Source organism: Georgenia sp. TF02-10 (assembly GCF_022759505.1).
GTDB lineage: Bacteria > Actinomycetota > Actinomycetes > Actinomycetales > Actinomycetaceae > TF02-10.
Map to the genome: position 1 here is coordinate 798647 of NZ_CP094289.1, position 115343 is coordinate 913989.

The following is a 115343-nucleotide window of genomic DNA, read 5'->3' on the forward strand; positions in this document are numbered from 1 at the left end:
GCTCGCTCGCCGCCGGCATCTGGGTCATCGGGGCGATCGGCGCGGCGGCAGCGGCCGCACTCGGTCGGTGGGCGCCGCGCTGGTCGGTGCACGCGAACCAGACGACGCGGCGGCGCGCCGGGCTGCTGTAGCGGTGCGAATGCTGCAATGACGGTGCGGAGGCTGCAAGGTCGGTGCGAAGATTGATCGCACTGCCCCGGGAGGTGGCCACGTGGAGACTGTTAGCGGCGAGCCCCAGCCGCGCCCGGCCTTTGGCTTCCTGCCGGAGCCGGCCGCCCGCGCCATGGTCATCCCGGACGACTTCGACGAGATGATGCGCGAGGAGATCCTGGAGATGTTCGGGACCGAGGAGTGAGGCACTTCCTCCTCGACACCCACCTTTTGCTCTGGGCGGCCGCCGGATCGCCGCGTCTGCCGGATTGGACTCGGCAGGTGCTGGCGGACTCCCCGGCCGATGTCTCGTTCAGCGTCGTCTCGCTCTGGGAGATCGTCATCAAGGTGCGCGGCGGAGGGGGCCGCCTCGTGGCGGAGCCGATGCTGCTGCGTGACTACGCCCGCGCAGCCGGGATGGTGGAACTCCCGGTGCGTGGGGAGCACGTCCTTGAGCTGCACCAGTTGAAGCCCCTGCATAAGGACCCCTTCGACACGCTGCTGCTCGCCCAGGCACGGTCCGAGTCTCTGGAGCTGCTGACCGTCGACCGCCAGTTGCTGGCTTACGGGCCACCGGCGACGCCGGCGTGAATTGACGGCCGGCGGTCTCGCGGCGCGGACGCGTTCTCCCGGCGGTCCCGGTCCGGTATCGGGCTCTTCACAGATGAGGGTGTAGCCGTCCGCGACCTGTACGCGGGCGGCGCGGGCAAGACGACGGCGGTCGGCCACGTGCTCGCCACGAAACTGGTCGACGCCGTCATGCCTCCGGTGGGGTCACTGCGATACCACGGACGGCCGACGCCGGGTGGCTACCGGGGGACGCTCTCGCCCCGCAAGAGCAGGACAACCGCAGAGAGCGGCTTCACCTCCCGCGCCCGCCGCTCGAGCCTGTACTCCCAGCCGCAGCTCCATCCGCGGGCTCGGGTGGTCGCCACTGTGGGCGCGTTTTCGCTGGTCCGCTCCGGGTTGAGGGACGGCCGATAACGGCGCGGCGGCTGACGGTGGTTGCAGTCGCAACCGGACGCGGCTGCTGCCTGTCAGCGTCCGGGGCTGGCTGTAGGGAGGCCGGCGTCCGCGGCTGTCGCGGTGAGCTCGTCGTCGTAACTGACGAGCTGGTCGGCGTGGATGCGTAGGGCGGTGGCGAGGTGGATCGCGTCCGCACTCCGCAGGCCCCAGGCTGAGGTCGCTGCACGGTGAAGATCCTCGCGTTTCAGGTCGATGAGACCAACGGCGTCCAGCACGCCGTTGACGGCATCAACAAGAATGCCGCGGCGCCGTTGGGCGGCGCAGTGGAGCTCGGTGTAGAGGAGCCAGGAGGCGACGAGATGGTCGCCATCCTGGAGCGAACGTTCCAGGTCGGCAGCGAGCGCGTCGGAATGAGGTTCATCGACGAGGAGCTTCAGCGCGGCCGACGTGTCCAGGTAGCGGATCACCTATCGCCTCGAAGGTCCTCCAGCACCTCACGGCTGGTCAGGTTGGTCGCACGGGGCAACTCCGTCAGTGGCCGTCGCGTAGAGCGGGCTGGGCTTAGGCTGCCGGCAGCGGCGAGCCGGTCCAGCTCGGTCTCGGGGGGCGGCACGATGACTGCGGCAACCTTTCCGTGGTTGGTCACCACGAACGACTCTCCAGCCGCGACCCGGGCGAGGACGCGACTGCTGTCGTGCCGCAGCTGGCGGTGCGTAATCGTCTCCACACTGCTCGCCTCCAACCGGTGTACGAACCGTAGCATTCGGGAGCTGAGGCAGCAGGGGCGAGTCGCCTGCGCATCGTGAGCCGAGGACCAAGCCCGTCCCCTGCAGTCACCAGGGCCGCCCCACCCCGCCTGGCGGGTCCGGTCCGCTCCGCGGCACCGGGCCCTATCATCAGCGCCGTGCCGTCCGCCGATGCCAGTTCTGACCGTGCCCATGGGCAGCGCCGCGGGGCGGGGTCGGGCCACGGTTCCAGGTCCGGGCACGGTGTCGGGTCCGGCCGTGGGTCTGAATCCGGTCGCCGTCGCCGGTCCGGTAGCGGATCGGGTCGCGGCTCCGAGCGCCGCGCCGGCTCCCGCCGCCGCGGGATCGGCCCGGTAGCGGCGGTCCTCGGCGCCCTCGCGTTCGTCGTCCTCCTGGTCGCCGTCGTCCTCGCGCTGGACGCGCGCACCGCCTACGCCGCCCTCCGCGACGCCCAGCAGGACGTCACCGTCCTGCAGGAGCACGTCCTGGCCGGCGACGGCGAGGCGGCGGCCGCCGCGTCGGCCGACCTGCAGGACGACGCCAGCACCGCCCGGGACGCAATGACCGGCCCGCACTGGGACCTGGCCGCCGCCGTCCCCCGGCTCGGCGCGAACGTCCGGGCCGTGCAGGTGGTCAGCGAGGTGGTGGACGACGTCGCCACCGGCGCGCTGCCACCCCTCCTCGACGCCGTCGCCGTCCTCCACCCCGCCCGCCTGGTCCCGGTGGACGGCCGGATCGACCCGGCGCCGCTGGCCGAGGCCGCCCCGCAGGTCGCCACGGCCGACGACGCCCTGCAGGCCGCCCGGGCGGACCTGGCTGCGGTGGACCCCGCCACCCTGCTGCCCCAGCTCCGCGCGCCGCTCGGCCAGCTCACCGACCAGGTGGCCGACCTCGGCGGCATGACCGGCACGGCCTCCCGCGCGGCCCGGCTCCTGCCGACCATGCTGGGCACCGACGGCCCCCGCGACTACCTCGTCCTGGTGCAGAACAACAGCGAGCCCCGGGCCCTCGGCGGCCTGCCCGGCGCCGTCGTCCTGCTCCGCGCCGACGACGGCCGGATCGAGTTCGTCGAGCAGCGCTCCGCCGCCTCCCTCAACCGGTTCCCCACCCCGGTCGTGGAGCTGACCGACGGCGAGCGCGGTCTCTACGGCACCCAGCTGGGCCGGTACCCGGGCAACGTCACCGCCACCCCGGACTTCCCCCGGGCCGCCCAGATCATCCGGGAGATGTGGCGCCAGCGCACCGGGGCGGAGGTGGACGGCGTGCTGTCCCTCGACCCCGTCGCGCTGCAGGGCCTGCTCGCGGCCACCGGCCCGGTCACCCTGCCCACCGGCGCCCAGCTCACCGGGGACAACGCCGCCCAGGTCCTGCTCAACCAGGTCTACCTCGACGTCGCCGACCCCGCCGCCCAGGACGCCTTCTACGCCGCCGCGGCCCAGGCGGTCTTCGCCCAGGTGCTGGCCGGGGGAGCGGAGCCGGCCGGGCTCCTCACCGCCCTCTCCGACGCCGTCGGCGAAGGACGCCTGCTCGCCTGGTCCGCCGACCCGGCCGAGCAGGAGGTCCTGGCCGGCACCGCGGTCGCCGGCGCGCTGCGCGGCCACGTCGGCGACGCGCCCGTGGTGGGCGTGTACGTGCACGACACCAGCGGCGCGAAGATCGCCTACTACGAGCACCTCGACGCCGAGGTCACCGCCACCGCCTGCCGGCCCGACGGCTCCCAGGAGATCGCCGTGAAGGTCACCCTCGCCTCCGCGGCACCGGCCGACGCCGCGACGCTCCCGCCGTCGCTGACCGGCGGCGGCCGGGTGGTGACCGCCGGCGACACCCGGTCCCAGCTCATGGTCTACGCCCCCACCGGCAGCCGGATCACCGCGGCCAGCATCAGCGACGACGACGCCACCTACCGCCCGCACCAGCACGACGGGCTGGCCGTCGCCGCGCACACCGTGACGCTCGCGCCGGGGGAGCGGGTGACCGCGGAGTACACCCTGATCACGCCCCGCGAGCTGTCCGGGGCGCCCCAGGTCCGGACCACGCCCGGTCCAGCACCCGGACAGTTCAGCGGTTCCACTTCCCCATGTACTCGATGACTGCTAACGTCCAGCCGACGGCCGAAACCGGCCGTCACGACCGCTCATCGGGGGATCCCATGAACCGACGTCTCGCCACAGCCGCCGCCACGGCCGTGCTGGTGCTCTCCCCAGCCGCCGCCTTCGCCTACACCGGAGACCCGTACGACCTCGACGTCCCCGGGCAGGTCGCCGAGGGGCAGCCCTTCCAGGTCGTGCTGGAGGGCCCGGTGGAGAACCCGCAGTTCACCCTGACCGTCGCCTCGGACGCCGTGCCGGACTCCGCGATCGAGATCGCCGGCAGCCAGAGCCTCACCAAGCCGACCGCCGCCGGGGTGTCCACCTTCTCCGTGACCCTGCACGAGGAGGCCGTGTACAGCCTCACCGGCGTCAACGCCGCGGGTGATGTGGTCGAGTCGGCCACGATCACCGTCGGCACGCCCGGCACCGGTGGCGGCGCCCCCGGTGCTGGCGCCGGCGGTGCTGGCGCCGGCGGTGCTGGCGCCGGCCAGGGAGCGGGTGCGGGTGCGGGCCAGGGCACCTCGGCCACCGGGCAGTCCAACCTGCCGCGGACCGGTACCACCAGCGCCCCGCTGGTCGCCGGCGCTGCCGCCCTGCTCGCTGCCGGAGCCGGCACCATGGCCTACGCCCGTCGCCGTCAGGCCCAGCACTGACAGATCGATGACGGCGCCCTCGTGGCGTCGCCCGCAGGCCCCCGCGCGCACATCGGCGCGGGGGCCTTCGCGGCGTCAGCGGAGGACCTCGAGGCGACCGCGGGCAGGCTGGGTGAGCCGGCAGCTGCCGCTCCTCGCGGCCCTCGTCGTCGCCGGGTCGGTGCTGATGGGATGTGCGTCGTCATCTCCGACCGCCGACGGCGGCCCCGGGACTGCAGGAACCCAGGCCTCCGGTCGCACGGCCGGGCCCGGGTCCGGACCGGATCCGACGCCGACTGGTCGTCCCGATGGCGCGGCCCCCGAGCCCACCCCGACGGCTGAGGCCAGCGACACCGTGGCGGCGGAGGAGTATGCCGCAGAGCTCTTCACCCTGACCAACGCCGCCCGCGCGGACGAGGGCCTGCCCGCGCTGCGCGCGTCCGCGTGCGCCGAGGAGGCGGCCCTTGACCGGGCGGCTGCCCTGGTCGGCCGCCCGCTCGAGCATGCGCCGCTCCAGCCCGTGCTGGAGGCGTGCGGCGTCGACCTCGCCGCCGAGAACCTGGTGGACAGCGACGCCGCCGCGGCCGACGTCGTCGAGGCGTGGATGGGCTCACCCGGGCACCGCAACAACATCGTCGACCCGGCGCTGGAGAGCCTGGGAGTCGGGTGCGTGCCGCACGAGGGGGAGCGCCTCTGCGCGCAGATCTTCCTGGCGGGCTGACGCCTGCGGTTGGGGCGGGCCTGGGGTGGTCCTACGCTCCCCGCGCGCCGGCCAGCTCAGGGCTGGCGGACGAAGGATCGACCGCTGCCGAGCGACTGGACGGGTTGGACAGGCGGTCCGCCATGCGCGTGAGAACCTCGGCGGTGATCGCGAGCTGCGCGGGGTCGGTGCCGTCGAGGACCTGCGCCACGATCTCTCGCCTGGCCGCGTGGACGCTCTCCAGGGCACGGACGCCCGCGGGGCTGATGCTGATCAGGGAGGCGCGCGCGTCGGTGGGCACCCGTGCCCGCGAGACCAGCCCGGCCGTCTCCAGGCGCTTGAGGCGCGGGGTGACCGAGGAGATGTCCACGCCGTGGCAGGCGGCGATGTCAGACACGCGCAGGGCGCCGCGGGCGTCGAGGTACTCCAACAGGCTCCAGGAGGCCGGGGGGAGGTCGTAACCAGAGCGCCGGGCGATGTCGTCCACGGTGGCGCGGTCCGCGAGCAGCCGAAGGACGGCCGCCAGGGAGCGCTCGAGATCGTCCAGACCGCACTCGTCCATGCCCTCGTCCATACGGTCACCCTAGACTGCGCCCGTCCTCAGCAACAAGTTGGGGCCAACCAAGTATCTGCGCTAGCGTCGGCGGATCAAGCCCGGGCACCGACGCGTGCGCGGGCGCACCATCCCCTCGCGCAAGGAGCCCTCTGCATGAAGCTGTCCATCGTCGACCTGGGGACCGTCGCCCCCGGCACCACCGAGACCGATGCCCTGGCCGACTCCCTGGAAACCGCCCGGCACGCCGAGGCAGCCGGCTTCCACCGGATCTGGTTCGCGGAGCACCACCTGAGCCGCTCGGGCGCCTCCCACCACCCCGAGCTCCTCATCGCGGCGGCCATCTCGCAGACCACCAGCATCCGGCTCGGCTCCGGCGCCGTGCTGATGAACCACTACAGCCCGCTCAAGGTCGCCGAGGTGTTCAAGCAGCTCGAGGCCATGGCGCCCGGCCGGATCGACCTCGGCATGGGACGCGCCACCGCCGGTCCCGTCATCGACCTGGCCCTGCAGCGCGACCGCCAGAACCCCGTCCAGGCCGACCACCAGCAGCAGGTCCTGGAGACCCTGGCATGGCTGTACGAGGCCTTCCCCGCCGACCACCCCTTCGCCGGTCACCCCCTGATGCCCAGCGTTCCCCAGGTCCCCCAGACCTGGCTCCTCGGCTCCAGCCCGAACGGCTCCAACCTGGCCGCCGGGCTCGGCATCGGCTACACCTTCGCCGGGTTCATCAACCCCCCGGGCGCGGCGCCTGCCCTGCGCCACTACCGCGAGAACTTCCAGCCCCAGGGCTTCGGGCTGGACTCCCCGCGCGCCATCCTCGCGGTCAACGTCACCGTCGGTGACACGAGGGCCGAGGGCGAGCACCTGGCCAGCTCACCCAAGGGCTACTACGCCCGCCTGCGCCGTGAGGGCGGCGGGGCGATGGTCCCCTCGGCCGACGAGGCGGCGCGGGAGATGAGCGAGGCCGAGAAGGCCGAGCCCACCGCCATCGTCGACGGCCGGTGGCCCAGGTTCGTGGCCGGCGGTCCCGACGACGTGCGCGCCACGCTGGAGCAGATGATCGAGGAGAGCGGCGCCGACGAGGTCATGGTGCAGGACCTGATCGCCGACCCGGTCGCCCGGCGCCACTCCCACAACCTGCTGGCGCAGGCCTTCGGGCTCGCCCCGCGAGGATCATCGACACAGGACTGAGCGGAGCGGACGTTCGTTCGCAGGCTGCTCGGCAACCGGCATGGTGGTCGAGCAGCGCCGACGCCTGGGGAGGACGGGGTCAGGCGCTGCGGCGCGCCTCTGCGGAGCCGCCCAGCGGCCGCCCGGGCCAGGTAGACGGCGTGCCCTCCGGTCGGACCGTCTCGGTGCGGGGCGTGGACGACTCCGCCGCGTAGCTGCCGTAGTAGTAGTAGTCCTGCCGTTCCTTGCGCTCGACCTTGTTCAGCACGACGCCGAGCACCCGGGCGTCGACGGCGTCGACGGCCGCGAGCGAGTCCGCCAGCTGGGCCTTGTGAATGCGGTCCGCGCCGACCACGACCAGCGCCCCGTCCGCCAACCGGCTGAGGACGGCAGCGTCGGTGACCGGGAGCAGCGGGGGGCTGTCGAGCAGCACGACGTCGTAGGTGCGGGTCAGTTGCTCGAGCAGGGCGGTCATCGCCCGGGAGCCGAGCAGCTCGCTGGGGTTGGGCGGGACCGGGCCCGAGGGCAGCACGTCGACGCTCGTCTGCCGCCAGGGCTGGATCACGTCCTGGACCTCGGCGCGACCGATGAGCACCGTCGTCAGCCCCGCACCACCCTCCAGGCCCATGTACTCGGCCACCGACGGGCGCCGGAGGTCGGCGTCGACGAGGGCGACCCGGGCCCCGGCATCGGCGAGGGAGACCGCGAGATTGATCGCCGTCGTGGTCTTGCCCTCGCCCGCGATGGAGGAGGTGACGACGATCGAGTTCACCCCGTCGCCGAGGTCGACGAACTGGAGGTTGGTCCGGAGCCGCCGGATGGCCTCGGAGCGGACGCCCAGCGGGTCGTCGTGAACGAACACGGGCTGCGTCTCCGTGCCCTGCTCGTAGCCAATGGTGGCCACGATCGGCCGGTCGGTGACCGCTGCAAGGTCGCGCTCGTCCCGGACCTTGGTGTCGGTAATCTCCCGCAGCAGCGCGACCCCATAACCGAGGAGAAGCCCGAGCACGAGGCCGAGGGCAAGATTGCGCGGCACGTTCGGCGACGACGGCGAGCCGGGTGCCTCGGCGGGCGTCATCACGGTGGCGAGGACCGGTTCGGTGCCGTCCGCCTGCTCGGGCGTGAGCTGGCCGACGGCGGAGGTGAGCTCGGCCGCTACCGCATTCGCGGTGTCCGCAGATGTCTCGGCGCTCGGATCGGTGGCCGTGATCTCGAGGATCACGGTGTCCGGGGGGACCGTGACGGAGACCGCGGACCGCACGTCGTCCACCTCGAGGCCGAGGTCCTGGGCGACGGGTTCGAGCACGAGCGGGGAGGTGGCCACCTCGGCGTAGGAGGCCATCTGCTTCTCAGTGAAGGTGGACCCCTGGCTGATGTCCGTGATCGAGCTGCCGCCCTGGACCGAGAAGAACACGCGGGTTGCTGCGCTGTAGAGCGGAGTGGTGAGCAGCGTCACAGCCGCGGTCACCGCGAGGACGGCGACGGCCACCAGGGCGATGCCGAGCCACCGCTTGCGCAGCACGGCCAGGTAGTCGCTGAGTTCCACGAGTTCCCCCACGGCAGACGGATGAGCATGGCGATTCTCCCACAGGGAACGAGCCGCCGAGCACCACGGCCCGGCAGAAGTTACCTCACTGGCCAGATGCCAACGACCTTCGTGCCGTCATCACGGACGGCTGAAGCGCGGATGGTCCTGTAAGCGGCGCCGCATCTGCCACCATGGACCCATGGCACGGAACCGGCGATCCTACAGCGAGCGGCAGCGCTACTGGAGACGAGTCGAGTACGTAAGTCTCGCGGTCATGGTGCTTGCCACCGCGGTTCTCCTGTTTGCACTGTTCCGCTAGGCCGCCCCGCCGCGATGGAGGAGGGGAGGCATGTGGCCGGCGAGCAGTTCTCATCGGCGTGTCGTACTACGAACGGACCGCTGCACTGGTGGTAGCTATGCCCGAACGTGGCCGACCGCCGCGGCGTAACCACCGGTGCGCAGGTGAAGCGCATCTCGGCACGCCGGCAGCCGCAGGCTTCGTCGAGCGCCCTGCGTCGTATCGGCGCGGCTCACCCGGGACGAGTGGTGGGGCAGGTTGGGTGGTAGCACCAGGGTGAGGGCCCCACACCAAGCGGAGCTGCGAGCCATACTCCCAGCCAGCCAATGGCGCCTCCTTCGCCCGCTCACGGGCAATATGCTCGCCGGAAAAAAGACCAGCGGCCAGCATCGCCAGGTGTGTCGACGTCACTGCGCTAGACGGGCTCTTCACAGATGAGGCTGTAGCGCGGTGAGGACCGGACTGGGCTGACCTCGGCGCGCTGCTGACGGTTGAGCTTGGAGGCGTTGAGGTTCCCGGCGTGGCCGGTGTAGACCGAAGGACAGGCAGGCCTTTTGCCGCACGGTGGCCCAGCCGGAGACGGTGGAAGGTTCCCGGTTCACGAACTCGGCGACGACGCCTATGTCGACGTCCCGGTCGAGCAGCAGCAACGCCTCGGCCGTTGCTTTCATGAGCACGTAGGACGCGTCCGCTTGTAACCCATCGAGGCACTGCACACGTCGGCAGCGAGGTCAACTGTGTCATGGGGCTGATATTACTAGCTATCGGCGGGAGCGCCGGGGCCAACTGTTGATCAGAGTAAACTATTTCATGAGCCCGGGGGAGCGTGCCATTGCCGGGCATCAGCGCAGGCTGCTGGCCGGATCTGTCAGCTCGGTGGTGCTGGCTTCAGGGTCAACCGACCGAGATCGTGCTTTATGGCGGCTATAGCCGCGCAGTTCCATTAATTCCCCGAAAGTCCAGTTGTCATGCCCAGGTGTCCAGGTCATCCTCCCACCGTCGCTCCCGGCTGGCCCCCGAGTCGCCCACCGGTCCGCATCCGGGCAGGTTCGGCCTAGGCCTTCCGACGGCGCCGCAGCCACCACGTCGTGCCGAAGAGGAGGCAATGCCCGATGCCGGACCCGATCGCCGCACCCATCGCACCGAAGGGCGGGATGAGGCCGACGTAGAGGACGGCGGAGGCCACGAGCCCGACCGTCTCAGCGACGGACACCAGGCCGGGGCGCCCCTCGGCGATGAGCCAGCCGTGCTGCAGGCGGGTCATCGCGTAGACGACAGTGCCGGCACCGAGGATGGGGATGAGCTGGAGCGAGGGGTGGTACTCCTCGGGCAGGAGCAGGCTGATCGCGAAATAGGCGAGCACGCCGATAACGGTGGTGAGGCCGACCGCCCCGAGGAAGACCTTCGTGACGAGGCGCCGGTTGTTCCCGGCCGCAGCGCGCTCCCGAAGCCGCCCGAGGGACGCGTCCACCCACTGCTGGATCGGCCAGGCGCCGACCTCCATCACCGTAGCCACGGTGACGTAGATGCCGAGCTCCGCAGCGGACGAGAGGAAGGGCATCATCAGGCGGTCGGAGCGCAGCAGCGCCGTGTTTCCCAGCGAGGCGGGAATCAGCCTGAGCCCTTCGCGCCGGACACGGGCCAGCTGGCTTGCGGCCACGTCCTCCTCGCGCGACCGGCGGCGTGCGCGGACCGTCGTCACCATCGCCGCCGCGCTGCTCAGGGCGTAGGCGCCGAGCCAGGCGGCCGGTGAGCTCACGTCGAAGAGGTAGAGCACGACTCCCAGCCCGAGCAGCCCGCACTGCACCGCGATGGTGTTCATGACGAAGGTTCGTCGGTCACGACTGACGACGTAGGCGATCCGGACTCTGCGCACGGCGGCGTTGGATACGACGTACGTGGCCGTCATCGCGAGCAGGAGTGCCATGAACCAGCTCGAGAGCCACCCCGTGACGACCGCCGCGATGACAAGGAGCGTCGCCCCAACCCACACCGACTTCGTCAGCCGGCCGAGCTCTCGTACGGCGGTCGGGAAAGAGGCCCCGGTCCGTTCCGCCACGTACGGGCGCTCGACGCCCAGGAGCCCGAGCGTGGTCGCGATGTAGGACAGCTGGATAAAGAAGGCCAGGGTGCCGCGCTGGTCCGGCGGCATCACACTCGAGGAGAGGAAGTTGATGGCGAACGCAACGCCCGCGGTGACCACCTGCCCGGCGAGGAGGTCGTAGGCGGGATGGGTGAATCTGCGGCTCACAGGGCGATCCGCGGCAGACCACACCCCGGCAACTGCGAGCTCACGCGCCGACCACCGCCGCGCGGAAGCCCACGTATAGCTTGTCGCGGTCGAAGCGCTCCCGTCCGAGCTCGGCACTGCGCTCGCCGGCCTCACGGAACTGCTCGGGCCGCGCCGCGATGCACTGGACCTGGAACGCCGCCTTGGCCGGGTCGTCGTCGAGTCTCCAGCCCGCGCGGTGCTCGGTCATGAGCTCGGTGAGCCAGCCGTCGTGGTTGAAGAGCACGGGCTTCTGCGCCGCCATCGACTCGAAGACCTTGTTGATCGATGCGGGCTCGAGGCACTTGAGACGCAGCACGCTGGAGATGGTGGCATCCGCTGCCGAGAGGAGGCGAGCGAGGTCCTGGCGCCGGACGCGGCCCGGGAGCAGGGAGTCGACGTCGAGCCCGTGCTCCCTGGCGCGTTGCTGCAGCGCGGGCATCGTGCCGCCACTTCCGTACATCACCACGCGTACGCCGTGGGAGCGTAGTGCAGCCGCGAGGTCCACCACCCAGGTGAGGTTGTAGATGCGGCCGAAGCTCCCGGCGTAGACCAGCACCGTCTCGTCCGGTGCCCAGCCCTGCTCCGCGCGGATCGCCGGCGTCTCCGAGGGGTCGGGGAAGAGAGAGAAGTCGCTCGCGTTCGGGATCACGACGATGGGCACCTTGGCGTTGACGCTCCGCACCCCTGCAGCCATGTCGTCCGAGAGGGCGATGACGGTGTCGGCCCGGTGGTAGGTGAGACGTTCGAGCCCCCGCGCGAGGACCCGGAGCACCGGGTTGGTGAGGACGCCGAGCTCGATCGGGACGGTGGGCCACAGGTCGCGGACCTCGAAGACGAAACGCGCCCTGTTGGCGAACGCCCCGACCATGCCGGGTACCGCCACTGTGAGCGGAGTGCTGCTGGCGAAGACGACATCGGCGGGGGTCCGGACGGCGAGCAGAGTCGCTCGTAGGACGAAGAGCACGAAAGCGAGCATCCGCTTCACCGGACCCATGGCGTTCGCGTACGGGGCGCGGACGTGGACGATACGCACGCCCTCGACATAGGTCGTGCGCGCCTGCTGCGAGCCGGCGATGAGCGTCACCTCGTGCCCGTCGGCGGCCAGCCGCCGCGCGAACTGCCACGGCCGGCTCAGGCCGCCCTCGGCGGGGAGCTGGGAGTAGTGCTGGTGGATGTACGTGATCTTCACGGGCGCGTCCTCACCTGTCCGGGGACCAGTTGCTGATGATCCTGCGTCTCTTGCCGGACGCGACCTCCCCGGGGTCCTGGAAGGAGGCGAACGGCGTGCCGGTCGAGCCGCTCGTCGCCGCGCGACGGAGCTTGCCGTGGGCGTGGGCGGAGGAACCGAACTCGTCGAGGCGCTCGCGGATGACGTTCTTGTCGGTCACCGGGAAGGACGCCAGGTCGTCGGGGCCGCAGCCCGCGAAGTCACGGGTCGTCGTGGCCGCGTGCACGAGGAGGTCGCGGAGACGGCGGGCATGGAGCTCGGCGCTCGCGGGATCCCCGGGCCGTGCCAGGTTCCTGGTGATCTCCTCGACCGCCGTCCTCGTCCGTGACGCGCGGGCGGTGTCGACGAGCCGGAAGGCGGTCTGCCTTGCGGAGACGGACAGCGTCACGAGCCCTCCTCGACGTTCTCCAGCTCCCCGACGACCCGCACGTCCTGGTACTTCGCCACGGTCAGCGACGTCCGGTACTCCAGCAGAGCGGGATCAGCTTCTCCACGGAGGGACTGGAGCATGTACCGAGGGACGTTCGCGCCCGCGGCGTGGCAGAACGGGTAGCCGCCCCCGAAACGGGGGTTGATGTCGATGACGTGCAGAGCGCCGTCGGCGGTGCGGATGATGTCGATGTCGACGAGCCCGCGCGGACGGATGAGGTCGCCCAGGCGAGTGACCGTCTCGACGAAGGGGTCGGGATCGACGGTCACCGCCTTGTCGGTCTCCCCGGCCCGCATCTGGAGCTTGCGGCGGGCGAGGACGGCGGCCAGCGCAGGAGCAGCGGACGTCAGGGAGAAGACCCCGTCCACGCCGTACTCATCGCCGGGCACACGCTGTTGGACGACGACGCGAGCGTCCGGCGGCAGGTCGGGGACCGGGTCGTTGTCGGCGGCAGGGAGCTCTGCGAGGGACCCCGCGACGGCGGCGTCGAGCTGGCTCAGCGTGGCGAACCGGAGCCCGGAGGAGCCGCTGCCGAAGCGGTGCTTGACGACGTACTCGCTCACCGTGCCGTCCGCCGAATCGCGCAGCTCGTCGAGGTCGGCGGCCAGCCACGTGGGGGGAGTGCTTACCCCTGCCGCGGCGAGAGCCTGACTCATGGCGAGCTTGTCCGAGAGGTTCCGCTGCGCCTGGCGGCTGGGGACCAGGACATGGCTGCCGTACTCCTCGAGCCGGGAGCCGAGGCCGCGCGACAGCAGATCGATCTCGAAGTCGTTGAGCGGGACGAAGAGGTCGGGCCGTACGGCCGCGAACAGCTCGAGCATCCGCTTCGCGTAGGCGGGATCGGCGTAGGGCGGCATCCACACCGAGCGGTGGGCGAGCCCGAAGCTCGGGCTCGTCACGTCGTTCTCGGTCACGATGACCTCGCCGGGGAGGCCGAGGTCCGCGAGAGCCGCCATGAACCAGCTGACGAGGTACGTGCGACGGCCAGCCGAGCCGATGACGATCTTGACGTCCCTCATCGCACGGCCGCCGTCATCTTGAACTTCACCTCTCCTGGGACGTCTCCGGTGACCTGGAAGCCGAAGCGCTCGTACAGCCGGACGGCGGAGGTGTTTTTGGCCTTGACCTCCAGGCGCACTTCGGTGAGGCCGAGCCGCTGCGCCTCCCTGAGCAGGTGGACCATGGTGAGACGACCGACGCCCTTCCCGTGCATCTCGGGTGCCACGTAGAGGTAGAGGGAGGCGGTGGCGTCGGAGATGTCGGTGAACCCGAACATGGACACGGTCGAGCCGTCCTGCGAGAGGCAGACGAAGTCGGCTCTGGTCTCATCCTCGGCTGCCTTCCGGAACCATGCGACGGTGTCGTCGAGAGCCGCCTGGAAAGAGATGGTGATGCCCGCACGCACCCGTGGGTCGTTGAGCCACTCGACCCTGGTGGGGAGGTGCTCCTCGCCGAGCGGCACGCAGGTGATGGGCTGGCCCGAGCCCATGAACTCGCTCATCGTTGCCTGTCCCTCAGCCGCGATCCCACTGCGCTGGAAGACGGTCTTGATCGTCGCCACCACGATGGACAGGTCGAGCGCCAAGGACATGGAGTCGACGTACTCGATGTCCAGGTCGAGCCGCTCCTCCCACGTCAGTGCGTTCCGACCCCGTACCTGCGCGAGCCCGGTGAGGCCGGGCCGGACGTCGTGGCGCCGGGCGTGCCGGCGGCTGTAGCGGGGGAGGTAGGTGGTCCGCAGGGGCCGGGGGCCCACGAGGCTCATGTCCCCGCGGACGACGTTGAGGAGAGTGGGCAGCTCGTCGAGGCTCGTGGAGCGCAGCCAGTGTCCGAACGGGGTGATGCGCTGCTCGTTCGTGACGAGGCCGCGGGACGGGTCCGGCTCGAGCATCGTCCGGAACTTCACGAGCTGGAAGATGTGGCCGTCCTTGCCGGGACGGTCCTGGCGGAAGAGCACCGGGCGCCCGAGCTTGGCCCGCACCAGCGCTGCGACGGCAAGCTGCACCGGAGCGCTGACGAGGAGGGCCGCGCCACCGACGGCCAAGTCGAGGGCACGCTTCACGCGGTCGTAGCTCACGGCGCTCACCGGTCCGCCACGCTGGCGCTGGCCCGACCGAGGAAGGGCGCGACCGAGTCGAGGGCACGCGCGGCGGTGGACTCCTCGTGTGCGGACCCGCTGGGGAGGGAGAGGCCACAGGTGAACAGGTCCTCGCTCGTGCCGTTCGGGCTCCCCAGCCGGTACTTGCCTCGGTAGAACTTGAGCAGGGCGCCCACCGCGAGCTGTGTCAGGCACGCCAGCGCGGCGTACAGGAACACGGTGTTCCACTGCTCGATGCTGAGATAGAAGTCGTAACGAGTACCAACGATAAGAGCGACGGCGATGCACCACGCGGCGCAGTCCCACAACCCCACTAGGCTCCGTCGAGCCGGTGTCCCCCCGGACAAGTAGTTCCCCCTCTTGGCGTGCCTTGGACCCCTAATGGAGCGAAATGCATACCGACGCCTGGAGGGCGTCAGTCCTCAAGCAGCATACGGGACACACCCGTTGCCCACTGCCTGCCGGGTGACCGGCTGCGTGATCTGGAGCGTCCACGCCCAGGCCTGCCATCGTTGGCAGTGCCAGGGCGAGGTGTAGACGCCTGTGTCTCAGCGGGTGTCGTGCGTGTGGAGGAGGACGCGGTGCGGCGGTCGAGGCCGCGCGCCGCGAGAGCGACGATCGCGAGCCCTCCGAGCAACGGGAGACGGGTAAGAGTGCGAGTGACGAAGACGTGCCAGCCGTTCCAGGCGAGGTCGGCGATCGCCCCACCGAACGTTGCCCAGACAGCGAGCCGCACGAGGGCGACACGGTCGGCGCCGGCGCCCGCGGCCGCGAGGCGCACGCGGCGGTCGATGAAATTGCAGAGCCATGCGAGCACCGGGGCGGCGAGGAGGATCCCGAGGAGGCCGAAGTTGTAGACCGCCTCACCGGCGGCAGTCGCAGCGACCGAGAATCCGGAGCCGTAGCGCTCGGGAGCGTAGAACGCGACGAGCTCGTAGCCGAGTGCCTGCGGGGCGTTGGGAAGCCAGCCGGCGGGCAGGAACGAGAGCGGCACGCTGAGGAGGTTCCAGCCCCACGCGAGTGGCCACCCCTGCGCCTGCTCCTCGAGGAGTCGAGCGAAGGCGATGACGGGAACGAGCATCGACTCCAGGCCAGTGCGTCCAGCACTGGCGCCGTAGGCGATGCTCTCCTGGTAGTCGAGGCGGTACTGCGCGAGGACGTACAGAGCGAGAGGGACGCCGAGGATCGCCAGACGCTTGAGTGCTCTCCTCGGCCAGGTCATCGTGGCGACGATCCCGACCGCGCACACGAGCGCGACGATGCGGAGCCGACCGCCCCCCGTGTGGAAGACCTCGGTGTAGGCCAGGACTGCGAGCAGGACCGCCGCTGTCTGCCACGACACGATCCTGATCGTCGGCCGGTAGATGAGCCCGACGGTCAGGGCCACGGTGGCCGCAAACGCAGCAGACTCCGTGAGTCCCCGGAAACTGGAGGTGAGGCCGGCCCACTCCGCAGCGACGAGCACGAGCAGCAGGCCAGCACCCCAACGCGTCATCCAGCTGCTCACCTCCCTGGCGGGGAACTGAGGGGCAGGCACCGGGCGTCGTCGCCAGCCGGTGAACGCCGTGAGCACCTGCAGGGTGAGCCCGGCCAGGATGGCGAGGCCGAGATACTCGGCGGTGACTCGGTTGTCCTCGGTGACGGCGTGGTAGATGCCGGGGAAGCCGACGAAGAGCGCCAGGGCGACGTTGGCGAGGCCGAGGATGGTCACCTGCCCGCCGCCGTGGCCGAGGAACACTCGTACACCGAAGGCGACGCTGGTCGCGCCGGCGGCGATGTTGAGGTTCTGGCTGTCGGGGACGAAGCTCTTCGCGAGCGCGAGACCGGCGACGAGTATCAGCCAGGCGGCGCACTCGATGGCGCGGCCTGACACTGGTGCACGCTGTGCCCCCTCCACCTGCACGATGCTAGAGGGTGGAATGAGGGCCGGATAGTCGGTGTCACCGGCGGGCGCTCGGCGGCGCTCTCGGTGCGCGCCTCTTGCTCGTGGGCTTCACGTGTACTCTGCGGAACGCACGCGATGCCGCCTCTGGGAGCGCGCCGGTCCGATCCGGTAAGCCCGAGGTGGCCAGTTGGAGGGGGAGCGAAATGACTGTAGATCTTGCTGTCGTCGGCCTGGGATACGTGGGTCTACCGTTGGTGTTCGAGGCGGTGCACGCCGGATTGTCGGTGCGCGGCTACGACGTGAACCAGGGTGTGGTCGACGGCCTCAACGGTGGCGTCTCGCACATCGACGACCTGTCGGACGAGCAGATCGCCGACCTGGTCTCGCGCGGCTTCTCCGCGACGACCGATCCGGCGGTCCTGGCCGAGGCCAAGCACGTCGTCATCTGTGTCCCGACCCCGCTTGGCGAGGACGGTGGACCGGACCTGGCGGCGGTCCGAGCCGCGGTGGCTGACATCGCCCGTCACCTGCAGCCAGGGCAGGTCGTCATCCTCGAGTCGACGACGTACCCGGGCACGACTGAGGAGATCGTCCAGCCGATGCTGGAGGCCGGCGGCCTCAAGGCGGGCAGCGACTTCCACCTCGCGTTCTCGCCCGAGCGGATCGACCCGGGCAACCAGTCATTCGGCGCGAAGAACACCCCGAAGGTCGTGGGAGGCGTGACGCCCGAGTCCACCGAGGCAGCCGCCGAGTTCTACGGCAGCGTCGTGGACACGGTGGTGCGGACCAAGGGGACCCGCGAGGCCGAGATGGCCAAGCTGCTCGAGAACACCTACCGCCACATCAACATCGCGCTGGTCAACGAGATGGCCCGGTTCTGCCACGAGCTGGGCATCGACCTGTGGGACGTCATCGACGCCGCGAAGACCAAGCCGTTCGGCTTCCAGGCCTTCTACCCCGGCCCGGGCGTCGGCGGGCACTGCATCCCGATCGACCCGAACTACCTGTCGTACAACGTCCGCGCTCGCCTGGGCTACCCCTTCCGTTTCGTGGAGCTCGCCCAGGAGATCAACGCGACGATGCCGTCCTACGTGGTCAACCGGGCGCAGGACATCCTCAACGAGGACGGCAAGGCGCTCCGGGGCGCGACCGTTCTCCTGCTCGGTGTGACGTACAAGCCGAACATCGCCGACCAGCGCGAGTCCCCGGCCGTGCCGGTGGCCAAGCACCTGGCGGACAAGGGCGCCACCGTGACCTTCCACGACCCGCACGTACAGGCGTGGCACGCCAACGGCACCTCCGTGGAGCGCGTCCCCGACCTGGAGCAGGCCGTGGCCGAGGCGGACCTCGTCATGCTGCTGCAGCACCACCGCGACTACGACGTCGAGGCGCTCGCCGCCGGCGCGAAGCGCTTCTTCGACACGCGGGGCGTGGCTTCCGAGGGCGAGACGGTGTCGCGCCTGTGACCGCCGTCGCCAAGGTGCTGTGGACCTCGGGATGAGACTCGACCTATCGGATCGCCGATCGTGTCCCGCGGGGTCCCTTCGCAGCCGCAGCGCTTGCACCAGCCGTCGTCCTCATCGGCCACCACCCGGCAGACCAGCACCGCCCGCTCGGGCTCCAGGCGCTGCCGAGGACCCCCAGGCCGAGGTCATCCAGGCCGGCGAACGTGGTCAGGTCAGGGCAGTCGAAGGTAGCGTCAGGCACGTCGAGGTCTTCCCGGCGGGCCGGCGGGCAGCGTCAGAACTCCCATCATGGGGAGACCTGGACCTCTACGTAGGACCTGGTATTGCCGACCCCGTTCGGTAGGTTGAGATACTGATGCAGGTCTACTATCTCCGAATGTGTTCCTTCTGATCTAGAGACTCTGCGGCAACAGTGTGCCTCCCCTCTGTGGGGCGAGGGGTCGCTCGATTATGATTCGTGCCCTAGTTTAGGAACATGATGCGCGATCCGCGCTGGTACTCCGTACGCAACCTGCCCGGCAGGTATGTTGTGTGTCACAACTGAGCCTGCGCCGATAAATGCGCGTTCGCCAACCCTTCTACCCTGGAGGACCGTCGCATTCGCTCCGATTGTCACTCCTTCGGCTATGACGCAGCGTCCTGATACGGCGCCCTGCGGGTATACAGATGAGAATGCACCAAGCGTTGTGTCATGGCCGACCGCGGCGTTGATGTGGACGTGCGTGTGTGCACCAAGTCGTATGTTGGTGGTGAGGCGGGCGCCGGCGCAGATGATCGTCCCGTCGGCGATGTAGACGTCTTGACCGATGGTCGCCGACGGGTGCACCAGCGTCATCGGCCTCAAGCCTTGCCGACTGAGTCGCTCGTGGATGGTCGAGCGGACGACCGGATCGGCTATCCCGATCGCGAAACGCGCGCCGTTGATCGAGTCGGGCGGCTTCTGGGTAGTCCCGAGGTACCGCGCCCCGAGCGACGCTAGTCGGCTGAGGTCGCGTTCGGAGGGGGAGTCGTCAAGGACCCCGAGGAAGTCGATCGAATCGCCAGAGGAGCAGGCAGCGTTCACGACATCGAGCACCTCGCGCCCGAAGCCTCCGGCACCGACCGTGACAAGTCGTTCAGGCATCGGCAATGTCCCTGGCGGTGCCCTGGAAGGGTGTCATCGTAGCTGCGCCTTCGGCGGAGATGCCGGTTCGCCTGACGACGGCAGTGACGGTTGCCGCAAGGATGCGGAGGTCGAGCAGTGCCGACCGGTGCTGGACGTACTGCGCGTCCAGCTCCAGCCGGTCCTCCCAGCTGAGCGCGTTGCGTCCGTTGACCTGCGCGAGGCCGGTCAGGCCGGGGCGGACCTCGTGCCGGGTGGCTTGCCGCGCGGTGTAGAGCGGTAGGTACTCCGGGAGGAGCGGCCTGGGGCCCACGAGGCTCATGTCGCCTTTGAGGACGTTCCAGAACGTCGGGAGCTCGTCCAGGCTCGTTGACCTCAGGGCGCGCCCGAGTCTGGTCAGTCGGTCGGCGTCCTCGGACCGGGTCGGCGACGGAGCGTGCATGGTCCGGAACTTGACGAGGGTGAAGAGCTCTCCGTGGAGCCCAGGGCGCCGCTGCCGGAAGAGCACCGGCCGGCCTAGGGTGGCCGCGATCAGCAGGGCGACGGCGCCTTGGAGGGGAGCCGTCAGCGCGAGCGCGAGGAGCGCGCCGACGATGTCAAGGACTCTCTTGGCGCGGTCCTTACCGTGCATGCCCGGAACCTTCGACATAGGCGGAGCTTCCGACATACTCCGTGACCGCTCGAACGATGCTGTCGAACTGTTCGTCCGACAGAGACGAGCCGCTCGGGAGCGAGATGCCGGCGTTGAAGTAGCCCTCGCTCTGTCCGGTTACGTAGCTGACCGCGTCACGGAACACCGGCTGGAGGTGCATGGGCTTCCAGAGCGGTCGTGCCTCGATGTTGAGAGCTGCGAGATGTTCCTGCAGACCGCGGGCGGACCATCCGGCCCTCTGCGGGTCAACGAGGATCGAGGTCAGCCAGAAGTTGTCCCTGGTGCTCCCGCCCGTCGCCCCATCCTCCCCACCGAAGATCTCCGTCCCCGGGATCTGCTCGAACAGCTCGCGGTAGCGACGTCGCCAGGTGCGCCGTCGTTCGATCATCTCGTCCAGCCGGGCGAGCTGGGCGCGGCCGAGAGCCGCCAGGATGTTCGACAGGCGGTAGTTGTACCCGATGTCGGTGTGCTCGTAGTGCACGACCGGTTGACGCGCCTGCGTGGAGAGGTACCGCACGTGCTGGGCGAGCTCGGCGTCGTCGGTGACGAGCATCCCGCCGCCGGACGTCGTCATGATCTTGTTGCCGTTGAAGGAGATCGCGGCGGCCAGGCCCGCACCACCGGCTGGCCGTCCGCCGCGCACCGCGCCGAGCGACTCGGCCGCGTCCGAGATCACCGGGATGCCGTGCAATGCAGCGATGCTCTCGATGGAGTCGTAGTCGGCCACCTTGCCGAGCAGGTCGACCGGGATGATGGCGGAGACTTTATGGCCTTGTGCGAGCTGGTCCTCGAGGGCCTGCCGCAGGAGCTCCGGGTCCATGTTGCCGGTCGTGTCGCAGTCGACGAACACCGGTGACGCCCCGGTGTAGACGATTGCGTTCGCCGTCGCCGCGAACGTCATGGTCGACGTCAGCACCACCGTGCCCGGGCCGACGCCCAGCGCGAGCAGGGCGAGGTGCAGCGCGGCCGTGCCGGAGGACAGTGCGACGGCGTGCGCCCGTCCGGTGTACTCGGCCATCTCCCGCTCGAAGGCCTCGACCTCCGGGCCGAGCGGGGCGATCCAGCCGGACCGCATGGCCCGGATGACCGCTGCCTCCTCCTCGGCGCCGACGTCCGGGGATGAGAGGTAGATGCGCTCGGTGCTCACTGGATAGGTGCTTCCTTCCCCCTGGCCGCGCTGCTGGCGTTCCAGAGCTGTTCGAGAGTAGCCGCGTCGTCGGCGCGCAGCAGTGCCGGCTCCAGGGGCGGGACAGCGACGTGCGTGATCAGCGGGTGGTGCCGGCGCTCGCCCGACTCCTCCGGGCCGAAGAGCTCCTCGTGCATCTTCTCGTTGGGCCGCAGCCCGGTGAAGACGATGTCGATGTCCTTCCCGGACTGGGCGATGAGCCGCTCCGCGACGTCGAGGATCTTGACCGGCTCGCCCATGTCGAGGACCAGGACCTCGCCGTCGCTGCCGATGGCGCCGGCCTGGATGACGAGCTCGCACGCCTCCGGGATCGTCATGAAGTACCGGGTGATCTCCGGGTGGGTCACCGTCACCGGCCCGCCCTGGTGGATCTGCTCGCGGAAGGTGTGCAGCATCGAGCCGCGGCTGCCGAGCACGTTGCCGAACCGCACGGACAGGTACGTCCCGGCGGCGTGGTGGCCGTACCAGGCGGTCAGCCGCTCGGCCTGCCGCTTGGTCCGGCCCAGCGCCGACGTCGGGTTCGCCGCCTTGTCCGTGGAGATGTTGACGAAGTGGTCGACGCCGAACTCGGCCGCGAGGTCGAGCACATTCAGCGTCCCGAGGACGTTGGTCTTCCGGCCCTCCTCCGGGTACTGCTCCAGCATCGGCAGGTGCTTGAGGGCGGCCGCGTGGAACACCACCTGCGGCCGGTGCCGGTCGAAGACCGTCCGCAGCGCCTCCTTGTCCCGGATGTCCGCGAGCACCATGTCCGGGGTGTCCAGCAGGGCCTTGCCGTAGAGGGACAGCTGGACGCCGTGCAGGGCCGTCTCGTCCCGGTCGAGCAGGACGAGGGCCTCGGGGCCCAGCCGGTGCACCTGGCGGGCCAGCTCGGAGCCGATGGAGCCGCCGGCGCCGGTGATGAGCACGCGCCGGCCGGTGATGTACCCGGCGATCGACTCGATGTCGGTGCTGATCTGGTGACGGCCGAGGATGTCGGCGATGTCGAGCTCGCGGACGTCGCTCAGGCGCACCCGCCCGCCGAGCATGTCGCCGAGCGGCGGCAGCAGGAGGAACTTCATCCCGGCCCGCTCGACCAGGTCGGAGACCTCGCGCACCATCTCCGCGCTCGCCGAGGAGACCGCGAGGACGACGGTGGTGACGCCGCGCTCCTTCGCCCGCTCCACGAGGTTCGTGCGGTTGCCCACCACTGGTACCCCGAGGAGGTTGAGGTTGCGCTTCGTCCGGTCGTCGTCGATGAGGCCGACGACCCGGAACGGCGAGGAGGTGTCCGTCCGAATGAGGCGGATGAGCTGGTAGCCGGCGTCGCCGGCCCCGTAGACGAACGTGTTCTCGGCGGACTCGCTCGGCTTGCGCCCGCGGAAGAACCACGCGCGGTACGCCCACCGGCCGGCGGCCATGAACAGCAGCGCCATCGGCGGGACGAGCACCGCGATCCCCCGCGGGAACTCGTCGAAGACGTGGAGGGTGAGGAAGGCCACGCCCAGCACGATTGCGACGACGGCGGTCGCGGCGGTGAGGCCGACCGTCTCGTCGAAGCTGCCGACGCGGTAGCGGCCGAGGTAGTTCTTGAGCACCATCCCGGCGACGATCTGCAGGCAGCAGGCCGCCGCCGCGTAGAGCGCGAGCGAGGACCACTGCTCGTCGCTCAGCGAGAACTCGTACCGGGCCCCCACGATGAGTGCGAGGGCCGCCAGCCAGCTCGCAAGGTCCCACATCACCATCGTCACGCGGCGTGTCACTGGACGCTTCAGCACCAGCTTCCCCCTTCTGACGCCCCCCGGCATCAGTCCCCCGATATCAGCCCGCACGGTACCGGAACCAACACGTGTCCGGGCAATCGTCTTCTATCACGGACACGTCCGGCACCACGACGGCGCGCGGCACGGGAAGCTGTGACCGCAAGGGCGGGTGAGGCGCGGGGGCCGGAGGACGAGGGGGGAGCGTCTGCCGTTCGGCCCTGGACGGGTGGCGGGCCGCCGTTCCGCTCCGCGCGGCCGTGCCCGGCACTACCCTGAGCGCAGGTGTCAGCCGGCCCGCCGTCGTCATCAGCGACGGGAGGCCCCCGCTGATCCCGCCGTCGTCGGGGACGAGCAGCGCACCGCGGAGGGCAGGTGGTCCCGTGACGCAGGACGTGGAGCAGCGCGGGCCGGCCTGGGCGGAACCGGCCGGTCCACCGGACCGCCGACGGCGCCGCGCCCGGGCCGCGCTCCTCATCGCCCTGGCGATACTGCTCGTGCTCGCCGGCGCGGGCGTCGCCGGCACGGCGTACCTGCAGCACCGGGTCGACGCCGCGCTGGAGAAGATCGACGACCCGTTCGCCGCGCTGCCCGCCCGGCCCACGCCGTCGGCCGAGAATCGCGCCGAGGCGGCCGCCGAGGCGGGCCGGGCCGACCCGGTGAACGTCCTGGTGCTCGGCTCGGACTCGCGGATCTCCGCCGGGGACCCGAGCGCGTGGGCGGCGGGGGCCCAGCGCACCGACGCCCTGATGGTCGCCCAGCTGGCCGGGACGCGGGAGCACGCCTACGTCATGTCCATCCCGCGCGACGCCTGGGTGGACGTACCCGGGCACGGGATGAACAAGATCAACGCGGCGTTCTCCTTCGGCGGGCCGACGCTGCTCATCCAGACCGTGGAGCAGCTCACCGGCATCCCGATCGACCACTTCGCCGTCGCGGACTTCGAGTCCTTCGTCGCGCTGACCGACGAGCTCGGCGGGGTGGAGATGAAGCTGCGCAGCCCGCTGGAGGCCGGCGGGGAGACGCTGGGCCCGGGCGAGCACCGGCTCACCGGCGAGCAGGCCCTGGCCTACGTGCGGGAGCGCTACGACCTGCCCCGCGGCGACTTCGACCGGGTCCAGCGCCAGCAGTACTGGATGCGGCGGATGCTGCAGCAGGCCGACCGGGAGGGCAAGCTGGCCAACCCGCTGGCGGTGGCCGACCTGCTCACCGTGGTGAGCCGCGGGGTGAGCGTGGACGAGGGGTTCACGGTGGCGGAGATGCGGAACCTGCTGCTCTCCATGCGGGACCTGCGCATCGAGAACGTGCAGTACCTCACCGCGCCGTACACCGGCACCGGCCGCAGCCCGGACGGGCAGTCCATCGTCCTGCTCAACGAGGGGCTCTTCCGGGGGCTGGCCGAAGCGTTCGCCACCGACACGGTCGGGGAGTACCTGCGCAGCCACGACGGTGCGGTCGAGACGCTGGGGTGGTCGGTGCCGGACTGAGCAGGGCGGGTTCGCCGGGTGTGGTGCCGGACCGAGCGGGGCGGTTCACCGGGTGGGCGCGGTGGGTCGGACCTCACAGCGCCTGTGAGGTCCCCCAGGCGAACCGGACATCCCACGCCGGCGCCGGGGGACGGCTTGTCGCCAGCCGCCAACGGTCCGGGGCTCCTCCCGGTCGGGACGCCGCGCCCGGCGGCACCTGGCGCGCGCCGGCGGTCCTTCCTCGTTACGGTGGCAGGACGCCCGGCGAACCGGACGCCAACTGCTGAATAGGTAGGCCGAGGATGGTCCCGGAGGCCTGCCGACGACGGCGGGACGGTGCACAGCGCGGCACCGCCACCGGAAAGGGGTCCCGTGGACATTATCGCGCAGGCGGCCGCGGAGCCGGCGCAGCGCATCGACGCACGGTGGGTCGACTTCCTCCTCATCGCGGTCTACTTCGCCTTCGTGCTCGGCATCGGCGCCGCCGCCCGGCGCCGGGTGTCCAGCTCGATCGACTTCTTCCTCTCCGGCCGGTCGCTGCCCGCCTGGGTGACCGGCCTGGCCTTCATCTCGGCGAACCTGGGTGCCGTCGAGATCATGGGCATGTCCGCCAACGGGGCCGAGTACGGCCTGCCGACCGTCCACTACTTCTGGATCGGCGCCATCCCGGCCATGCTGTTCCTCGGCGTGGTGATGATGCCGTTCTACTACGGCTCGAAGGTGCGCTCGGTGCCGGAGTTCATGCTCCGCCGGTTCGGCGTGGGCGCGCACCTGGTGAACTCGCTGAGCTTCGCCCTGGCCCAGCTGCTCATCGCCGGGGTGAACCTGTTCCTGCTGGGCAAGATCATCAACGCCCTGCTCGGGCTGCCGCTGTGGGTCGCCCTGGTGGTGGCGGCCGCCGTCGTGCTCAGCTACATCACCCTCGGCGGGCTGTCCGCGGCGATCTACAACGAGGTGCTGCAGTTCTTCGTCATCGTCGCCAGCCTGCTGCCGCTGACCCTCATCGGCCTGCACCGGGTGGGCGGCTGGAACGGGCTGGTGGAGCGGGTGACCGACTCCCCGGGCGGTGGGGAGCAGCTGCACTCCTGGCCCGGCGAGGCGCTGACCGGGTTCGACTCCCCGGTGCTGTCCGTGGTCGGGATCGTCTTCGGCCTGGGCTTCGTGCTGTCCTTCGGGTACTGGACGACCAACTTCGTGGAGGTCCAGCGGGCGATGGCCTCGGACTCCATCACCTCCGCCCGCAAGACGCCGATTATCGGCGCCTTCCCGAAGATGTTCGTGCCGTTCATCGTCATCATCCCCGGCATGATCGCCGCGGTGCTGGTCAACGAGCTGGCCGAGTTCAAGCAGGTCTCGGCGGCCGGCGGGGACGCCTCCGCCATGGGGATCGACTACAACGACTCCCTCCTGCTGCTCATGCGGGAGGTGCTGCCCAACGGCCTGCTGGGCGTGGCCATCGCCGGGCTGCTGGCCGCGTTCATGGCCGGCATGGCCGCGAACGTCTCGGCGTTCAACACGGTCTTTACCCAGGACCTGTGGCAGGAGTACGTGGTCAAGGGCCGCGAGGACGCCTACTACGTGCGGGCGGGGCGCATCGCGACGATCGTCGCGTGCCTCGTGGCGATCTTCACCGCGCTGATCGCCTCGAACTACGAGAACCTGATGGACTACCTGCAGACCCTGTTCGGGTTCTTCAACGCCCCGCTGTTCGCCACGTTCATCCTCGGGATGTTCTGGAAGAAGATGACCCCGGCGGCCGGCTGGTCCGGGCTCGTGCTGGGCACCGCGGCCGCGGTGACCGTGTTCCTGCTGAACCAGACCGGGGTGTTCACCCTGCCCGGCCAGGGCGCGGCGTTCATGGCGGCGGGCGCGGCCTTCGTCGTCGACATCGTGGTCAGTGTGGTGGTCTCCATGGTTACCCGGCCCAAGCCGGAGGCCGAGCTGGTGGGCTTCGTGTACTCCCTGACGCCGCGGGAGAACCTGGTGGACGTCCGGGCGGCCCGGCTGTCCTGGTACCAGCGCCCGGTGCCGCTCGCCGGCGTCGCGCTGGTGCTCGTCATCGCCCTCAACATCGTGTTCGCCTGAGCTTCAGACAAGGAACTGCCATGGCCGACAAGACCCAGCCAGCCCAGACCGGCCGGACCGGCCGGAACCGGAAGCGTGCGGGGGCGTTCGACATCCGCAACGTGATCGGCGCGCTCATCGGCATCTATGGGGTCGTGCTGCTTGCGATGGGCCTCTTCGGCGACCCCGAGCTGGAGAAGACCGGCGGGGTCAACGCCAACGCCATCACCGGGATCGCGATGCTCGTCGCCGCGGTGGTCTTCTTCCTGTGGGCGCGGCTGCGGCCGTTGGCCGTGCCGCAGGAGCCGCGGGAGGAGGAGGGCTGAGTCTGTGCTGGTCGCCGTGAGGGCCGCTAACGGGCGGGTGAGGACGTGCGAGCGTCCGCAGGGCTCCCGGTCCCGACCGGATGCTGCACACGGCGAGGCGTGGTCCGCGAGCGCACGTTCCGGCCCGGCCGCCTGCGGGGGCGGCGTCGCACGTCAGCGCGCGGGATCGGCACCGGCAGGCTGGTTGCCGCACGATTCGTGTGCACCATGCCGGAGCCCAACGAAGACCGTCGAAGCGCTCCGCGTATCCCTGGCGCAGGTCTACCTCGTCGTGTTCCTGGCGCAGGTCTACCGCGTCGTATCCCTGGCACAGGTCTACCTCGTGCGGTGCCCCCAGCCGCCGCTCCGGGGCAGTCGCTGAACCGCCTCAGGCACCGGTGAGCACGGGGTGCTCCGGCGTGGAGCAAGGCATCGCACCGCCCTTGGGGTGTGCGGTCAGCGCTGGCTCTGCGACCGGCTCTGCTCGTACGCGCTGATCGCGTCGATCCGGCGCTGGTGCCGCGGGTCGGCGGAGAACGGTTCGGCCAGGAATGTGGCGACGAAGGAGATGATCTCTTCCGGCGTGTGCTGACGGGCCCCGACGGCAATGACGTTGGCGTTGTTGTGCGCCCTTGCAAGCATCGCGGTTTCCCGGTTCCACACGAGGGCGGCGCGAACACCGTCCACCCGGTTGGCGGCCATCTGCTCACCGTTGCCGGAGCCGCCAAGAACGATTCCCAGGGCGTCGCCGTCTGCCGCTGCCGCCTCGGCCGCAGAGATGCATGGCGTTGGATAGTCGTCGTCTGGGTCGAGCTCGTAGGCGCCGTGGTCGATGACGTCGTGGCCTGTCTTCTCCAACCACTCGACGAGAAGGCCCTTCGTCTCGAAACCTGCATGGTCTGTTCCCACGTGAACGCGCATGGCCTAACCGGCTCCCTTCTTCTTTGCGGGCGGATGTCGCTCAGGCGAGCACTCGTGGCGCGACGGGCGTCACTGGTGCCTGACCGGAGAGTACGCGCTCGACGTTCTCGAGAGCGAGCAGGCACATTCGGTCCCTCGTTCGGTCGCCGGCGCTGGCGATGTGCGGCGTGAGGACGACGTTGTCGAGACCTAGCAGCTCGGGGTTGACCTGGGGCTCACCTTCGAAGGTGTCGATAGCGGCGCCCCGAAGCGCGCCGGTGCGGAGAGCCTGTATGAGCGCGGACTCGTCGACGACGCCCCCTCGGGCAACGTTGACGAGGTAGGCATCGGGCTTCATCTTGGCGAGGGTCTCTGCGTTCATCAGGTGATGGGTGGAGGGCAGAAGCGGGACGTGCAGCGAGACGACGTCACTCGTGGCGAGCACCTCGTGGAGAGGGAGCATGGAGACGTCGTCCTGGAAATCTCCGGGCACGCCGTGAGGGTCGTACGCGACAACGTCCATGCTGAACGCCTTCGCCCGTCGGGCCACCGCGCGGCCGATTCGTCCCAAGCCCACGATCCCGAGACGCGCACCGCCGCTGATGTCGAGACCGACGAGCATCCGTGGACCCCAGACCCAGGGAGTCTGGGAGCGGACGAAGCGGTCGGCCTCAGTGACTCGCCGCGCAAGGTCGAGGATCAGCGCGAACGTGTGGTCTGCGGTTGCGTCGTCGAGCACTCCGGGTGTGTTCGTGACTGTCACCCCGCGGCGGTCTGCTTCCTCGACGTCGATGTTGTCGTAGCCGACGGCGACGTTGGCGACCACCTTGAGACACGGCCCGGCTGCGTCGAAGAACTGGGCATCGATCCGCTCGGTAAGCGTCACGACGGCGGCATCCGTACCACGCACCTTGCTGAGGAGCTGGTCCCGGCTCGGTGGGGCCTCGTCGCCGACGTCGAGGTCCCAGTCGGAACCTCTGAGCGTGTCCATCGCTCGTTCGGTCAGTAGCCGGGCCACGTAGATCCGCTTCGACGTCACGTCATTCTCCTTGCTCCCAGCGGTAGCGGGGTGCTCTCGAGCGAGCGGTCGGCAAGAGGTTTCGGCATCTCGCAGCCCACCACAGCTTCCCACTGGGCCCGGTACTCGTCCCAACGTCGTTCCACCGTCTCCTTCCAGGCCCGGCGTGGCAGGACTGGGCGGGATGACGGGCACGTCGGCCGTACGCCTTCGATCGTCTCCGCGCACATGGCGGCAGCTCCGATCGACGGCAGATGGCTCTCATCGAGAACCTGGATTGTCGATTGCAGGACGTCTGCCAAGATGTGCGGCAGCACCACATCCGAACCGAACGCTCCGGAGAGCAGGATCTCGCCCTGCTCAGGGACGACACAGCTCTCGATGATCAGGCGGTCGGCGAACAGCACCCCTTCGACCACGCCACGTGCTGCGACCTCCGGTGCAGTGCTCGGTAGCAGACCGAGGAGTGCGGTGCGCGGCTTGTCGAGCCAGAGGGGGCCACGCTCGGGCACGACGTGCGGGATGAAGATCGGGGCGCCCTGGAGGACGTCCTTCGGCTTGGCCTTCCAGGCGTCCTCGATCAGGCTCTGCACTGCCCCGCCGGCCATGCCGTATCCGAGGAGCTGGGCTCCCATGGCGAGGGCGTCGCCGCCGTTCGTGACGCCGTTGATCAGCCACTGGCCCTGGCGCACGTCAGCGCGCTGGAGCACTTTGGCACGGTCGTCCGGCCGGGCGACGACGTTCGCGAGAACGTGGGTCGTTCCCATGATGAACAGTGGCGCGCCGCCCGGTCTTGAACCGAGCAGGTAGGAGGCGGCCGGCGTGTCCGCCGACCCCACTATCACCGGGATGCCGGCCGGCAGGCCGAGTGTGTCGGCGACGAACGACCGTAGTGATCCCAGCACAGACAACGATGGCCTGATCGGCGGAAGCAGCTCGCGGGGGATGCCGAGCCGGTCGACGAGGGCGCCGTTCCAGTCCCAGGAGCCGTCGGTGGAGGCAAAGATTCCGGTGTACGAGGCTTGGGTCGGGTCCAAACCTCGCTCACCGGTCAGCCACTGGCCCAGCCAGCTTCCCACCAGACCAAGCGTGTCGGCCTGGGAGAGGGCCTCGGGCTCCTGCTTGCGAAAGAACGCGTGAGCCACAGCCATGAAGGTCGAGGGTGAGATGTGGTTGCCGCTGAGGCGATCGTCCTCCTCCGAGCGCAGCGGCTCGAGCTCCGCCAGGATGCCCGGCAGGGCGGGGTGGTCCCATGTGAGGCCAGGCGCGAGCGGTTCACCGTCGCCGTCATACAGCAGCGCCGTCGGGCAGTGTGCCGCGAGCCCGACCGCAGAGGCGTCGGCCGCCGCAGGGCCGAGTGCGCGGCATGCCTCCTTGACGCTCCCGACCCAGGCGACCGGATCGGCGCGGCCGACCGCCAGCTTCCGGGACGCGGGGTGCGGAGCTCGTGACCGGGCGAGAACCCTCCCCTCTGGGGTGATCACCGCCGCCTTGGTCGCGGTCGTCCCGACATCGATCCCGATGTATGTGCTCATCGTTGAGCTCCTCACTCCGTATGACGGTCAGGCAAGCAGCTTTGCTGCCTCGGAGGGGGTCTCGCCGCCGTGGATGACGGCCTTCAGCGCTGCCACCATCTTTCCGGGGTGCTGTGCCTGCCAGACGTTGCGGCCGCAGGTCATCCCGCGCCCACCAGCCTCCACGACGGCCGCCGCCTGCTCAAGGACGTTGATGGGGCTCTTGGCTGGGGCGCCACCTGCGGCGACGACGATGGCCGGCGTGCCGTCAACCACCCTCTTGAACTCCGCGGCGGAGCCCGTGTACCAGGTCTTGACGATGTCGGTCCCGAGCTCGGCGGCGGCACGGGAGGCGTAGAGCACCGACTCCGTCGTGCCCTTCCGGTCGCCCCACATCTCGCCGCTGGGGTAGGCGTGGCAGACAACTGGGAAGCCCCACGAGTGAGCCTCCTCGACCACCGTGCTGAGCATCTCGAGCATCTGGACCTGAACGGACGAGCCGGCCGAGATGCCGACCGCAACGGCATCGGCCCCGAGCCGGATCGCATCCTGCACCGAGGCGATGGTGGCGTCGTAGGTGGGGTGGAAGTCGACGGAGAACGTCGACGCCTTCAGGATCCACGGTACCGGGGCCGGATTGCCGGCGAAGAGGTGTCCGGCGATGCCCTTGGTGATGGTCACCGCGTCAGGCTCGCCCTGGGCGACCATCGCAAAGGTCTCGGTCATCGAGGCAAGCTGCGGTGCCACGCCGCGCGGCACGGCCTGGTCCAGTGCCACCGTGCAGGTACGGCCATCGGCACCGAACAGGCGGCGCAGTCGGATCTCTCTGCCGAGGGCAGAGGTCGTACCGGAAGCAGTGATCTCGAAGGCGGATCCGGCGGCTCCGGACTTGGCGGTCTCGACCGGGGCAATGAGGGTAGACATGCTGCTCCTTGGTGTTGTGGTGCGGAAGCTTGCGGGTCCGGTAGTCGCGGTCCCTGGGGTACTTGCGGTTCTTGCTAGTTCCACGGGTCGACGCCGACGCGCATGTCCTTCCCGGACGCGGCGAGGTCGAGGGCGTCGACGGTCTGGTCGAGCGCTAGCTGCGAGCCGACGAGGTCGTCGACCTGTATCCGGCCGGTGGAGACGAGGTCGGCCACGGCCCGGAAGTCGTCGAGCCGGCACGATGAGGCCCCAACGATCTCCCACTCGTTGTAGTGGATGTCGTTGGCCGGGATGACCAGGTCCGCCTCCGAGCCGAAGCCGGCGAACACCGAGATTCGCGCACCGGGCGCGAGAGCTCCGAGGTAAGGGGTGAGGGCGTCGCTGCGGCCGATGGCCATGATTAGCACGTCGATACCGCCGTCGCCCCAGTCCTTGATCTTCGCCGCCGTGTCCTCGCCCGGTGCCAGCACCAGGTCAGCACCGGAGGCCGCCGCGATCGCGCGTCGTCCCTCGATCGGGTCAACCGCTGCCACCCGGGGGATACCGAGGGCCCTGGCGAGACGGATGTGCAGGAGCCCGAGCGGGCCGCAGCCGACGACGAGCAGCGTCTCCGCCTCGGTCGATCGGACGAGCGTCTGCCCGTTGTACGCACATGCCAGCGGTTCGACGATGGCCGCTTCGGCAGCCGAGACGCCAGGGACGGGCACTATGTTCTGCACGGCGTTGGCGGGCACCCTGACGTACTGGGAGAGGCCACCGGGGAGCTGGTAGCCGAAGGCGACTCGGTTCCGGCAAATGTTCTCATGTCCCTTGCGGCACGCGGCACACCTGCCGCACGGCACCAGCGGGTAGATGCAGACACGGTCGCCCATGACCAAGTGGCCTGGAAGGGGACCGTTCGAGTCAGCGATGTGACCGGCGAACTCGTGGCCGAGCACGGTCGGGAAGGTGACGTTCCGAGACTTCCGCCCCGTGAAGATTCGCACGTCCGTGCCGCAGAGCAAGGTGGCGTCTACCTTGACGAGCACCTCGCCAGGTTCGAGCTCCGGGACCGGAACCTCGGCGATCCGAAGATCGTGCGGCGCATCGAGGATGGCCTGGCGCATTGTCGTCATGATGCTTGCCCTTCCGTTTCAGCCGCCGCTTCTTCAGGCTCGACGGTCGCCTGCCGGATCTCGCTCGCTCCGGACTCACGCATGACCTCGACCGCCTCAGGCGACGCCTCGTCGTCCGTGATGAGGCACCAGGAGGCGGGGAGTGGTGACCAGTAGTTGAAGTAGCCGCCCTGGAGCTTGGAGGAGTCGGCTAGGACTACGACGTTTTTCGCCTGGGTCATCATCAAGCTCTTGATCCGGCACTGATCCAAGGTGCGAGAGGCGATGCCCAGCCTCGGGTCAACTGCCTCGGCGCCGATGAACGCCGTCGTCGCGTAGACGTGGCGGAGCATCGCCTCGGCCTCTGCGCCGGCGATCGTCTCGTTCGTGTGGCGCAGGCGCCCGCCCAGGACAATGACAGAGACATCGTGGTTCTTCTCGAGCAGGGCGTTGATGGTCCCGATCCCGTTGGTGAATACGGTGAGCCGAGCAGCCTCGAGGTGTCGTGCCAGTGATTCTGTCGTCGTTCCGGCGTCGACGATGAGGACGTCCTCGTCCGCCACGCCAGCGGCGGCGAGGCGTCCGATTGCGTCCTTCGCGGCCCGCCGGGTAGTCGCGCGCTGCCTGACTGGTAGTTCGTCACGCGGACGGGCCAGGGTGGCGCCTCCGTAGGTGCGGGTCACCCCGTACTCCTGACGGAGCCGCGTGAGGTCGCGGCGCATGGTCGCGAGCGAGACACCGAAGCGCTCGGCGAGCTGCTCGACGGTCAGCTCATCTCCGGCCTCCAGCAGGCGCAGGATCTCCGCGCGCCGGGCGGCACCGCGGACGTCGCGTCGCCGGGAGGGGAGTAGTAGTTCTTCGGTGCTCATGAGGACTTCCTACATGAGCGGTTCGATCATGTCAACGTTGGTGCTCGAACCGCTCATCTCACGCCCCGGACAGATGCACTTGACAGCATCTTTGGGTTGCGGCAAGCATGCTGGCCAACTTCGAGCGCGCGGTGCGCTCGTCGGAGCGGGCCGGTCCGTGAGCGGACCGTGCACGAGTGCTTGCCCCCGCCAAGTCCCCGATGCGTGTTGTGAGCACGCAGGTACGAGGAGGTACCCGATGAGCAGTGACACGAAAGTCGACGCCACGACGGCACAGCCGAGGTCGCGCGCCTCGAGGATCCGCTGGTGGATGGCGGTCTTCTGTGCCGTCGGCTTGGCCATCAACTACATCGACCGATCAGCCATCTCAGTCGCACTGCCGTTCATGTCCGAGGACCTCGGGATCACTCCGGCGGAGCAGGGGTTGATCCTCAGCGCGTTCTCCTGGTCCTACGCGCTCATGCAGATCCCTGCAGGGCGACTCATCGACCGCTTCGGTGAGCGAATCATGTTCGGCGCCTCGGTGCTGGTCTGGTCGCTGTTCACGGCCGGCACGGCGCTGGTCCACACCTTCGCCGCCCTGCTCACGTTGCGTCTGGGTCTCGGTGTCGGGGAGGCGGGTGCATACCCGTCGGCCGCGAAGACTGTCTCGCGCTGGTTCCCGAAGCGGGAGCGCGCCAGGGCGACGTCCGTCTACGACTCCGGCGCCCGGATCGGCAGCGCCGTCGCCACGCCGCTCATCGCCTTCATCATCGCTCTGTGGGGCTGGCAGGCGGTCTTCCTTATCGCCGGCGGCATCGGCATCCTGTGGGCCATCGGCTGGTGGGCGATCTACCGGAGCCCCGAAGCCATGGGTTCGGTGAACCCCGCGGAGATGGCGATCGTCAACGCAGATCGGGGTGGCGCCCCTGCGAGCGCCTCTACCGAGAAGGCCATGCCACTTGTCGAGCTGCTCAAGCACCGCACGGTGTGGGGCATGATGCTCGGCTTCTTCGCCGTGAACTTTATGGTGACGTTCTTCCTGACCTGGTTCCCCACCTACCTTGTCCAGGACCGCGGGTTTGATCTGCTCAAGCTCGGCGCTTTCGGCGCGATCCCGCCGATCGCCGCAATCGCAGGGTCCTGGATCGGTGGGCTGACGGGTGACTTCTTGCTGAGCAAGGGTTGGAGCGTGACCAAGGTTCGCAAGACCTGCCTCGTGGGCGGCATGCTCGGATGCTCGGTCATCGCCCTCGCCGCCGTTGCTCCCGCGGCCTGGCAGGCGCTGACGTTGATGTCGATCTCCTACGCGGCCTCGTCGTTCACGATCGTGGCAATCTGGTGCCTTCCGGCGGACGTTGCCCCCACCGGTACCGTCGCTTCTCTGGGGGCGACGCAGAACTTCTTCGCCAACATCGGATCGGCTCTCAGCCCCATCATCATCGGCGCTCTCTACGGTGCCACCGGAAACTTCGGCCTGCCGCTTGCGACGGCCGGCGGAGTGGCGATCCTCGGTGCTCTGGCGTTCGGCCTGATCATCAAGCGGGTGGAGCCGATCGTGAATTCGAAGGCCGCCTGATCGAAGGGCAGCTTGTACGAGCCTGCGAGGGGATGGCGGTCGGCAAGGTCGGCCGCCATCCCGTCGGTGCACGTGGGAGTACGCCTGAAGATCCTGGTGTTCCCAGTCCGACCTGGGCTTCGCTGCCGCCGAAGGTGTCCCGGGCTCCGTCGCGTCGTCGGCTAAGGGCAGGAGCACTACTGGCTCGTGGCCCCGGGCAGTACACGCAGTTGAGATGGCCGCGGGGATCCGGATGACGGTTCTCGAGAGCCACGCAGGTGCCGGGGTTCGGTCTGTGGGTGCTCAGGATCGCTGCTGACCTTACTAAGGCGGTCGTAAGTAGGTCGACTCCGGCGGCCTTTTCTGCCATAATGGTTCTATGCGCGACAACGACGGCCGGAAGCTGGACCACGCCACCTTGGAGCAGATGCGGTTCCGCGCGGTGGACGCGGTAGAGGCCGGGGCCCACCCGGAAGATGTCGCGAAGATGCTGGGGATGCACGCGAAAACGGTGTACGGGTGGTTGGCCAGAGCGCGTGAGGGTGGCCGGGATGCGTTGAAGGCCAAACCGGTCCCGGGTCGGCCACCAAAGCTGGACGGAAGCCAGCTGCGCCGGCTTTACACACTGATCGTCGGGACCAACCCGCGCCAGCTCCAGTTCGACTTCGAGCTGTGGACCCGGGCGATGGTGCGTGAGGTGATCCGGCGCGAGTTCGGGGTGCACCTGTCGGAGGTGTCCGTGGGCCGGTTGCTCAGGAAGCTCGGCCTGTCGCCCCAGCGCCCGCTGTGGCGGGCCTGGCAGGCCGACCCCGAGGCGGTGGAGCGGTGGAAGGCGGAGGAGTTCCCCGCGATCCGGGCGGCGGCCAAGGCCGAGGGCGCGACGGTGTACTTCGCGGACGAGGCCGGCATCCGCTCGGACTACCACGCCGGGACCACCTGGGCCCCGGTCGGGCGCACCCCGGTGGTCAAGGCCACCGGGGCCCGGCACTCCCTGAACATGATCTCCGCGCTCACCCCCGCCGGAAAGCTGCGGTTCGCCACCTACACCGGCTCCTTCACCGCCGACCAGTTCATCAGCTTCTGCAAGAAGCTGCTCGCCGACACCGGCCGCGACGGCGGCGGCGGGGTGTACCTGGTCGTCGACGGTCACTCCACCCACAAGGCCAAGAAGGTCAAGGAGTTCATCGCCTCCACCGACGGCCGGCTGAAGGTGTTCATCCTGCCCGCCTACTCACCACAGCTCAACCCCGACGAGTGGGTCTGGAAGAACGTCAAGCACGACCGCGTCGGGCGCACCGCCCCACGCACCGCCGAGGAGTTCAAGAGCAACGTCATCGCCGCGCTCCACCGCCTCCAGAAACTACCGCACCTGGTACGCGGGTTCTTCGCCGATCCAGATCTCCGCTACATCACCGCATAACGGACCGGAGTCGACTTACTTACGTTCTCCTTAGTAACGCGGCAGGGCCTACGGGGCCGCTGCCGTCCCGGCGCCTCAGCCCTGCTGCCGGCTGGTGGCGTCGGAACTACTCGTGGCATCCGTGCCGGACTGCTCGGCTACGTCAGCGGCGGGAATCTCGCCGGGCGCGTGGATTCCGTCGGCGTCGCGAGCCGTGGGGGCGGCGCTGGTTCCGTCGACACCGTGAGTCTTGGCAGCGGCGCCGGCTCCATCGACGCTGCTGGCCGGCTCGCCGTCGTGCGCCTCTTCTAGGCCAGGGCTGGCCGCCGGGCTGCCCGCCGCCGTCGCCGTGGACCGCTGCGCCCGGTACTCGTGCACGTACCCCCACACCACGGCCCCCAGGCCAATCCCCACGCCGGTGAGGCACACGTCCGTCCAGCGGCCCGGCACCACGCCGAGCAGGTCCAGCACCGCCACCACCGCGGCGGCGATCATCCACACCACGGTGCCGGTCACCGTCATCGTGACCGCGTTGACCTTCGCGGGGGGCGGGTCCGGGCGACGCTCGAACACGTGGGGCTCCGCCATGGTCTCGATAGTAGGCGCGGGACGGCGGGCGGGGCCGTCCGCCGCGCGCCAGCCGCACCGGCGCCCGGCTTTCGTCCCACACCGCCACCCCGCTCGCGTGCCGCCCCGCAAGCCCCAGCACCCGCACCGAGACCCGCCCACTGGCCACCCGCCGTCGCCCGGGGTCTTGCCCGCCCCGGCCCCCGGCGCTACGGTCGCCGGACCCGGCGGCCGCCCCGCCGTCGGCCCGCGGGCCCGCCACCGACGGCGCGCCCAGCCCCCGCCCGCGCGGGGACCACGGGAAGGCCTCGTCCGAGGGGGAAGAACGTGACCAAGCAATGGCTCCGCACCGGCGTGGCGGTCACCGCCGTCGCCACGGCCGCCGGCGCCGGCCTCACCGCCGCCCACCCGCGCTGGCCCGGCGAGCCGGACCCTCCCCACGGGCCCCAGGCGCGCAACGTCATCCTCATCCAGGGCGACGGGATGGGCCTGAGCCACCGCGAGCTCTTCCGGCTCGCGCTCGTCGGGCACGAGGGCGAGCTGGCGATGGACTCCATGCCGCACAGCGGCTGGGTGCACACCGACCCCGCCGACCCCACCGAGCCGGTGACCGACTCCGCCGCCGCCGCGACGGCCTTCGCCAGCGGGGTCAAGACCTACAACGGGGCCGTCGGCGTCGACGCCGAGGGCAACCCGGTGGAGACCCTGCTGGAGCTGGCCCGCAGGAACGGGAAGTCCACCGGCCTGGTCACCACCTCCCAGGTCACCGACGCCACGCCGGCCGCCTTCGGTGCCCACGTCACCGACCGCTCCGCGCAGAGCGCCATCGCCCTGCAGTACCTCACCTCCTCCATGCCCGACGTCGTCCTCGGCGGCGGGGAGGACTGGTGGTACCCCGCCGGGGACCCGGGGGAGTGGCCGGACAACCCGCCGACCGACTCCACCGAGCAGAGCAAGGGCACCGAGGGCAACCTGGTCGAGCGGGCCCAGCAGGCCGGCTACACCTACGCCGCGACCCGGGAGGAGCTCGCCGCCGCCACCGGCCCCCGCCTGCTCGGCCTGTTCGCCAACGAGGAGATGTTCGAGCACCGCAACGAGGGCGAGGGCGCGGTCTACGACCCGGCGGTCCCGCTGCCGGAGATGGCCGCCAAGGCCCTCGACGTCCTCTCCGAGGACCGGCGCGGCTTCTTCCTCCTCATCGAGGAGGAGGGTATCGACGAGATGGCGCACCACAGCAACGCCCACCTGCTCATCGAGGCCGGCCGCGCCCTGGACGAGACGGTCGCCCTGGCCCGGGAGTTCGCCGCGGAGCACCCCCGCACGCTCGTCCTGGTGGTCGGGGACCACGAGACCGGCGGGCTGGCGATCGAGAACGTCGACCCGGACGACGAGTCCGGCGACGGCGAGGAGGCCGAGGACGGGCCGTTCACCGTCGCCGGCACCGACCTGGAGTTCACCGTGGACTGGACCACCGGCGGGCACACCGGCGCCGCCACGCCGATCACCGCCGAGGGGCCGGGGGCGGAGCGGCTGGGCGTCGTCCAGCAGAACACCGACGTCCACGACGCCGTGGTGCGCGCGATGATCGGCAACCGGCGGCCGCGTTAGGGGCGCTGGGCGGGCTCGGGGCGGGCCCCGGGAGGGCAACGGGCGCACGGCGACGGTGTTTCAGGCACTTGGGCGGGCGCGCGGGCCGGGCTCGGCCCTGGCCGGGGCTCGGCCTGACCGGGTCGGCGTCGCGCCCGGCCCTGGCCGGCGGCGTCGCACCGTCGACCGGCCCCGCCGGCCCGTGCCACCATGGCGCGATGAGCCCCAAGAGCAAGGGACGCAAGCGCAAGGACGGCCGTCCGGGAGGCGGGCGCGGCCAGGGCGGGGAGGTCCGCCGCCTGCCGTTCGTGACTGACGGCGACGTGACCGTGCCGACCGACGACGACGAGGCCGGGCCGGCCGCCGTCGCCGCATTCATGGCCGACATGCCGGTCACGGACGACGGCGAGCCGGTCATGAGCGCGGAGGAGGTCGCCCAGATGCTGGCGGACCCGGTCGGTGGGCTCATCCAGTCGCTGGGCGGCGCGATCCTCGACGTGGCCGGCGGCCCGGACCCCCTGGAGGCCGAGGCCAGCTCGGCGTCCGTGCTCCCCAGGCTGCTCCAGGTCGGCCGTTACCAGCCGGAGCGGGTGGCCGCCGACGACCAGCCCGGCCTACCGGTCGCGGACGTCCTCGACCGGTGCGTGGCCGACCCGACGCCGGAGGCGCTCGCGCTGGCACTCATCCTGGCCGAGCTCGCGACCGACGCCGGCCTCCGGGAGCGGGCCGGCGCCGTCGCCGCCCAGCTCCGGACCAGAGTCGAGCCGCCGGCCTGGGCGCCGGCCCTGGGCCGCGCCCGGCTGGTGGGCGCCTGGGAGACGACCGACGTCTACGGTGACCAGGCGAACGTGCTGTGCGCGTTCGACCGCGGCCCGCTCTTCGGTGCCCTCGGGCTGCACGGCCTGGTGTTCCTGGTGGACTTCAACGGCCCGGGCGTGTGGATCAAGGACCTCTACCCGGTGACCGAGGTCGAGGCGGCCCGGGCGGAGCTGCGCACGGCGGCCGCGGAGTCGGGCGGCGCCGTCCACTTCGTCGAGCCACCCCGGGAGGAGGTCCACGACGTCCTCGCCGCCGGGCTGGCGGCCTCGCTGGCCGGCCAGGTCCGCCTTGTCGAGCCCGACGAGGACTTCTGGGACACCTGGGTGCTGGCCGCCGCCCGGCTCCGCAGCTTCGCCGGCACCGCCGAGGGGTGGGGCCACTCCCGCCCGGACACCGAGCTCGAGCGGCTGGTGACGGAGTTCTGCCGGTCGGCCGAGGCCGCCGAGCTCGACGTGCCGGCGGACCTGGTCGAGCGGTACGCCCGGCTCGTGGTGCGCTACGGCAACGAGGCCGACGGCGGCCGGCCGCTGCGGGTGGGACCGGGGAAGACCGTGTCCTTCCTCGCCTGGGCCGCCGGCACGTTCCACCCGGAGGGCATCGCCAGCATCACCGGCGCCGAGCGGCCCACGCTCGTCGCGGTCGTCGGTGCCTGGAACGCCTGGGCGGGCCGGCGGGCGGGGCTGCCGGAGGACGCCGTCGAGGCGCTCCAGCTGGTCACCGACATCGGCATCGGCCCGGGTGGGGAGATCCTCGCGCTGGACGGTGCCGCCGTCGCCGCCGTCGGCGACGGCGCGGATGGTGCGGATGGCGGCGACGCCGACGGCCCGGACGAGCTGCCGGCGGCGCTGGCCCGGATCGCTGAGGAGCTCGCCCGCGCCCAGAGGTCCGGCAGCCGCGGCGGCGGAGCCGCCGCGGCCGAGCGCCGCCGGTTCGCCATGCCCTACCGGCGGGCCGTCATCGACGGCGTGCGGTACGACGGCCTCGACCCCGAGGACGAGGACGACCTCCAGATGCTCGTCCTCGGCGAGTACCCGGAGTACCAGCCCCTGCTGGAGGACCCCTACCCGAGCGAGCCGCTCGCGGTGGGCGCCACCCTGCACGTGTCGCTGCTCGCGCTCGCCGTCGCCCGGGTGTGGCACGACCACCCGGCCGGGACCTGGGCGGAGGCCCAACGGTTGCTCGGCCTCGGGTTGGAGCGGCGCGACGTCCTGGAGATCCTCGCCGCCCGGGCCGGCGAGCAGATCCTCGGCCCGAGCTCCAGCGGGCTCGGGCTGCTGGTGCGGCGCGCGACGATGCTGTCGGAGATCGGGGACCGGCCCTCGGCGGCCGACGGCGGCCGGGGTGCCAGCCGGGGCGGGACCGGTCGGTCCGGGGGCTGGTGGGCCTCGGGCTCGACCGGCAGCCTGGCCGGGACCGGGGCACGGGGCTATTGGGCCCCGAGCTCGACCGGCAGCCGGGGCCGCGCGAGCGGGGCACGGAAGCAGGCCTCGGGCCGGGCGGCCAGCCGCAACGACCGGCGGGTCGCCGGACCGGGTGCCGGGCCGACGTCGTCCTTCCGCGTGCGGGTGGACATCGTGGGTGCGCGGCCGCCCATCTGGCGCCGGCTGGTCCTGCCGGCGACGATGACCCTGGCCGAGGTGCACCTGGCGCTCCAGCTCGCCTTCGGCTGGACGGACTCCCACCTGCACACGTTCTCCGCGGGCTACGTGGACTACGGCAACCCGGGCGACGTCGACGGCGTCGAGGACGAGCACGACGTGCGGCTCCGGGACGTGCTGGCGGCGGTCGGTGACGTCCTTGCGTACGAGTACGACTTCGGCGACTCCTGGCAGCACCGGGTCGTGGTCGAGGAGATCCTCCCGGACGGGGAGGGGACGGTGCGCTGCCTGGGCGGCCGCCGCGCCGGCCCGCCCGAGGACTGCGGCGGCATCTGGATGTACAACGAGATCGTCGCCGCCCTCGAGGACCCACGCCGCGCGGCCTCAAGCGACCTGTCCGAGGACCTGGAGGAGGTGCTGCCCGAGATGGCGGAGATGCTGCCGTACGGACCGGCGCACTTCGACCGCGAGATGGTCAACGACCGGCTGCGTCGGGTGCCGGTGTCCTGAAGCGCCGTGCACTTGGTGGGCAACCCGCCGAAGCCCAACGAACGCAGGCGCCGGCCCGGACGTACCCGTGGAGAAGACGGTACGGACGCGCACGATGGTCGGATGGACGTTGAGCGCCTGACCCGCCGGGGACCGGTGTCGGTCGTGGCCGTGCTCGCCCTCGGGCTCCTGGCCGGGTGCACGGGCGCGACCGACGCCGACCCCGCTGCCAGCAGCCCCGCGGCGAGCAGCTCGGCGCCCGAGCCGGGGCCGGTGACAGCGGACCCGACGCCGGAGCCCGCGCCCACGACGGCCAGCTCGCCGCCGGAGGTGACGCACTATGACCCTCCGGAGCAGCAGGTGCTGGCGTCGCTGGACGAGGCGACCGGGTCGGCTGACGTCGGCCGGTTCCCGGTCACGGCGGACGTGGCGTGGGTCTACCTGACCTGCTCCGGCACCGGGGAGATCCGCATCAGCATCGACCCGGTGGGCTCGTTCCCGTTGCTGTGCGAGGACATCGCCGCGCCGTCGGCCAACCAGTTCCAGGTGTCCGACTACGAGGAGTACGCCGTGCGGGTGGAGGCGAGCCCGGGCAGACGTGGGCGGTCGCCGTCGCGACCGAGTAGCCCGGGCGGCCGCGTGCCCCACCTCACCACCGTTCCCACTGGTAATTAGCGGAGGTAATGACCTAGACTAACTCCCCGTATGACTGACACCGCCACCACCACCGCCCCGCCCCGTACCGAGAAGCGCACCGACCTCGCCACCAACCTGCGCGTGGCCGTCCTGCGCATGTCCCGCTGCCTGCGTACCGACCCCGGGTACGAGCTGAGCGAGGCGCAGCACTCCGTGCTCGCGGCCCTCGTCAACCTGGGCCCGATGAGCCCCGGGCAGCTCGCCGAGCACGACAAGGTCCAGCGCCCCTCGATGACCCGCACCGTCGCGGCCCTGGAGGAGCGCGGCTACGTCACCCGGACCAGCAACCCCGAGGACAAGCGGCAGGTCGTCGTCGCCGCCAGCGACGCCGGCCGGCAGCTGGTCAAGGAGGTCAAGCGCCGTCGCAACGCCTGGCTGGACAAGCGGCTGGCCAAGCTCACCCCGGCCGAGCGGGAGACGCTCGCCGAGGCCGCCCGGATCATGCGCCGGATGGTGGAGCAGTGAACCGGACCTTCTACTCCCTGCGCTTCTTCAACTACCGGCTCTGGTTCGTCGGTGCCCTCGTCGCCAACGTCGGCACCTGGATGCAGCGCGTCGCCCAGGACTGGCTCGTCCTGACCCACCTGTCGGACGACTCGGGCCTCGCCGTCGGCATCGTCACCGGCCTGCAGTTCCTGCCCATCCTGCTGATCAGCCCCTACGCCGGGCTCCTCGCCGACCGGCTGCCGCTGCGCAAGCTGCTCATCGGCACCCAGGCGGCGCTCGGCGCCCTCGCCGCCGGCCTCGGTGTCCTGGTGCTCGCCGGCGTGGCCGAGCTGTGGCACGTGTACGTCTTCGCGCTGCTCCTCGGCGTCGTCACCGCGCTGGACAACCCGGCGCGGCAGACGTTCGTCGCCGAGATGGTGCCGGCGGACTCCCTGCCCAACGCCGTCGGGCTGAACTCGACGTCGTTCAACGTGGCCCGGCTCATCGGCCCCGCCGTCGCCGGGCTGGCGATCGCCGCCGTCGGGCCGGGCTGGGTGTTCATCATCAACGCCGTCTCCTTCGCGGCGACGATCCTGTCCCTGACCCTGATGCGCGGCAGCGAGCTGCACCCGCTGCCGCACAGCCCGCGCGGCAAGGGGCAGGTGCGCGAGGGGCTGGCGTACGTACGCCGCCGCTCCGACATCGTCGTCATCCTCGTGGTCATCGGCGTGGTCGGTGCGCTGGGCCTGAACTTCCAGCTCACCTCCGCGGTGATGGCCCGGGAGGCCTTCGGCAAGGGGGCGGGGGAGTACGGCATCCTCGGCTCGATCATGGCCATCGGGTCCGTGGCCGGGGCGCTCCTCGCCGCCCGGCGCCGGCGCCCGCGGGTCCGGCTGGTGATCGGGGCGGCGTTCGCCTTCGGCGTCGCCATGGGCGTGCAGGCACTCATGCCGACCTACGAGCTCTACGCCCTGATGACCATCCCGGTGGGGCTGACGTCGCTGACCATGATGACGGCGGCCAACGCCACCGTGCAGATGTCGACCGAGCCGGCCATGCGGGGGCGGGTGATGAGCCTGTACATGATGGTGTTCATGGGCACCACGCCCATCGGCTCGCCGCTGGTGGGCTGGGTCGCCGAGCAGTTCGGGCCGCGCTGGTCGGTGGGCGTGGGGGCGATCGCCTCGGTGCTCGTGGCCGCGGCCGCCGCGGTCTGGGTCAAGCGGTCCTGGCACGTGGAGGTGCACTACTCCCTGCTGCACCGCCCGCACCTGCTCCTGGACGGGCCCGCGGAGCGGAACGCCCGCCGGGCGAGCGCCCGCCGGGCCGAGCGGGCCGAGCGCGACCTCGTCCGGGCCACCCTGGGCGGCACCGAGGCCGAGCAGGGGAGCCAGACCGCGTAAGCGGAGGCCCCCTCTGACCGCCGCGTCGGGCATTCCGGGGCTGACCGCATTGGGCCTAGCGGAGCGCAGTGCGAGCGCCGAGAGGAACGTCCCGGATAGCGCCGTCTGAAAGGCGTGGTAGGCGTCCGGCTTGCCGGGCCAGCTCCGGTTAGAAGGCACGTTGGTCTCGTCAAGCTCGTGGCGCCAGGACCCGAGCTCGTGGTCGACCAGGTAGCGATCGGCCTAGGACCATCACCGAGTAACGTCCTCCGCGTAGCGCTCATGACCGGTGACGCGGTGCAGGACGGTCACGGTACGGATGGCCTCCGCGAGAACCCAGTGCATCCGGGCCGCCCGCACCACCGCGCGTCCCGCCCAGTTCGTCGTGTACACGAACCCGTCGGTACCGGCGACGGCCCAGCCTTCCCGCCACCGCCCGGTCGAAGAGCGCGACCCCTGCCTCGGCCGCGCCCTGCGGTGCCTTGGAACCGAGGGACGAGTTGACGGCGATGAGCAGTCGTGTCCACTCCAGGCCGTGGCCCACGGTGGCAACGTGCGGCCGGAGCTTTGGGCGGGCTGGTCGCGGTGGTGCTCGAGGTCAGGGTCCAGTCTGAGTCGAAGTGCTCCGGGATCCGCCAGTCGTTCTCCCGGGCCATGCGCCCCCCGAGGGCGTTATCCGGCCGGGGCAACTCTGTCGTGCTCTCCCGTGCAGGTACTGGCGCCTTAGTCCTTGGCCGCGGCGAGCTTGCGGACCCACAAGGGCGACTCCCGCCCCTGCTTGCGATCGGTCACCAGGCGCAGCTTTGCCGCCTCGACCTCAAGGCTCGTCACATGCACCACGTTGGAGTCCGACGTCGCGATCCGCTCGGCGACCGTGCGGTGGCGCTCCGGGGCGGAGGCGCGGTGCCTGACGCTAGCGCTCGACATCACTTTCCCTCCCCACTCTCGTCCTCTACAAGGTACCGCAGCGCCGCCTCGGCGTCGTCGGGGATACCGAGTTCGTCGGGTCCGACGATCGGTTCCCAGACCGCCTCGATCACCTTGTTCTCCTCGGCGCCGGCGAGCGCGCTGTCAGCCTGGACCCGGAGCACCCGGACGCCGACCGTCGAGGAGGTCAGGCCGCCGGCCTCCACCTGCTCGATCGCCCACCTGGTCCGGTCCCACCAGTGGGTGCGCGCGTCAGCCTCCCGCCGCTGGCGCAGCGTCCGCCATCCAACGGCCGCGGCCAACGCGGCGATCGTCAGGGTGCCAACGGGCGCGAGAGCCGCGACCCACTGGACCGACTCGGGCAGGTTCGAGGTCACGAGCGCATCCTCTCAGGAGGCCCTGACACGGCCGGGATGGAGCACTGCATTTGGAGGCCGATCGGCGTCCGGCCAGATGCCGACGAACAACGAGCCGCTGATCACTGAACGTGTTGGGCAGCGGGGCCGCCATCGTGCGCGCGGGTCCGGGGGGAACCTCGACCGAGCCGGCCATGCGGGGGCGGGTGATGAGCCTGTACATGATGGTGTTCATGGGCACCACGCCCATCGGCTCGCCGCTGGTGGGCTGGGTCGCCGAGCAGTTCGGGCCGCGCTGGTCGGTGGGCGTGGGGGCGATCGCCTCGGTGCTCGTGGCCGCGGCCGCCGCGGTCTGGGTCAAGCGGTCCTGGCACGTGGAGGTGCACTACTCCCTGCTGCACCGCCCGCACCTGCTCCTGGACGGGCCCGCGGAGCGGAACGCCCGCCGGGCGAGCGCCCGCCGGGCCGAGCGGGCCGAGCGCGACCTCGTCCGGGCCACCCTGGGCGGGACCGAGGCCGAGCAGGGCAGCCAGACGGCGTAAGCGGGGCGGCCCGCCTGACCCGCCCCGGATGACCCCGGCGCCGTGGCGGTTGCGCGAGCCCCGTCACCGCGGTGTCATCGGGCTCCACGTGGTGCCTCGACCCGCGGCCGTCCGGGTGGACCGCCGCCGCGGCGGGGGAGAGGGTGAGGCCGACGCCTCGCCAGCTCACCTTCATCCTCCGTATTCATCCCCTTATCGTCCGGTGCCAGGGCGACACGGGACCGCCTGATCCGGTGGGATCGGAGACGTGCCGGTGGGACCAGCCCGGTGCGCCAGAGCGCCGGCCCGGCGACCCCCCGACGCCGGGCCGGCCCCGCGCATTTCCGGCCCCCGTCGATGCCGGGCCGGCGCGACGCGTCACCCCCGTTCCCGTGCACCCCGCACCGGCGCGAACAACGCCGGTCACCTCGTCAGCGAGCAGTGGCGCCTGCGCCGCGACGGCCAGGACATCTGCGCCAGGCCGGCTTCTCCGCGTTCGCCACTCAAGCCGTGCTCAACCGGCAGTCGCTCGTCGCCGTCGGCGACGACATCCCGCCCGAGATCGCCGCGGTGCTCAGCTGCGCCGTGCTCACCGGTGGCGCGCTGGGCAACGGGCACGGTGATCGGCGTCGACGCCGACCCTGGAGAAGCTCGTGCTGCCGAGGAGCTCGGCACCGACGAGGCGTACACGCCGCCGGACACCACCGAGCACGGCATCAAGGCGTCCGTGGTTCTCGAGGCGCCCCGGGCCAGTGTCCCGCACCGCTCCCGCGCCGCGCCGATGTGGCTCCGGGTCAGCCGACGATGATGACGTCGAGGGTGTGGGGGCCGTGGACGCCTTCGACGCGGACGAGTTCGATGTCGCTGGTGGCTGAGGGGCCGGCGATCCAGGTCAGGGGGCGGGTGGGGTGCTCGGCGAGGTCGGTGACGGCCTGGGGGACGGTGGCCAGGACCTGGTCGCGGCGGATGACGCAGACGTGGTGGTCGGGCACAAGGCTGATGGCCCGCCGTCCCTGGTCCGGTTCACCGTCCAGGACGATGACCCCGGAGACGGCGATCCCGAGGCGGGCGGCGGTCAGGACGGCGCCGGCGGTGTCGAGCTCGTCGTTGGACAGGGGTGGGTTGTCGGTGCGTACCTGCGTCCCGGTCGCGGCGACCGCCTCGTGCCAGGGCGTCGGCAGGCCGGGTGGGACCACGACCGTTCCGGCGTCGGTGAGCAGGCCGGCCAGGACGCCGCCCACGCCGTCGTCGTCGCAGTGGTGGACGCGGGCGCGGTAGTCCTCGAGGCGGTCGACGAAGGTGGCCACGACCTGCGGTGAGCCCGGGGGAGCGGGAGCGTCGGTGTCGTACTCCCGTGGGATGGTCACGGGGGTGGCTGACGCGCGGCCGTTGGCGTCGCGGATCCGGGCGAGGATGGCCTCTCGTGCCCCCATCACGCCTCCTCGGTGCGGGCAGGGCCGGCGTGGCTGGCGTCGGCGGGTCCGGCGCCGGTGGGGGTGGTGTGGGTGCGGTCCCACCACTGGCGGAAGGTCTCGCGCGGTGGCTGGGGCAGGTCGCGACCGTCGGTCCAGGCTCCGGCGCCGGGCAGGGAGGTGATCTGGCCGTCGCGGGCCAGGGGGCGCAGCACGCGGGCTGCGCGTTCCCCCGCGCCGAAGACGTGCCCGTTGGACATCGCGGCGCCGGCCGCGCTCATCGCCAGTCCCCACGCCGTCGGCCCGCGGCGGCGTTGGGCGGAGTTGACTCGTTCCCGAAGGTGGACGAGCACGGTGGGGATGTCGATCTTGACCGGGCAGGCCTCGTAGCACGCCCCGCACAGCGAGGACGCGAACGGCAAGGAGGCGCTGGGGTCGTTCGGGTCGAGCTCGCCGGTCCCCGTCCCGCGCAGCAGCGGGGTCAGGATCGCGCCGATCGGGCCGGGGTAGACCGACCCGTAGGCGTGCCCGCCGGTGCGCTCGTAGACCGGGCAGACGTTCAGGCACGCCGAGCAGCGGATGCAGTGCAGCGCCTGACGGCCCACGTCGTCCGCCAGGGCCTTGGTTCGCCCGTTGTCCAGCAGGACGAGATGGAAGGCCTGGGGCCCGTCCCCGGGCGTGACGCCCGTCCACATCGAGGTGTAGGGGTTCATCCGCTCACCGGTCGACGAACGCGGCAGGAGCTGGGTGAAGACCTCCAGGTCCCGGAACGTCGGCAGGACCTTCTCGATGCCCATCACCGTGATCAGCGTCTGCGGCAGCGTCAGGCACATCCGGCCGTTGCCCTCGGACTCGAAGACCGCGACCGTACCGGTCTGCGCGATCGCGAGGTTCGCCCCGGAGATCGCGACCTTCGCCGCGAGGAACCGCTCACGCAGGTAAGCCCGGGCGGCCATGGCCAGCACCCGCGGTTCGTCGGTCAGCTCAGCGGGCACCTGCCCCATGCGCTCACGGAAGATCTCCCGGATCTCGCTGCGGTTGCGGTGGATGGCGGGCACGAGGATGTGGGAGGGCTGATCCCCGGCGAGCTGGACGATGAGCTCGGCCAGGTCGGTCTCGGTGGCGGTGATGCCCTGGGACTCCAGGTGCTCGTTCAGGCCGATCTCCTGAGTCGCCATCGACTTGACCTTGACCACCTCACGCTCACCGGTGGCCTGCACGAGCTCGGTGACGATCTGGTTGGCCTCGTGCGCGTCCCGCGCCCAGTGCACCACCCCACCACGGGCGGTGACCTTCTCCTCCAGCTCCACCAGCAGCTCCGGCAACCGGGCCATCGCATCGGCCTTGATCGCCGCCCCGGCCTCACGCAGCGCCTCCCAGTCCCCCAGCTCACCGGTCACCCGCAGCCGCTTGTCGCGAATGGTGCGGGTGGCATGAGCGAGGTTGGCCCGCAGCTGCCCGTTCGTCAGGGTCTCGCGCGCCGCGGCGGGGAACGAGGGCCCCCACCGCAACGGGTCCTCAGGGCTCTTCGGCGGCAACGGCGCCGGCATACCCAAGAACGTCGTCACCGTCCGCCTCCAGGAATCGGCTCACCAACGGGGGCACCCACCCCGTCACCACGAACCGCCGGACCGTCCGGCGCCTGCCACGGCTCGTCCACGGTGGCCGCGAGGATCTCGGCGAGGTGAACCGTCCGCACCCCCGTGCCTTCCCGCGAGAGCCGGCCACCGATGTTCATCAGGCACGAGTAGTCCCCGGCCGTGACCACCTCCGCGCCCGTGCTAACGACGTGCCGCGCCTTGTCCGCCACCATCGCCACCGACGTCGCCGAGTTCTTCAACGAGAACGTCCCTCCGAACCCGCAGCACTGATCCGCCTCCGGCAACGCCACCAGGTCGATCCCGCCCACCGCCCGCAGCAGCCGCAAGGGCCGGTCCCCGACCTTGAGCAGCCGCAGCGAGTGGCAGGTGGGGTGATATGTAACTCGGTGCGGGAACCACGCCCCCACGTCGGTCACCCCCAGGACGTCGATGAGCAGCTCGGACAGCTCGTACGTCCGCTCGGCCACCGCCGCGGCGGTGCGGGCCAGGGCAGGATCCCCCTCCCGCTCGGCGACCATCGCCTGCTGTTGACGCACCGACCCCACGCACGAACCCGACGGCGCCACCACCGCGTCCCACTCACCCGCGAGCACCGGCTCGAACGCCCGCACATGGTTACGGATCACCGGCACCGCCTTGTCGTAATAACCGGTGTTCACATGCATCTGCCCGCAACACGCCTGCCCGCGCGGGAACACCAGCTCATGCCCTAACCGCTCAAGCAGACGCACCGTCGCCGCCGGAGCCTGCGGGAACATCGCATCATCGAGACACGTAGGAAAGATCGCGATCCGCACGTCAGTCTCCCTTCCGGGGCACCGAGGTCGTCACCATAGCCCTCAGCCCACCATCCAGCCGAGGACCGGTGTGGACTGGAGGTACACGAGGATGCACAGCAGGAGCAGCATCCCTAGCGAGTAGCCGATGACCTTTCGCAAGAGCACCGACTCCGACCCCGGCTCCCCGATGGCCGTGGCGGCGATCGTGAGGTTCTGCGGGCTGATGAGCTTGCCGACCACCCCACCGGAGGTATTGGCGGCGACGAGCAGGTCCGGGTTGATGCCCGCGGACTGTCCGGCCGTCTGCTGCAGCTTCGCGAACAGGGCGTTGGCCGAGGTGTCCGAGCCGGTCACGGCGGTGCCGAGCCAGCCGAGGATGGGCGAGAGGAACGCGAAGAAGCTGCCGGTGGCGGCGAGCCACGCCCCGATGCTGATCGTCTGCCCGGACTGGTTCATGACGTAGCTGAGCGAGAGGATGCTGGAGATCGTGAGGATGGGCCAGCGCAGGTCTGCGATGGTCCGGAACAGCTGGCCGACACCGCGCCCGACGCTCATCGGCGGCAGGTCACGCTCACGTGCCAGGGCGTAGACGACCGTGACGATGAGGCCGGTGATGAGCAGCATGGTGCCCGGCGAGGAGAGCCACGTGAAGGTGTACACCGCGCTCGTCGACGGCTCGCCGTCGGGGGTGAGCAGGTTCCCGTAGAGGCCGGGCCACTGGATGGTGATGTCGGTGGAGGCGAGTGCGGCCGGCACGTCGACGCCCCAGCGCCACAGCTTGCCGATACCGAAGATGACGACGACGAGCCAGTACGGCATGAGCGCGAGGGTCACCCGACCGGTCGTCAGCGAGCGGCGCCGCTTCTCGGTCTTCGACCGCACCTCCGGCGGGGTCTTGGGGTGCCAGACGGCCAGCAGGGCCACGGCGGCGGCGAACCCGCCCAGGGCGGCGACGACGTCGGTGAGCTCGTAGGAGAAGTGGTTCGAGGCCCACCACTGCAGCACCGCGAAGGCACCGCCGGTGACGAGCGCGACCGGCCAGACCTGACGGACGCCGCGGACGCCGTCGACGAGGAAGAGCAGGAGCAGCGGGATCCACGCCGCGAGCAGCGGGGTCTGGTGGCCGACGATCGCGGCGATGTCCGTGGCCGGGATGCCGGTGAGGTTGCCGGCCGTGGTGATCGGGATCGCCATGGCGCCGAACGCCACCGGCGCGGTGTTGGCCACGAGGACGACGACGGCCGCGCGCAGCGGTGGCAGGCCGAGCGAGACGAGCATCGCACCGGTGATGGCCACCGGGGCACCGAAGCCGGCGAGGGCCTCGAGGAGGCCACCGAAGCAGAAGGCGATGAGCATGGCCTGGACCCGCATGTCACCGCGGCCGACGGCGCTGAACACGGCCCGCACGTCCTCCCCGCGGCCGCTGATGACGGTGAGCTGGTAGAGCCAGATCGCCGTGATGACGATCCACAGGATGGGGAACAGGCCGAACACGGCGCCCTGGGTGGCGGACAGGAGGGCCAGCTGGGCGGGCATCCCGAACGCGAGGACGGCGACGAGAAGCGCGACCGCCAGGGATCCCAGCGCGGCGACGTGGGCCTTGACCTTGACCACGCCGAGCAGGACGAAGAAGGTCAGCAGGGGCAGCAGCCCCACGAGGGCGGACGTCAGCAGGCTGCCGCCCACTGCGTCGGTCTGGGCGGTGAAGGTCTGAGTCAGGACGGGTGAGGACATCATCGGCGCTCTCCGTGCAGCAGTGGATGGCTCCCCGCGACGAGCCACGGCGGCCACCACGGTGCGTGGCCACCATGGTGCCGGTCAGCGGCGGATCGCACAGTGCTTTCGGGCATGAGATTCCGCCAATCGCTGCGCGTATCTCCCCGCCGGTGGCATCCTTCTTGTGTGGAGGCGCCGGGCACACGGCCGTCCCGATCGCGATAGTGAGCTCGAGATGACGACGACAACGAAGGCGGCCCGCGGCCGCCAGCCGCGGCCGCAGGCCGATCTGGCGGCGCTGGCGACAGCTGCCGGCCCGGACGCACTGAGCACGGCGGAGATCGACCGGGCGCGCCTCGCGCACGACGCCTCGCACTACCGCCTCTACCCGCGAGCTGTGGTCACGGCAACGTCGACGGCGCAGGTGGCCTCGGTCCTCGCCGCGGCCAGCGCGGCGCGCGCCCCGGTGACGTTCCGGGCGGGCGGCACGTCGCTGTCCGGGCAGGCGTCCAGCGACGGCGTGCTCATCGACGTGCGCCGGCACCTCGCCGACGTCGAGGTCCTCGACGGCGGCGCCCGTGTCCGGTGCCAGCCGGGTGCGGTGCTGCGGCGGGTCAACGCCACGCTCGCCCCGTACGGCCGGCGCCTGGGGCCGGACCCGGCCAGCGAGAGCGCCTGCACCATCGGCGGGGTGGTGGCCAACAACTCCTCGGGCATGACGTCCGGCACGTCGGCGACGGCCTACCGCACGCTCGAGTCCATGGTGCTCGTCCTGCCCTCGGGCACCACGCTCGACACGGCACGCCCCGACGCCGACGCCGTCCTGCGGGCGCGGGAGCCCGAGCTCCACGCCGGCCTCGCGCGCCTGCGGGACCGGGTACGCGGCGACGCGCGGCTGCGCGGGGTCGTCGAGCACCAGTTCTCGATGAAGAACACCATGGGGTATGGGATCAACGCCTTCCTCGACCACGACGACCCGGCGAAGATCCTCGCCCGCCTGTGCGTGGGCTCCGAGGGCACGCTGGCCTACGTCGCCGAGGTGACGCTGCGGACCGTCCCCGCCCTGCCGCACGCCGCGACCGCGCTGTGCGTGTTCGGCTCCATCGACCGGGCCACCGACGCCATCGCTCCCCTCAGCGCGGCAGGTGCGGTGGCGATCGAGCTCATGGACTCGTCCTCGCTGCGCGTGGCGCAGCGCGACGCCAACGCGGACGAGCTCATGCGGACGATCACCATCACCGACCACACCGCGCTGCTCGTGGAGGTCCAGGACACCACGGCCGAGGGACTCGCCGACGCACGAGCCCGGATGAGCCCGCTCCTGGAGCGGCTCGACCTCTCGGCGCCGGCCGCGCTGTCCACGGACCCGGCCGCGCGCGGGCGGATGTGGGCCGTGCGCAAGTCGTTGTACGCAGCCGTCGCCGGTGCCCGGCCCGCGGGCACGACGGCGCTGCTGGAGGACATCGTCGTCCCCCCGCCGGCCCTCACCGAGACGGTACGCCGCCTGGGGGTGCTGCTGGACCGGTACGGGTACGACGACGCGGTCACCTTCGGCCACGCCCGGGACGCGAACCTCCACTTCATGATCAACCCGCACCTGGACGTGCCCGCGGAGCTCGACGGCTACGCCGCCTTCACGGAGGACCTCGTCGAGCTCATCCTCGACGCCGACGGGTCGCTGAAGGCCGAGCACGGGACGGGCCGGATCATGGCGCCCTACGTCCGCCGGCAGTTCGGCGACGAGCTCTACGCTGTCATGGCCGAGGTCAAGGCGCTGTGCGACCCGGCCGGGGTGCTCAACCCGGGCGTCGTCATCGACGACGACCCCCACGCCCACCTCACGCACCTCAAGACCGTCCCGGCCGTGCACCCCGAGCTCGACCGGTGCGTCGAGTGCGGCTACTGCGAGCCGGTGTGCCCCTCGCGCAACACGACGACGACGCCGCGTCAGCGGATCACGCTCTTGCGCGAGATGGCGATCGCAGACCCTGAGCGGCGTGCCGCGCTGGAGGACGCCTACCCCTACCAGGCGGTGCACACCTGTGCGGCGGACTCGCTGTGCCGCGTCGCGTGCCCGGTGAGCATCGACACCGGCAAGGTGATGAAGTCCTTCCGGGCCGAGGCCCGGCCCGCCCCGGTGCAGGCGGTGGGCCGGGCGCTCGCGGCCGGCTGGGGGCCCACGACCGCCGTCCTGCGTCAGGCAGTCAACGTGGCCTCGCACGTGCCCGCCCCCGCGCTGCGGGCCACGACCGGGGCCGTGCGGCGCCTGGCCGGGGAGACGCTGCGGGACTGGATCCCCGAGGTGGGTGACCTGCCCGGCGGCGGCGCATCCCGCTCCGGCGCGGCCAAGGCCGCGCCGCGTCCCGCCGGACCGGCGGACGCGGTCTTCTTCCCCGCCTGCATCGGCTCGCTGTTCGCCGCCGAGGGCGAGGGCCAGGGAGCGACGCAGGCCTTCCTCCGGCTCTGTGAGCGCGCCGGCGTGCGGGTCGCCGTCCCCGACGGCATCGACGGGCTGTGCTGCACGACGGTCTGGGAGTCCAAGGGGCTCAAGGACGGCGCGGAGGCCATGGCCCGCCGCACGGCCCAGGCCGTGTGGGAGCTGACCGATGCCGGCCGGCTGCCCGTAGTGTGCGACGCGTCAAGCTGCACCCACGGGCTCGAGGGTCTCGCCGGCAAGCTCTCCGGGACGCTGGCCGAGCAGTGGTCCCGGCTCACCGTCGTCGACGCCGTCACCTTCACCCGCGAGCAGCTCCTGCCGCGCCTCGACGTCGACCCCGCCCGCCAGCTGCCCACCCTCGCCGTCCACCCCACCTGCTCGGCCGTGCACCTCGGCATGGTCGGCGACCTCGAGGCGGTCGCCGGGGCGGTGGCGGCGAAGGTGACCGTGCCGGTGGCGTGGGGCTGCTGCGGCACCGCGGGCGACCGCGGGATGCTGCACCCGGAACTCACGGCCGGCGCGACGGAGACGGAGGCCGCCGAGGTCGCCGCCCGCGAGGCGACGGACGGGCCGTTCACCGGGTACGCCTCGTGCAACCGCACCTGCGAGATGGGGATGACCGCGGCGACCGGACGCCCCTACCGGCACGTCCTGGAGCTCCTGGAGGAGGTGACGCGCTGAGGGCGGGGCGCCGCCGTCGCCGCCCTCCTCCTCGCCTCGCTGGCGGATGCGCGGGCGCGGCGCCCGCCCCGGACCGTCCGGCCTGATGCTGACCGGAGCCGGGTGTGACGTGGCAAGACCAGCTGACCGGTCGGCTGGTGGCCGACGTCGAGGCGGGGATATGCGTTGTCGACCGCACGCCGCCTCGGCCGCCGACGTCGCCGTACTGCACCGGCGCGGCGCGCGGGTCCTGTGCCACGTCTCGGTGGGTTCGCGGGAGTCCTGGTGCGCGGACGCGGCCGACGTGCGCCGGAGGTCGTCGGGCAATCCTCACCGGCTGGCCGGACGAGCGCTGGCTCGACGTGAGCCGCCTCGACGTGCTCATCCCATCGGAGGCCGAGCGCCTGCGGCGCCGCGCCGCGGCAGGGTTCGACGGGGTCGAGCTCGACAACACCGACGCCTACGCCTTCCACTGATCAGAACCAGCCCACCCGTTCTGGCCCACGACAACCGGAAACGGAAGACCATGGGCTGGTGGAGATCAACGTCCGTCGCAGTGTCAGGCTTGCCGCGGGTGCGGCCACGCTCGCCCTCGTCGCCGGGTGCGGCGGCGGGCCGGACGGCCCGGAAGGTACGCCGGACCCGTCGGCCACTCCCGTAGCGGCGGCGACCACCTCGGCCCCGGAACCAGACCCCACCGTGGAGCCGTCCCTGCTCACCGAGGAGCAGGTTGAGTCGGTCTTGCTAGCCCCGACAGAGTTCGGCGAGTACTTCACCGAGGCAACCGAGCAGGACGAGCAGGACTTCGGGGGCGCGGGACCAAGTTGCCTCGAAGCGATCGAGGATCCTTCCGGGGAGCCCGCTGCGACGGCGTCCCGGGACTACGAGGGGACGTTCGACAACGGCAAGAGCCTGTACGGCGTCGCCAGCATGGAGGTGAGCTCCTTCGCCACAGTGGAGGAGATCGCCGACGCGTTCGAGGCCGCCAAGAAGGGCCTGGCCGACTGCGGGACCGAGACCATCGACGGCGTGGAGTTCACCATCACCTACGATCCCGACCTGCAGCCCGTCACCGGGGTCGACGACCAGATCTTCCTCGAGATGCAGGGCGCGACTGCTGCGAGCGAAGAGGAACTCGTCGACGACGCCCTGGCCACCGATGTCGCCATGTCGATCGCGATGCTGAGGACCGGTAACAACACCGCGCTGCTCATGCTCGCCGATTACACGATGAAGGGCGCAACCCATGCCGAGATGGACATCGCCGCCCACGCGCAGACCGCGGCGGACCGTCTCCGCGCAGTGATCTCCGGCCAGGAATTCACCGGCCCCGGGCTGTACGAGTTCGAGTACATGGGAGCTACCGGGACCATCGAGATCCCCGCCGAGGCGACCCATCCCGCCGTGGCCGAGTTCGAGGAGTACCGGCAGACGGTCGGCGGTGCCCCCGTCACCTATCTCGTCGCCGAGATCGACAACACCAACGGCACCGACGACATCAACATGTACGAGGTCGACATCGTCACCGAGGAGGGCGAGCAGCTCACTACGTACGGCGTCGGGGATGCCATCGACGTCTGGGGCGATCTCGTCGACACCAACACCGACGAGGGTGTCGATCTATACAACCGTGGCGTCGACCTGTCCAACGCCCAACTGGACAGCCTGCTACCCGGAGCCAAAGGCACCCAGGTCCTGATCCTCGACGCCCCGCTCGACTCTGTCAGCCGCGTCTTCGTCTATCCGGCCGGCGGCGTCGATCGGGTCGAGGCGACGAAGGCCTTGTCGGTTCCCTGAGCCGAGTTCCCCCGGCGATCCAGCGCATCGCCCGCCTCGTGCTTGCCCCCGCGCCCCTCACCACCTCAGCAGCGTCGGCTGCCCCCTTCCCGGAGCGCGGGAGGCATCGCCGTCTCCGATAACGTCGTGGTTCACCGACGGGAGGAGAGGTGTGGCCACGGCTGTGCTGTCGGCCCTCATCGGGCTCGGCGTCGGCGCGGTGGTCGGCGCACTGGGGGCCGGCGGGGGCATCCTCACCGTCCCGGTCCTGGTCTACCTGCTCGGCTTCCAGCCCTACCCGGCGACCACCGCCTCCCTCGTCATCGTCGGCGCGACCGCGCTCGCCGCGCTCGTGACGCACGCGCGCGCCGGGCACGTGCGCTGGGCCCGGGGCCTGGCCTTCGGTGCCCTGGCCGGGGTGTGGACGTTCCTCAGCTCCCACCTCGCGGAGGCGGTCGACCCGGCGCTGCTGATGAGCCTGCTCGCGCTGCTCCTCGCCGTCGTGGCCGTCCTCATGCTGCGCCAGGCCCGACGCCCTCAGGGTCGGCGGCGAGGCAGCTCCACCCGCCCGGCAGGGTCTCGCCCGACCGCACCCGCCGGCGGTGGGGCCGACCGAGCGGGCGGCGCCCCTGTCCGGCGGGTGCTGCTGCTGGTGGCCGCCGCGGCCGGGACCGGCCTGCTCACCGGGTTCTTCGGCGTCGGCGGCGGGTTCGCCGTCGTCCCGGTCCTGGTGCTGGTGCTCGGGCTGCCGATGCAGACCGCCGTCGGGACCTCGATGGTCGTCCTCGTGATCAACGCTGGGACCGGGCTCGCCGCCCGCGGACCCAGCCTGGCCGCCCTGGACTGGCCACCCGTCCTCGCCTTCGCCGCGGCCTCGATGGTCGGCAGCGTGGTCGGCGCCCGGCTCGCCCGACGCATGAGCCCGGCGGCCCTGACGACGGCGTTCGCCGTCCTGCTCGCGCTCGTCGCCGTCTGGACCGCGGTGCAGGCGGTGCCGGACCTGGTGTGACGGCATCGACCTCCGGATCCCGGGCAATGGGGGGCGCGTCACGAGGCGGTCGTCGGGCGGTGGGTGAGGATGCGGGCGCCGGGCGCCGAGCGCCGGGCGGCGGGCCAGGACGCGGGTGCCGGGGCGGGGGGTCAGGACCCGGGCGCCCTGCGGGGTCAGGACCCGGGCGCCCAGCGGCGGGTCAGGACGCCGGCGCCGGCTCCAGCACGAAGACCGGGATCTGCCGCGTCGTCCGCTCCTGGTACTCCGCGTAGGGCGGGTACGCCTCGACGGCCCGCGCCCACCACTCGTCCCGCTCGGCCCCGGTCGCCTCGTGCGTGACGTAGTCGCGCCGCTCCGCGCCGTCCTGCAGCTCCACCTGCGGGTGCTCGCGGAGGTTGTAGTACCAGACCGGGTGCTGCGGCGCCCCGCCCATGGAGGCGACGACGGCGTAGCGACCCTCGTGCTCGACCCGCATCAGCGGGGTCTTGCGCAGCTTCCCGCTCCGGGCGCCGACCGAGGTCAGCACGATGATGGGACGGCCCTGCAGGGTATTGGCCTCGGCGCCGCCGGACGCCTCGAACTGCTCGACCTGCTCACGGGCGCGGGTGTCGGGGCTGGGCTCGTACTCTCCGTGCAACGGCATGGGGGACAGTCAAGCACCGATACGGACGGGGTGCGGCAGCGGCCCAGAACGGGGCGCCAGCGCGTCGTTGCCAACGACCACGGAGCCAGAGCACGCACGCGCCGCTCGCCCGTGTGGCGTCACGGCACGTCCGCCTGGACCAGCCGGCCGCGGCCGTGCCCGGTCAGCGGGCCGTCGTCGGCCCGGACGAACACCGCGTCCCCACGCCGCAGCACCTCGGCGGACCGGGCCGAACGCACGGCCACCTCCCCGTCCAGGCACAGCAGGATCCGCGGCCCCCGGCCGGGCAGCGGCTGCGGGGGTCCGCCGTCGCCGTCGGCCAGGTCGGTGACCGAGAGCTCGAAGTCGTCCACCGGGGCGTAGAACACCCGGGTGGCGCCGTGGAAGGTCTCCGGCGCGACCCGGATCGGCGGCGCGGCGACGTAGTCCACGCAGGCCAGCATCTCCGGGACGTCGACGTGCTTGGCCGTCAGGCCCGCCCGCAGGACGTTGTCCGAGGACGCCATCACTTCCACACCGAGGCCGCTGAGGTAGGCGTGGACCGCGCCGGCCGGGACGAACAGCGCCTCCCCGGGCTGGAGCGTGACGGGGTTGAGGAGCAGGGAGGCGACGACGCCCGGGTCGCCCGGGTAGGCCTCGGCGAGCATGGCGACCGTGCCGTCCGCCCGCGGCGACGGCGAGCCGTCGGCCAGCCGGGCCCGGCAGCCCGCGGCGAGCTCGGCCACCGCCGCGGCGCCGGGCCGGGTGGCCGGGTCCAGCAGCCAGGTGAACGCGGCCCGCACGCCGGCCGCCGTCGGGCTGGCCCGGAGCCGGCTGCGGAGCTCGGCGGCGACGGCGACGTCCAGGCCGGCGAGGAGCTCGGCGGCGCGGCGCGGGGCGCGGAAGCCGCAGACGGCCTCGAAGGTCGACAGCGCGAAGACGAGCTCGGGCTTGTGGTTGGGGTCGCGGTAGCTGCGGTCGGGGTGCGTGCGCGGGATGCCGGCGGCGTCCTCGGCGGCGTACCGCTCCGCGGCGCGCTCGAGGCTGGGGTGGACCTGCAGGGAGAGCGGCCGGGCCGGCGCGATGAGCTTGAGCAGGTAGGGCAGCCGCGGCCCGAACCGGGTGACCACGTCCGCGCCGAGGGCGCCGACCGGGTCGGCCTCGATGTGGGCGCGGAGGTCGGTGGGGGGGTTGGTGGTGGGCTGGTTTCCGGCCGCCCCGTCGAGCAGCGCGGGGGCGCTGGGATGGGCCCCGAACCACAGCTCGGCCACCGGCCCACCGGTCAGCGGCAGGCCCACCAGGTCAGGGATCGCGTCGACGGATCCCCACGCGTAGTCGCGGACGATCCCGGTCAGTCGGTGCACGGCGGTCTCTCTGCTGGTCGGTCCGGTCCTTCGGCGATGGTACGGCCGGCCGCGCGCGCCCCGGCCGACCCCCGGGCTGCCCGGGCGGGCCGCCTGCTCGGCCGGCGCCGTCGGCCCGCCGCCGGCACCTCGGCGCGCCCGGCAGCCGCCGGCCGGTGCCCGGTAGGGTCGCAGCGCACGACGTGAGCACGAGGAGAGAGCGGTGACCATGGAGCTGGTAGACCCGGCCCACCGGCAGTGGCTGGCCGACCACCGGCGCGGCCTCATCACGTTCGGGCTGCCCCAGGTCCCGGACGAGCGCGGCGCGCGATGGCTGGACGCGAGCGGCGCCGTCGACCCGACCCGACCGATCGAGACGTGGCTGACCGCCCGTGCCGTGCACGTCCACAGCCTCGGCGACCTCCTCGGCGTCCCCGGCTCCCGGGACGTGGGCGAGCGGGCGCTGGCCGCCCTCCGCGGCGCCCTGCACGACGACGTCCACGGCGGCTGGGTCACCGCCGTGCACCCGGACGGTAGCATCGACTTCACCAAGAGCGCCTACCCGCACGCGTTCGTCGTCCTCGCCGGGGCCAGCGCCGCCGTCGCCGAGCTCGACGGCGCCGCCGAGCTGCTCGCCGACGCCCTCGACGTCCTGGACGCCCGCTTCTTCGAGCCGTCGGTCGGGCTGCACGCGGACGAGGCGGACCGCGCCTTCCACCGCCTGGCGCACTACCGCGGCATCAACGCCAACATGCACGCCGTCGAGGCGCTGCTCGCCGCCGCGGACGCGACCGGGGAGCGGGACTGGGCCGCCCGGGCCGGCGGCATCGCCGAGCGGGTGGTGCACTGGGCCGAGGAGAACGACTGGCGCATCCCGGAGCACTTCACCGTCGACTGGGCGCCGCGGCTGGACCTGAACCGGGACCGCCCGGACGACCCGTTCAAGCCCTACGGTGCGACGGTCGGGCACGGGCTGGAGTGGGCCCGGCTGCTGCTCCACCTCGGCGCGCGGGGGGACGTCGACGCGGACTGGACCGCGGCCGCCGTCGCCCTGTACGACCGGGCGGTGGCGGACGGCTGGGCCGCCGACGGCGCGGACGGGTTCGTCTACACCACGGACTGGTCCGGCCGGCCGGTGGGGCGCAAGAGGATGCACTGGGTGGCCGCCGAGGCCATCAACACCGCGGCGGCGCTGCACCAGGTGACCGGGGAGGACCGGTACGCCGCGGACTACCACCGGTGGTGGGCCTACACCGACCGGTACCTCATCGACCACGAGCGCGGGTCCTGGCACCACGAGCTCGACCCGCAGAACCGGCCGGCGGGCACCGTCTGGCCCGGCAAGCCCGACCTGTACCACGCGGTGCAGGCGACCCTCGTCCCGGTGCTCCCGCTCGCGCCCACCATCGCGGCCGCGCTGGCCGGGGGCGCGCTGACCGAGGGGTGACAGACCGGCCGGCCTGGCGGCCAGATCCCTGCCGGCCGTGCGTCCGCACGTTGGCCGCGAGTCAGCCCAGCCGCTCCGCCAGGTAGTCCACGCACGCGGTGAGCGCCTCGACGTCGGCGGGGTCCACGGCCGGGAACATGCCGACCCGGATCTGGTTGCGGCCGAGCTTGCGGTACGGCTCGACGTCGACCACCCCGTTCGCGCGCAGCTGGGCCGCCACCGCGGCGGCGTCGACGCCCGTCAGGTCCACGGTGCCCACCACGGGGGAGCGGTGCGCCGGGTCCGCCACGAACGGCGTCGTGAAGCCCCGGGCCTCGGCCCACCCGTAGAGGATCTCCGCCGAGGCCGCGGAGCGCTGCGCCGCCCATGCCAGCCCGCCCTGCTCGGCCAGCCAGTCCAGCTGCTCGGCGAGCATCACCAGCGTCGCGACCGCCGGGGTGTTGAGCGTCTGGTCCTTGCGCGAGCTGTCCACCGCGAGCTGGAGGTTGAGGAAGTCCGGCACCCACCGGCTCCCGGTGACCTCGGCGATGCGGGTGAGGGCGGCGGGGGAGACCACGGCGAGCCACAGGCCGCCGTCAGAGCCGAAGACCTTCTGCGGGGCGCAGTAGTACACGTCGGTGCGCGCCAGGTCCACCCGGGTGGCCCCGGCGATGGACGTGGCGTCCACGACCGTGAGCGCCTCGCTGGTGCCGACCCGGATGACCGGGGAGGCGACGCCGGTGGAGGTCTCGTTGTGCGGGTAGGCGTAGACGTCCACGCCCTCCGCCGGGGCGCACACCGCGAGGTCGCCGGGGTCGGCGGTGCGCACGTCGGAGGGCTGGAGGAAGGGCGCGCGGTCGGTGGCAGCGGCGAACTTCTGGCCGAACTCGCCGAAGGCGGCGTGCTGGGCGCGCTCGCGGACCACGGAGAAGGCGAGCGCGTCCCACAGCGCGGTGGTGCCGCCGTTGCCGAGGACCACCTCGTACCCGGCCGGTGCGCCGAGGAGGTCGGCGACCCCAGCGCGGACCCGGTGCACCAGGGAGCGCACCGGGGCCTGCCGGTGGGAGGTGCCGAGCACCGTGGTGCCGAGCGCGGCGAGCAGGTCCGCCTGGGCGGGGCGGACCTTGGAGGGCCCGGAGCCGAACCGGCCGTCCGCGGGGAGCAGGTCGGGGGGGATCGCGATCGTCTCCATGGCGGGCGATCCTTCCATCCTCCGGCGGGGGCGGGGAGCGGCGTCCGGGGGGAGGGGGTCCGGCGGAGAGCGGCGTCCAGGGAGTGGTGTCCGGCGGAGAGCGGCGTTCCGGCGGGCCCCTCAGTGCTGGGTGCGGGTGCCGCCGGCGGGGCCTGATCAGCGCTGCGCCCGGGCGAGGCCCGGACGGACATGGCCGGCAGCGCCGCTGCTGAGCACCTTGCGGACCTCCGCGACCACTAGCTCGGGCTGGTTCATGACCTCGTGCCAGGTGAAGCGCAGCACGACGTATCCCCGGGCGAGGAGCTCACGGTCGCGTCGACGGTCTTCGGCGAACTGGCGGCGTCTGGAGTGGTAGGCGAAACCGTCGCATTCGACGACCACCACGCCGTCGACCAGCAGGTCGACCTCGCCGACCCCGGAGATGATCACACCGGCGCAGACGGTGAACCCCGCGTCGACCAGGGTGAGCCGGGCCTTGGTCTCGGTCGCCGACCGGCTCCGGCCGTCGCAGCGGGCGAGCGCGGCCAGGCCGGCGGTGCGGCCGGGCCCGCGGAGCGAGCGCTCGAGCTCCTCGACGGTGACCAGCCCTTGGTTGAGGGCTGAATCCACCATCGTGACCGCCGCGAGCTGCGGCTGGCACCGCAGGACCCGGGCGAGGGCGTCGGCGACCGGGGCCAGGGGTATGCGACCACCCGTCGGGCTGGTCCATCCGGTCTCGCGATGGACCCGTGGGCGCGGGAGGCCGGGGACGACCAACTGGTTGTTCCGGTCGTAGGGCACGGCGAGGTGGATCACTGGAGGCGTGTCCAGGGTGGCGAGCCGGTAGTACGGCGCTGCGCTGACGCAGGTGATCGAGGCATCCAGTCGGCGAGCGAGCATCAGGGCGTGTTCGACATCAGCGCGGGCCACCCAGCCGCGGCCGAGCTGGATGACCACCGACGCCGCCACTAGCTCCTGCAGCTCGCGCCGCTGCTCCCGCGTGCGTGCCACATCCATGCGGCGTGCAACCCCATCGAGGCCGGTCAGCCGCTCCAAGACGTCCACGGTCAGAGGCTGACAGGGCTGGGATGGCCGGCGACCAGCAGGAGCCCGTGGTTGTGGATCGCCTCGTCACCAGGGTGTCTGTGGACCGCCTGCTCCTGACGGTCGCGCTCCCACGGTCGATTGGCTCCTGGCTGGCCCGAGCGGGCGGGTTGGTGCTCGAGCGTGGCCGGTAGGTGCCAGAGAAGGGGAGCGGTTGAACGGCCGGACACGGGAGGGGTGCTCGCGAACGACCGTAAAGTCGCCCAGCGAGCCATCCCTGCCTGGCCGTGATCCGCGGAATCCTGCGGATCACGGTCAGCGCACATCCGGCTCGGGGATGACTTTACGGTCGTCTGCGTACACCCCCTCCGCGGCCGACGGTCGGTCGCGACCGTGGACGCAAGCCCCGCGGGCTTGCGCCTCCGGTGGTCGACCGCGGGACAGTAGGTGCGGAGGGGGCTTCGTGGGTGGCTGAGAAGGGACTGGCGACAGCCGAGCGCGTGGGGAGGTGTTTGCGAACGACCGTAAAGTCCCCTGGTGGCGCCGTGACCGCCCAACGGCAACCGCGGAATCACGCGCATCAGGGTGGGTCCCGAGCCGGCTCGGAGGGGACTTTACGGTGGTTCGCGTACACCCCTCGCCCGCCACCCCTGGCATCGCCCGCTGACGTGCCGGTCCCGGCACGGAACCGGCTCAGGCGGCGAGTCGGTCGTGGACGTCCAGCACGTGGGCCGACCAGCCCGCCGTGCGTCCGCAGATGTACATGGCGCTGAGGAGCTCGGCCGGCACCCCGACGTGATCGAGGAGCACCGCTCCCCAGAACAGGAGGTCAGGCCCGCTGTCCGCGCCGAGCGCCGCCCGGCCCGCGGCGGCGACTGCGTCGGCTGCCGCGAGCCGGCGGGCGTGCAGGTCCACGCATGCCTGGCGGAGGAGGTCGGTGCGTACGTCCCCGGGCACCGGCGTGGTGAACCCGGGCAGGCGCGGGTGACGGGCGAGGTAGTCCGCCACCGCGGCCGCGGCGTCCCCGGTGCGCTCGACGGTCGTGAGGAGCTCGAGGCCAAGCGCCGCCGCCCCACCGCCGAACGGGCCACCGGCGACCGCCACCGCCGCCGCGAGGCAGGACGCCGCGTCCGTCCCCACCTCGGCGGCGAGCCGGGCGGTGCGGGTGGAGGGCACCGGGCCGACCTCGGCCACGGCCAGCCAGAAGAGGTTGAGGGCGTCGGTCGCGACGGGGTCGACGTGACCCCGCCAGCGCATGAGGAACCGCTCGGTGACCGTGCTGACGAGGTCGATCTCCCGCTGCGGGACGGCGGGCACCTGGTCACCACGGGCGGACTGCGCGACGAAGCTCAGCGCCAGGACGGAGGCCCGCGCGAGGTTCTCCCGCGCCTGCGCCTGGCTGATGTCCGTGAGCGGCCGGTACCCCCACACCGGCGCGACCTGCGCGAGGGCGGAGAGCACGTCGGCCCGCACGTCCCCGGTCCGGACGGGGAGGTTGAACGGCTCCGCGGGCGGCAGCCCGGGCGAGCCCGGTCCGTCGACCAGCAATCCCCAGACCCGCTCGAAACTCGTGCCCACGAGCTCGGTCACCCGCCGGCCACGGTAGGCGGGGACCCCGTCGACCACGGCGTACAGGTCGGGGGAGTCGTCACCGCTCCCCGGGTCCGGGGACGGCGGGGTGAGCGGCATCCCGCGCAGGATAGGCACGACCGGCGCCACGAACGAAAAATGGCCGCACCCGGTTCCGGACCCCCGGGCCGAGAGACGGACCTCACGAGCAGCCCGCGCGCCCGCGCCCAGGACAGGCGGTGACCACCTCCGCCTCGAGCACCTGCGCGGCCGTGCATGGCGGGGCGCCCGACGCCGGCACCGGACGGTCCGCGGCTGGCGCAGCGGACGGTTTGCGGCTGGGACACCGGACGGTTCCGCGACGGATGCACACGCGGGAGCCCGGGGTCCCTGCCGGCAAGCACTGGCGGAGGGCCGGAGCGGCCCGCCGTCGCCGCCCGATCCCTATCCTTGGAGGGACGGCGCCGGCCGCCGCCGGCTGCCGGCGGTCAGCGGGCACCACAGAGAGCGGGAACACGTGAGCGACCTCATCGACACCACCGAGATGTACCTCAAGACGGTCTACGAGCTGGAGGAGGAGGGTGTCGTCCCGCTGCGTGCCCGGATCGCCGAGCGCCTCGGCCACTCCGGCCCCACCGTGTCCCAGACCGTCGCCCGGATGGAGCGCGACGGGCTGCTCGTCCTCACCGGCAACCGCCAGCTTGAGCTCACCCCCGTCGGCCGGGAGCGGGCCATCCACGTGATGCGCAAGCACCGGCTCGCCGAGCGGCTCCTCGTCGACGTCGTCGGCCTCGACTGGCCCCACGTCCACGAGGAGGCGTGCCGCTGGGAGCACGTGATGAGCGAGCAGGTCGAGCGGCGCCTGCTGGACCTCCTCGACCACCCGCACGTCGACCCCTACGGCAACCCCATCCCCGGCCTCGAGCAGCTCGGCGAGCAGCCGGCGCTGCCGCCCCGGGACGAGGTCCGGGCGCTCGCCGACGTCGTCGCCGAGCTCGTGCCGGCCGGGCAGGACGGCCCGGGCGACGGCGCGGACGGGCACGTCGTGCTGGCCCGGATCGGCGAGCCGCTGCAGGTCGACGTCGAGCTCCTCAGCCGGATGCTCGAGGCGGGCCTGCGCCCGGGTGCCCGGCTGGCCGTCCGGCCGCGCGCCGACGGCGACCTCGTCTCGCTGCACGCGCCCGGCGCCGAGACGGTCCTGGACCTGCCGGAGGAGATCACCCGGCACCTCTTCGTCAGCACAGAGCGCTGACCGTCTGTCCGGAGCACAGAGCGCTAACCGTCTGTCCGGCGGCGCCGAGCGCTGAGCGAGTGCGTGTCCTGCATCACATCTCGGGCCCGCGGTGGCCGTCCGGAGGGTTGAGCGCCCGGGGTGCAGCTTCACCCTCTTCCCCGTCCTGACCTGGGCAATGATCCGCCCGCCGGGGGCCGGCACCCCGGGCCGCTGACGGCGCCGCCCGCACCCGCCGTCGGCGTCGTTACGGACAGCGTTATCGAAACGTGACACGGCCTCTGGCCGTCCGCTACTGTCGTGCCCGCTCCGCGGCCCTCCTCGTGGAGCTCTCCGGGCAGGCGCCGAGCCCTGCCGCTGCCTGGGGACTGGTGCGAGCAGGTAGTCGGCAGGGGCGGGGGACCCACGGATCACGGGTCCCACCACATGGGGTCCTTGGGGTAAAGCACGGCCACGAGCCGTGCCGGGCGTCTCTCTCGTCCGCACCCGACAGCTCACCCCGCAGGCGGCCATGAGAGGTTCTTGTGACCACGACGCTTTCCACCGGGCGCCACCGCGCCGCGGTTCGTCCCTCCACCCCCATCTCCCTCGCCCTGCAGGGCAAGGGGGCCCGCCGGTCCCTCGCCGCCGTGGCCTCCTCCGGCCTGGTGCTGACGATGGCGGCGACCTCCGCCACCGCCGGCCCGTCCGAGAACGCCGCCCTGCCTAACGTCGACGTCTCGGCGCCCACCGCCGAGGCGCTCAGCGCCCTGGCCACCACCCCGACCGTCAGCGTGCCGACCGGCGCCGAGTGGACGGCGGACTCCGTCGCCGACGAGGTCGAGGCCAAGGCCCCCCGCCCGGTCGTGCGGCCCGAGCCCGTGGTCGAGCGCAGCACGCAGCAGGCGTCCCGCACCGGCCAGCGCGCCGCGCTCACCGCCGAGGCCACCGAGGCCACCACGGCTGAGGTCACCGGGGCCGAGGCCACCGACACCGTTGCGGAGGCCACCACCGTCTCCGCCGGGGCCGAGACGGCCGCCCCGGCCGATGAGCCGGCGCCGGCCGCCGCCCCCGCGGCCTCGGCGTCCGCCTCGGCCATCGTGAACATCGCCCGGCAGTACATCGGCACCCCCTACGTCACCGGCGGGGCCAGCCCGGGCGGGTTCGACTGCTCCGGCTTCACCCAGTACGTCTTCGCCCAGGCCGGCATCTCCCTGCCGCGCACCTCCTCCGCCCAGCGCGGCGCCGGTGTCGTCGTCTCCGCCGCCGAGGCCCGCCCCGGGGACCTGGTGTGGGGGCCCGGGCACGTGGGCATCTACACCGGCAACGGCCAGCACATCGCCGCCCGCAACCCCAGCACGCCGCTGTACGAGAGCCCCATCTACATGTCCAACCCGACCTTCATCCGGGTCACCGGCTGACCCACCGGCACCACGCTCGCCGCACCGCCAGGTGCCGGCCCCTGCCAGCGGCCCGTCCCTTCATCGGGGCGGGCCGCTGGTGGTTCCGCCGCACCTGCCGCCGGCGCCTCCACCAGCCGTTACTGCTCGCCGGCTCCGCAGTTCGCGGCACAATGAGGTCAAAGGTCAACAGACCACCAAGAGGAGGTTGGGACAATGGCGCGTGCGAATGTCATCGTCGTCGGCGTGGACGGCTCGGAGCCGAGCCTCGCGGCCGTGGACTGGGCGATCGGCGAGGCGCAGAAGTGCGGCTGGCGCCTGCACATCGTCTGTGCGTACGCGCTGCCGTCCTTCACCGCGGCCTCCCTCGACGGCGGCTACGCCGCCATGGACGACACCGCCATCCAGCAGGGCGCCCAGGCGGTGGTGGACGAGGCCGTCGACCGCTGCCGGACCGCCGGGGTGGAGGTGACCTCGGCGCTGGAGACCGGTGACCCGGCCGGTGTCCTGGTGGACCTCTCCCGGGAGGCCAGCCTCGCCGTCGTCGGCACCCGCGGCGGCGGCGGGTTCACCGACCGGCTGCTCGGCACCGTCTCCTCGGCGCTGCCGGCGCACGCGCACTGCCCGACCGTCGTCGTGCCCGTCCAGGGCAAGCGGGACTTCCAGCCCGTCCGGCGCATCGTGGTCGGGGTCGACGGCTCGGAGTCCGCCCGGATCGCGCTGCGCCGCGCGGTGGACGAGGCCGAGCGGTGGGACGCCGAGCTCACCGCCGTCGCCGCCGTCCCGATCGCCACCGGCGCCGGGGCGATGGCCTGGCTGCCCGCCGCCGTCGACCGCGACGAGGTGCTCGCCGACGTGCGCGAGGGCCTGGCGGTGGCCGTGGCCGCCGCGGTCGGCGACCGGAAGGTGCGGGTGCGCCAGCACGCCCTCGACGGCAACGCCGCCGCGCTGATGTCCGAGTTCTCCACCGCGGTGGAGATGGTCGTCGTCGGCTCGCGCGGCCGGGGCGGGTTCGCCGGGCTGCTGCTCGGCTCGACCAGCCAGGCCGTGCTGCACCACGCCGCCTGCCCGGTCATGGTCGTCCCGGCCCGGATGCGGGACGAGGGGACCTCGCCGGCGGACGTGCCCTGGAACCGCTGAGCCCGGGCGCTACGCCGGCCGCCCCGCCGCCTCCCGGAGCACGTCGGCGAGCGTGTCGAGCGCGAGGTCCAGGTCCTCGGCCGTGATCGTCAGCGGCGGGGCCAGGCGCAGCGTGCTGCCGTGGGTGTCCTTGGTCAGCACGCCGCGGGCGGCGAGACGCTCGGACGCCGCCCGGCCGGTCAGCCCGAGCGCGGGCGCGACGTCCAGGCCCGCCCACAGCCCCACCGTCCGCGCGCCGGCGAGGAGCCCCTCGGCGACCAGGGCGTCCACCCGTGCGGTGAGCTCGGCGCCCAGCGCCCGCGCCCGGGCCTGCAGGTCCCCGGGCGCGAGGAGGTCCACCACCGCCAGGCCGACCGCGCACGCCAGCGGGTTGCCGCCGAACGTCGACCCGTGCGTGCCGGGGGTGAGCACGCCGAGCACCTCCCGGCGCCCCACCACGGCGGACACCGGCAGGATCCCGCCGCCGAGCGCCTTGCCCAGCGTCGTCAGGTCCGCCCGTACCCCCGCCAGGTCCTGGGCGAGGGTGGTCCCGGTCCGGCCCAGCCCGGACTGGACCTCGTCCAGCACAAGCAGGGCGCCGGCGTCGTCGCACAGCGCCCGCAGCCGCGGCAGGTAGTCCGCCGGCGGGATGAGCACGCCGGACTCGCCCTGCACCGGCTCGACGAGCACCGCGACGGTGGTCTCGTCCACCGCGGCGGCCGCGGCGTCGGCGTCGCCGAACGGCACCACCCGGAAGCCCGGGGTGTACGGGCCGAAGTGGTCGCGGGTCTCCGGGTCGGTGCTCGCCGAGACGATGGTCGTGGTGCGGCCGTGGAAGGCGCCGTCGGCGACGACGATGCTCGCCCGCCCGTCCGGCACGCCCTTGACCTCGTACCCCCACTTGCGGGCGGCCTTGATCGCCGTCTCCACCGCCTCGGCGCCGGTGTTCATCGGCAGCATCATCTCGGTGCCGGTGAGCTCGGTGAGGGCGACGGCGAAGGGGCCGAGCAGGTCGTGGTCGAACGCGCGCGAGGTCAGGGTGAGGGTGTCCAGCTGGGCCTTCGCGGCGGCCACCAACGCCGGGTGGCGGTGGCCGAAGTTCAGCGCCGAGTAGCCGGCGAGGCAGTCCAGGTACCGGCGGCCGTGGACGTCGGTGACCCAGGAGCCCTTGCCGGCGTGGAGCACGACGTCGAGGGGGTGGTAGTTGGGGGCGAGGGCGTCGCCGGCGGCGGTACGGGTGGCCGAGGCCGGGGCGGCTGCGTGGTCGAGCACGGGTCCTCCTGTAGGGGTGGCAGCAGGTGTGAGGAGTGTCTCAGGATTCCTGCGCGATGGGTGCCGACGGCGGCCGGAGCGGCGCGGCGGGGCGTCCATTGCTCGGGCGACGGCCCGCCGGAAGGCTCCGCCCGGGGTGCGAGGCGCCATGTCTGTACTCGTGATGGCGGCTTCACGCCCATCTGAAGCCGCCATAGCGAGTACAGACATGGGGGTCGGTGCGTTCTGGGACGGGCAGCGCCTCGTGACCAGCGTGCAGGTGCACGTCCTCGAGTCCCCGCGTGCGCACCCGGCTCGGGCGGCGCCGGTCCAACTGGTGAGCGCGGGTGACGGGCTGCGGCCACGTGCCGGACGCCACCTTCCGTGAATCACCCGGCGGGACTACCGTTGGTTCTTGGTCCCGCACCGGCGGGCCTGCCACCGTTACAGGAGTGAGCGTGCTCAACAGCTGGAACCTCACCACATGCCGCGCCGTCGACCTTCGTCGTCAGGCCAGCATGATGTGTGCGGCCGTCACCTGTTGTTGACCCACTGACTGCGCCCGGCACGACCGCCGGGCCCCAGCCCATGGCTGCGTCGCCGTCGGCCGCACTGGGCAGGCACGCCGCCGCTCCGCCCCGCCGAGAATCCGGCACCGGGGTATCGGCATCGGCGCGGGAAACCCCCGCACGCCGTGCACGGGCGGCGCCCGCACCCGCACCGGCCTCGGCGCTGCACGCTGACCGGCCCTCGCGCCGCACGACCGGCGTGTGACCGGCGGCGCGCCACCGGCCCCACCGGCGTCCGCCTCGGCGGTGCCCGGTGGCTGACCACGGCGCCGCTTGCCCGCGTCGGTGCAGCCCGCGGCCTGCGGCCACAGCCCCCGCACCCCCGTACCCCGCCCTCCGGGCGGCCCTCCCGCGCCACGCCCCCGTGACGCACGACCGAAAGGCACCCCGACCGTGTCCACCTCATCCACGCAGCCGGCGGCCACCGAGCCGCGCCGCCGGCTGCGCCTGCCCTCCTTCAGCGTCCAGATCCTCCTCGGCCTGGCCCTGGGCGTGCTGCTCGGCTGGCTCGCCCTGTCCATCGGCAAGACCCCCGCCGGCGAGGAGAACGGCCTGACCGTCGCGCTGAGCACCATCGGCGGCTCATTCGTGAGCCTGCTCAAGGCGGTCGTCCCGCCGCTGGTGTTCACCGCGATCGTGGCCTCGATCGCCAACCTGCGCGGAGTAGCCAACGCCGCCCGCCTGGCCGGGCAGACCCTGCTGTGGTTCGCCATCACCGCCCTGATCGCCGTCGGCATCGGGATCGGGCTGGGCCTGCTGCTCCAGCCCGGCAGGACCGCCGGCGTCGACGAGTCCGAGGCCGGCGCCCCGAGCACGACCGGCACCTGGCTGGACTTCCTCCAGGGTCTCGTCCCGCAGAACTTCCTCGGCCTGGGCGCCTCGTCCAGCCTGGAGACCGCCGACGACGGGACCATCACCGCGGTCAGCACCGGGCTGAGCTTCAACGTCCTGCAGATCATCGTCATCGCCCTGGTCGTGGGCATCGCGGCGCTGAAGACCGGCACCAAGGCCGAGCCGTTCCTCACCCTCAACCGCTCCGTGCTCACCGTGGTCCAGAAGGTCCTGTGGTGGATCATCCGGCTCGCCCCGCTCGGCACCCTGGGCCTGATCGGCCGGGCCATCGCCACCTACGGCTGGACCTCGCTGGCCAGCCTGGGCACCTTCGCCATCGCCGTCTACCTCGGCCTGGCGCTGGTGCTGCTGGTCGTCTACCCGGTGCTGCTGAAGAGCCACGGGCTGTCCGTGGGCCGGTACTTCCGCGGCGCCTGGCCGGCGATCCAGCTCGGCTTCGTCTCCCGCTCCTCCATCGGCACCCTGCCGGTGACCGAGCGGGTCACCCACCGCAACCTCGGCGTGCCGCGGGCCTACGCCTCCTTCGCCGTGCCGCTGGGCTCGACGACCAAGATGGACGGCTGCGCCGCGATCTACCCCGCGGTCGCCGCGATCTTCGTCGCCCAGTTCTTCGGGATCGACCTCTCCGTCCTGGACTACCTGCTCATCGCGTTCGTCTCCGTGGTCGGGTCCGCGGCGACGGCCGGGCTCACCGGGGCGGTCGTCATGCTCACCCTGACCCTGTCCACCCTGGGCCTGCCGCTGGAGGGCGTGGGCCTGCTGCTGGCCATCGACCCGATCCTGGACATGGGCCGCACCGCGGTGAACGTCGCCGGGCAGGTGCTGGTGCCGGTCATCGTGGCCAAGCGCGAGCGCATCCTCGACGTCGAGCAGTACAACGCCGCCGACGCCGAGGACCTCTTCGCGGACGACGACGACGAGGTGCCGGCCCCCGCGGCCGAGGAGACCGACGGCGTGGCCTCCGCCGGCGACGACGCGGCCACCGTCGTTACCGGCACGGCCACGCCGGAGCCGGCCGGCCGGCGCTGAGGGGGTCGGGCGCGGGCGGCGTCGACGGCGGCCGCGGCGGATGCCCGTCGCGGCCGCGCTCGCGCGGCTGAGCGCTGGTGACCATACTTCGGGCGCATGAATCGAACGCTTGCCGCGTCCGCCGCGGCGGCCCTCCTGCTGGTTCTCGGATGTGCCGCGTGCACACCTGAGCCGGTGCCGTCTGAGACCGCCGGGACGCCGTCGCCCGAAGGGACGCTTGAGGTGGACCTGACGATGAGCGTCGTCCTCAACGCGGACGGCTCGGTGTCGGTGACCGCTGAGTCGAACCTGCCCGATGGCACCGAGCTCGGATCGTCAGTGTTCCAGGAGGGCGCGTTTCTCGCCCAGGACTCCCAGACGTTGCACGGCGGCAGCGCCTCGTTCGGGCCGTTCAGTGACGAGGGCGGCCCGATCCCCCCGGGAACCTATGAGGTGAGCGTGACCATGCCCATCGCGCGCAACCAGCCCGACGAGGTGAAGGCGACTATCGGTGAAGCTGGCGAGAACCTGACGGGGCCCTTGGTCAGCGAAGAGAGCATCACGGGCGATGCCGTGGTGAGCGTCAGCGATCAGCTCGTCGTGCCCTAACAGTGGCACTCAGTCCCGCTCCCTGCGGCGGCCGGGCGGCCCGGTCCGCCCGGTCCGCCCGGTCAGGTGGCGCTCCACCCGCCACAGCGCGAGGGCGGACATCGTCTCGAGGACGGGGGTCAGGACCATGCCGGTCCACCGGCGCGGGAGCGGGCCGCGCAGCCAGACGTCCTCCTCCCACCGGGCCTCGCACGCCGTCGGCCCGCGCGGGTGCACGCTGATCTGCACGGAGCCGAGCAGGACCGGTCCGACCTTGCGGACCTCGAGCAGCCCGGCGGCCCCGCCGTCGGGCGGCCGCACCCCTACCACCTGCATGCGGTCGACGAACGCGCAGGCCGTCACGGCGGTCACCGCGTCCCCGGGCCGGGGCGGCACCGGCGGCGCGTCGACCACGGTCAGCGGGGTCCACCGGCCGTGCCCGCGCAGGTCGGTCAGCAGCGCGAACGCCTCGGCGGCGGGGACGGGCAGCGTGCGGCGCACGGCTCAGCCGGTGACCTGCTCGACGATCAGGGCGGCGACCTCGGTCGGCTCGCGCTCGGGCAGCCAGTGCCCGGCGTCGAGCACGACGAACCGGTACGGGGCCTCGACGTGCTCGGCGGTCAGCTCCGCGGCCGTCCGGCCGAGGGCGGGGTCGCGGTCGCCCCAGACGAAGGTGGTCGGCACGCGCACCGGCCCGACCTTCGAGCGCTGCAGCGGGACGGCCCGGTACCAGTTGAGGGCCGCCGTCAGCGCCCCGGGCTCGCGCATCCGCGCGGCGTACCGCGCCGCGGCGCCCTCCGGCAGGCCGGCGGCGCGCAGCGCCCGGTCCAGGCGGGGACCGAGGGTGGCCTCGGGCAGCCGGGGCAGCTGGAAGAACCCCATGTAGGACGAGCGCAGCAGCTGGGCCGAGCGCAGGGTTGCCCGGGCCAGCGCCTGCGGGTGCGGCGTCGAGACCGCCGTGTAGGTGGCGATCCGGTCCGGGTGCGCGGCGGCCAGCGCCCAGCCGACCAGGCCGCCCCAGTCGTGGCCCACCAGGTGCGCCCGCTCCAGGCCGGCGGCGTCGAGCAGGGCGAGGACGTCGGCCACCAGGAAGTTCGTCCGGTAGGCCGCCCGGCCGGGCGGCCGCGCGCCGGGGGAGTAGCCGCGCTGGTCCGGCACGAGCGTGCGCAGCCCGGCGCCGTGCAGCGTCGGCACGACGGCGTCCCAGCTCGACCCCTCCTGCGGGAACCCGTGCAGGAGCACCACCGTCGCGCCGTCGACCGGTCCCTCGTCCCGGACCTGGAAGCGCAGGCGGCCCCGGCGCAGCTCCTGGATTCGGCTCATGGATCGCACGCTACGCGAAGCGCCCGGGCGGGACATCCCCACCCGGGCGCTCTCGCGTTGCTCCGACCGGTCAGGCGGTGCCGGACTGCGGCTGGGTGTTGTCGGTGCCGCCGAGCTCGCGGAGGAACTCGTGGCACTTGTGGGCGCGGTCGGAGTCCTCCTTCATCACCTGCTCGAAGAAGGAGGCGATGTCCTCCCGGCCGGCGTTGCGCGCGTCGCGCACGTACTGGCCGTAGTCGTGCCCCGCCTTCAGGGAGTGGTACTGGACGGAGATGAGGTCGAAGGTCACGTCGTCGAAGCCGGTCTCACCGGTAGCCATGAGCAGTTCCTTTCTCTAGGTGGGTTGGGGTTCTTCCGAGAGGTAGGCCCCTCGAAGCTTGCAGTCCGTGCCGTCCGCCGGCACCGCGTCGGTCGGACGGGTGAGCCAGGCCGACCGGCACGGTCAGCGGGGGCGCCGGCCGGACGGACAGCGGGCGCACGGGATCGAGACGGTCAGCGGGCGTACGTCGTGCCCGTGCCGGCCGCGGTGCTCCGGCGCGCCGGCCACAGGGCGATGAGGAGCCCCAGGACGACGCTGATCGCGTGCAGCCAGTTGTCGGCGCCGTTGATGTTCAGGAAGTTGATGTCCGGGTTGTTCACCGCGAAGAGCCCGTAGACGAATGCGGCGCCGTAGCCGACGACGAGGATCCAGCCGAAGGTCCGGGCGCTCGCGGACCTCGCCCACATGGTCACGCCGAGCAGGCCGATGAGGAGGTGGACGACGTTGTGCAGCGGGTTGATCGCGAAGCCGAGGAGGGTCTGGTCGTGGTTGTGCTCCAGCCATCCGCTGAAGCCGGTGATGAAGAAGCCGACGACGCCGATGATGAGGTACACCAGGCCGACGAGGAGCGCCAGCCATTGGTGCGGCCCGCGCCCCGTGCTCACCTCTTGTGATCGTGACGTTGCCATGAGGTCTCTCCGTCCCAGAAAGGTGCGCTTCGTCACAGGGTGCCCCGATATGGGTGGAGGCGCATCTCGGACGCAGGGTGCGGGTTTGGTCGGCGGCGCCGGCGGCGGGTCGACGGCGGCGGCGCGTGGGTCAGCGGCGCTCAAGCAGGTCGTGCTCGGCGATGACGTCCCGCGCCAGCGTCTTGTAGCCCTCGGTGTCGAAGAAGACGGTGATCCGGTCCCCCTCGTGCCGCATGACGACCCCGTCGCCCCACTCGCGGTGCCGCACCGGCGCCTGGAGCGGGAACGGGTCGTCCTGGCCGTCGCCATCGGAGGGGCCGCCGTCGTCGGGAGCACCGGCGCGATCGCTGCCGTCAGCGGCACCACCGCGACCGCCGTCGTCAGCGGCACCACCGCGACCGCCGTCGTCCGGACCGCCCCGGCCCGGGGCACCCGGACCCGGGCCCCCGCCGGCCGGCGCCACGGGCGGGGAGTCGGCCGACGCTGGGGAGGCGGACCGCACCGGCTGCGTCGGCACCGCCGGCCCCTCCCCGAGCACGGGCACCTCCGCCGGCTCGGCCGCCTCCGCCTCGGCCTCGGCCGGGTCGGCGAGCTCCCCGGGGGCGGCCGCCGCCCGCCCGTCCGGCTCGGCACCGTCCGGCGCCTCGCCCCGCGCCAGGCACACGTCGCAGTTCCCGCACGGCCCCACCTGCTCCTCGCCGAAGTAGCCGAGCAGGAACGCGCGCCGGCACTCCGTCGTCTCGGCGTAGCCGCGCAGCATCTCGATCCGCGAGCGGGCGATCCGCTCGCGGGACTCCGTCGCCTCCTCCGCCCGCTTCACGACGGCGGCCGGCCGGTCCGTGCCGACGGCCACCACCCCGCGGCCCTCCCGGCGCGCCGCCCCGGCCTCGACGAGGAGGTTCACCAGCCCGGAGACCCGCCGGGCGGAGATGCCCGACGCCTCCGCCAGCGCCTTGCGGGTGACCGGACCGTCGGCCTTCAGCAGCGCCCGCAGCACGGCCCGCAGCGCCTCGCCGTCGACCCGGGTGCTGGCGAAGAACCGCCGCAGCCCGAGGTCCTCGGGCCGGTAGTGCAGGGTGGCGAGGGCGGGCTCGCCGTCCCGGCCGGCCCGGCCGATCTCCTGGTAGTAGCTGTCCAGGGAGTCCGGGGCGTCGGCGTGCACGACGAACCGGACGTCGGCCTTGTCGATGCCCATCCCGAAGGCGGTGGTGGCCACGACCACGTCGAGGTCGCCGTCGAAGAAGGCCCGGTGGACCTCCTCCCGGTCCTTGTCCCGCCGGCCGGCGTGGTAGGCGGCGGCGCGCCGGCCCGCCTCGCGCAGCGCCTGAGCGTACCGCTCGGTGTCCGCCCGGGTGGCCACGTACAGCAGGCCCGGCCCGGGCAGCGCGGCGACGTCCTCCACGACGGCGCGGCGCTTGGTCGCGTCCTCGGTGTACCGGCGGACCACCAGGCGCAGGTTGGGCCGGTCGAACCCGCGGGCGAGCACGAGCGGGTCCCGCAGCCCGAGCCGCTCGACGATCTCCCGCTGCACCGGCGCGGACGCCGTCGCGGTCAGCGCCAGGACGGGCGGGCGCCCGACGTGCTCGGCCGCCGCGGCCAGGCCCAGGTAGTCCGGGCGGAAGTCGTGCCCCCAGGAGGAGACGCAGTGCGCCTCGTCGACCACGAACAGCGAGGGCGCGACGCCGCGCAGCCGGTCCAGGACGTCCTCGCGGGCGAGCTGCTCGGGGGAGAGGAAGAGGAACTCGGCGCCGTCGCGGCCGACGGCGGTCCACGCCTCCGCGTTCTCCCGCCGGCCCTGGGCGGAGTTGACGGTGACCGCCTCCGGCGCGTCGGCGGCCCGGTCGATGCCGGCGACCTGGTCGTCCTGCAGGGCGATGAGCGGGGAGACGACGACGGTCGCGCCCGCCCGGAGCAGCGCCGGCACCTGGTAGATCGCCGACTTCCCGCTCCCGGTGGGCATCACCGTGAGCACGTCGCGGCCCTCGACGACGGCGGCCATGGCCTCGGCCTGGCCCGGCCGCAGGGAGTCCCAGCCGAAGGCGTCCTGGGCGACGCGGCGCAGCTCGTGCTGCACGTCCGCGGATGTCATGCGGTCACTGTGCGGCCCGCGCGCCCGGCGGGCAACGTGGGGCCGGCACAGCGCGGGTGGGCCTCGGCACACCAGGAGGTCGGACGTCCTCTGCGGTGGCAGCAGGCCAGCCGGCGGAGGTTGCCCGCCGCCGGAGCGTGCTCAGGCCCGGTGCTGGGCGGTGGCCCGGTTGTGCTCCAGCGCTGTGCCGAGCCAGAAGGACAGGCCCTCCTCACCCGCGACCGATTCCGCCGCCACCGAGATCCAGCCCGGACCCATGCTCCGGCCCGCCCCCATCTCGGCCCGGGACGCCCCGGGCACCCGGACCAGCTCGTCGTCCCGCTCGGCAGCGACGCGGACCAGCAGGCCACCGCCCTTCAGCGCGCTGACGACCATCTTCTCGTTCACCATGAACGACCGGCCGCCGAACATCGGCACCTCGCGCACCGACGGCTCGCCGGACAGCAGCGCGCGGAGACGCTCGACCAGCTCGGACTGCCCGGGCACCGGCGGCCTGGTCATGGGCGGCCTGGTCATGCCTCGGCCGGCGGGCCGAAGGAGAGGCGGTCGAAGATGAGGACGCTCTCGGCGATCTTGCCGTCGCGGACGGTGAAGCACTCCGCGGCGGGCGCCGTCGTGGTGGCCGCCGTCTCGGGGTAGTAGAACAGCGCGACCCGGTCGCCGTCGGCGAAGCTGGCGATGTCCGCCAGCCCGGTCAGTGCGGGAGCGAAACCGGCGATGAACGCGCGGTACGCCGCCTTGCCGGTCAGGTCTGCCCCCGGGGCGCGGCAGGTGATGTCGTCGGCGACCCGTGTCATCGCCCGGTCGACGTCGCCGCTCGTCCACGCCCGGTGGTAGTCCTGCACGACCGCGTACGCGGATTCCTGCGTCATGGTGCGCTCCTTCGTTGGTGGTCCCGGACGTGTGCGGCCGGGTTACTGCTGCCGGACCTATGCGGCCGGGTCACTGCTGCCGGACATGTGCGCCCGGGTCACTGGTCCGGGACCTGTGCTCCCGGGTCATTGCTCTCGGGCCTCCGCTCCCGGGCTTGTCGGTGACCGCGGGCGGTCGCCGTCGTCGAGGGGTCGCCAGCGGTCGGGACCGGGATCTCCGCCCGCGGTGGCGGTCCGCAGCCGCGGCAGGAAGTGCTCCCAACCGTCGGCGTGGCCGGCCAGCTCGGTGTCCGGCAGGCCGGAGTGGGTCAGGTCGACCCGGGTGCCGCCGTCGACGGCGGTGAGCCGGAACTCGACGGTGGAGGCTCCGGCCGGCAGCTCGGCGCTCCCGGCGATGCCCCACGACACGACCACGCGGGCGGGCCGCTCGACGTGCAGGTACCACCCGCGGATCGGGTGCCCGGCGATGTCGACCGCGAAGAGCCCGCCGGGCTGCGGGTCGAGCTCGGCGTGCTGGCCCATCCAGGCCGTCATGCCCGCCTCGGTGGTCAGGTAGTCGAACACCGTCGCCGGCGGGGCGTCGATCTCGATCGAGGCCGTGTACTCAGCCACGGTCATCCTGCTCGCGGGACTCGACGGCCGCCTTGAGGGCCGAGAGCCGGGTGGGCCAGAAGTCGTCGAGGTACGAGCGCACCGCCGCCAGGCCGTCGGTCCTGACGGCGAACAGGTGGCGGGTGCCGTCCCGGGTGCCCGTCGCCAGCCCGGCGTCGCGGAGCACGCCGAGGTGGTGTGACGTCGTCTGCTGGGAGAGGCCGACGCGCTCGGCGATCGCGCCCACCGGACGCGGCTCTGCCCGGATCACGGACAGGATCGCCCGGCGGTTCGGGTCGGCGAGCGCGCGGAGCGCCAGGTCGAGGTCGGGAGCGGGTCCGGCGGCCCTCACTGGTCATCACCGTCCTCTCGGTCATCGCTGCCCTGGGTTCGTGCCGACCACAATAGCACAAACCGACACTTGTACGTACGTCGATGCGTGCTGCCAGAGCGGGCCGGGCCTGTTGTCGACGCTGCCCGCGGCGAGCGCCGCGACGAGGTGCGCAGGTCGATACACCCCTCACCCGGGTTGAAGATCGCGCCCTCATCGGGCACGGCCGCCGCGCGCACGTCGGGCAGGCGCGTCACACGTCGCGGGGACTGAGAGCGGTGGCGGGCGGAGCCGAGGTCCTGACGGGCGTCGCCCCGGTCGACCTCGCCGTCGACGACGCCGGCGTGCGCGGGGTGCGCCTGGCCGACGGCCGTCGGCTCGACGCGGATCGCGTCGTGCTGGTGACAGGTGCCGCGGCCCCGGCGCAGCTCGCCGACCTCGGCGTCCACGCGCCGGATGCCACGGTGCCGGCGTGCCTCGTCATCACGCGCCCGCTGCCCGTTCCCGTGCGGACGGTCTTGAACGCGCCCCGTGTCGCCGTGTGCCCGATGCCCGATGGCGGGGTGTCGATCGATGCGGGATGGGCGGAGCGGTCCATCGTCGTGGACGCGGACGGTGCGCTCTCCGTGCCGCCGGAGACGAGCGAGTAGCTGCTCGCCGAGGGGTCCGAGGTGCTCGCCGGCCGGCCGGCGCTGACCGTCGCACGGATCGGCGTGGGCTCGAAGCCCATCCCCGGTGACGGCGAGCCCGTCGTCGGTGCCGTCACCGAGATCCCGGGTCTCTTCGTGCTGTTCACTCATTCGGGCGCGACAGTCGGGCTCATCCTGGGCGAGCTCCTGGCGGAAGAGATCAGCACCGGCGGTCCCGCGCCGGTGCTGGCCCCGTTCCGCATCGAGCGGTTCGCGACGAAGCCCCGGTCCGGCGCGTCGACCCCGGCGCGTGGACACCGGTCGCCAATCCCTGAGCCACGGGGCCAAGCCCTGTTGACACCGTTCCCAATGTACGCAAGAGTGGTCGAAGTGGGAACGTTCCACTTTTTGTTCCCGCGGACGAAGCGACGTAGAGAAAGCGACAGCGATGAGCGAGTTGATCCCGGTTCCTGATGACTTCGAAGCATGCGTCCAGCACGCCATCGACCAGGACGGGAAGGCTCGTGCGCTCGTCGAGCGCGCGGTCGAGCGCGGCGTCGAGCGCGTCTACCTCGTCGGCTGCGGCGGCTCGCACTTCGGCACCTATCCGGCGTTCGACCTGCTCGACCGGTACGCCCCCGGGATCGTCTCGCAGCGGATCACGAGCGCTGAGCTGACCTCGCGCGCGCCGATCGGCCTCGACGACAAGGCGCTCGTGGTCGCCGCGTCCCACTCGGGCAACACCCCCGAGACGGTCGCCGCCGCGGAGTTCGCGAAGGAGCGCGGCGCGCTGGTAGCGGGCATCTCGCGACAGGGTGAGAACGGGCTCTCGCGCATCGGGGACCTGCACTTCGACTACCCGGACACGATCTCGATCACCGAGCCCAAGCTCGTGCACAACGAGCAGATCGCGGCCGCCCTCCTCGACGCGTTCGGTGCGCCCGAGAAGGCCGCTGAGCTTCGCGCCGGCATCCCCGCACTGCCCGGTGCGCTGCGTGCCGTCAAGGATGAGGTCGCCGAGGCGGGCGAGCGGGTCGCCGACCTGCTCGCGGCGCCGGACGCCCCGCTCAGCTACATCGTCGGTGGCGGGCCCGCATACGGCATGGCCAAGATGATGGCCTGGTGCTACTTCCAGGAGATGAGCTGGATGAACTCGGCGGCCATCAACGCCGGCGACTTCTTCCACGGGCCGCTCGAGATGGTGCTCGAAAACACCACCGTCGTCACGCTCGTGGCCGAGGACGCCAGCCGGTCGCTCGGCGAGCGCGTCGTCCGCTTCGCCGCCCAGCAGACGCGCAACTCCGCCGCGGTCGACACCGCCGCGTTCTCGCTCCCGGGCATCCCGGCCGCGTCGCGCCCCGACCTCAGCGTGCTCGCGCTCATGAGCGCCGAGCGCCGCGTGCTCGACCACGTCGCCGCGCGTCGTGGCCACGACACGTCGCAGCGCCGGTACATGTACAAGATCGCGTACTGAGCGGCGAGCGGAATCCTGGCGATGAGAGTCCTGGGTGCCGGCGACAACGTCGCCGACCGGTATCTGCATCAGTCGATGCTGTATCCCGGCGGCAACGCGCTGAACGTCGCCGTCTTCGCCGCGCGCCTGGGTGCGCGCGCCGGCTACCTCGGCGTGCTGGGTGACGACGCCGCGGGCCGGCAGATCCTGCGTGCGCTGCGGGCCGAGCACGTCGACACGTCGCTCACGCGGGTCGTGCACGGTCCGAACGCCACCGCCGACGTCGAGTTGCGCGGCAACGACCGGGTGTTCCTGCGTTCGGATCGCACGACCGCGCTCTTCGAGCTCGACGATCTCCAGCTCGAGGCCATGGCGGCGTACGACGTCGTGCACTCGGGGTACGCGGGGACGCTGCTGGCGCGCGTCCCCGACATCGCCCAGCGGGCCCGCGTGTCGTTCGATTTCGGCAGCCGCTTCGACGTCGCGGAGGCCGAGCCGTACCTCGCCCACCTGCACCTCGCGAGCTTCTCCGGTGGCCATCTCGCCGAGTCCGACGCGCGCGAGCTCGTGCGCCGGGTCCTCGACGCCGGCGCCGAGTACGCGCTCGTGACCCTCGGATCCCGGGGCGCCCTGCTCGGGTCGGCGACCGGCATCCGCCATCAGGACGCCGACCGGGTGAGCGCCAAGGACACGCTCGGTGCCGGCGATGCGTTCATCGCCGGCGTCCTCGTGGGGATCGGCACCGGACGCGACATCCGTTCGACGCTCATCGCCGCGAGCGCGCAGGCCGCGCAGGTCTGCCAGGTCAACGGCGCCTTCGAGCACGGCATCGCGTTCGATGCGGACGCCGTGCGCCGGGAACATGGAGTGGACGATGAGACCAATGACGAGCAGAAGACGGTGACGGCATGAGCCTGCGCATCGGCGTGGACACCGGCGGGACCTTCACAGATGTCTGCGCCTTCGACGAGCGGACGGCCCGTGTGCACGTGCGGAAGGTGTCCAGCACGCCGAACGACCCGGGTCGGGCGATCGTCCAGGGGGTCACCGAGATCCTCGACCAGATCGGCGACCGCAGGATCGACGAGGTCAGCTACTTCGCGCACGGCACGACGGTCGGCACGAACGCGTTGCTCACCGGGCGGGGTGCACGCACCGGCCTGATCACGACGCGGGGGTTCCGGGACCTGCTCGAGCTCGGCCGAGGCCGCCGGCCCAGCATGTACGACCCGCAGGCCGACAAGCCCCAGCCGCAGGTGCCGCGGCACCTCCGGATGGAGGTCACCGAGCGCGTCCGGCACACCGGCGCCGTCGAGACCCCGCTCGATGAGGACGACGTGCGCCGCGCCGTGCGGCAGCTCCGGGCCGAGGGCGTGGAGTCGATCGCCGTCTGCCTGCTTTACAGCTACCTCAACGCGGACCACGAACGGCGCATCGGGGAGATCATCCGCGAGGAGTTCCCCGAGGCGTACGTCTCGCTGTCGTGCGACGTGCTGCCCGAATTCCGCGAGTACGAGCGGCTGTCGACCGTCGTCACGAACTCGTACGTCGGCCCCGTGGTGGCGAACTACCTCGCTCGCCTGCGCGGGGTCCTCGCCGACCGCGGGCTCACCGCGGTGCCGCATGTCACGCAGAGCAACGGCGGCGTCATCCCGTTCTCCACCGCCGAGGCCCTCCCGGTGCGGCTCGTGCTGTCCGGGCCGAGCACCGGCGTCGTCGGCGCAGCGCAGATCTGCTCGGCGGCGGGCTTCGACGACATCATCACCTTCGACATGGGCGGGACGTCCTCGGACATCTCCCTGGTGCAGGAGGGCCGTCCCAAGGTCACTGCCGGGATGGAGCTCGACGGACGGCCCGTCCGCTCGCCGATGCTCGACATCCACACCGTCGGCGCCGGGGGCGGCTCGCTCGCCTGGATCGACAGCGGCAACCACCTCCGCGTGGGGCCGCAGAGTGCCGGCGCCTTCCCCGGACCGGCGTGCTACGGCAACGGCGTGGATGCGGCGGTCACCGACGCAAACGTCGTGCTGCGCATGCTGAACCCGGAATACCTGCTGAACGGGCAGATGAAGATCGACCGCGCGGCGTCCGTCGCCGCGGTCGAGCGGCTGGCCACGCCGCTCGGCCTGGGCGTCGAGGAGACGGCGCTCGGCATCCTCCGGGTCGTCACGGCCAACATGGCCCGGGCCATCCGGGTGGTGAGCGTCCAGCGCGGCTACGACCCGCGCGGGTACGCACTCGTGCCCTTCGGTGGCGCTGGTCCCCTGCACGCCTCGCGCCTGGCGCGCGAGCTCGGCATGCGGACCATGGTCGTCCCGGAGATCCCGGGTGCGCAGTCCGCGCTCGGCCTGCTGATGACCGATGTGAAGACCGACTTCATGCGGACGCAGATCATGGCCGTCGACGCCGCGGGCGCCGCGTCGGTGGACGCCGTGTTCGACGAGCTCGCGGCATCGGCGGCGGAGTGGTTCGTCGAGGAGCAGGTCGACGACGTCGGCCGGACCCTGCGCCGGCGGATGGATCTGCGTTACCGCGGCCAGAACTTCGAGCTCTCGGTCGAGCTTCCCGACGGGCAAAGGCTCGCCGCTGACGGCATCGACCCGGTCATCGAGCTCTTCCACGAGGCGCACGAGCGCGTCTACGGCTACCGCTCGGAGGATGCCGCGGTCGAGGTCGTCACGTTCCGCCTCGAGGCGGCGGGATCCGCGGCCCACGTCGAGGTCCGTCGCGACGAGGTCACACCCTCGGACCCCGAGCGGGCGCTCGTCGAGCTGCGCAGCACGTGCTTCGACCCCGTCGTCGGCTACGTCGACACCCCGGTCTACGACCGCGCGCGGCTCACGCCCGGCGACGTCATCACCGGACCGGCCATCGTCGAGCAGATGGACACGACCACCGTGCTGCTGCCGTCCGACATCTGTCGCGTCGACGCCTATCGCAACCTCATCGTCGAGATCGGAGACCAGGAATGACCGCCGTCGAGTTGGACCCGGTGCTGGTGGAGGTCGTCGGCTCCGCCCTGTCGACCATCGTCGAAGAGATGAGCGAGACGCTGGTGAAGGCCGCGTACTCGCCGAACATCAAGGAGCGGCGCGACTGCACGGCGAGCCTGTTCGACGCGCAGGGCCAGGCCATCGCGCAGGACGAGGGCGGCTCGCCGCTGCACCTCGGCTCGCTCATGGGCATCGTCTCGTCGTTGCGCGAACGCTATCCGCTCGAGCAGATCCGCCCCGGTGACGTGTTCATCGGCAACGACCCGTACACGGGTGGCGGCTCGCACCTGCCCGACATCGTGCTGGCCACGCCGATCTTCATCGACGGCGAGCTCACGGCATGGGCGGCCGCGCTGGCCCACCACGCCGACTTCGGCGACCGCGGCCACGCGCACATCTTCCAGGAGGCCATCCGCATCCCGCCGGTGCACCTCGTCCGCGAGGGCGTGCGACAGGAGGAACTGCTGCAGCTCATCCTCCTGAACTGCCAGGTGCCCGACGAGCGCATCGCGGACCTCCGGGCCCAGGAGGCCGCCCTGCGGGTCGCCATCGTGCGGTACGAGGAGCTGTGCGCGCGGCACGGGTCCGACGTCGTGCGCGGGATCGGGTCGGAGCTGCTGGACTACACGGAGCGGCGCACGCGCGCGGCGATCGCCGAGTTCCCCGACGGCGAGTACACGTTCGAGGACCGCTTCGACTGCCCCGAGCTGGACGATGAGCTCACGCTGAAGGTGCGCATCGTCGTGCGGGGCGACGAGATGCTGTTCGACTTCGCCGGCAACCCGCCGCAGGTCCGGGCGAGCGTGAACGTCGTCTGGACCGGGCTCTACGCCGCGGTCTACTACACGATCAAGACGCTCATCGACTCGGACATCGCGCCGAACGCGGGCCTCTACCGCCCGGTGACCATCGAGGCGCCGGAGGGGTCGATCATCAACTGCTCCGCCCCGGCCGCGGTCAACGGGCGCAGCGAGACGTGCCAGCGCATCGTCGACCTCATCCAGGGTGCCCTCGCACCCGCCGTCCCCGAGCGCGTCACCGGCGCGTCGAACGGCGCCAACACGGGCGTGCACTTCTCGGGGCACGACCGGCTGCGAGGGCGCGACTTCGTGTACCTCGAGACCATCGGCGGCGGCAGCGGCGCCCGGTACAACAAGGAGGGCCTCGACGGCGTCCAGGTGCACATGACGAACACGTCCAACCTCCCGGTCGAGAGCCTGGAGACCGAGTATCCGCTCATGGTCGAGGCGTACGAGTTCATCGAGGACTCGGGCGGCATCGGCGAGCACCGCGGCGGCATGGGGATTCGGCGGCGGATCCGCGTCGAGGCGGAGGACGTGCACTTCTGGCTCGACACCAGCCGGCAGAAGTCGCAGCCGTGGGGGGTCTTCGGCGGCGGCCCGGGGGCCTCGGCCCGCTGCGTGCTCAGCGAGGACGCCAGGCCGATCGACCACGGATACACCGTGCTGCAGCCGGGGCAGTGGGCGTCGATCGAGACGGCCGGCGCCGGCGGCTACGGCGATCCCGCGGCGCGACCGGATGCCGCGCTCGAGGCGGACGTCCGCGATGGGCGGGTCTCGCAGGAGACGGCTCGCAGCTACCGCGACTGAGCGGACGCTCCGACAGGCGGGGCGGCGACCGAACCACGCACCAGGAGCTCGGCGGCGAGCATCTGGCGCGGGAGTTCCGCCGTCCCGCCTCGGATGATCCCGACGAGCGTGGTGGTGGCGGTCGCACCGAGACGCTGTCTCGGCTGTTCGATGACCGTCACCGCCGGCTGCACCATGGTCGTCCAGTCCTGGTCGTCGAAGCCGATGAAGGATAGGTCGCCGGGAACCTCCAGGTCGGCGGCGCGGATGCCTCGGTAGGCGCCCGAGCTCAGTACCGCGTCGGTGGCGTGCATGGCCGTGGCGTCGATCCCGCGCTCGAGGAACGCCCGCACCGCCTGCTGCGCGTCGGCCGTGGAGTAGCCGGATCGGATGATGAGCTCGTCGTCGATGTCGATCCCCGCCTCGCGCAGGGCGCGGCCGTACCCGACGAGACGTTGCGCCGACGGGCGCACCAGCGCGTGATCGAGCTCGGCGGTCGCGCGGTCGACGAGGCTGTCGAGCGCGAGGTGCGCCGCCGACGCCTCGGTGACGAGCGCGATCCGGCGGTGCCCCTCGTCGATGAGGGCACGGATGGCCTGCTGCGTCGCGTCGACGTGGTCGACCGAGACGAGTGGGATCCCCTCCAACCCCGGCATCTGGCGGTCGAGCAGGACGATCGGCAGTCCCTCGCCGTGCAGGCGCATGATCGCGGCCGGTTCGGGCTGGAACACGGGCGCGATGACGATCCCGTCCACGCGCTGCTCGGCCAGCAGCTCGAGCGACCGCGCCTCGATGTCGGCGTCGTTGTCGGTGTTGCTGACGAGCACCTCGAACCCGGCCGCCCGGGCGGTATCGGCGAGACCGCGCAGCACGGCGGAGAAGAACGGGATCGCGACATCCGGCACGACGATCCCGATCGTGTTGGTGGCCCCCGACTTCATGGCTCTGGCGAGCTGGTTCGGGCGGTAGCCGAGGCGGTCCGCGGCGTCGAGCACCTTCTTCCGGGTCTTCTCGCTCGCCGAACCGGTCTGTGCGAGCACGCGGGCCGCCGCGGACTTCGAGACCCCTGCTGCCAACGCGACGTCGATGATCGTCACTGCCCCGTGCGCCATGCGTCGCTCTCCTCTTCGATCGATGGCACCGTAGCGGACGTGGTGTCTGCCGCGATGGCCGGGGATCACCGCTCGGTAGATCTTCCCTCATGATATTGACATCGTTCCCAACGTGCGTCAGAGTGGGACGACGCGACCGGGAACGTTCCCATTTTCGGTGCGCTCCAGGCAGTGTCTCTCCCGCCCGACGAACGACAGGAGGAGGTTCACGGCAGAACCCGGCGAGTGGACGAGTGAGTACCCGAACGGCTCACCGTGTCCCGGTCCGGCCCTCGGCATCGCGGCCGAGCACGTTGTTTCTGTTCCCACGCCCCCTGGGCCCTCTAGAGACGGATCCACACCGCATGAACACGCTCCACGTCAGACCCTCGCGCGGTGGCCGGCGCATCGCCGTCGCCGCCGCCTTGGCGCTCGCCGTCGGTCTCGCCGGCTGCGCCGGCGGCTCGAACAACGGCGGCGGCTCGAACAACGGCGGCGGCAGCACCGCCGCCGACCAGACGCTCACGATTGGCTTCTCGGCCGAGCCCCCCGGCTTCAAGACCGGTGTCGACCAGGGCTCCGCCAACCGTCAGGTGACCACGCTCGTGCGTCGCGGTCTGCTGTCGTACGGACCCGAGGGCGAAGTCGTGCCCGCGCTCGCCGCCGAGTACGAGGTGTCCGAGGACGGCCTCACCTATTCGTTCATGCTTCGCGAGGGCCTCGAGTTCTCGAACGGGGACCCGCTGACCTCCGCTGACGTCAAGCGCACGTTCGAGTACCTCGCGGTGCCCGAGAACGGCGCAGCCGACCAGACGTCCTTCGCGAACGTCGCGTCGATCGACACGCCCGACGACACGACCGTGGTGCTCACCCTCAGTGAGCCGCAAACCGCGCTGCCGAAGGTGCTCGCCAACCCGCTGAACTCGATCGTCCCCGAGGAAGAGGTCGACGCCGACGGCGTTCCCCTCGGCGCCGGCCCGTTCATGGTCACGGAGTACGAGAAGGGCGTCTCGTACACGCTCGAGGCCAATCCAACCTACTACGACGCCGACTCGGTCGAGCTCGAGGAGATCGAGATGACCTTCATGGCCGACGCGCAGACCCGCGTGAAGGCGCTGATCAGCGGCCAGGTGCAGTTCATCGACTACGTGCCCGCCGCCGACTACGCGACGCTCGAGAACGCGAACGGCGTCACGCTCGACACCGCCTACGGCCTTTACGGCGCGCTGCAGTTCAATCTCACCGAGGGCCCGATCGCGATCCCCGAGGTGCGGCAGGCGATCGCCTACGCGCTCGACCTCGACGCCCTCAACGAGGTAGGCACGCTCGGCTACGGCTCGGCGAACGGCGGCCTGCCCATCTCGCAGGAGAGCGAGTACTTCGACGAGGAACAGGCCAACCACTTCGCGCGGGATCTCGCCAAGTCGGAAGAGCTGCTCGCGGCCGCCGGCTTCCCGGGCGGCGGCTTCAGCGTCACGCTGCTGACCAACTCGCAGTACTTCGGACACAGCGAGCGCGCCCAGGTCGTGAAGGCCAACCTCGAGGAGATCGGCATCACCGCCGAGATCGAGACCGGCGACTACGCGAACCTCATCGCGAAGGGCAACGCGGGCTCGTACAACCTCATGATCGGCGGCCCGCCCGCGTCGATCGACGACCCGTCCTCCCTCACCGGGGCCTTCATCGGCGAACCGACGTTCGTGCGCAGCTTCGGCATCAACCAGGACCTTTATGCTGGGCTGCTGGATGCAGGCGCGAAGACCCCCGACGGACCCGAGCGAGCGGAGATCTACCGCGAGCTCGGCGAGATCTACCTCCAGGACGTTCCGTTCGTGACGTGGGGTCAGGGCACCGCGGCCTACGCGTACACCGACGCGCTGGAGGGCTTCGAGATGATCAACGGCCCGTCCGTCTACTCGTCGATGTACAGCCTGGCCGGAGCGCATCTCACGGACTGAACTGCGCCACGGCTGCACGGCGCCCGCTGATTCGAATGGGTTACCAATGATTCGCTACATACTGCTTCGACTCGGACTGGGCGTCGTGACCGTCTGGGGCGTCGTGACGCTGGTCTTCCTGGCCGTCCGCGCCGTCCCGGGCGGGCCGGCCTCGATCATCCTGCAGGGCGGCGCCGGCGGCGGGGACGTGAACCCCGCCGCCGTCGCTGCCCTCGAACAGGAGCTCGGTCTCGACCAACCGATCCTGGTGCAGTACGTCACGTACCTCGGCGGCCTGCTCCGCGGGGATCTCGGCAACTCGATCAAGTACTCGGCGCCCGTCACCGAGATCATCGCGTCGCCGCTCGGCAACACCGTGATCCTGGTGCTCGTGGCCATCGTCATCGGCGGCGTCATCGGGCTCGCGTTCGGACTCATGTCCGGCAACTGGCCGGGCAGCGTGCTCGACCGGGTGCTGTCCGGTCTCATCTCGGTCGCGGTCTCGACCCCGGGTTTCGTGATCGCGATCTTCCTGTCGCTCATCATCGGGCTCAGCCTCGGCTGGTTCCCTTCGCTCGGCTATCGCTCACCCGAGGACGGCCTCGGCGAGTTCCTCTACTTCGCGATCCTTCCGAGCGTCGCCCTGTCATTCGGCTTTCTCGCCATCGTCGGGCGCGTCGCCCGGACCTCGATCCTCTCCGTGCGGCGTGAGGACTGGGTGCGCACCGCACGTGGCATGGGGCTGGCTCGCACGCGGGTCTTCCGCCGGCACGTGTTCCGCAACGCCGTCAACCCGGTCGTCACGGTCGCGGGGCTCCAGTTCGGCGGACTCCTCGGCGCGACGGTGCTGATCGAGCAGGTCTTCAACTGGCCTGGCATCGGCAGCACACTGCTGAATGCCATCAACGGCCGCGACTACCCGCTGGTGCAGGGCATCGTCATCCTCTTCGCCGTGGTGTTCATCCTGACGAACCTCCTCGTCGATCTCCTGTACCGATTCCTCGACCCCCGAGTGGAGGGGTGATCCCGATGAGAAACGCGTTCCGAACGATCTGGAACCGATCCAGCCCTGGGCTGCTCATCACGACGTGCGTGATGGCGCTCGTGATGCTGTTCATCTTCGTCTACCCGCGGTTCAGCCCCATCGACCCGCTCACGCAGGACGTCAAGAACGCGTTCGCTCCCATCGGCACGCCGGGTCATCCGCTCGGCACCGACAACCTGGGCCGCGACACGTTCGTGCGGCTCGTGTTCGGCCTGCGCACCGAGATCATCGTCTGCGCGTCGGGCACGCTCCTCGCCGCCATCATCGGCACGCTGATCGGTATCCTCGCCGCGTACTTCCGAGGGCTCGCGGACCTGCTGCTGATGCGCGTCGTCGACATCGTGCTCGCGTTCCCCAACCTCGTCTTCGCGATGCTCATCGTCTCGCTGTACGGCGCCAGCGACCTGACCGTCGTGGCGGTCGTCGCCATCGCGTTCTTCCCGACCTTCGCGCGCCTCACGTACGGCGAGGTGCTCTCGCTGCGCCAGGCGAGCTACGTGGAGTCGGCTGAACTGTTCGGCGGCAGCCGCTGGCAGATCATCCGCGGTCCGCTGCTCCGTGGCGTGGGCCCGCTCGTGCTCGCCCAGGGCTTCCTCACGCTCGCGTTCGCGGTCGGCCTCGAGTCGGGGCTCAGCTTCCTGGGTCTCGGCATCACCCCGCCGCGCCCGTCGCTCGGGCTCATGATCGCCACCGGCCAGCAGTACTTCATGCAGAGCCCGTGGCAGCTGCTCATCCCCAGCATCGTGCTAGTCGCCCTGCTCGTCTCGCTCGGGTACGTCGCCGACTGGGTGCGGGACCTGCTCGACCCTCGCGGCGTCACCCGCCGCCGACGCCCGGCGCGCGCGAGCGCAGTGCCGGGCCCCAGCGGCGCCTCGCTCGGACAGGGAGTCAACGCATGAACACCAGCGACGAGGTCCTGCTCACCGTCTCCGACCTTCAGATCGAGGTGTCGGGCAAGCCCATCGTGCACGGGTCGTCGTTCACCGTGTCCCCCGGAGAGGTCGTCGCGCTGGTCGGCGAGTCCGGAGCCGGCAAGTCGATGACGGCCATGGCGGTCCCGAACCTGCTGCCGCCCGGCGTGACGCGTCGGGGCTCGATCCGGTTCAAGGGCGCCGAGCTCGTCGGCGCGTCCGAATCTGAGATGCAGCGGTACCGCGGCGCGGAGATCGCGTGCGTCTACCAGGAGCCGATGACCGCGCTGAACCCGCTGCACACGGTCGGTGACTTCTTGGCCGAAGCCGTCGGTGCGCACGAGAGCGGCACGACCAGGCGGCGACGTGAGCCGCAGGAGCTCCTCGAGCTCGTCGGGCTCGGCGGCTACGACGACCTGCTGCAGCGGTATCCGCACCAGCTGTCGGGTGGCCAGCGCCAGCGGATCATGGCCGCGGGCGCGATCGCGTGGGAACCGGCGCTGCTCATCGCGGACGAGCCCACGACGGCACTCGACGTGACGACCCAGCGGAACCTGCTGGCCATGTTCCGCGAGCTCGTGCAACGCGAGGGCATGGGCATGATCTTCGTGACGCACGACATGGGCGTGGTCGCCGACATCGCCGACTCGGTGGTTGTGATGCGAGACGGCCGCGTCGTGGAGTCGGGCGACGTGTACTCGATCTTCAAGAACCCGACGCACGAGTACACGCACTCGCTGCTCGCCGCCGCCCGCGCCCTGCACGGTGACGAGGACGCGTCGTCCGCGTCGAAACCCGCAGCCGAGCCGGCGTCCGCGGTGGCGATAGATCTTGTGCCCCGGCGCACGTCCGAGGCGGCGCTGGAGGTGGGCGACCTCGTGGTCGAGTACCGCCAATCGGGACTTCGACGTCGTCGCGCCGAGGGGAGTCGGCGAGCCGCGGTCCGCGGCGCCACCCTCTCGGTCGCCCGCGGCGAGACACTCGGCATCGTCGGGGAGTCCGGCTCGGGGAAGTCGACCATCGCGCGCGCGATCCTCGGTCTCGCGCCGGTCACGGGCGGCTCCGTGTCGGTCGGTGACGTGGAACTCGTCGGGCTGCGCGGCCGGAATCGTCGGCGTGCGCTCTCGCGCCTCGGCGTTGTGTTCCAGGACCCGACCTCCTCGCTCGACCCCAGCATGCCGCTCTGGCGGATCGTGACGGAACCGCTCTGGCGCAGTGGGACAGTGCGCGACACCCGCGAGCTGCGGCGTCGCGCGCGGGCGCTGCTCGAGGACGTCGACCTCGACCCCACGTGGATCGACCGCCGGCGGCATGAGCTGTCGGGCGGGCAGCGCCAGCGCATCGCGATCGCCCGTGCCGTCTCCCACAAGCCGGACGTGCTCATCGCGGACGAGCCGACGTCGGCGCTGGACGTCACCGTCCAGGTGACCGTGCTCGAGCTCCTGGCGCGGCTGCAGCGGGAGCACGAGTTCGCCTGCATCTTCATCAGCCACGATCTCTACGTCGTCTCGACGATCTCGGATCAGGTGCTGGTGATGAAGGACGGGCAGGTCGTGGAGAACGGGCCGACCGACGCCATCATCCACGACCCGGAGAACGAGTACACGCGGACCCTGCTCGGCGCGATCCCGGTGCCCGATCCGGCGGTACAGCGCGCACGGCGGGGCGCAGCGGTCGCACGCTAGGCCGCGGGCGATCGCCGTCGAGGTGAGGACGAGGAGGACTCTTGAGAAGTGAGTATGCGACCCCCGGTCGGTTCGGTGCCAAGACCGTCGCCACCGGGACCCGCGGGATGGTGGTCAGCTCGGAGCCGATCGCCGTCGAGGCCGGGGCGGCCGTGCTCCGCGAGGGCGGGAACGCGCTCGATGCGGCGTTGGCGGTGGCGGCGACCCAGCTCGTGACCGAGCCGCACATGACCTCGATCACCGGCGGCATCTCCCTCGTCTATCGAGAGGCGTCCAGTGGGCGGGCGGCGTACCTCTCGGGCAACATCAACGCGCCGCTCGCGGAGCTGCCGGACTTCGGCGGTGCGGACCTCACCCGTGCGCGTGGGGTGCCCGTGCCGGGTTGGTGGCCGGCCTTCGCCGCCGCGCAGGAGCGCTTCGGGACCAAGTCGATCGGGCGCCTGCTCGCCCCGGCGATCGAGGTGGCCCGAGAGGGGTTCGCGGTCTCGCCCTATCTGTACGGGGAGATGTACCACGCCAGACAGAACCTCGGCCGCAACCCGCAGTCGCGCGAGATGTTCTTCCGGGACGGCTCGCTCATCGGACCGGGGCAGGCGCTCGTGCAGGAGCGCGTGGCGCGCACCCTCGAGCGCTTGCGCGACGAGGGCATGGACTACTACCTGGACGACTTCGCGCGCGCTTTCTGCGCGGCGAGCGACTCGGACGGCGGAGTCATCACCGTCGCCGACTTCGAGGCGTACGAGGTCGAGTGGGCCGATCCCGTGCGGGGCACGTACCGCGGGTTCGAGCTGATCGGGTCGGCACCGCCCGACGACGGCGGGCTCCAGCTCGTCGAGGCGTTCAACATCCTCGAGCAGCTCGACCTCGCGGCACTCGGGCCCGCGAGTGCGTCGCCCGAGACGCTCTCCGCGCTGATCGCCGTCCACAACGCGGTCTACTACGCCCCGCCCCGCGAACGCCGGTTCCGTGAGCAGGAGCGCGTGATGGAGGTGCTGCTGTCCAAGGAGTACGCCCGTCAGCGCTTCGCCCTGCTCGACACGCTCGCTGCTCCCGCGGGCGCCGCACCGCCGACCCCGGGGACCATCCATCTCTCGGTCGTCGACGCCGACCACAACGTCGCGACGCTCACACACTCGCACATGGCCTCGCCCTGGGTGAACGGCCTGTACGCCGAGGGATTCCAGCTGGCCGGCGGTGGCTCGTTCTTCCAGCGCGTGATGCCGGAACCGGGCGAGCGGGCGACCATCTATCTCGCGCCGAGCCTGGTGCTCCGCGACGGGGCGCCGGTGATCGCCTCCGGCTCGCCGTCGGTGTCGCTGGTGGCGTGCGTGCTGCAGAACCTCGTCAACCTCATGGACTTCGGCATGACGATCGAGCAGAGCGTCGTCGAACCGCGCTTCGGCGCGCGTCCGCACGATCCGGCCCGCGGGTGGGTCCCGGGCACCACGCTCGAGTCCGGCTTCCCCGACTCGGTCATCGCGGACGTGCAGCGGTGGGCGGGCCGGAACCGACTCTGGACACGCGAGATCGGGCCGTGGAACTCGATGACCGGGAACTTCGACGGCATCACGATCGATCAGGCGACCGGCGAGATGCGTTCGTGCGGCGACCCGCGCCGGATGGGGGTGGCGGTCGCGGCGTGACGCGAGGCCTGACGGGAGATCCCACGTCGGTGCAGTGGCGTGCCACGTCCTCCGATGGGGGGCAGGGCGGGCTCGTCGCCGAGCATAGGCTGACGGAGGCTCGAGCCGGCTGTCGTGGACCAGCGCCGTACGTCTTGCCTCGATAGAGGAGGTCGCCGAGGCAGCGGACAGCCTCGCTGAGGCGTTCATGCACTACCCGTGGATGCGTTATGTCGTTCCGGAGGCCGACTTCACACACCGGTTGCGCCAGCTGCAGCTGCTCTATCTCGGCCACGCTCACGAGCACGGAGTCGTGGGCGTGACCGAACACCTCGCCGGTGTGGTGGCGCTTCTTCCGCCTGATGCCCCCGAACCCGCACCAGAGGTGGTGGAGCAGATTGTGGCGCTGCACGGCGACCGCATCCACTGACTTGCCCAGACCTCGGACTCGCACGAGGACTGGCGTCTCGAGACGCTCGGCGTGCGGCCTCACGCCCGAGGTGTCGCTGCCATGAGCATGGGACCGCTATGAGCCGTTTTCTGCCAGGTTCATGGGACCACCTGGGTTGCCAGTCATGGGACCATCCGGCGCGCCTTGCCGGTGGTCGCCTCGATGGCTCGTTGATCGCTGCTTCAGTGTTGTCGGCGCGGAGGTTCGCGGGCATGGGATTCCGGGAGGTCGATGTGGTTGAGGTCAGGGAAGTGCTGCGGGCTGGCTGGAGGGGGCCGGGCTGCGCACGGTCGCCGAGCGGGCGGGGGTGGACCGCAAGACCGCCCGCCGCTACGTCCAGGCGGCCCAGGCCGCGGGGCGGGGCCGGGAGCGGTCGATGACGCGCTCGTCGGGGCGGTGGTGGCCGCGGTGCGACCGGTGCGCCCGAACGGTCACGGCCCGGCGTGGGAGGCCGCCCTGCTCGCGAGGGAGGAGCAGATCCGGGCCTGGGTGGCCGGTCAGGGCAAGGACCGCCGGGGGTTGTCGATTGTGAAGATCCACGAGCTCCTCGCCCGGCAGGGCTGGGTGGTGCCGTACCGGACGCTGCACCGCTTGGCCATCGTCCGCCGGGCCGGTCGGGCGCCGTCCCGGCGGTGGGCGGCGCGGCCGTCGTGAGAGGATCCGGCAGATGACGGACCAGCCGGCCGACCGGCCTCAGGACCTCACCGCGCCCGACCGGAACCAGGACCGCACCGCCACAGACCCGGCCCCGGACCCCACCGCGCTCGACGAGACCCAGGACCGCACCGCGCCCGACCGGCCCTGGTGGCGCACCGCCGTCGTCTACCAGGTCTACCCGCGCTCCTTCGCGGACTCCGACGGCGACGGCGTGGGCGACCTGCCGGGCGTGCTGAGCCGGCTGGACTACCTGCACGACCTGGGCGTCGACGTCGTCTGGCTCTCCCCGATCTACGCCTCCCCGCAGGCGGACAACGGCTACGACATCTCCGACTACCACGCCATCGACCCCACCTTCGGCACCCTGGAGGACCTCGACGCCCTGGTCGAGGGCCTGCACGCGCGGGGCATGCGGCTGGTCATGGACCTGGTGGTCAACCACACCTCCGACGAGCACCCGTGGTTCGTGGAGTCCGCGGCTGCGCGGGACAGCGCCAAGCGGGACTGGTACTGGTGGCGCTCCCCGCGCCCGGGCTACACCGGTGGGGAGACCGGCGGCGAGCCCACCAACTGGCACTCCTTCTTCTCCGGCTCCACCTGGGCCTGGGACGAGCCGACCGAGGAGTACTACCTGCACCTGTTCGCCCGCAAGCAGCCGGACCTGAACTGGGAGAACCCCAAGGTTCGCCGCGCGGTCTACGACATGATGCGCTGGTGGGTGGCCCGCGGGGTGGACGGGTTCCGGATGGACGTCATCAACCTCATCTCCAAGGACGTCCGGCCGGACGGGTCCCTGCCCGACGGCGTGGTGGGCCCGGACACGGGCGGCGGCCGGTTCGGGGACGGCTCGCCGTTCTACACCAACGGCCCGCGGCTGGAGGAGTTTCTGGCCGAGATGCACCGGGAGGTCCTCGCCGCCGGCAGCCGGGCGGGCGAGGCGCTGCTGACCGTCGGGGAGATGCCCGGCGTGACCCTGGAGCTGGCCCGCTCGGTCACCGACCCGGCGCACCGCGAGCTGGACATGGTCTTCACCTTCGAGCACGTGGGCCTGGACCACGGCCCGACCGGCAAGTGGGGGCTGCAGCCGCTGCACCTGCCCGACCTCAAGGCCAACCTCGCCGCCTGGCAGCAGGGCCTGGCCGAGGCCGGCTGGAACTCCCTGTACTGGAACAACCACGACCAGCCCCGCATCGTCTCCCGGTGGGGCGACGACTCCCCGGCGCACCGCGTCGCCTCGGCCAAGACCCTCGGGACGGTGCTGCACATGCTGCGCGGCACCCCCTACGTCTACCAGGGCGAGGAGCTCGGGATGACGAACGTGGGCTGGGCCCAGATCGGTGACTACCAGGACATCGAGACCCTCAACCACTACAACGAGTCCGTCGCCGGCGGGGCGTCCGACGGGGAGGTGATGGCCGGCATCGGCCCGGTCTCCCGGGACAACGCCCGCACCCCCATGCAGTGGGACAGCTCCCCGAGCGCCGGCTTCACCACCGGCACCCCGTGGCTGGCGGTCAACCCCAACCACGAGGAGATCAACGCCGCCGCGGCGACGGCGGACCCGGCCTCGGTCTTCCACCACTACCGCCGGCTCATCGAGCTGCGGCACACCCTCGACCTCGTCGTCGACGGCCGGTTCGCGCTGCTGCTGCCCGACCACGAGCAGGTCTTCGCCTACACCCGCACCGCCGACCCGGGCACCGGCGCGCCGGGCGAGGTGCTGCTCGTGGTGGCGAACATGTCCAGCGAGCCGGTGGCGGTGGACCTGCCCGGGCACGCGGCCACCCTCGCCGGCACCGTCCTGCTCGGGACGCACGACGACGGCGACCCCGCAGAGGGGGAGCGGGTGCGGCTGGCGCCGTGGGAGTCGCGGGTCTACCTGGGGTGATCGGGGGATCTCGGGTCTGCCCGGGATGAGCTGGGGATCTCGGGTCTACCGGGGATGAGATTGGATGCTGGTGCGGGACAGGGGCGGCGGGCGTGACCGCCACCTGGGCGAAGGTAGTACTACCCGTGCTACCGCGGTAGCATGGGTGGGTGAAGCTGAGCGTGAGCCTGTCCGCCGACGAGGTGGCCTCGCTGGACAAGTACGCCCGGGCCACCGGGCTGAGGTCCCGGTCCGCAGTCGTGCAGCATGCCATCAGGCTGCTGGGCGACCCAGACCTCGAGCAGGACTACGCGGCGGCGTGGGACGAGTGGGAGTCTTCCGGAGAGAGCTCGGCCTGGGACGCCACCGCCGGCGACGGGCTGGTTGATGCGCCGCGGTGAGATCCGCCTGACCGACCTCGATCCGGTCCGTGGTAGCGAGGCGAACAAGCGCCGGCCCGCCGTCATCGTCAGCAACGACCGCGCCAACGCCGTCGCCGAGCGCCTGGGGCGCGGCGTGGTGACCATCGTTCCGATCACCAGCAGCGTTGCGCGGATATACCCGTTCCAGACGCTGCTCCCGGCCGCGGCCACCGGACTGCGGGTGGACTCCAAGGCCCAGGCCGAGCAGATCCGGTCGGTCGCCGTCGAGCGCATCGGACCGGTCGTGGGACGGCTGCCGCCGTCCCGGATGACCGCGCTTGCCGACGCCATCCGCCTGCACCTACAGCTGTAGAACAAGGCGAGCCAGGAGCTCCCAGCCGACACGCCGGTCCCCGGAGGTGCGCTTCCCTCGCTCGCCCACCGGCTTGGTGAGCGACGGCGTGCGGCTGCAGCCAGGATGCCTGCCCGGGACCCGGGGTCGGGCAGGACGGGCCGGACGGGATTCTGCGGCCACGCTTGCGAGGTCGGGGTGCGGGTCGGCAGCTTCGAGCTCGACGGCGGACAGGGACCTTCGTCACCGTGCGCCGGCCCTGCCGCCGTGCCACCGTGAAGGGGTCCGCCGGCCAGCGAGGGAGGGCGGAGCCTTGGGCGGCGCACTGGTCGTGTACGAGTCGATGTTCGGGAACACGCGCGCGGTGGCCGAGGCCGTCGCCACCGGAATGGCGCGGGTGGCGCCCGGCGACGCCGTCGACGTCATCGAGGTCGGCACGGCACCGGCGCTCGCGGCCGTGGACGCGGACCTGCTGGTGATCGGTGCGCCCACGCACGCGTTCGGCCTGAGCCGGCCGACCACCCGCAGCGACGCCGCCGCCCGCACCGGCACCGGCGTCCTCTCGACCACCATCGGCGTGCGGGAGTGGCTGGAACACGCCGGTGCCCCTGCGGCACTGCCTGCCGACGGGGCAACGCCCGCCCGCCGAGGGCTGCCCGCGGCCGTGTTCGACACCCGGGTGCTGCGGCGGAACCTGCCCGGCCACGCCGCCGACGCGATCGCCCGGCGGCTGCGCCAACTGGGCCTCAGCCTCGTCACCGAACCCGCGACGTTCACCGTCGACGGCTACACCGGGCCCCTGCTCCCCGGCGAGCTGGACCGGGCGCGGGCCTGGGGCGAGTACCTGGCCACGCTGCTCCGAGCCTTGCCGCTCCTGCCGGAAGACGCCGGGGCGACGGGCGCACGCGGTCGTACCGAGACTCCCGGTACCGGCCGATCAGCGCCGCGGACCGGCCGACCGGCGTCGGGCACGGGCCCATCGGCACCGGGCTCGCCCCGATAGGCGCGGTCGTCCCGATACGCTAGGTCGTCGCGGCCCAAACCGGCCGCCCGCCCTCGTAGCTCAGGGGATAGAGCACCGCTCTCCTAAAGCGGGTGTCGGCAGTTCGAATCTGCCCGAGGGCACAGCCCCGGCCGCTGCGCCAGGAACCGCGTCAGGGCGCGCCGACGCCACGTTCGGAGCCCCCGGCGCACGGCCCGGAGCGCCGGCGCACCCGCCCCCGCCGGTCCCCAGGGTTGCCGGCGGTCCTCACCCCGTCCTCAGGACGTCCCCAGGGCCGCAGAGCTGTTTGACCGCGGACCAGGCGGGCCGACATGATGTCCGGCGGACGGATCGCGGCGCCCGCCCCCCTGCGTGCCGCGGTCCGTCCGTCCATTTCCGGATCGCCCGGCGGTCCCTCGGCGCGGCGTCCCCGCCGACGGCGCCCGTCCTGCCTACCGTGGTGACGTGACTCCTCCTGCGTTCTTCCCTCGCGGCGGGGCCCGGCGCCACGCGGCGGCGCAGGGCCGCGCCACCCCCGCCACCCTGGACCGCGCGACGGCGGCCGCCCCGCCCGCGCCGGCCGCCCCGGCGGGAGCCACGCCGCCCGCGGGCTGGCGATCCTGGGGATGTTCGTCGCGCACCTGGGCGACGACCCCGGCCGGCCGACCCGGCCCGCGCGGCCGCCGTCGACGCCGCCGTGGCGCGGTGGCGGGCCCGGCTCGTCGAGCTCGGCGGGGCCAGCACGCTCGCCGACATCACCCTCCTCGGCGACGCGGTCATCGACCTCACCGCCGCCCACCCCTCCGGCATCGCCCAGCTCTACGCCGGCCGGACCACCCGGCTCAGCAACCTGGTCCGCGAGCCGGGCGCGCAGATCACCGCCCGCCGGGCCGCCCGCACCGTCCGCGCCCGCACCGACGAGCTCGCCCACCGCTACGGCGTCGTGCCGACCTACCTCGCCATCGGCGTCGCCACCTGGACGGTGCTGCCCGAGGCCCCCGCCCCCGACCCCACCGACACGGGCAACCTCACCCTCGAGGCCTCCGCCGACCCCGCCGGCGCCCACGCCGACCACGCCGCCACCCACCGGGACAGCGCGGCGTCCGCCCCCAGCCCGGACACCTCCGCCGCGGGCATGCCCCCGGTGCCCGACGGCGTGCCCGCCGCTCCCGACGGCGGCGCGGCGCCCACCGGCCCCGTCGACGGCGCCCCGATCCCCACCGACACCGCGGCCGGTGGAACGGTGCCCACCGGCGCCCCGGCCGCCACCGGCGCCCCGGCCGCCACCGCGGCCCCCGCCGGCGACCCGACTCCCGCCCCCACCGACACCCCCGCCCCCACCCGGGTCCGCACCGTCCACGCCCCGGTCCTGCTCCGCGCCGTGCGGCTCGCCACCCACCCGGGCGAGGCCGACTTCGACATCAACCTCGAGCCCGCCATCGAGGTCAACCCCGTCCTGGTCCGGGCGCTGCGCGCGGCCGGGGTCCAGCTCGACGTCGGCGCGGTCGCCCGCGCCGCGGTCACCGCGAACGGCTTCACCCCCCGGCCGGCGCTGGCCCGGCTGGCCGAGATCGGCGCCGAGCACCTGCCCGGCTTCGAGCTGGCCGAGCGGATCGTCGTCGGCCCCTTCGTCCACCCCGGGCAGGTCCTCGTCGACGACCTGGACCACATGGGCCCGTACCTGCCCGGCTCGACCGTCGTCGCCGCCCTGGCCGGGGACGACGGCGCCCGGGCCGAGCTCGACGTCCCCCTGCCCGAGCACGTCCCCACCGACCGCGACCCCGCCGCCGAGCGCGGCGCCGGGGACCTCGACGTCGACCAGGCCCACGCCGTCGACGCGGTGGCCGCCGGCGCGCACGTCTTCCTCGACGCCCCGCCCGGGGCCGACGTGGTCGGCACCGTCGCCGCGGTCCTCGCCGACGCCGCCGCCTCCGGCCGCACCGCCCTGTACGTCCCCGGCACCCGCCGCACCGGCAAGGCCCTGCTCCAGCGGATGGCCGAGCTGGGCCTGGACGAGCTCGTCCTGGACCTGTCCACCGACGCCCGGTGGCGCACCGCCGCCGCGGACCGGCTGCGGGCCGGGCTGACCCCGGCGGACGTGGCCGTCGACGACGACGCCCTGGCGGCCCTGCGCGCCGAGCTCACCACCGTCCGGGGCCGGCTCAGCGACTACATCGCCGGCCTGCACGCCGACCACGAGCCGTGGGGCGTCTCCGCCTACGACGCGCTGCAGGCGCTGGCCCGGCTCACCTCCGCCCGCCCCGCCCCCCGCTCCCGGGTGCGGCTGGACGCCGCCACCCTGCGCGGCCTGGCCGGCGGGCGGGAGGAGGCGCGGGACCGGCTGGTCCGCGCCGCCGCGCTGGGCGCCTTCACCCTGCGCCCGCACGACACCCCCTGGTACGGCGCCAACCTCACCGAGGCCCCGGCCGCCTCCACCGCGCTGGAGCGCACCCAGCGGCTCGGCGAGCTGACCCTGCCCACCCTGCTCCGCCAGGCCGAGCGGGTCACCGCCCAGACCGGCCTGGAGCCGGCCACCACCCTGGCGGCCTGGGGCGAGCAGCTGCGGATGCTCGACGGCGTCGCCGAGGCGCTGGACGTCTTCCTGCCGCAGATCTTCGAGCGCTCCGCCGCCGACATGGTCATCGCCACCGCCACCAGCGCCTGGCGCAAGGAGCACGGCGTCGCCATGAAGGGCGCGGTGCGCCGCCGGCTGCGCAAGCAGGCCAAGGACATGCTCCGCCCCGGCCGCCCGGTCGCCGACCTGCACGCCGAGCTCGTCCGGGTCCAGGAGCAGCGGGAGATCTGGCGCCGCTACGACACCTCCGGCGGGTGGCCCCGGCTGCCGGACGGGATGGCCGAGATCCGGGCCACCGAGGCCGAGGTCCGCGCCGACGTCGAGGCCCTGCAGGAGGTCATCGGCACCGGCGCCGGCCGGCCGGACCTGTTCACCCTGCCGCTGCCCGAGCTCGCCGAGCAGATGAAGGCCCTCGGCCTGGACTCCCCGGCGCTGCGGCTGCTGCCCGAGCGGACCGCCCTGGTCGGGCAGCTGCGGGCCGCCGGCCTGGGGGACCTGGTGGCGGACCTGACCGAGCGGCGGGTGCCCACCGCGCTGGTCGGCGCCGAGCTGGAGCTGGTCTGGTGGAGCTCGGTGCTGGAGCAGATCCTGCGCACCGACCCCGCCCTGGCCGGCTACGACGGGCCCGCGCTGCGGGCGCTCGCGGACCGGTTCCGCGCCCTCGACGCCGACCAGGTGTCCTCCCTCGCCGGCCCGGTGCGCCGCGCCGTCGCCGCCCGCGCCGCCGCCACGGTCCGCGACCACCGCCAGGACGCCGCCCAGCTCTACGACGCCCTCGGGGTGGACCGCGGCGCCAACCTGCGCGAGACCCTGGCCACCTTCCCGCACCTCACCGGCGCGGTCCGGCCGGTGCGGCTGGTCGCGCCGATGCTCGTCGGCCAGCTCATCCCCGAGGGCCCCAGCGTGGACCTGCTCGTCCTCGACGGCGTCCAGCACTTGCCCGTGGAGCAGGCCGTGGCGCTGCTCGCCCGCGCCGGCCAGGTGGTCCTGGTCGGCGACTCCCGCCGCGGCGGGGACGGCCTGGTCGGGGCGCTGGCCCCGCTGCTGCCGGCCGTCCCGCTGCCCACCGACCGGGCCGAACGGGACGAGGGGATCGCCGCCTTCCTCGCGGCCAACGGCTACGGCGGGGTGGTCCGCTCGGTGCCCGCCCCGCCGTCGGCCTCCCGGATGCGGCTGGACCTGGTCGAGGGCCTCGGCATGCCGGCGCCCGGCGCGGCGGCGGTGGAGTCGGTGCAGAGCGAGGTCGACCACGTGGTCGACCTGGTGATCGAGCACGCGCTGAGCCAGCCGGAGAGCTCGCTGGCCGTCGTCGCCGTCAACGCCCGGCACGCCGCTCGGGTCCGGGAGGCGGTGGACGCGGCCGTCGGCGGCAGCCCGGCGGTGGCCCGGTTCTTCGCCCCGGACCAGCCCGAGCCGTTCACGGTCCTGGAGGTCGACGCCGCCGCCGGCCTGCGCCGCGACGTGGTCATCCTCTCGGTCGGCTACGGCAAGACCCCGCACGGGCGGGTGCTGCACACCTTCGGCCCGGTCTCCGGCCCGGACGGCATGGCCTGCCTGGTCGACGCGCTGGACGCGGTGCGCCACCAGCTGGTCCTGGTCAGCTGCATCGGCCCCGGGGAGATCGACCGGGAGCGGGTCAGCCAGCCCGGCCCGCGGCTGCTCGCCGACCTCATCGACCAGGCCGCCACCGGCACGCTCCCGACGGCGGCCGGCACCGCGGCGCCGGAGGAGAAGCCCGACCAGCTCCTCGTCGACCTCGCCGAGCGGCTCTGGCGCCTCGGCCTGACCGTGGTGCCGCGCTACGGCCTGCCCGGCGGGGTGCGGATCCCGCTGGCGATCGGGCACCCCGAGCTGCCCGGGGAGCTGCTGGTCGCCGTGCTGACCGACGACGCGGAGTACGTCGTCGAGCCGAGCCTGCGCCGCCGGGACCGGCACTGGGTCGAGCGCCTGATCGATCGCGGGTGGCGGGTGCGGATGGCCTTCTCGACAGCCGTGTTCATGGACCCCCAGGCCGAGGCCGAGGCGATTCTGGCCGAGGTGCTGGAGGTGCTCGCCGAGCGGCGCGCGGCGCAGGAGGCGGCCCAGGCCCAGGCCGCGCGCCAGCTCGCCCTGCCGCACACCTATGCCGACGACGACGGCGCCGAGGGCGCCGGGACGGCCGGGTCCGCCGGTCGTCCCACCGACGACACCGGCGACGGCGGCCCAGCTGCCGCCGTCGGTGGCGGCGAGAGCGCCCGGAGCGCCGACGAGAGTGTCGCCAGCGGCGACGCGGACGGGGACGCCGACGGCGCCGGCGAGGCGCAGCGGCGGCCCGTCCCGGTGCGCGAGCGCGGGCCGCGCCCGCCGGTGGTCCGCGGGCTGCCGCTGGCCGCCTACAGCGACGACCAGCTCGACGACCTGCTCGCCTGGATCGTCTCCGACGGCGCCGACCGGGACGACGCCGCGCTGGTCGAGGAGCTGCGCAGCGAGCTCGGCCTGCTCCGCCGGGGCGCCCAGGTCGACGCGGTGCTCGGGCACGTGGTGCGCCGGCGCCCGCGATGACCGGCGCGCCCGGGGCTCTCGGCGGACCGGACGAGCCGCCCGGGACGCCTGCCGGCACGGATGACCCGCCCGGGCCCGCGGGGACCGGCGACCCGATCGCGAAACCCGCCGGCTCAGGCGACCTTCCCAGGCCTGGGGTGGTCCGCGGGCGCGGCGCGCGCCGCCGCCACCGGCGGGTCGTCGCTCTCTCCGAGGTCGACCGGCGCCGGCTGGACAGCGGCGAGATCGCCTCGGCTGAGGAGGCCCTGCACGGCGGCGACGCCGCCCCGGACGAACGCGACGCACCGGCAGCCGCGCGCGGCCCTAACGACGACCGGCTGCTGCGGGACGTCCCGCCGCACTGGGGACGCCGGTAGCCGCGCCGCCAGGGCGCCGCTACCTGGGCCGACTCCGGCCCGGTGCCCCCGCCGGTGCCACTCTGGTGCCCGCGCGCCGGCGGCCGCGCCGCCGCTGACCCGGCGGCCGGGCCGCCCGGCTCAGCGCGCCTGGTCCGTGCCCCGCTGGGCGGCGAGCAGGTCCCGGATCTCGGTGAGCACCCGCACGTCCTCGGCCGGCGCCGCCGGCTCGGCGTCGGCCACCCGGCGGCGGGCGGCCAGCCGGTTCATCGGGACGACCACGAGGAAGTACACCGCGGCGGCCACCAGCAGGAAGTTCACCAGCGCCGTGACCACCGCGCCGGGCTGGACCACCGCGCCGCCGACCGTGAACTGCAGCACGTGGTCGAAGTTGGGCTTGCCCACCAGCCCGGCGACGAGCGGGTTGAGGAACCGGTCCACCACCGCCGTCACCACCGAGCCGAACGCCGCCCCGACGACGACGCCGACCGCCAGGTCCACGGCGTTGCCCCGGGAGACGAACTCCTTGAAGCCCTGCAGCATGCCCACTCCCTCGTCCTCGTGCTCGCCCCGCCGCCCGGCTCGCGCCGTCGGCCGGGTGCGGCCAACCTCCTGCTGGCCGCGCCAGGCCGGGTCTCGGCGCGAGGCTCACGCGTCCGGCGGCAGGTGTCCCGCGCGGCCCCACGGCTGGTGTCAGCCCTCCAGGAGGACCCGCAGCGGCGCCCACGCGCTCGACCCGACGAGCAGGGTAGCGACGGACGGCGGCGCGGCGACGTAGACGACCGTGGCCTGCCCGCCGCCGGCGTCGAGTAGGCCGCTGCCGGCTTCGCTCTCCCGCACGGCGAGCACGACGACGTCGCGGGCCACGATCTCCGCCGGGCCGCTCGTCCCGGCGGCGTCCGAGGCGGCGGCGACGAGGCTGACCCGATGGCCGGGCTGGGCGAGCGCCGCAGAGCCGGCGTCGGCCACCGGCACCGGGACGACGACGGTCCCGGCCGGGGCGCCGTCGGCCAGCCCCGGGCCGGTGAGCATGGCCGGGAGCAGCGGGGTGCCGGCGGGCAGCCCGACGGCGAGGGCCTGGCCGGTCGCGGCGTCCGGGTCGGTCAGCACGCCGGCGGGCAGGGCCCGGGCCGCCACCGAGACGACCTCGACGTCGGCGGCGCCGAGGACGGCACCCGCCGCGGCGTCGTCGGCCAGGACGAGGACCGCCTGCCCGGCCGGGGCCGGTGGCGCCAGCGTGGTGACTGTGATGGTGGCCGCCAGGCCGAGGCAGCCGGCGACGAGCAGGTGGCGCCAGCGCCACAGGGCCCGCCGCAGCCGGGCCGGCGCGGACCGGGAGGGCGGAGGCGGTGTCCGGCGGCTGCGCATAGCGGCACGTTATGGACGCGGAAGGCGCCGGGGGCGACGGCGGCCGGGCCGTGTGGAGGGGCGGTCAGTCGCCGGTGCGGTGGGGACGGCAGGGAACGGCCAGGCGTGCGGCGGTGCGGACGGCAGGATCGCGTGGCGGTGATGGCCGGCAGCCTCGGTCCTGCACTCTCGTGGGCCGGCCTTCTCGCCTACGTTCTTCGGTTCGACGCGCCGTTCCGCATCATTGGACTGGCTGAGCTCGTCGACGCCGCTCGAGAGCTCGCCGACCGGCTCACCGGAAGCAACAGGCGCTCCGGAGCAGAAAATGCGTGCCACATGCCCGAGATCTGCTCCGGAGACGACTCGCGCGACTGAAATGCACTCCGGAGACGGCTGACGCTGGCACTCGACGCGGCTGGAGCTTGCTCCGCCGATCCCGCGGATCCTCACGAGTGCCTATTGTCGGGGCGAGCAACGGGTATCGTGCCGGGCTGTGAGTACGGGAGTCTGGATTGACCAGATCGGTATCGACCTCGACGCCGGAACGCAGCAGGTCGACGAGGCGATCGTCGTCATGCACAGCGCCTTCGTGGAGTACGGCCACCAGGGACAGGCGTCCGGCGCCATGGTCGAGACTGCCGACTCGCTGCGTGCCGAGCTCAGCACCGGTACTCGCCTGGGGCTCGCCCGGATCGGTGGTCAGGCAGTCGCGATGGTCAAGTACCGGACCGCGGATGGCGGCACGCTGTATTTCGGCCGCCTCGCGGTCTCGCCCGAGGCGCGCGGGCGGGGTCTGGCTTCCGCGCTCGTGCGGGCGCTGCGTGGGGCTGCCCGGGACATGGGTCTGGGCGGGTTGTCGTGCAGCGTCCGCGCTGCCGAGACCCGAAACATCATGATCTACGAGCACCTCGGCATGGCGATCATCGGCCGTGAAGATCGGCGAAGCCTGACCGGTGCTGTCATTCCCGTCGTTCTCATGCGCGACGTATGAGATCCGCTCCGGAGACTGACCGCGACGGAGATCTACTTCGGAGGCGAAGGTTGGTCAGGCTGCGCGAACGCTTCCTGCCGCTATCGAGCTAGTATGCGTCCGGCCCACTTTCAAGCGCTCGTAGACCTCATGTCAGGACCTACCGCTCGGACGCTCGGGACGTCAAGGGCAGCCGAGCCAAGGCCGGCGACGGCCGGTGTACGGGCAGCGAAACCGCCCGAGACCGGTCAGTCAGCCGCGGCGGAGGAGGCCGGCTTGGTGGAGCTGCTCTTCGCAGCCCCCGCGGAGCCGTTCGAGCCCGACGTCGCCGAGGTGCTGGCGCCCGCCGGCTCCTTGGCGCCGGAGGAGGAGGTGCTCGCCGCCGGCTCCTTCGCTGACGAGGAGGACCCCGAGCCCGAGCTCGCGCGGGAGTCGGTGCGGTAGAAGCCCGAGCCCTTGAAGACCACGCCCACCGAGGAGAAGAGCTTGCGCAAGGCACCGCCGCACTCCGGGCAGACGGTCAGCGCGGCGTCGGTGAAGGACTGCTTGGCCTCGAGCTCGTTGCCGCAGACGGTGCACCGGTAGGCATAGGTGGGCACGCGAACCTCCCTTGGGATACGGGCAGATGCTGGCACTCCGCCCCAACGAGTGCCAATCGTACTCCGGTGTGCGCGCCCCCGGGCTGTGAGCAGGGGCACCGATAGGCTGCCGATGTGCAACGGATGTCAGCGTCCCGGAAGGTGGTGATCGGTCTCGTCGCCGTCCTGGTGCTGGTGCTCGTCGCCGCCACCGCGCTCGTCGGGGTGCTGGTGCGGCGCCCGCTGCCGGAGCACGGCGGGACGGTCTCCCTCGAGGGCCTGGACGCCGAGGTGGAGGTGCTCCGGGACGAGCGCGGGGTGGCGCAGATCTACGCGAGCACCGATGCCGACCTCATGCGCGCGCAGGGGTACGTCCACGCCCAGGATCGGTTCTTCGAGATGGACTACCGTCGGCACGCCACCGCCGGCCGACTCTCCGAGCTGGTCGGCCAGAACGAGGCCGCGATGGGCGCCGACCTGGTCGTGCGCACCCTCGGCTGGCGGCGGGTGGCCGAGCAGGAGTGGGAGATGCTCGGCGAGGAGGCCCGCGACCTCTACTCGGCCTACGCCGACGGCGTCAACGCCTACCTCCGCTCCCGGGAGGCCTCCGAGCTCGGCCTGGAGTACACCGTGCTGGGCCTGACCACCACGCTGGCGCCGGTCGAGCCGTGGGACCCGGTGGACTCCCTCGCCTGGCTCAAGGCGATGGCGTGGGACCTGCGCAGCAACTTCGAGGACGAGCTCGGCCGCGCCGCCGCGCTGCGGCCGGTGGGCGGGGACCTCGCCCGGGTCCAGCAGCTCTACCCCGGCTACTCCGCCGACGTCACCACCCCGATCCTGCCCGACGGCACCGACCCGGCGCGGCGGCCTCCCGTCGACGCCCCGGCGGCGTCGGCCCCCGGGCAGAGCGCGGAGACGACGGTGGCCGCGCACCCGACCGGGGAGACGGCGGCGTCCGGGAACCCCACCCGCGACGACCAGGCACCCAGCACCACCGACGACCCCGTGCCGCCCGCCGCCACCGCCGCGCTCGCCCGCAGCGCCAAGGCACTCGACGCGGTGCCCCAGCTGCTCGGCACCGGCGACGGGATCGGCTCGAACTCCTTCGTCGTCTCCGGGGACCACACCCTCTCCGGCGCCCCGCTCCTCGCCAACGACCCGCACCTGAACCTGCAGACCCCGAACCTGTGGTACCAGGTGGGGCTGCACTGCGTGGAGCTCTCCGCCGACTGCACCTTCGACGTCGCCGGCGTCAGCTTCGCCGGGCTGCCCGGCGTCGTCATCGGACACAACGCCGACCTGGCCTGGGGGCTGACCAACCTCGGCGCCGACGTCACCGACCTCACCCTGGAGCGGCTCTACGAGGACGGCACCTACCTGCGCGACGGCGCCCGGCTGCCGCTGGAGGAGCGCCGGGAGACGATCGAGGTCAACGGCGGCTCGCCGCGGGTGATCACCGTGGCCACCACCGCGCACGGCCCGATCATCTCCGAGGTCCTCACCGACTCCGCGGTCGCCGGCACGGTCCCGGTGCCCGAGGGCGCCCCGCCGGCCGGGTTCTCCGGCTACGGCGTGGCGCTGCAGTGGACCGCCCTGCTCCCCGGGCGCACCGGGGAGGCGATCTTCGCGATCAACCGGGCCCGGGACGCGGCGGACATCGCCGCGGCCGCCGCCCTGTTCGAGGTGCCCAGCCAGAACATCGTCTTCGCCACCACCGACGGCGACATCGGCTACCAGGCCCCGGGCAAGGTCCCGGTCCGGGCCCAGGTGCCGGACGCCGTCGTCCCCGCCGACGGCTCCTGGCCCCGGCCGGGGTGGGACTCCCGGTTCGACTGGCAGGGATTCGTGGACCCGGCCGACATGCCGGCCGCGGTCAACCCGCCCGAGGGCTTCATCGTGGCCGCGAACCAGCCGGTCGCCCCGCCCGGGTCGGGGCCGTTCCTCACCACCGACTGGGACGCCGGCTACCGGGCCCAGCGCATCCGCACCCTCATCGAGGAGCAGATCGCCGAGGACCGGCCCTTCGACGTCGCCGGGATGAACGCGATCATGCTCGACGACGTCAGCCCGTTCGGGCCCGCGCTCGTCCCGGCCCTGCTCAGCGTCGACGTCGACAGCGACTTCGTCGCCGAGGCCGTGGACCAGCTGCGCACCTGGTCCGCCGAGGGGTTCCCGACCGCCACCGGCTCGGCCGGCGCGGCCTACTTCAACGCCGTGTGGGCCAACCTCCTGGCCCTCACCTTCGCCGACGACCTGCCCACCTCCCAGACGCCCGACGGCGGCGGGCGGTGGCTGCGGGTGGTCACCGACCTGCTCGAGGAGCCCGAGAACCCCTGGTGGGACGACCGCACCACGGTCAACGTCGTCGAGGGCCGGGACGAGATCTTGCGCCAGGCGATGGTCACCGCCCGCCAGCAGCTGACGAACACCCTCGGCAAGGACCCGGCCGGCTGGCAGTGGGGCCAGCTGCACCAGTTCCGGGCCGAGCACCTCGTCCTCGGCGGGGAGGGTGTGCCCGGGCCGGTGCGCCGCCTCGTCAACCCCGCCCCGCTGCCGGTGCCGGGCGGGAGCTCGGTGGTCAACGCCACCGGCTACGACGCCGCCGCCCGGGACGCCGGGGACCGGGTCAGCTTCACCGTCACCTCCGGGCCCTCGGTGCGCCTCGTCGCGGACCTGGCCGACCTGGACGCCTCGACCTGGGTGCTCAGCTCGGGCACCTCCGGGCACCCGGGGTCGCGGCACTACACCGACCAGATCCGGTCCTGGGCCGAGGGGGAGACTTACCCGTGGCCGTTCACCCGGGAGGCGGTGGAGGAGGCGGAGGTCGACACGCTGACGCTGCGGCCGGAGTAGCGGGCCCGGTCAGCGCCGGCTGCGCAGCGGCGGGACGGGCGCCGAGCGGGCGGCCAGCACCTCGCTCTGGAACGTCGAGCCCGCCAGCAGGAACCACTCCTCTGGCGTGATCACCGCGTCGACCGGACGGTCGTGCTCGACGGCGGGCAGCAGCCGGTCGGCGATGAGCTCCTCGGCGTAGATCATCGCGAACACCGTCACCCCGGGCCGCACGTGCGCGAGCACCCGGTCGTACCACCCGCCGCCCTGCCCCAGCCGGGTGCCCACCGCGTCGACGGCGAGGGCGGGGGCCAGCACCGCGTCGGCCTCCGCGATCGCTTCGGTCGGGAAGACCTCCCCGGACGGCTCGGGCGGCCGGCCCGGCGCCCGGACCTGCAGGTCCGCCGCGTCGCGGTACTCCGCCCAGGTCCGGCTCAGGCCCGGGCCGAGCACGGGCAGCAGCACCCGGACGCCCCGGTCCTGCAGCGCCTGCAGCGTCGGCAACGAGCTCGGCTCGTCCTTCCGGGAGACGTAGGCGGCCACGCACCTGGCGTCCCCGACGGCCTCGAGGGCGTGGACGGCGAGCCGCTCGCCGGCGGCGGCCCGCTCGGCGTCGCTCCGCCGCGAGCGAGCCCGCCGGACAGCCGCCCGGAGCTCCTGCTTCGCGTCCTCCACCTCGTACCCCGCCGTTGGGGGCAAGGCGACCTGCGCGCGGTGCATACCGGCCAGTCTCGCAGGTGCCACCCCCCGGGGCGACCGGTTCGGCCGGCGGGATCCGTCCTCGCACCGGCGGGGAGGCGGCGGACCGGGCGCGCGCCGCCGTCGCACGGGCGGGGAGGTGGCGGACCGGGCGCGCGCCGCCGTCGCACGCCCGGGGGCGGCACGGCCGCCGGCCGCCGTCGCCTGCCGGCAGCAGCGGGGGCGCCACGGCCACCGACCGGCGGATAACCTCGGGCCATGGCAGCCGAAGAAGACCCCACCCCCGCCGGCCGCGAGCACGAGGTTCCTGGCCCCGACCGTGCGCCGGCCGGACCCACCCCTGGCGGCGGCCAGGCCCGTGCGGCGACCGGCACCGGCACCGAGCGGCCCGACCCCGCCCGGGCGGTCGGCGGCCCCGTCCGCAAGGCCGTCGTGCCGGTCGCCGGGCTGGGCACCCGGTTCGTCCCCGCCACCAAGGCGATCCCCAAGGAGATGCTGCCGGTGGTGGACAAGCCGGCCATCCAGTACGTCGTGGAGGAGGTCGCCGCCGCCGGGCTGCGCGACGTCCTGCTCATCACCGGCCGCGGGAAGAGCGCCATCGAGGACCACTTCGACGCCGCCCCCGAGCTGGAGTCCGCGCTGGCGGCCAAGGACGACGGCGACCGGCTGGCCGTCGTGCAGGCCCCCACCGGCCTCGCCCACGTCCACTCCGTGCGGCAGGGCGAGCCGAAGGGCCTGGGGCACGCCGTGCTGCAGGCCCGCGACCACGTCGCCGGCGAGCCGTTCGCGGTGCTGCTCGGCGACGACCTCATCGACGCCCGCGACCGGCTGCTCACCGACATGATCGCCGTGCGCGAGCACGTGGGCGGCTCCGTCGTCGCCCTGCTCGAGGTGGACCCGGCGCAGATCAACCTCTACGGGGCCGCCGCCGTCGAGCCCGCCCCGGGCGCCGCCGTCGGCGACCTGGACGCGGCCGACGTGGCCAGGGTGACCGAGCTGGTGGAGAAGCCCGCGCCGGAGGAGGCGCCCTCGAACCTGGCCGTCATCGGTCGCTACGTCCTGGACCCGGCGGTCTTCGACGTGCTGGAGCGGACCGAGCCGGGGCGGGGCGGGGAGATCCAGCTCACCGACGCCCTGCAGACCCTGGCCCGGATGGACCCGGCCGACGGCGGTGGGGTGCACGGCGTCGTCTTCCGTGGCCGGCGCTACGACACCGGGGACAAGCTGGACTACCTCAAGGCGGTGGTGCGCCTGGCCGTCGACCGGGAGGACCTCGGCCCGGACTTCTCCGCCTGGCTGGAGCAGTACGTGGCCGGGCGGCGGGTCGAGCTCGGCTCGGACCCGTCCGGCACCGGCCCCGCCGGCCCGGCGCCCTCCGCCCCGCCGGCGCCCGCCCCGGTGCCGCCCGGCCCGGTGGCGCCGGGCTCGTCGGCACCCGCCCCGGTACCGCCCGCCCCGAGCGCCCGGTGAGGAGCGTCCAGGAGCACCTGGCGGCCTGCCTGGCCGCGGTCGGCCAGCTGCCGCCGCTGGACGTCGCCCTGCCGGACGCCGTCGGCTGCATCCTCGCCGAGGACGTGGTCGCCGACGCCGACCTGCCGGTGACCGACCTGGCCGGCCTGGACGGGTACGCCGTGCGCGCCGCCGACGTCGCCGCCGCCGGCCCCGCCGCCCCGGTCACCCTGCGGGTGACCGACGAGGTCCGCGCCGGCGCCGCCGCCCGGCTCCGGCTGGTGGCCGGCACCGCGGTGCGGATCGCCTCCGGGGCGCCGCTGCCGGTCGGCGCGGACGCCGTCGTCCCGGGCGAGCAGACCGACCTCGGGACCGCGCAGGTGGCCGTGCGCACGGCCGCGGCCGCCGGGGAGAACGTGCGGCGGCAGGCGGAGGACCTGCGCGCCGGGGAGGTGGTCCTGCCCGCCGGGGTGCGGGTGGGCGCCCGCCAGGTGGCCCTGCTCGCCGCCGTCGGCCGTGGCCGGGTCGACGTCCACCCCCGGCCGCGGGTGGTCATCCTCTCCATCGGCGAGGAGCTGGTCGAGCCCGGCCGGCCGGCCGCCCCCGGCCAGGTCTACGACGCCAACAGCCACGCCCTGGCCACCGCCGTCCAGGACGCCGGCGCCACCACCTTCCGGGTCGCCGCCGTGCCCGACGAGCACCGGGCGCTGCGCGAGACCCTGGAGGACCAGCTCGTCCGGGCCGACCTCGTGCTGACCACCGGGGGCCTGAGCTACGGCGCCAACGACACCGTCAAGGAGGTCCTCGCCCCGCTCGGCACCGTCCGGTTCGACAACGTGGCCATGTGGCCCGGCCGCCAGCTCGGGGTGGGCCACGTGGGCGAGGGCACCCCGCTGTTCGCGCTGCCCGGGGACCCGGTGGCGGTGCAGGTCGCGTTCGAGGCGTTCGTCCGGCCGGCGCTGCGGGCGATGGCCGGCTACGGCGAGCTGTACCGCCCCTCCGTCGAGGCCGCCGTCAGCCACGGCTGGTACTCCCCGGCCGGGCGGCGGGAGTTCGTCCGGGCCCGGGTCACCGGCGCCCCGGCCGAGGGCTACCGGGCCGAGCCGGCCGGCCCGCCGGCCGGCCTGCTGCTCTCCGCCCTGGCCCGCGCCAACGCCCTCGCCGTGGTGCCCGAGGGTGTCACCGACGTCCGCGCCGGGGACCGGCTGCACTGCCTGCTGCTGGAGTCCTGAGGTGCCCGCCGACGCCGCCGGGACCTGGCCGGTCACCCTGGTGGAGGGCCCGGTCACGCTGCGGCCGCTGCGCCGCCGCGACCGGCGGGCCTGGCTGGACCTGCGCGCGGCGAACGCCGCCTGGCTGCGGCCGTGGGACGCGACCTCCCCGGTCGGCGCGCCGCCGACGTCGTTCGGCGCCTACCTGCGCAGTCAGGACCGGCAGGGGCGTTCCGGGGAGGGGCTGCCGTTCGTCGTCGAGGTCGACGGCGACCTGGTCGGCCAGGTGTCGATCATGACGATCGTCCGGGGCGCGCTGTGGTCCGGCTCGGTCGGGTACTGGATCTCCCGGCACGTGGCCGGCCGCGGGATCACCCCGTGGGCGGTGGCGACGGCGTGCGACTACGCCTGGGGCGCCCTCGGCCTGCACCGCCTGGAGGTCAACGTCCGGCCGGAGAACGGCCCCTCGCTGCGGGTGGTGGCGAAGCTCGGCTTCCGCGAGGAGGGGCTGCGGCGCCGGTTCCTGCACATCGACGGCGACTGGCGCGACCACCGCAGCTTCGCCCTCACCGCCGAGGAGGTGCCCGGCGGGCTGGTCCGGCGCCTCCGGGCGGCCGGGCAGGTGCCGCGCTGAGCCGGGCCGAGCGGTCCGGGGCCGGGCGGGGCGGACGACGGCGGGACCTCCGCCGGAGGACGGTTGGACCGCACCGGCAACGACGGCGAAACACACCCGTGTAAGACACGCCGGGGCGGGTCGCCGGGGGAGCGGTCCGCCCCGCCTAGCGTTGACCCGTGGAGCTTCAGGGGTACGTCCTCCTCGCCGTGACCCTGATCCTCCTGGGCTACCTGCTCCCGCACCTGGTGCAGACCCGTCAGCTGCTGCTCCACTCCCGGGTGGAGGACCGGTTCTCCGGTGACCTGCGCATCGTGGCCACCGCGGGGACGGACCCGCGGCAGCGGCGGAGCGGCGACGACGGCGCCGCGCACCACCGCCCGACGGCGGCCCGGCCCTACCTGCACGACCCGACCCGACGTCCGGAGGGACCGATGAACCGGCCGCACGCACGCTCCGAGCGCGCCACCCAGGACGCCCGCGCGCTCGCGGCCGCCCGGGCGGCCCGCGCCGCCCGGGTGTCCCGCCGGGCCGCGGCGGCCCGCCGCCGCCTCGTCCTCACCGTCGTCCTGCTCGCCCTGACCGTCGGAGCCTGGGCCGGCGTTGCCCTGACGTCGCTGGCCTGGGGCCTCGCCGTCGTCCCCACCCTGCTGCTCGCTGCGGTGCTCGTGCTCGGCCGGCGCGCCGCCGTCGCCGCCGCCGAGCGGGACCGCCGCGACCGCGCGGAGATGGCCCGGCTGGAGGCCCGCCTGACCGCGCTGGCCTCCCGGTCCGCCGCCGTCCGGGCCGAGCGGCGCGGGGCGCCGGCGGGTGCCGCTGGTGGCACGGCGGTCACGAACGGCCGGTCGGTCGCGGGTGGTTCGCGCGGCCGCAGCACCGCCCGGGAGACCGCTAGTGCAGAGCGCCGAGCGGCCGGGGCGACCGCTGCCACGGTGGTCCGTTCGGCGTCGACCCATGCGGCGGACGGTCCGGCCAGCCCGTCGCCTGCCCGGCCGTCAACCCCCTCGCCGACGACGGCGCCCGCACGGGCCACCGGGGCGACTGCGGAGGCCAGGTCTGACACCGCGGCCGTGGACCCGACGAGCGGCAGCGGACCGGCCGAACCCGCCAGGCCGGCCGCCGGCACGGCCGAGACCGCCGCACCTGCAACGCCGCGGCCCGGCGCCGAGCCCGGTGGCCGCAGCGAAGCGAGACGTGCCGAGGACGCGATCGCCGAAGACCCGCGCCCGGCACCGGATGCAGGTCACCCGGCGGCAGGCACGGAGGCCGAGGATGCGCCGGCGGAGGACGCACCGACCGAGGACACACCGGCCGGTCCCACCAGCCGCGCAGGCTCCGTCGCCAGCCACGCCGGGGAGGAGCGCTGGACGCCGGTGACCGTCCCGGCGCCGTCATACACGCTGAAGCCGACGGCCCCGCGCCGCGACGTGGCCCCGTTCGAGCCGGACGTGCAGCCGGCGGGGCAGGTCCCGCACCGCCCGACGACATCTACGGCGCCTACGGCGGCGGCCCCGGCACAACCGGCGGCCGGGCAGGCGGTGCCGCAGGCACCGGCCCCGGCACAACCGGCGGCCGGGCAGGTGGTGCCGCAGGCACCGGCCCTCGACCTCGACGCGGTCCTCGCCCGCCGCCGAGCCGCGGGGGAGTGAGCGGAGGTTCGGGGCGCCGGCGACCGCCGGTCGGGCGCCCCGGCCAGGTCCGTCGGCGCGGGCGGACCGGGCGTTGTGCGGGCAGCCGCCGGAGGGCTTCCGCGCGTGGCCGGTCCGGCTCGTGCCGGCAGTCCCGACGGTGCTAGACTCGTCCGTGCTCACCGAGCATGGGGCTATGGCGCAGTTGGTAGCGCGTCTCGTTCGCAATGAGAAGGTCGCGGGTTCGAATCCCGCTAGCTCCACCCCACGCACAAGGCTCGAACCCTTGCCAATGGAATCGTTGGCTCGGGTTCGGGCCTTGTCGTTGTCCTGAACCCAGTTGAGCGCGTTGGCGTTCACTTCGGGGTCGAGGAGCATCTCGAAGGGGCGGTTGTTCTCGACGCGAAGCTCGCCGTCTTCGTCGATGTAGACCTTGGTGAAGAAAGCTTGATTGCACAAGCGCCGGTTGGCGTCGTCGCACCGCTGGTAGATGTTGGCGCAGTCGGCCAGCAGGTTCAACGCGTCGTCAAGATGGACACGAGCGTCGGCGTAGTCACCGTGGTGGGCGTCGATGCGCCGGTTGAGGCTGTCGAGTTCGCCGAGTATGCGGTCTTGTTCTCGTTTGAGCACCGGCAGCGGCACGGCGTCGGAGTAGTGGGCTTGCATGAGCCGATCTTGTTCGTGTTCGAGCCGGGCGCGGTGCTTGGTCAGGCGTTCGAGTTCATCGGTCTCTGCGGCCATGAGCCGGTCGAACTCGTGATGGAGCATCCCGGACAAAGCATCGCGCTGTGCGGGGCTGATCTGCACCCGGGCGTAGTAGTCCTCGATGAGCTTCTCGACGTCCTCGATCAGAATCGCCCCTCGCGTGCAGTCGGTGCGCTTGGAGTGCCGT

The 115343-nt window shown here is 72.5% G+C and carries 104 protein-coding genes, 2 tRNA genes, 3 pseudogenes and 1 riboswitch (2 of these 110 running past the window's edge); of the genes and pseudogenes, 57 read left to right on the forward strand and 52 right to left on the reverse strand.

What is annotated here, in order from left to right:
• The 3 genes from MF406_RS03575 to MF406_RS03585 form a co-directional block, all read left to right on the forward strand.
• A protein-coding gene (locus tag MF406_RS03575; protein ID WP_242896635.1) for an MFS transporter crosses the window boundary here: on the forward strand, positions 1-131 show its end. Its footprint begins 1141 nt before the window's first position; only the last 131 of its 1272 coding nucleotides appear in the window; its start codon lies off the left edge, out of view; the stop codon is at positions 129-131.
• Positions 132-211: 80 nt separating this feature from the next.
• A complete protein-coding gene (locus MF406_RS03580; RefSeq protein WP_242896636.1) occupies positions 212-355 on the forward strand; it encodes a hypothetical protein in 144 nt (47 codons plus the stop codon).
• A complete protein-coding gene (locus MF406_RS03585; RefSeq protein ID WP_242896637.1) occupies positions 352-741 on the forward strand; it encodes a type II toxin-antitoxin system VapC family toxin in 390 nt (129 codons plus the stop codon). Before MF406_RS03580 ends, MF406_RS03585 begins: the two co-directional genes overlap by 4 nt.
• Before the next feature lie 446 nt (positions 742-1187).
• Here the strand turns inward: MF406_RS03585 and MF406_RS03590 are convergent, their stop codons facing one another.
• Both MF406_RS03590 and MF406_RS19000 read right to left on the reverse strand, forming a co-directional pair.
• Complete coding sequence (locus tag MF406_RS03590) at positions 1188-1583, reverse strand: type II toxin-antitoxin system VapC family toxin (RefSeq protein WP_242896638.1); 396 nt, start codon at positions 1581-1583, stop codon at positions 1188-1190.
• Entirely contained in the window at positions 1580-2056 is a 477-nt protein-coding gene (locus tag MF406_RS19000) for a type II toxin-antitoxin system Phd/YefM family antitoxin (protein WP_371744588.1), read from the reverse strand. The genes MF406_RS03590 and MF406_RS19000 overlap by 4 nt, the downstream gene beginning before the upstream one ends.
• Between MF406_RS19000 and MF406_RS03595 the strand changes: the two genes are divergently transcribed.
• The 3 genes from MF406_RS03595 to MF406_RS03605 all read left to right on the forward strand — a co-directional run bounded on the left by MF406_RS03595 (position 2021) and on the right by MF406_RS03605 (position 5305).
• Positions 2021-3952, forward strand: coding sequence for a DUF4012 domain-containing protein (locus tag MF406_RS03595; RefSeq protein WP_242896639.1), 1932 nt, complete (start codon positions 2021-2023; stop codon positions 3950-3952). The two genes, MF406_RS19000 and MF406_RS03595, sit on opposite strands and share 36 nt — an antisense overlap.
• Before the next feature lie 59 nt (positions 3953-4011).
• Positions 4012-4605, forward strand: a complete 594-nt coding sequence (locus tag MF406_RS03600; RefSeq protein ID WP_242896640.1) for an LPXTG cell wall anchor domain-containing protein — start codon at positions 4012-4014, stop codon at positions 4603-4605.
• A 334-nt stretch (positions 4606-4939) separates the two neighbouring features.
• Positions 4940-5305: a CAP domain-containing protein gene (locus MF406_RS03605; protein WP_242896641.1), complete on the forward strand. Its 366-nt coding sequence runs from the start codon at positions 4940-4942 to the stop codon at positions 5303-5305.
• Between the two features lie 31 nt (positions 5306-5336).
• Here MF406_RS03605 and MF406_RS03610 read toward each other — a convergent pair whose 3' ends face one another.
• Positions 5337-5858 carry a MarR family winged helix-turn-helix transcriptional regulator gene (locus MF406_RS03610; protein WP_242896642.1) on the reverse strand — a complete coding sequence of 174 codons (522 nt, stop codon included), beginning with the start codon at positions 5856-5858 and terminating at the stop codon, positions 5337-5339.
• Between the two features lie 135 nt (positions 5859-5993).
• Between MF406_RS03610 and MF406_RS03615 the strand changes: the two genes are divergently transcribed.
• Positions 5994-7031, forward strand: a complete 1038-nt coding sequence (locus MF406_RS03615; RefSeq protein WP_242896643.1) for an LLM class flavin-dependent oxidoreductase — start codon at positions 5994-5996, stop codon at positions 7029-7031.
• 79 nt (positions 7032-7110) lie between these two features.
• Here MF406_RS03615 and MF406_RS03620 read toward each other — a convergent pair whose 3' ends face one another.
• The 8 genes from MF406_RS03620 to MF406_RS03660 all read right to left on the reverse strand — a co-directional run bounded on the left by MF406_RS03620 (position 7111) and on the right by MF406_RS03660 (position 16737).
• Complete coding sequence (locus MF406_RS03620; RefSeq protein ID WP_242896644.1) at positions 7111-8568, reverse strand: polysaccharide biosynthesis tyrosine autokinase; 1458 nt, start codon at positions 8566-8568, stop codon at positions 7111-7113.
• 1322 nt (positions 8569-9890) lie between these two features.
• The gene (locus tag MF406_RS03625; protein ID WP_242896645.1) at positions 9891-11087 is read right to left on the reverse strand and encodes a lipopolysaccharide biosynthesis protein; all 1197 of its coding nucleotides are present in this window, start codon (positions 11085-11087) and stop codon (positions 9891-9893) included.
• A 40-nt stretch (positions 11088-11127) separates the two neighbouring features.
• A complete protein-coding gene (locus tag MF406_RS03630; RefSeq protein ID WP_242896646.1) occupies positions 11128-12297 on the reverse strand; it encodes a glycosyltransferase family 4 protein in 1170 nt (389 codons plus the stop codon).
• A 10-nt stretch (positions 12298-12307) separates the two neighbouring features.
• The gene (locus MF406_RS03635; RefSeq protein ID WP_242896647.1) at positions 12308-12724 is read right to left on the reverse strand and encodes a hypothetical protein; all 417 of its coding nucleotides are present in this window, start codon (positions 12722-12724) and stop codon (positions 12308-12310) included.
• Positions 12721-13785, reverse strand: a complete 1065-nt coding sequence (locus MF406_RS03640; RefSeq protein ID WP_242896648.1) for an ATP-grasp domain-containing protein — start codon at positions 13783-13785, stop codon at positions 12721-12723. Before MF406_RS03640 ends, MF406_RS03635 begins: the two co-directional genes overlap by 4 nt.
• Entirely contained in the window at positions 13782-14852 is a 1071-nt protein-coding gene (locus tag MF406_RS18850; protein WP_305852985.1) for a GNAT family N-acetyltransferase, read from the reverse strand. Before MF406_RS18850 ends, MF406_RS03640 begins: the two co-directional genes overlap by 4 nt.
• Positions 14849-15178 carry a hypothetical protein gene (locus MF406_RS03655; protein WP_242896649.1) on the reverse strand — a complete coding sequence of 110 codons (330 nt, stop codon included), beginning with the start codon at positions 15176-15178 and terminating at the stop codon, positions 14849-14851. The genes MF406_RS18850 and MF406_RS03655 overlap by 4 nt, the downstream gene beginning before the upstream one ends.
• 101 nt (positions 15179-15279) lie before the next feature.
• Positions 15280-16737, reverse strand: coding sequence for a hypothetical protein (locus MF406_RS03660; RefSeq protein WP_242896650.1), 1458 nt, complete (start codon positions 16735-16737; stop codon positions 15280-15282).
• 215 nt (positions 16738-16952) lie between these two features.
• Here MF406_RS03660 and MF406_RS03665 point away from each other — a divergent pair, with 215 nt between their 5' ends.
• The gene (locus tag MF406_RS03665) at positions 16953-18215 is read left to right on the forward strand and encodes a nucleotide sugar dehydrogenase (RefSeq protein WP_242896651.1); all 1263 of its coding nucleotides are present in this window, start codon (positions 16953-16955) and stop codon (positions 18213-18215) included.
• A 56-nt stretch (positions 18216-18271) separates the two neighbouring features.
• On the opposite strand, the pseudogene MF406_RS03670 reads toward MF406_RS03665, so the two are convergent.
• The 5 genes and pseudogenes from MF406_RS03670 to MF406_RS03690 all read right to left on the reverse strand — a co-directional run.
• Positions 18272-18456 (reverse strand): annotated as a pseudogene (locus tag MF406_RS03670) (ISL3 family transposase); the annotation flags it as partial.
• Positions 18457-18663: 207 nt separating this feature from the next.
• Complete coding sequence (locus MF406_RS03675) at positions 18664-19338, reverse strand: acetyltransferase (protein WP_242896652.1); 675 nt, start codon at positions 19336-19338, stop codon at positions 18664-18666.
• Positions 19331-19948: a sugar transferase gene (locus MF406_RS03680; protein ID WP_242896653.1), complete on the reverse strand. Its 618-nt coding sequence runs from the start codon at positions 19946-19948 to the stop codon at positions 19331-19333. The genes MF406_RS03675 and MF406_RS03680 overlap by 8 nt, the downstream gene beginning before the upstream one ends.
• Positions 19938-21116, reverse strand: coding sequence for a DegT/DnrJ/EryC1/StrS aminotransferase family protein (locus MF406_RS03685; RefSeq protein ID WP_242896654.1), 1179 nt, complete (start codon positions 21114-21116; stop codon positions 19938-19940). Before MF406_RS03685 ends, MF406_RS03680 begins: the two co-directional genes overlap by 11 nt.
• Positions 21113-22909 (reverse strand): nucleoside-diphosphate sugar epimerase/dehydratase, encoded by a 1797-nt coding sequence (locus MF406_RS03690; RefSeq protein WP_242896655.1) that lies wholly within the window; start codon positions 22907-22909, stop codon positions 21113-21115. Before MF406_RS03690 ends, MF406_RS03685 begins: the two co-directional genes overlap by 4 nt.
• Before the next feature lie 365 nt (positions 22910-23274).
• Between MF406_RS03690 and MF406_RS03695 the strand changes: the two genes are divergently transcribed.
• The 3 genes from MF406_RS03695 to MF406_RS03705 all read left to right on the forward strand — a co-directional run bounded on the left by MF406_RS03695 (position 23275) and on the right by MF406_RS03705 (position 26747).
• Positions 23275-24378, forward strand: a complete 1104-nt coding sequence (locus MF406_RS03695; RefSeq protein WP_242896656.1) for an LCP family protein — start codon at positions 23275-23277, stop codon at positions 24376-24378.
• A gap of 351 nt (positions 24379-24729) precedes the next feature.
• On the forward strand, positions 24730-26442 hold the full coding sequence (locus tag MF406_RS03700) for a sodium:solute symporter family protein (protein WP_242896657.1): 1713 nt from the start codon (positions 24730-24732) through the stop codon (positions 26440-26442).
• Positions 26443-26462: 20 nt separating this feature from the next.
• Positions 26463-26747: a hypothetical protein gene (locus MF406_RS03705; protein WP_242896658.1), complete on the forward strand. Its 285-nt coding sequence runs from the start codon at positions 26463-26465 to the stop codon at positions 26745-26747.
• 435 nt (positions 26748-27182) lie between these two features.
• Here the strand turns inward: MF406_RS03705 and MF406_RS03710 are convergent, their stop codons facing one another.
• The 6 genes from MF406_RS03710 to MF406_RS03735 all read right to left on the reverse strand — a co-directional run bounded on the left by MF406_RS03710 (position 27183) and on the right by MF406_RS03735 (position 33045).
• Positions 27183-27647 carry a ribose-5-phosphate isomerase gene (locus MF406_RS03710; RefSeq protein WP_242896659.1) on the reverse strand — a complete coding sequence of 155 codons (465 nt, stop codon included), beginning with the start codon at positions 27645-27647 and terminating at the stop codon, positions 27183-27185.
• A gap of 40 nt (positions 27648-27687) precedes the next feature.
• Entirely contained in the window at positions 27688-28665 is a 978-nt protein-coding gene (locus MF406_RS03715; protein WP_242896660.1) for a D-glycerate dehydrogenase, read from the reverse strand.
• Positions 28662-30179, reverse strand: coding sequence for an FGGY-family carbohydrate kinase (locus tag MF406_RS03720; protein WP_242896661.1), 1518 nt, complete (start codon positions 30177-30179; stop codon positions 28662-28664). The genes MF406_RS03715 and MF406_RS03720 overlap by 4 nt, the downstream gene beginning before the upstream one ends.
• A 27-nt stretch (positions 30180-30206) precedes the next feature.
• On the reverse strand, positions 30207-31082 hold the full coding sequence (locus MF406_RS03725) for a class I fructose-bisphosphate aldolase (protein ID WP_242896662.1): 876 nt from the start codon (positions 31080-31082) through the stop codon (positions 30207-30209).
• Positions 31083-31156: 74 nt separating this feature from the next.
• Positions 31157-32188 carry an alcohol dehydrogenase catalytic domain-containing protein gene (locus tag MF406_RS03730; protein ID WP_242896663.1) on the reverse strand — a complete coding sequence of 344 codons (1032 nt, stop codon included), beginning with the start codon at positions 32186-32188 and terminating at the stop codon, positions 31157-31159.
• A 5-nt stretch (positions 32189-32193) separates the two neighbouring features.
• The gene (locus MF406_RS03735; RefSeq protein WP_242896664.1) at positions 32194-33045 is read right to left on the reverse strand and encodes a DeoR/GlpR family DNA-binding transcription regulator; all 852 of its coding nucleotides are present in this window, start codon (positions 33043-33045) and stop codon (positions 32194-32196) included.
• 238 nt (positions 33046-33283) lie between these two features.
• Here MF406_RS03735 and MF406_RS03740 point away from each other — a divergent pair, with 238 nt between their 5' ends.
• Together MF406_RS03740 and MF406_RS03745 are read left to right on the forward strand one after the other, a co-directional pair.
• A complete protein-coding gene (locus MF406_RS03740; protein ID WP_242896665.1) occupies positions 33284-34603 on the forward strand; it encodes an MFS transporter in 1320 nt (439 codons plus the stop codon).
• Between the two features lie 358 nt (positions 34604-34961).
• A complete protein-coding gene (locus MF406_RS03745; protein WP_242892089.1) occupies positions 34962-36002 on the forward strand; it encodes an IS630 family transposase in 1041 nt (346 codons plus the stop codon).
• A 75-nt stretch (positions 36003-36077) separates the two neighbouring features.
• Here the strand turns inward: MF406_RS03745 and MF406_RS03750 are convergent, their stop codons facing one another.
• The gene (locus MF406_RS03750) at positions 36078-36569 is read right to left on the reverse strand and encodes a hypothetical protein (RefSeq protein WP_242896666.1); all 492 of its coding nucleotides are present in this window, start codon (positions 36567-36569) and stop codon (positions 36078-36080) included.
• A 306-nt stretch (positions 36570-36875) separates the two neighbouring features.
• Between MF406_RS03750 and MF406_RS03755 the strand changes: the two genes are divergently transcribed.
• The 5 genes from MF406_RS03755 (at position 36876) to MF406_RS03775 (ending at position 43566) form a co-directional block, all read left to right on the forward strand.
• The gene (locus MF406_RS03755; protein WP_242896667.1) at positions 36876-38156 is read left to right on the forward strand and encodes an alkaline phosphatase; all 1281 of its coding nucleotides are present in this window, start codon (positions 36876-36878) and stop codon (positions 38154-38156) included.
• Between the two features lie 197 nt (positions 38157-38353).
• Positions 38354-41062, forward strand: coding sequence for a plasmid pRiA4b ORF-3 family protein (locus MF406_RS03760; RefSeq protein WP_242896668.1), 2709 nt, complete (start codon positions 38354-38356; stop codon positions 41060-41062).
• Between the two features lie 102 nt (positions 41063-41164).
• Entirely contained in the window at positions 41165-41716 is a 552-nt protein-coding gene (locus MF406_RS03765) for a hypothetical protein (RefSeq protein WP_242896669.1), read from the forward strand.
• A 30-nt stretch (positions 41717-41746) separates the two neighbouring features.
• Positions 41747-42202: a MarR family winged helix-turn-helix transcriptional regulator gene (locus tag MF406_RS03770; protein ID WP_242896670.1), complete on the forward strand. Its 456-nt coding sequence runs from the start codon at positions 41747-41749 to the stop codon at positions 42200-42202.
• Positions 42199-43566, forward strand: coding sequence for an MFS transporter (locus MF406_RS03775; protein ID WP_242896671.1), 1368 nt, complete (start codon positions 42199-42201; stop codon positions 43564-43566). Before MF406_RS03770 ends, MF406_RS03775 begins: the two co-directional genes overlap by 4 nt.
• Positions 43567-43683: 117 nt before the next feature.
• Here MF406_RS03775 and MF406_RS18670 read toward each other — a convergent pair.
• From MF406_RS18670 to MF406_RS03790, 3 genes and pseudogenes are all read right to left on the reverse strand, one after another.
• Positions 43684-44097: pseudogene (locus tag MF406_RS18670) on the reverse strand (AGE family epimerase/isomerase); the annotation flags it as partial.
• A 171-nt stretch (positions 44098-44268) separates the two neighbouring features.
• Positions 44269-44472 carry a hypothetical protein gene (locus tag MF406_RS03785; RefSeq protein WP_242896672.1) on the reverse strand — a complete coding sequence of 68 codons (204 nt, stop codon included), beginning with the start codon at positions 44470-44472 and terminating at the stop codon, positions 44269-44271.
• Positions 44472-44849 (reverse strand): hypothetical protein, encoded by a 378-nt coding sequence (locus MF406_RS03790; protein ID WP_242896673.1) that lies wholly within the window; start codon positions 44847-44849, stop codon positions 44472-44474. The genes MF406_RS03785 and MF406_RS03790 overlap by 1 nt, the downstream gene beginning before the upstream one ends.
• Before the next feature lie 188 nt (positions 44850-45037).
• Here MF406_RS03790 and MF406_RS03795 point away from each other — a divergent pair, with 188 nt between their 5' ends.
• The gene (locus MF406_RS03795) at positions 45038-45370 is read left to right on the forward strand and encodes a hypothetical protein (protein WP_371744589.1); all 333 of its coding nucleotides are present in this window, start codon (positions 45038-45040) and stop codon (positions 45368-45370) included.
• Between the two features lie 574 nt (positions 45371-45944).
• A complete protein-coding gene (locus tag MF406_RS03800; protein ID WP_242896674.1) occupies positions 45945-46157 on the forward strand; it encodes a hypothetical protein in 213 nt (70 codons plus the stop codon).
• On the opposite strand, the gene MF406_RS03805 is transcribed toward MF406_RS03800, so the two are convergent.
• The 4 genes from MF406_RS03805 to MF406_RS03820 are packed head-to-tail and all read right to left on the reverse strand — an operon-like array spanning position 46144 to position 50878.
• The gene (locus MF406_RS03805) at positions 46144-46782 is read right to left on the reverse strand and encodes a lactate utilization protein C (RefSeq protein WP_242896675.1); all 639 of its coding nucleotides are present in this window, start codon (positions 46780-46782) and stop codon (positions 46144-46146) included. The genes MF406_RS03800 and MF406_RS03805 overlap by 14 nt on opposite strands.
• Entirely contained in the window at positions 46782-48311 is a 1530-nt protein-coding gene (locus tag MF406_RS03810; RefSeq protein WP_242897674.1) for a lactate utilization protein B, read from the reverse strand. Before MF406_RS03810 ends, MF406_RS03805 begins: the two co-directional genes overlap by 1 nt.
• 14 nt (positions 48312-48325) lie before the next feature.
• A complete protein-coding gene (locus MF406_RS03815) occupies positions 48326-49159 on the reverse strand; it encodes a (Fe-S)-binding protein (protein WP_242896676.1) in 834 nt (277 codons plus the stop codon).
• A gap of 42 nt (positions 49160-49201) precedes the next feature.
• Complete coding sequence (locus MF406_RS03820) at positions 49202-50878, reverse strand: L-lactate permease (protein ID WP_242896678.1); 1677 nt, start codon at positions 50876-50878, stop codon at positions 49202-49204.
• 214 nt (positions 50879-51092) lie between these two features.
• On the opposite strand from MF406_RS03820, the gene MF406_RS03825 reads away from it, so the two are divergent.
• From MF406_RS03825 to MF406_RS03840, 4 genes are all read left to right on the forward strand, one after another.
• Complete coding sequence (locus MF406_RS03825) at positions 51093-53975, forward strand: FAD-binding and (Fe-S)-binding domain-containing protein (RefSeq protein ID WP_242896679.1); 2883 nt, start codon at positions 51093-51095, stop codon at positions 53973-53975.
• A 137-nt stretch (positions 53976-54112) separates the two neighbouring features.
• The gene (locus MF406_RS18675) at positions 54113-54430 is read left to right on the forward strand and encodes an endo alpha-1,4 polygalactosaminidase (RefSeq protein WP_256463951.1); all 318 of its coding nucleotides are present in this window, start codon (positions 54113-54115) and stop codon (positions 54428-54430) included.
• A 223-nt stretch (positions 54431-54653) separates the two neighbouring features.
• On the forward strand, positions 54654-55751 hold the full coding sequence (locus tag MF406_RS03835; RefSeq protein WP_242896681.1) for a hypothetical protein: 1098 nt from the start codon (positions 54654-54656) through the stop codon (positions 55749-55751).
• A 151-nt stretch (positions 55752-55902) separates the two neighbouring features.
• Positions 55903-56739 (forward strand): sulfite exporter TauE/SafE family protein, encoded by an 837-nt coding sequence (locus MF406_RS03840; protein ID WP_242896682.1) that lies wholly within the window; start codon positions 55903-55905, stop codon positions 56737-56739.
• A gap of 181 nt (positions 56740-56920) precedes the next feature.
• On the opposite strand, the gene MF406_RS03845 is transcribed toward MF406_RS03840, so the two are convergent.
• Both MF406_RS03845 and manA read right to left on the reverse strand, forming a co-directional pair.
• Positions 56921-57364 carry a nitroreductase family deazaflavin-dependent oxidoreductase gene (locus MF406_RS03845; protein WP_242896683.1) on the reverse strand — a complete coding sequence of 148 codons (444 nt, stop codon included), beginning with the start codon at positions 57362-57364 and terminating at the stop codon, positions 56921-56923.
• A 119-nt stretch (positions 57365-57483) separates the two neighbouring features.
• Positions 57484-58707 (reverse strand): mannose-6-phosphate isomerase, class I, encoded by a 1224-nt coding sequence (gene manA / locus MF406_RS03850; RefSeq protein ID WP_242896684.1) that lies wholly within the window; start codon positions 58705-58707, stop codon positions 57484-57486.
• A gap of 208 nt (positions 58708-58915) precedes the next feature.
• On the opposite strand from manA, the gene MF406_RS03855 reads away from it, so the two are divergent.
• Positions 58916-60133 (forward strand): AGE family epimerase/isomerase, encoded by a 1218-nt coding sequence (locus MF406_RS03855; protein ID WP_242897675.1) that lies wholly within the window; start codon positions 58916-58918, stop codon positions 60131-60133.
• A gap of 61 nt (positions 60134-60194) precedes the next feature.
• Here MF406_RS03855 and serC read toward each other — a convergent pair whose 3' ends face one another.
• The 3 genes from serC to MF406_RS03870 all read right to left on the reverse strand — a co-directional run bounded on the left by serC (position 60195) and on the right by MF406_RS03870 (position 64016).
• Entirely contained in the window at positions 60195-61304 is a 1110-nt protein-coding gene (serC, locus tag MF406_RS03860; RefSeq protein WP_242896685.1) for a phosphoserine transaminase, read from the reverse strand.
• A gap of 156 nt (positions 61305-61460) precedes the next feature.
• On the reverse strand, positions 61461-62300 hold the full coding sequence (locus MF406_RS03865) for an endonuclease domain-containing protein (protein ID WP_242896686.1): 840 nt from the start codon (positions 62298-62300) through the stop codon (positions 61461-61463).
• A gap of 720 nt (positions 62301-63020) precedes the next feature.
• Entirely contained in the window at positions 63021-64016 is a 996-nt protein-coding gene (locus MF406_RS03870; RefSeq protein ID WP_242896687.1) for a citrate/2-methylcitrate synthase, read from the reverse strand.
• Between the two features lie 397 nt (positions 64017-64413).
• Here MF406_RS03870 and MF406_RS03875 point away from each other — a divergent pair, with 397 nt between their 5' ends.
• The 3 genes from MF406_RS03875 to MF406_RS03890 all read left to right on the forward strand — a co-directional run bounded on the left by MF406_RS03875 (position 64414) and on the right by MF406_RS03890 (position 67646).
• The gene (locus MF406_RS03875; protein WP_242896688.1) at positions 64414-65148 is read left to right on the forward strand and encodes a metal-dependent transcriptional regulator; all 735 of its coding nucleotides are present in this window, start codon (positions 64414-64416) and stop codon (positions 65146-65148) included.
• Between the two features lie 311 nt (positions 65149-65459).
• Positions 65460-65650, forward strand: a riboswitch (cyclic di-AMP (ydaO/yuaA leader).
• A gap of 1 nt (position 65651) precedes the next feature.
• Positions 65652-66527: a C40 family peptidase gene (locus tag MF406_RS03885; RefSeq protein WP_305852986.1), complete on the forward strand. Its 876-nt coding sequence runs from the start codon at positions 65652-65654 to the stop codon at positions 66525-66527.
• A gap of 195 nt (positions 66528-66722) precedes the next feature.
• On the forward strand, positions 66723-67646 hold the full coding sequence (locus tag MF406_RS03890; RefSeq protein WP_242896689.1) for a universal stress protein: 924 nt from the start codon (positions 66723-66725) through the stop codon (positions 67644-67646).
• Positions 67647-67655: 9 nt separating this feature from the next.
• Here MF406_RS03890 and rocD read toward each other — a convergent pair whose 3' ends face one another.
• A complete protein-coding gene (gene rocD / locus MF406_RS03895) occupies positions 67656-68897 on the reverse strand; it encodes an ornithine--oxo-acid transaminase (protein WP_242896690.1) in 1242 nt (413 codons plus the stop codon).
• A 941-nt stretch (positions 68898-69838) separates the two neighbouring features.
• On the opposite strand from rocD, the gene MF406_RS03900 reads away from it, so the two are divergent.
• On the forward strand, positions 69839-71326 hold the full coding sequence (locus MF406_RS03900; protein ID WP_242896691.1) for a dicarboxylate/amino acid:cation symporter: 1488 nt from the start codon (positions 69839-69841) through the stop codon (positions 71324-71326).
• A 222-nt stretch (positions 71327-71548) separates the two neighbouring features.
• On the forward strand, positions 71549-71914 hold the full coding sequence (locus MF406_RS03905; protein ID WP_242896692.1) for a hypothetical protein: 366 nt from the start codon (positions 71549-71551) through the stop codon (positions 71912-71914).
• Between the two features lie 9 nt (positions 71915-71923).
• Here the strand turns inward: MF406_RS03905 and MF406_RS03910 are convergent, their stop codons facing one another.
• The 10 genes from MF406_RS03910 to MF406_RS03955 form a co-directional block, all read right to left on the reverse strand.
• On the reverse strand, positions 71924-72394 hold the full coding sequence (locus MF406_RS03910) for a hypothetical protein (RefSeq protein ID WP_242896693.1): 471 nt from the start codon (positions 72392-72394) through the stop codon (positions 71924-71926).
• Between the two features lie 3 nt (positions 72395-72397).
• Positions 72398-73216, reverse strand: a complete 819-nt coding sequence (locus MF406_RS03915) for an alpha/beta fold hydrolase (protein WP_242896694.1) — start codon at positions 73214-73216, stop codon at positions 72398-72400.
• A 70-nt stretch (positions 73217-73286) separates the two neighbouring features.
• Entirely contained in the window at positions 73287-73535 is a 249-nt protein-coding gene (locus tag MF406_RS03920; protein WP_242896695.1) for an acyl carrier protein, read from the reverse strand.
• Between the two features lie 173 nt (positions 73536-73708).
• A complete protein-coding gene (locus MF406_RS03925) occupies positions 73709-74140 on the reverse strand; it encodes a DUF4383 domain-containing protein (RefSeq protein WP_242896696.1) in 432 nt (143 codons plus the stop codon).
• 154 nt (positions 74141-74294) lie between these two features.
• Positions 74295-76253 carry a RecQ family ATP-dependent DNA helicase gene (locus MF406_RS03930; RefSeq protein WP_242896697.1) on the reverse strand — a complete coding sequence of 653 codons (1959 nt, stop codon included), beginning with the start codon at positions 76251-76253 and terminating at the stop codon, positions 74295-74297.
• A gap of 141 nt (positions 76254-76394) precedes the next feature.
• Entirely contained in the window at positions 76395-76754 is a 360-nt protein-coding gene (locus MF406_RS03935) for a TfoX/Sxy family protein (protein ID WP_242896698.1), read from the reverse strand.
• An 11-nt stretch (positions 76755-76765) separates the two neighbouring features.
• On the reverse strand, positions 76766-77125 hold the full coding sequence (locus tag MF406_RS03940) for a nuclear transport factor 2 family protein (RefSeq protein ID WP_242896699.1): 360 nt from the start codon (positions 77123-77125) through the stop codon (positions 76766-76768).
• 126 nt (positions 77126-77251) lie between these two features.
• Entirely contained in the window at positions 77252-77737 is a 486-nt protein-coding gene (locus tag MF406_RS03945) for an SRPBCC domain-containing protein (RefSeq protein WP_371744590.1), read from the reverse strand.
• Positions 77730-78068: a helix-turn-helix transcriptional regulator gene (locus tag MF406_RS03950; RefSeq protein WP_242896701.1), complete on the reverse strand. Its 339-nt coding sequence runs from the start codon at positions 78066-78068 to the stop codon at positions 77730-77732. The genes MF406_RS03945 and MF406_RS03950 overlap by 8 nt, the downstream gene beginning before the upstream one ends.
• A complete protein-coding gene (locus MF406_RS03955; protein WP_242896702.1) occupies positions 78065-78496 on the reverse strand; it encodes a hypothetical protein in 432 nt (143 codons plus the stop codon). Before MF406_RS03955 ends, MF406_RS03950 begins: the two co-directional genes overlap by 4 nt.
• A gap of 222 nt (positions 78497-78718) precedes the next feature.
• Here MF406_RS03955 and MF406_RS03960 point away from each other — a divergent pair, with 222 nt between their 5' ends.
• From MF406_RS03960 to MF406_RS03980, 5 genes are read left to right on the forward strand one after another with little or no spacing between them, the layout of a single operon-like run.
• Positions 78719-79150, forward strand: coding sequence for a hypothetical protein (locus tag MF406_RS03960; RefSeq protein WP_242896704.1), 432 nt, complete (start codon positions 78719-78721; stop codon positions 79148-79150).
• A complete protein-coding gene (locus tag MF406_RS03965; protein WP_242896705.1) occupies positions 79125-80150 on the forward strand; it encodes an SIS domain-containing protein in 1026 nt (341 codons plus the stop codon). The genes MF406_RS03960 and MF406_RS03965 overlap by 26 nt, the downstream gene beginning before the upstream one ends.
• A gap of 21 nt (positions 80151-80171) precedes the next feature.
• Positions 80172-81041, forward strand: a complete 870-nt coding sequence (locus MF406_RS03970) for a PfkB family carbohydrate kinase (protein ID WP_242896707.1) — start codon at positions 80172-80174, stop codon at positions 81039-81041.
• A complete protein-coding gene (locus MF406_RS03975) occupies positions 81038-83101 on the forward strand; it encodes a hydantoinase/oxoprolinase family protein (protein WP_242896708.1) in 2064 nt (687 codons plus the stop codon). The genes MF406_RS03970 and MF406_RS03975 overlap by 4 nt, the downstream gene beginning before the upstream one ends.
• Positions 83098-84732 carry a hydantoinase B/oxoprolinase family protein gene (locus tag MF406_RS03980; protein WP_242896709.1) on the forward strand — a complete coding sequence of 545 codons (1635 nt, stop codon included), beginning with the start codon at positions 83098-83100 and terminating at the stop codon, positions 84730-84732. The genes MF406_RS03975 and MF406_RS03980 overlap by 4 nt, the downstream gene beginning before the upstream one ends.
• Here MF406_RS03980 and MF406_RS03985 read toward each other — a convergent pair.
• Positions 84720-85823, reverse strand: a complete 1104-nt coding sequence (locus tag MF406_RS03985) for a LacI family DNA-binding transcriptional regulator (RefSeq protein WP_242896710.1) — start codon at positions 85821-85823, stop codon at positions 84720-84722. The two genes, MF406_RS03980 and MF406_RS03985, sit on opposite strands and share 13 nt — an antisense overlap.
• 344 nt (positions 85824-86167) lie before the next feature.
• Between MF406_RS03985 and MF406_RS03990 the strand changes: the two genes are divergently transcribed.
• From MF406_RS03990 to MF406_RS04055, 14 genes are all read left to right on the forward strand, one after another.
• Entirely contained in the window at positions 86168-87760 is a 1593-nt protein-coding gene (locus tag MF406_RS03990) for an ABC transporter substrate-binding protein (RefSeq protein WP_242896711.1), read from the forward strand.
• A gap of 46 nt (positions 87761-87806) precedes the next feature.
• Entirely contained in the window at positions 87807-88763 is a 957-nt protein-coding gene (locus MF406_RS03995) for an ABC transporter permease (protein ID WP_256463933.1), read from the forward strand.
• Between the two features lie 71 nt (positions 88764-88834).
• On the forward strand, positions 88835-89683 hold the full coding sequence (locus MF406_RS04000; protein WP_242896713.1) for an ABC transporter permease: 849 nt from the start codon (positions 88835-88837) through the stop codon (positions 89681-89683).
• The gene (locus MF406_RS04005; RefSeq protein WP_242896715.1) at positions 89680-91380 is read left to right on the forward strand and encodes an ABC transporter ATP-binding protein; all 1701 of its coding nucleotides are present in this window, start codon (positions 89680-89682) and stop codon (positions 91378-91380) included. Before MF406_RS04000 ends, MF406_RS04005 begins: the two co-directional genes overlap by 4 nt.
• A gap of 41 nt (positions 91381-91421) precedes the next feature.
• Positions 91422-93023, forward strand: a complete 1602-nt coding sequence (locus tag MF406_RS04010) for a gamma-glutamyltransferase (protein WP_242896717.1) — start codon at positions 91422-91424, stop codon at positions 93021-93023.
• A gap of 187 nt (positions 93024-93210) precedes the next feature.
• Positions 93211-93432 carry a hypothetical protein gene (locus tag MF406_RS04015; RefSeq protein WP_242896719.1) on the forward strand — a complete coding sequence of 74 codons (222 nt, stop codon included), beginning with the start codon at positions 93211-93213 and terminating at the stop codon, positions 93430-93432.
• A gap of 438 nt (positions 93433-93870) precedes the next feature.
• The gene (locus MF406_RS04020; protein WP_242896721.1) at positions 93871-94107 is read left to right on the forward strand and encodes a hypothetical protein; all 237 of its coding nucleotides are present in this window, start codon (positions 93871-93873) and stop codon (positions 94105-94107) included.
• A 13-nt stretch (positions 94108-94120) separates the two neighbouring features.
• Positions 94121-95998 carry an alpha-glucosidase gene (locus tag MF406_RS04025; protein ID WP_242896723.1) on the forward strand — a complete coding sequence of 626 codons (1878 nt, stop codon included), beginning with the start codon at positions 94121-94123 and terminating at the stop codon, positions 95996-95998.
• Positions 95999-96147: 149 nt separating this feature from the next.
• Positions 96148-96378: a ribbon-helix-helix domain-containing protein gene (locus MF406_RS04030; RefSeq protein ID WP_242896725.1), complete on the forward strand. Its 231-nt coding sequence runs from the start codon at positions 96148-96150 to the stop codon at positions 96376-96378.
• Positions 96365-96712, forward strand: coding sequence for a type II toxin-antitoxin system PemK/MazF family toxin (locus MF406_RS04035; protein ID WP_305852987.1), 348 nt, complete (start codon positions 96365-96367; stop codon positions 96710-96712). Before MF406_RS04030 ends, MF406_RS04035 begins: the two co-directional genes overlap by 14 nt.
• Positions 96713-97004: 292 nt before the next feature.
• Positions 97005-97694 (forward strand): flavodoxin/nitric oxide synthase, encoded by a 690-nt coding sequence (locus tag MF406_RS04040; protein ID WP_242896728.1) that lies wholly within the window; start codon positions 97005-97007, stop codon positions 97692-97694.
• A gap of 49 nt (positions 97695-97743) precedes the next feature.
• A tRNA-Arg gene (locus MF406_RS04045) sits at positions 97744-97816 on the forward strand.
• Positions 97817-98370: 554 nt separating this feature from the next.
• Positions 98371-102789: a hypothetical protein gene (locus MF406_RS04050; protein WP_242896730.1), complete on the forward strand. Its 4419-nt coding sequence runs from the start codon at positions 98371-98373 to the stop codon at positions 102787-102789.
• 137 nt (positions 102790-102926) lie between these two features.
• Positions 102927-103145: a hypothetical protein gene (locus tag MF406_RS04055; RefSeq protein WP_242896732.1), complete on the forward strand. Its 219-nt coding sequence runs from the start codon at positions 102927-102929 to the stop codon at positions 103143-103145.
• Positions 103146-103265: 120 nt separating this feature from the next.
• Here the strand turns inward: MF406_RS04055 and mscL are convergent, their stop codons facing one another.
• Positions 103266-103667 carry a large conductance mechanosensitive channel protein MscL gene (mscL, locus tag MF406_RS04060; protein WP_242896733.1) on the reverse strand — a complete coding sequence of 134 codons (402 nt, stop codon included), beginning with the start codon at positions 103665-103667 and terminating at the stop codon, positions 103266-103268.
• 150 nt (positions 103668-103817) lie between these two features.
• On the reverse strand, positions 103818-104492 hold the full coding sequence (locus MF406_RS04065; RefSeq protein WP_242896735.1) for an SAF domain-containing protein: 675 nt from the start codon (positions 104490-104492) through the stop codon (positions 103818-103820).
• Positions 104493-104624: 132 nt separating this feature from the next.
• Between MF406_RS04065 and MF406_RS04070 the strand changes: the two genes are divergently transcribed.
• A complete protein-coding gene (locus MF406_RS04070; RefSeq protein WP_242896737.1) occupies positions 104625-104846 on the forward strand; it encodes a hypothetical protein in 222 nt (73 codons plus the stop codon).
• A gap of 118 nt (positions 104847-104964) precedes the next feature.
• The gene (locus MF406_RS04075; protein ID WP_242896739.1) at positions 104965-105462 is read left to right on the forward strand and encodes an N-acetyltransferase; all 498 of its coding nucleotides are present in this window, start codon (positions 104965-104967) and stop codon (positions 105460-105462) included.
• A 227-nt stretch (positions 105463-105689) separates the two neighbouring features.
• Here MF406_RS04075 and MF406_RS04080 read toward each other — a convergent pair whose 3' ends face one another.
• Positions 105690-106040 (reverse strand): FmdB family zinc ribbon protein, encoded by a 351-nt coding sequence (locus tag MF406_RS04080; RefSeq protein ID WP_242896741.1) that lies wholly within the window; start codon positions 106038-106040, stop codon positions 105690-105692.
• A gap of 123 nt (positions 106041-106163) precedes the next feature.
• Here MF406_RS04080 and MF406_RS04085 point away from each other — a divergent pair, with 123 nt between their 5' ends.
• Positions 106164-108872, forward strand: a complete 2709-nt coding sequence (locus MF406_RS04085; RefSeq protein ID WP_242896742.1) for a penicillin acylase family protein — start codon at positions 106164-106166, stop codon at positions 108870-108872.
• A gap of 9 nt (positions 108873-108881) precedes the next feature.
• Here the strand turns inward: MF406_RS04085 and MF406_RS04090 are convergent, their stop codons facing one another.
• Positions 108882-109571: a 5-formyltetrahydrofolate cyclo-ligase gene (locus MF406_RS04090; RefSeq protein ID WP_242896743.1), complete on the reverse strand. Its 690-nt coding sequence runs from the start codon at positions 109569-109571 to the stop codon at positions 108882-108884.
• A gap of 237 nt (positions 109572-109808) precedes the next feature.
• Between MF406_RS04090 and MF406_RS04095 the strand changes: the two genes are divergently transcribed.
• The 5 genes from MF406_RS04095 (at position 109809) to MF406_RS04115 (ending at position 114714) form a co-directional block, all read left to right on the forward strand.
• Positions 109809-111020, forward strand: a complete 1212-nt coding sequence (locus MF406_RS04095) for a UTP--glucose-1-phosphate uridylyltransferase (protein ID WP_371744591.1) — start codon at positions 109809-109811, stop codon at positions 111018-111020.
• Entirely contained in the window at positions 111017-112231 is a 1215-nt protein-coding gene (glp, locus tag MF406_RS04100) for a gephyrin-like molybdotransferase Glp (RefSeq protein ID WP_242896744.1), read from the forward strand. Before MF406_RS04095 ends, glp begins: the two co-directional genes overlap by 4 nt.
• A gap of 1 nt (position 112232) precedes the next feature.
• Positions 112233-112844 carry a GNAT family N-acetyltransferase gene (locus tag MF406_RS04105; protein ID WP_242896745.1) on the forward strand — a complete coding sequence of 204 codons (612 nt, stop codon included), beginning with the start codon at positions 112233-112235 and terminating at the stop codon, positions 112842-112844.
• Between the two features lie 158 nt (positions 112845-113002).
• Positions 113003-114472: a hypothetical protein gene (locus MF406_RS04110; protein ID WP_242896746.1), complete on the forward strand. Its 1470-nt coding sequence runs from the start codon at positions 113003-113005 to the stop codon at positions 114470-114472.
• Between the two features lie 169 nt (positions 114473-114641).
• A tRNA-Ala gene (locus MF406_RS04115) sits at positions 114642-114714 on the forward strand.
• 613 nt (positions 114715-115327) lie between these two features.
• Here MF406_RS04115 and MF406_RS04120 read toward each other — a convergent pair.
• Positions 115328-115343, reverse strand: a pseudogene (locus tag MF406_RS04120) (recombinase family protein) (its annotated part continues 1112 nt past the right edge of the window); the annotation flags it as partial.

What these genes read in the sequence shown, in the direction of transcription:
- MF406_RS03820 (WP_242896678.1), bottom strand. Translation starts at nt 50,878, where the DNA reads ATGATGTCCTCACCCGTCCTGACTCAGACCTTCACCGCCCAGACCGAC.
- MF406_RS03785 (WP_242896672.1), bottom strand. Translation starts at nt 44,472, where the DNA reads ATGTCGAGCGCTAGCGTCAGGCACCGCGCCTCCGCCCCGGAGCGCCAC.
- MF406_RS04025 (WP_242896723.1), top strand. Translation starts at nt 94,121, where the DNA reads ATGACGGACCAGCCGGCCGACCGGCCTCAGGACCTCACCGCGCCCGAC.
- mscL (WP_242896733.1), bottom strand. Translation starts at nt 103,667, where the DNA reads ATGCTGCAGGGCTTCAAGGAGTTCGTCTCCCGGGGCAACGCCGTGGAC.
- MF406_RS03705 (WP_242896658.1), top strand. Translation starts at nt 26,463, where the DNA reads ATGGCCGACAAGACCCAGCCAGCCCAGACCGGCCGGACCGGCCGGAAC.
- MF406_RS03600 (WP_242896640.1), top strand. Translation starts at nt 4,012, where the DNA reads ATGAACCGACGTCTCGCCACAGCCGCCGCCACGGCCGTGCTGGTGCTC.
- MF406_RS03805 (WP_242896675.1), bottom strand. Translation starts at nt 46,782, where the DNA reads ATGGGGGCACGAGAGGCCATCCTCGCCCGGATCCGCGACGCCAACGGC.
- MF406_RS03760 (WP_242896668.1), top strand. Translation starts at nt 38,354, where the DNA reads ATGAGCCCCAAGAGCAAGGGACGCAAGCGCAAGGACGGCCGTCCGGGA.
- MF406_RS03975 (WP_242896708.1), top strand. Translation starts at nt 81,038, where the DNA reads ATGAGCCTGCGCATCGGCGTGGACACCGGCGGGACCTTCACAGATGTC.
- MF406_RS04015 (WP_242896719.1), top strand. Translation starts at nt 93,211, where the DNA reads ATGCACTACCCGTGGATGCGTTATGTCGTTCCGGAGGCCGACTTCACA.
- MF406_RS03870 (WP_242896687.1), bottom strand. Translation starts at nt 64,016, where the DNA reads ATGCCGCTCACCCCGCCGTCCCCGGACCCGGGGAGCGGTGACGACTCC.
- MF406_RS03920 (WP_242896695.1), bottom strand. Translation starts at nt 73,535, where the DNA reads ATGGCTACCGGTGAGACCGGCTTCGACGACGTGACCTTCGACCTCATC.
- MF406_RS04090 (WP_242896743.1), bottom strand. Translation starts at nt 109,571, where the DNA reads ATGCACCGCGCGCAGGTCGCCTTGCCCCCAACGGCGGGGTACGAGGTG.
- MF406_RS03640 (WP_242896648.1), bottom strand. Translation starts at nt 13,785, where the DNA reads ATGAGGGACGTCAAGATCGTCATCGGCTCGGCTGGCCGTCGCACGTAC.
- MF406_RS03740 (WP_242896665.1), top strand. Translation starts at nt 33,284, where the DNA reads ATGAGCAGTGACACGAAAGTCGACGCCACGACGGCACAGCCGAGGTCG.
- MF406_RS04005 (WP_242896715.1), top strand. Translation starts at nt 89,680, where the DNA reads ATGAACACCAGCGACGAGGTCCTGCTCACCGTCTCCGACCTTCAGATC.
- MF406_RS03665 (WP_242896651.1), top strand. Translation starts at nt 16,953, where the DNA reads ATGACTGTAGATCTTGCTGTCGTCGGCCTGGGATACGTGGGTCTACCG.
- MF406_RS03725 (WP_242896662.1), bottom strand. Translation starts at nt 31,082, where the DNA reads ATGTCTACCCTCATTGCCCCGGTCGAGACCGCCAAGTCCGGAGCCGCC.
- MF406_RS04095 (WP_371744591.1), top strand. Translation starts at nt 109,809, where the DNA reads ATGGCAGCCGAAGAAGACCCCACCCCCGCCGGCCGCGAGCACGAGGTT.
- MF406_RS03990 (WP_242896711.1), top strand. Translation starts at nt 86,168, where the DNA reads ATGAACACGCTCCACGTCAGACCCTCGCGCGGTGGCCGGCGCATCGCC.
- MF406_RS04035 (WP_305852987.1), top strand. Translation starts at nt 96,365, where the DNA reads ATGCGCCGCGGTGAGATCCGCCTGACCGACCTCGATCCGGTCCGTGGT.
- MF406_RS03915 (WP_242896694.1), bottom strand. Translation starts at nt 73,216, where the DNA reads ATGAGCCGAATCCAGGAGCTGCGCCGGGGCCGCCTGCGCTTCCAGGTC.
- MF406_RS03980 (WP_242896709.1), top strand. Translation starts at nt 83,098, where the DNA reads ATGACCGCCGTCGAGTTGGACCCGGTGCTGGTGGAGGTCGTCGGCTCC.
- MF406_RS03750 (WP_242896666.1), bottom strand. Translation starts at nt 36,569, where the DNA reads ATGGCGGAGCCCCACGTGTTCGAGCGTCGCCCGGACCCGCCCCCCGCG.
- MF406_RS03615 (WP_242896643.1), top strand. Translation starts at nt 5,994, where the DNA reads ATGAAGCTGTCCATCGTCGACCTGGGGACCGTCGCCCCCGGCACCACC.
- MF406_RS19000 (WP_371744588.1), bottom strand. Translation starts at nt 2,056, where the DNA reads ATGGGCACGGTCAGAACTGGCATCGGCGGACGGCACGGCGCTGATGAT.
- MF406_RS03965 (WP_242896705.1), top strand. Translation starts at nt 79,125, where the DNA reads ATGAGCGAGTTGATCCCGGTTCCTGATGACTTCGAAGCATGCGTCCAG.
- MF406_RS03675 (WP_242896652.1), bottom strand. Translation starts at nt 19,338, where the DNA reads ATGCCTGAACGACTTGTCACGGTCGGTGCCGGAGGCTTCGGGCGCGAG.
- MF406_RS03890 (WP_242896689.1), top strand. Translation starts at nt 66,723, where the DNA reads ATGGCGCGTGCGAATGTCATCGTCGTCGGCGTGGACGGCTCGGAGCCG.
- MF406_RS04065 (WP_242896735.1), bottom strand. Translation starts at nt 104,492, where the DNA reads ATGCGCAGCCGCCGGACACCGCCTCCGCCCTCCCGGTCCGCGCCGGCC.
- MF406_RS03795 (WP_371744589.1), top strand. Translation starts at nt 45,038, where the DNA reads ATGAGCCTGTACATGATGGTGTTCATGGGCACCACGCCCATCGGCTCG.
- MF406_RS03810 (WP_242897674.1), bottom strand. Translation starts at nt 48,311, where the DNA reads ATGCCGGCGCCGTTGCCGCCGAAGAGCCCTGAGGACCCGTTGCGGTGG.
- MF406_RS03735 (WP_242896664.1), bottom strand. Translation starts at nt 33,045, where the DNA reads ATGAGCACCGAAGAACTACTACTCCCCTCCCGGCGACGCGACGTCCGC.
- MF406_RS03855 (WP_242897675.1), top strand. Translation starts at nt 58,916, where the DNA reads ATGGAGCTGGTAGACCCGGCCCACCGGCAGTGGCTGGCCGACCACCGG.
- MF406_RS03710 (WP_242896659.1), bottom strand. Translation starts at nt 27,647, where the DNA reads ATGCGCGTTCACGTGGGAACAGACCATGCAGGTTTCGAGACGAAGGGC.
- MF406_RS03745 (WP_242892089.1), top strand. Translation starts at nt 34,962, where the DNA reads ATGCGCGACAACGACGGCCGGAAGCTGGACCACGCCACCTTGGAGCAG.
- serC (WP_242896685.1), bottom strand. Translation starts at nt 61,304, where the DNA reads ATGGAGACGATCGCGATCCCCCCCGACCTGCTCCCCGCGGACGGCCGG.
- MF406_RS03930 (WP_242896697.1), bottom strand. Translation starts at nt 76,253, where the DNA reads ATGACATCCGCGGACGTGCAGCACGAGCTGCGCCGCGTCGCCCAGGAC.
- MF406_RS03680 (WP_242896653.1), bottom strand. Translation starts at nt 19,948, where the DNA reads ATGCACGGTAAGGACCGCGCCAAGAGAGTCCTTGACATCGTCGGCGCG.
- MF406_RS03720 (WP_242896661.1), bottom strand. Translation starts at nt 30,179, where the DNA reads ATGAGCACATACATCGGGATCGATGTCGGGACGACCGCGACCAAGGCG.
- MF406_RS03970 (WP_242896707.1), top strand. Translation starts at nt 80,172, where the DNA reads ATGAGAGTCCTGGGTGCCGGCGACAACGTCGCCGACCGGTATCTGCAT.
- MF406_RS03865 (WP_242896686.1), bottom strand. Translation starts at nt 62,300, where the DNA reads ATGGATGTGGCACGCACGCGGGAGCAGCGGCGCGAGCTGCAGGAGCTA.
- MF406_RS03935 (WP_242896698.1), bottom strand. Translation starts at nt 76,754, where the DNA reads ATGACCAGGCCGCCGGTGCCCGGGCAGTCCGAGCTGGTCGAGCGTCTC.
- MF406_RS03770 (WP_242896670.1), top strand. Translation starts at nt 41,747, where the DNA reads ATGACTGACACCGCCACCACCACCGCCCCGCCCCGTACCGAGAAGCGC.
- MF406_RS04000 (WP_242896713.1), top strand. Translation starts at nt 88,835, where the DNA reads ATGGCGCTCGTGATGCTGTTCATCTTCGTCTACCCGCGGTTCAGCCCC.
- MF406_RS03730 (WP_242896663.1), bottom strand. Translation starts at nt 32,188, where the DNA reads ATGCGCCAGGCCATCCTCGATGCGCCGCACGATCTTCGGATCGCCGAG.
- MF406_RS03995 (WP_256463933.1), top strand. Translation starts at nt 87,807, where the DNA reads ATGATTCGCTACATACTGCTTCGACTCGGACTGGGCGTCGTGACCGTC.
- MF406_RS03765 (WP_242896669.1), top strand. Translation starts at nt 41,165, where the DNA reads ATGGACGTTGAGCGCCTGACCCGCCGGGGACCGGTGTCGGTCGTGGCC.
- MF406_RS03825 (WP_242896679.1), top strand. Translation starts at nt 51,093, where the DNA reads ATGACGACGACAACGAAGGCGGCCCGCGGCCGCCAGCCGCGGCCGCAG.
- MF406_RS03845 (WP_242896683.1), bottom strand. Translation starts at nt 57,364, where the DNA reads ATGCCGTTGCACGGAGAGTACGAGCCCAGCCCCGACACCCGCGCCCGT.
- MF406_RS03985 (WP_242896710.1), bottom strand. Translation starts at nt 85,823, where the DNA reads ATGGCGCACGGGGCAGTGACGATCATCGACGTCGCGTTGGCAGCAGGG.
- MF406_RS03940 (WP_242896699.1), bottom strand. Translation starts at nt 77,125, where the DNA reads ATGACGCAGGAATCCGCGTACGCGGTCGTGCAGGACTACCACCGGGCG.
- MF406_RS04085 (WP_242896742.1), top strand. Translation starts at nt 106,164, where the DNA reads ATGTCAGCGTCCCGGAAGGTGGTGATCGGTCTCGTCGCCGTCCTGGTG.
- MF406_RS03610 (WP_242896642.1), bottom strand. Translation starts at nt 5,858, where the DNA reads ATGGACGAGGGCATGGACGAGTGCGGTCTGGACGATCTCGAGCGCTCC.